This window comes from Sphingomonas sp. Leaf17 (genome assembly GCF_001421505.1).
Lineage (GTDB): Bacteria > Pseudomonadota > Alphaproteobacteria > Sphingomonadales > Sphingomonadaceae > Sphingomonas.
In genome coordinates, this window is record NZ_LMKL01000001.1 from 680993 (window position 1) to 793780 (window position 112788).

Annotated in this window: 112 protein-coding genes, 1 tRNA gene and 1 pseudogene (2 of these 114 only partly in view); 69 read left to right on the forward strand and 45 right to left on the reverse strand. The window is 67.0% G+C overall.

The window, feature by feature from the left end:
- A protein-coding gene (locus ASE75_RS03095) for an SIMPL domain-containing protein (RefSeq protein WP_082463758.1) crosses the window boundary here: on the forward strand, window positions 1-2 show a 2-nt sliver of it. The gene continues 745 nt to the left of window position 1, outside the view; a 2-nt sliver of its 747-nt coding sequence is all that appears in the window; its start codon lies beyond the left edge, outside the window; its stop codon straddles the left edge of the window (only 2 of its three bases are visible, at window positions 1-2).
- A 63-nt stretch (window positions 3-65) separates the two neighbouring features.
- Here ASE75_RS03095 and ASE75_RS03100 read toward each other — a convergent pair whose 3' ends face one another.
- From ASE75_RS03100 to ASE75_RS03110, 3 genes are all read right to left on the reverse strand, one after another.
- Window positions 66-323 (reverse strand): GlsB/YeaQ/YmgE family stress response membrane protein, encoded by a 258-nt coding sequence (locus ASE75_RS03100; RefSeq protein WP_055929393.1) that lies wholly within the window; start codon window positions 321-323, stop codon window positions 66-68.
- 93 nt (window positions 324-416) lie between these two features.
- Window positions 417-716, reverse strand: a complete 300-nt coding sequence (gene sciP / locus ASE75_RS03105) for a CtrA inhibitor SciP (RefSeq protein WP_055928522.1) — start codon at window positions 714-716, stop codon at window positions 417-419.
- Between the two features lie 102 nt (window positions 717-818).
- Complete coding sequence (locus tag ASE75_RS03110) at window positions 819-1046, reverse strand: hypothetical protein (protein WP_055928524.1); 228 nt, start codon at window positions 1044-1046, stop codon at window positions 819-821.
- Between the two features lie 135 nt (window positions 1047-1181).
- Between ASE75_RS03110 and mnmA the strand changes: the two genes are divergently transcribed.
- Window positions 1182-2318, forward strand: a complete 1137-nt coding sequence (gene mnmA, locus ASE75_RS03115) for a tRNA 2-thiouridine(34) synthase MnmA (protein ID WP_443025288.1) — start codon at window positions 1182-1184, stop codon at window positions 2316-2318.
- A 35-nt stretch (window positions 2319-2353) separates the two neighbouring features.
- Window positions 2354-2623 (forward strand): UvrB/UvrC motif-containing protein, encoded by a 270-nt coding sequence (locus tag ASE75_RS03120; RefSeq protein ID WP_055928527.1) that lies wholly within the window; start codon window positions 2354-2356, stop codon window positions 2621-2623.
- Here ASE75_RS03120 and ASE75_RS03125 read toward each other — a convergent pair.
- The 3 genes from ASE75_RS03125 to pdxH are packed head-to-tail and all read right to left on the reverse strand — an operon-like array spanning window position 2620 to window position 4942.
- Window positions 2620-3417, reverse strand: a complete 798-nt coding sequence (locus ASE75_RS03125; protein WP_055928531.1) for a PhzF family phenazine biosynthesis protein — start codon at window positions 3415-3417, stop codon at window positions 2620-2622. The genes ASE75_RS03120 and ASE75_RS03125 overlap by 4 nt on opposite strands.
- Window positions 3414-4361 carry a cation diffusion facilitator family transporter gene (locus ASE75_RS03130; RefSeq protein ID WP_055928534.1) on the reverse strand — a complete coding sequence of 316 codons (948 nt, stop codon included), beginning with the start codon at window positions 4359-4361 and terminating at the stop codon, window positions 3414-3416. The genes ASE75_RS03125 and ASE75_RS03130 overlap by 4 nt, the downstream gene beginning before the upstream one ends.
- Window positions 4358-4942 carry a pyridoxamine 5'-phosphate oxidase gene (pdxH, locus tag ASE75_RS03135; RefSeq protein ID WP_055928537.1) on the reverse strand — a complete coding sequence of 195 codons (585 nt, stop codon included), beginning with the start codon at window positions 4940-4942 and terminating at the stop codon, window positions 4358-4360. Before pdxH ends, ASE75_RS03130 begins: the two co-directional genes overlap by 4 nt.
- Window positions 4943-5090: 148 nt before the next feature.
- On the opposite strand from pdxH, the gene ASE75_RS03140 reads away from it, so the two are divergent.
- Window positions 5091-7565: a circularly permuted type 2 ATP-grasp protein gene (locus tag ASE75_RS03140; protein ID WP_055929399.1), complete on the forward strand. Its 2475-nt coding sequence runs from the start codon at window positions 5091-5093 to the stop codon at window positions 7563-7565.
- A gap of 13 nt (window positions 7566-7578) precedes the next feature.
- Here ASE75_RS03140 and ASE75_RS03145 read toward each other — a convergent pair whose 3' ends face one another.
- Window positions 7579-8208, reverse strand: coding sequence for a trimeric intracellular cation channel family protein (locus ASE75_RS03145; RefSeq protein WP_055928541.1), 630 nt, complete (start codon window positions 8206-8208; stop codon window positions 7579-7581).
- 145 nt (window positions 8209-8353) lie between these two features.
- Between ASE75_RS03145 and ASE75_RS03150 the strand changes: the two genes are divergently transcribed.
- The 3 genes from ASE75_RS03150 (at window position 8354) to ASE75_RS03160 (ending at window position 9917) form a co-directional block, all read left to right on the forward strand.
- Entirely contained in the window at window positions 8354-8668 is a 315-nt protein-coding gene (locus ASE75_RS03150) for a glycine zipper 2TM domain-containing protein (protein WP_082463759.1), read from the forward strand.
- Between the two features lie 128 nt (window positions 8669-8796).
- Window positions 8797-9222: an OsmC family protein gene (locus tag ASE75_RS03155; protein WP_055928544.1), complete on the forward strand. Its 426-nt coding sequence runs from the start codon at window positions 8797-8799 to the stop codon at window positions 9220-9222.
- A 107-nt stretch (window positions 9223-9329) separates the two neighbouring features.
- Window positions 9330-9917, forward strand: a complete 588-nt coding sequence (locus ASE75_RS03160; protein ID WP_055929405.1) for a hypothetical protein — start codon at window positions 9330-9332, stop codon at window positions 9915-9917.
- A 56-nt stretch (window positions 9918-9973) separates the two neighbouring features.
- On the opposite strand, the gene ASE75_RS03165 is transcribed toward ASE75_RS03160, so the two are convergent.
- The gene (locus ASE75_RS03165; protein ID WP_055928547.1) at window positions 9974-10195 is read right to left on the reverse strand and encodes a hypothetical protein; all 222 of its coding nucleotides are present in this window, start codon (window positions 10193-10195) and stop codon (window positions 9974-9976) included.
- 198 nt (window positions 10196-10393) lie between these two features.
- Between ASE75_RS03165 and ASE75_RS03170 the strand changes: the two genes are divergently transcribed.
- The 8 genes from ASE75_RS03170 (at window position 10394) to ASE75_RS03205 (ending at window position 15534) form a co-directional block, all read left to right on the forward strand.
- Window positions 10394-11122, forward strand: a complete 729-nt coding sequence (locus ASE75_RS03170) for a hypothetical protein (protein WP_055928550.1) — start codon at window positions 10394-10396, stop codon at window positions 11120-11122.
- Between the two features lie 47 nt (window positions 11123-11169).
- On the forward strand, window positions 11170-11556 hold the full coding sequence (gene crcB / locus ASE75_RS03175; protein ID WP_055928553.1) for a fluoride efflux transporter CrcB: 387 nt from the start codon (window positions 11170-11172) through the stop codon (window positions 11554-11556).
- Window positions 11553-12650, forward strand: a complete 1098-nt coding sequence (locus tag ASE75_RS03180; protein WP_055928556.1) for an RluA family pseudouridine synthase — start codon at window positions 11553-11555, stop codon at window positions 12648-12650. Before crcB ends, ASE75_RS03180 begins: the two co-directional genes overlap by 4 nt.
- Window positions 12651-13247, forward strand: coding sequence for an FMN-binding negative transcriptional regulator (locus ASE75_RS03185; protein ID WP_055928558.1), 597 nt, complete (start codon window positions 12651-12653; stop codon window positions 13245-13247).
- Window positions 13248-13252: 5 nt separating this feature from the next.
- The gene (locus ASE75_RS03190) at window positions 13253-13801 is read left to right on the forward strand and encodes a pseudouridine synthase (RefSeq protein WP_055928561.1); all 549 of its coding nucleotides are present in this window, start codon (window positions 13253-13255) and stop codon (window positions 13799-13801) included.
- Between the two features lie 142 nt (window positions 13802-13943).
- Complete coding sequence (locus ASE75_RS03195; RefSeq protein ID WP_055928564.1) at window positions 13944-14636, forward strand: HAD-IA family hydrolase; 693 nt, start codon at window positions 13944-13946, stop codon at window positions 14634-14636.
- Window positions 14633-14845 (forward strand): hypothetical protein, encoded by a 213-nt coding sequence (locus ASE75_RS03200; protein ID WP_055928567.1) that lies wholly within the window; start codon window positions 14633-14635, stop codon window positions 14843-14845. Before ASE75_RS03195 ends, ASE75_RS03200 begins: the two co-directional genes overlap by 4 nt.
- On the forward strand, window positions 14842-15534 hold the full coding sequence (locus tag ASE75_RS03205) for an ATP12 family chaperone protein (protein ID WP_055928569.1): 693 nt from the start codon (window positions 14842-14844) through the stop codon (window positions 15532-15534). The genes ASE75_RS03200 and ASE75_RS03205 overlap by 4 nt, the downstream gene beginning before the upstream one ends.
- Window positions 15535-15537: 3 nt before the next feature.
- Here ASE75_RS03205 and gmk read toward each other — a convergent pair whose 3' ends face one another.
- The 4 genes from gmk to fumC form a co-directional block, all read right to left on the reverse strand.
- Complete coding sequence (gene gmk, locus ASE75_RS03210) at window positions 15538-16188, reverse strand: guanylate kinase (RefSeq protein WP_055928572.1); 651 nt, start codon at window positions 16186-16188, stop codon at window positions 15538-15540.
- A gap of 138 nt (window positions 16189-16326) precedes the next feature.
- Window positions 16327-16521, reverse strand: a complete 195-nt coding sequence (locus ASE75_RS03215; protein WP_055928575.1) for a hypothetical protein — start codon at window positions 16519-16521, stop codon at window positions 16327-16329.
- 1 nt (window position 16522) lies between these two features.
- Complete coding sequence (locus ASE75_RS03220) at window positions 16523-16753, reverse strand: hypothetical protein (RefSeq protein WP_443025283.1); 231 nt, start codon at window positions 16751-16753, stop codon at window positions 16523-16525.
- An 81-nt stretch (window positions 16754-16834) separates the two neighbouring features.
- The gene (gene fumC, locus ASE75_RS03225) at window positions 16835-18226 is read right to left on the reverse strand and encodes a class II fumarate hydratase (RefSeq protein ID WP_055928581.1); all 1392 of its coding nucleotides are present in this window, start codon (window positions 18224-18226) and stop codon (window positions 16835-16837) included.
- A gap of 130 nt (window positions 18227-18356) precedes the next feature.
- Here fumC and ASE75_RS03230 point away from each other — a divergent pair, with 130 nt between their 5' ends.
- Together ASE75_RS03230 and ASE75_RS03235 are read left to right on the forward strand one after the other, a co-directional pair.
- Complete coding sequence (locus ASE75_RS03230) at window positions 18357-19358, forward strand: threonine aldolase family protein (RefSeq protein WP_055928584.1); 1002 nt, start codon at window positions 18357-18359, stop codon at window positions 19356-19358.
- A complete protein-coding gene (locus ASE75_RS03235) occupies window positions 19355-20278 on the forward strand; it encodes a DMT family transporter (protein WP_055928588.1) in 924 nt (307 codons plus the stop codon). The genes ASE75_RS03230 and ASE75_RS03235 overlap by 4 nt, the downstream gene beginning before the upstream one ends.
- Here ASE75_RS03235 and ASE75_RS03240 read toward each other — a convergent pair.
- From ASE75_RS03240 to ASE75_RS03255, 4 genes are all read right to left on the reverse strand, one after another.
- On the reverse strand, window positions 20188-21024 hold the full coding sequence (locus tag ASE75_RS03240; protein ID WP_055928591.1) for a hypothetical protein: 837 nt from the start codon (window positions 21022-21024) through the stop codon (window positions 20188-20190). The two genes, ASE75_RS03235 and ASE75_RS03240, sit on opposite strands and share 91 nt — an antisense overlap.
- Before the next feature lie 169 nt (window positions 21025-21193).
- A complete protein-coding gene (locus ASE75_RS03245) occupies window positions 21194-22786 on the reverse strand; it encodes a M28 family metallopeptidase (protein ID WP_055928594.1) in 1593 nt (530 codons plus the stop codon).
- A 355-nt stretch (window positions 22787-23141) separates the two neighbouring features.
- Window positions 23142-24002 carry a 3-deoxy-8-phosphooctulonate synthase gene (kdsA, locus tag ASE75_RS03250; RefSeq protein WP_200922298.1) on the reverse strand — a complete coding sequence of 287 codons (861 nt, stop codon included), beginning with the start codon at window positions 24000-24002 and terminating at the stop codon, window positions 23142-23144.
- A 94-nt stretch (window positions 24003-24096) separates the two neighbouring features.
- Entirely contained in the window at window positions 24097-24402 is a 306-nt protein-coding gene (locus tag ASE75_RS03255; protein ID WP_055928598.1) for a hypothetical protein, read from the reverse strand.
- 20 nt (window positions 24403-24422) lie between these two features.
- Between ASE75_RS03255 and ASE75_RS03260 the strand changes: the two genes are divergently transcribed.
- The 6 genes from ASE75_RS03260 (at window position 24423) to ASE75_RS03285 (ending at window position 31816) form a co-directional block, all read left to right on the forward strand.
- A complete protein-coding gene (locus tag ASE75_RS03260) occupies window positions 24423-25547 on the forward strand; it encodes a hypothetical protein (protein WP_055928601.1) in 1125 nt (374 codons plus the stop codon).
- Complete coding sequence (locus ASE75_RS03265) at window positions 25544-26914, forward strand: cytochrome P450 (protein WP_055928604.1); 1371 nt, start codon at window positions 25544-25546, stop codon at window positions 26912-26914. The genes ASE75_RS03260 and ASE75_RS03265 overlap by 4 nt, the downstream gene beginning before the upstream one ends.
- Window positions 26915-26975: 61 nt before the next feature.
- On the forward strand, window positions 26976-28640 hold the full coding sequence (locus ASE75_RS03270) for a formate--tetrahydrofolate ligase (RefSeq protein WP_055928607.1): 1665 nt from the start codon (window positions 26976-26978) through the stop codon (window positions 28638-28640).
- Between the two features lie 157 nt (window positions 28641-28797).
- Window positions 28798-29460, forward strand: coding sequence for a GntR family transcriptional regulator (locus ASE75_RS03275; protein ID WP_055928610.1), 663 nt, complete (start codon window positions 28798-28800; stop codon window positions 29458-29460).
- Between the two features lie 145 nt (window positions 29461-29605).
- Window positions 29606-29950, forward strand: a complete 345-nt coding sequence (locus ASE75_RS03280; RefSeq protein ID WP_082463762.1) for an energy transducer TonB — start codon at window positions 29606-29608, stop codon at window positions 29948-29950.
- 108 nt (window positions 29951-30058) lie between these two features.
- Complete coding sequence (locus ASE75_RS03285; RefSeq protein ID WP_055928616.1) at window positions 30059-31816, forward strand: methyl-accepting chemotaxis protein; 1758 nt, start codon at window positions 30059-30061, stop codon at window positions 31814-31816.
- A 234-nt stretch (window positions 31817-32050) separates the two neighbouring features.
- Here ASE75_RS03285 and dxs read toward each other — a convergent pair whose 3' ends face one another.
- Window positions 32051-33970 (reverse strand): 1-deoxy-D-xylulose-5-phosphate synthase, encoded by a 1920-nt coding sequence (gene dxs / locus ASE75_RS03290; protein ID WP_055928619.1) that lies wholly within the window; start codon window positions 33968-33970, stop codon window positions 32051-32053.
- A gap of 28 nt (window positions 33971-33998) precedes the next feature.
- Here dxs and ASE75_RS03295 point away from each other — a divergent pair, with 28 nt between their 5' ends.
- The gene (locus tag ASE75_RS03295) at window positions 33999-34181 is read left to right on the forward strand and encodes a hypothetical protein (RefSeq protein ID WP_156340085.1); all 183 of its coding nucleotides are present in this window, start codon (window positions 33999-34001) and stop codon (window positions 34179-34181) included.
- 19 nt (window positions 34182-34200) lie between these two features.
- On the opposite strand, the gene ASE75_RS03300 is transcribed toward ASE75_RS03295, so the two are convergent.
- Window positions 34201-34665 (reverse strand): Fur family transcriptional regulator, encoded by a 465-nt coding sequence (locus ASE75_RS03300; protein ID WP_055928625.1) that lies wholly within the window; start codon window positions 34663-34665, stop codon window positions 34201-34203.
- A gap of 77 nt (window positions 34666-34742) precedes the next feature.
- On the reverse strand, window positions 34743-35123 hold the full coding sequence (locus ASE75_RS03305) for a MerC domain-containing protein (RefSeq protein WP_055929411.1): 381 nt from the start codon (window positions 35121-35123) through the stop codon (window positions 34743-34745).
- Window positions 35124-35334: 211 nt separating this feature from the next.
- Between ASE75_RS03305 and ASE75_RS03310 the strand changes: the two genes are divergently transcribed.
- The 5 genes from ASE75_RS03310 to ASE75_RS03330 all read left to right on the forward strand — a co-directional run bounded on the left by ASE75_RS03310 (window position 35335) and on the right by ASE75_RS03330 (window position 40506).
- Window positions 35335-36375, forward strand: a complete 1041-nt coding sequence (locus ASE75_RS03310; RefSeq protein ID WP_055928628.1) for a COX15/CtaA family protein — start codon at window positions 35335-35337, stop codon at window positions 36373-36375.
- 137 nt (window positions 36376-36512) lie between these two features.
- Complete coding sequence (gene rplM / locus ASE75_RS03315; protein ID WP_082463764.1) at window positions 36513-36992, forward strand: 50S ribosomal protein L13; 480 nt, start codon at window positions 36513-36515, stop codon at window positions 36990-36992.
- On the forward strand, window positions 36992-37543 hold the full coding sequence (gene rpsI, locus ASE75_RS03320; RefSeq protein ID WP_082463765.1) for a 30S ribosomal protein S9: 552 nt from the start codon (window positions 36992-36994) through the stop codon (window positions 37541-37543). The genes rplM and rpsI overlap by 1 nt, the downstream gene beginning before the upstream one ends.
- Window positions 37544-37846: 303 nt before the next feature.
- Window positions 37847-40075: a beta-glucosidase BglX gene (bglX, locus tag ASE75_RS03325; protein ID WP_055928631.1), complete on the forward strand. Its 2229-nt coding sequence runs from the start codon at window positions 37847-37849 to the stop codon at window positions 40073-40075.
- 62 nt (window positions 40076-40137) lie between these two features.
- The gene (locus tag ASE75_RS03330) at window positions 40138-40506 is read left to right on the forward strand and encodes a hypothetical protein (RefSeq protein ID WP_156340087.1); all 369 of its coding nucleotides are present in this window, start codon (window positions 40138-40140) and stop codon (window positions 40504-40506) included.
- Window positions 40507-40612: 106 nt separating this feature from the next.
- On the opposite strand, the gene ASE75_RS03335 is transcribed toward ASE75_RS03330, so the two are convergent.
- Both ASE75_RS03335 and ASE75_RS03340 read right to left on the reverse strand, forming a co-directional pair.
- The gene (locus tag ASE75_RS03335; protein ID WP_055928636.1) at window positions 40613-41731 is read right to left on the reverse strand and encodes a glycosidase; all 1119 of its coding nucleotides are present in this window, start codon (window positions 41729-41731) and stop codon (window positions 40613-40615) included.
- Complete coding sequence (locus ASE75_RS03340; RefSeq protein ID WP_055928638.1) at window positions 41728-42594, reverse strand: alpha/beta fold hydrolase; 867 nt, start codon at window positions 42592-42594, stop codon at window positions 41728-41730. Before ASE75_RS03340 ends, ASE75_RS03335 begins: the two co-directional genes overlap by 4 nt.
- Window positions 42595-42631: 37 nt before the next feature.
- Here ASE75_RS03340 and ASE75_RS03345 point away from each other — a divergent pair, with 37 nt between their 5' ends.
- From ASE75_RS03345 to ASE75_RS03375, 7 genes are all read left to right on the forward strand, one after another.
- Window positions 42632-44005, forward strand: a complete 1374-nt coding sequence (locus ASE75_RS03345; protein WP_055928641.1) for a protein adenylyltransferase SelO family protein — start codon at window positions 42632-42634, stop codon at window positions 44003-44005.
- Window positions 44006-44068: 63 nt separating this feature from the next.
- Complete coding sequence (gene astD, locus ASE75_RS03350) at window positions 44069-45484, forward strand: succinylglutamate-semialdehyde dehydrogenase (protein WP_055928643.1); 1416 nt, start codon at window positions 44069-44071, stop codon at window positions 45482-45484.
- A gap of 191 nt (window positions 45485-45675) precedes the next feature.
- On the forward strand, window positions 45676-46464 hold the full coding sequence (cobA, locus tag ASE75_RS03355) for a uroporphyrinogen-III C-methyltransferase (protein ID WP_055928645.1): 789 nt from the start codon (window positions 45676-45678) through the stop codon (window positions 46462-46464).
- A complete protein-coding gene (locus ASE75_RS03360; RefSeq protein WP_055928648.1) occupies window positions 46461-46757 on the forward strand; it encodes a DUF2849 domain-containing protein in 297 nt (98 codons plus the stop codon). Before cobA ends, ASE75_RS03360 begins: the two co-directional genes overlap by 4 nt.
- 9 nt (window positions 46758-46766) lie before the next feature.
- Window positions 46767-48398: a nitrite/sulfite reductase gene (locus tag ASE75_RS03365; RefSeq protein ID WP_055928651.1), complete on the forward strand. Its 1632-nt coding sequence runs from the start codon at window positions 46767-46769 to the stop codon at window positions 48396-48398.
- On the forward strand, window positions 48391-48837 hold the full coding sequence (locus ASE75_RS03370; RefSeq protein ID WP_055928654.1) for a DUF934 domain-containing protein: 447 nt from the start codon (window positions 48391-48393) through the stop codon (window positions 48835-48837). The genes ASE75_RS03365 and ASE75_RS03370 overlap by 8 nt, the downstream gene beginning before the upstream one ends.
- Window positions 48830-49582 (forward strand): phosphoadenylyl-sulfate reductase, encoded by a 753-nt coding sequence (locus ASE75_RS03375; protein WP_055928658.1) that lies wholly within the window; start codon window positions 48830-48832, stop codon window positions 49580-49582. Before ASE75_RS03370 ends, ASE75_RS03375 begins: the two co-directional genes overlap by 8 nt.
- 351 nt (window positions 49583-49933) lie before the next feature.
- Here ASE75_RS03375 and ASE75_RS16135 read toward each other — a convergent pair.
- Window positions 49934-50128 (reverse strand): annotated as a pseudogene (locus tag ASE75_RS16135) (DUF6980 family protein); the annotation flags it as partial.
- A 292-nt stretch (window positions 50129-50420) separates the two neighbouring features.
- Window positions 50421-51911, reverse strand: coding sequence for a replicative DNA helicase (locus tag ASE75_RS03380; protein ID WP_055928668.1), 1491 nt, complete (start codon window positions 51909-51911; stop codon window positions 50421-50423).
- 120 nt (window positions 51912-52031) lie between these two features.
- Here ASE75_RS03380 and ASE75_RS03385 point away from each other — a divergent pair, with 120 nt between their 5' ends.
- Genes ASE75_RS03385 through ASE75_RS03395 form a run of 3 tightly spaced genes read left to right on the forward strand, consistent with a single transcriptional unit; the run spans window position 52032 to window position 53640 of the window.
- A complete protein-coding gene (locus ASE75_RS03385) occupies window positions 52032-52514 on the forward strand; it encodes a UPF0262 family protein (protein WP_055928675.1) in 483 nt (160 codons plus the stop codon).
- Between the two features lie 5 nt (window positions 52515-52519).
- Window positions 52520-53194, forward strand: coding sequence for a GH25 family lysozyme (locus ASE75_RS03390; protein WP_055928677.1), 675 nt, complete (start codon window positions 52520-52522; stop codon window positions 53192-53194).
- On the forward strand, window positions 53191-53640 hold the full coding sequence (locus tag ASE75_RS03395) for a cytidine deaminase (protein ID WP_055928681.1): 450 nt from the start codon (window positions 53191-53193) through the stop codon (window positions 53638-53640). The genes ASE75_RS03390 and ASE75_RS03395 overlap by 4 nt, the downstream gene beginning before the upstream one ends.
- Here the strand turns inward: ASE75_RS03395 and ASE75_RS03400 are convergent.
- Entirely contained in the window at window positions 53599-53952 is a 354-nt protein-coding gene (locus ASE75_RS03400) for a metalloregulator ArsR/SmtB family transcription factor (protein ID WP_055928683.1), read from the reverse strand. The genes ASE75_RS03395 and ASE75_RS03400 overlap by 42 nt on opposite strands.
- Before the next feature lie 163 nt (window positions 53953-54115).
- On the opposite strand from ASE75_RS03400, the gene ASE75_RS03405 reads away from it, so the two are divergent.
- Together ASE75_RS03405 and dcd are read left to right on the forward strand one after the other, a co-directional pair.
- Window positions 54116-54952: an acyl-CoA desaturase gene (locus ASE75_RS03405; protein ID WP_200922299.1), complete on the forward strand. Its 837-nt coding sequence runs from the start codon at window positions 54116-54118 to the stop codon at window positions 54950-54952.
- A 65-nt stretch (window positions 54953-55017) separates the two neighbouring features.
- Window positions 55018-55572 (forward strand): dCTP deaminase, encoded by a 555-nt coding sequence (gene dcd / locus ASE75_RS03410; RefSeq protein ID WP_055928690.1) that lies wholly within the window; start codon window positions 55018-55020, stop codon window positions 55570-55572.
- Window positions 55573-55627: 55 nt separating this feature from the next.
- On the opposite strand, the gene ASE75_RS03415 is transcribed toward dcd, so the two are convergent.
- Window positions 55628-55704, reverse strand: a tRNA-Pro gene (locus ASE75_RS03415).
- Between the two features lie 218 nt (window positions 55705-55922).
- Here ASE75_RS03415 and yajC point away from each other — a divergent pair.
- The 4 genes from yajC to ASE75_RS03435 are packed head-to-tail and all read left to right on the forward strand — an operon-like array spanning window position 55923 to window position 59234.
- A complete protein-coding gene (yajC, locus tag ASE75_RS03420; RefSeq protein WP_055928693.1) occupies window positions 55923-56261 on the forward strand; it encodes a preprotein translocase subunit YajC in 339 nt (112 codons plus the stop codon).
- A 4-nt stretch (window positions 56262-56265) separates the two neighbouring features.
- Window positions 56266-57867, forward strand: coding sequence for a protein translocase subunit SecD (secD, locus tag ASE75_RS03425; protein WP_055928696.1), 1602 nt, complete (start codon window positions 56266-56268; stop codon window positions 57865-57867).
- Window positions 57868-57882: 15 nt separating this feature from the next.
- On the forward strand, window positions 57883-58851 hold the full coding sequence (gene secF, locus ASE75_RS03430) for a protein translocase subunit SecF (RefSeq protein ID WP_055928700.1): 969 nt from the start codon (window positions 57883-57885) through the stop codon (window positions 58849-58851).
- A 5-nt stretch (window positions 58852-58856) separates the two neighbouring features.
- Window positions 58857-59234 (forward strand): Mth938-like domain-containing protein, encoded by a 378-nt coding sequence (locus ASE75_RS03435; protein ID WP_055928702.1) that lies wholly within the window; start codon window positions 58857-58859, stop codon window positions 59232-59234.
- On the opposite strand, the gene ASE75_RS03440 is transcribed toward ASE75_RS03435, so the two are convergent.
- Window positions 59219-60415: a glycosyltransferase gene (locus tag ASE75_RS03440; protein ID WP_055928705.1), complete on the reverse strand. Its 1197-nt coding sequence runs from the start codon at window positions 60413-60415 to the stop codon at window positions 59219-59221. The two genes, ASE75_RS03435 and ASE75_RS03440, sit on opposite strands and share 16 nt — an antisense overlap.
- Before the next feature lie 219 nt (window positions 60416-60634).
- Complete coding sequence (locus ASE75_RS03445; RefSeq protein ID WP_055928710.1) at window positions 60635-61459, reverse strand: class I mannose-6-phosphate isomerase; 825 nt, start codon at window positions 61457-61459, stop codon at window positions 60635-60637.
- A 136-nt stretch (window positions 61460-61595) separates the two neighbouring features.
- On the opposite strand from ASE75_RS03445, the gene ASE75_RS03450 reads away from it, so the two are divergent.
- Window positions 61596-62609, forward strand: a complete 1014-nt coding sequence (locus ASE75_RS03450) for an outer membrane protein assembly factor BamD (protein ID WP_055928714.1) — start codon at window positions 61596-61598, stop codon at window positions 62607-62609.
- 164 nt (window positions 62610-62773) lie between these two features.
- Window positions 62774-64432 (forward strand): DNA repair protein RecN, encoded by a 1659-nt coding sequence (gene recN, locus ASE75_RS03455; RefSeq protein WP_055928717.1) that lies wholly within the window; start codon window positions 62774-62776, stop codon window positions 64430-64432.
- Window positions 64433-64473: 41 nt separating this feature from the next.
- On the opposite strand, the gene ASE75_RS03460 is transcribed toward recN, so the two are convergent.
- Window positions 64474-65457, reverse strand: a complete 984-nt coding sequence (locus ASE75_RS03460; RefSeq protein WP_055928720.1) for an SDR family oxidoreductase — start codon at window positions 65455-65457, stop codon at window positions 64474-64476.
- 107 nt (window positions 65458-65564) lie between these two features.
- Here ASE75_RS03460 and ligA point away from each other — a divergent pair, with 107 nt between their 5' ends.
- The 5 genes from ligA (at window position 65565) to ASE75_RS03485 (ending at window position 75305) form a co-directional block, all read left to right on the forward strand.
- Complete coding sequence (ligA, locus tag ASE75_RS03465) at window positions 65565-67697, forward strand: NAD-dependent DNA ligase LigA (protein ID WP_055929419.1); 2133 nt, start codon at window positions 65565-65567, stop codon at window positions 67695-67697.
- 167 nt (window positions 67698-67864) lie between these two features.
- Window positions 67865-71134: a TonB-dependent receptor gene (locus ASE75_RS03470; protein ID WP_055928723.1), complete on the forward strand. Its 3270-nt coding sequence runs from the start codon at window positions 67865-67867 to the stop codon at window positions 71132-71134.
- A 119-nt stretch (window positions 71135-71253) separates the two neighbouring features.
- A complete protein-coding gene (locus ASE75_RS03475; RefSeq protein WP_055928726.1) occupies window positions 71254-72375 on the forward strand; it encodes a sensor histidine kinase in 1122 nt (373 codons plus the stop codon).
- A complete protein-coding gene (locus ASE75_RS03480; protein ID WP_055928730.1) occupies window positions 72372-73172 on the forward strand; it encodes a LytR/AlgR family response regulator transcription factor in 801 nt (266 codons plus the stop codon). The genes ASE75_RS03475 and ASE75_RS03480 overlap by 4 nt, the downstream gene beginning before the upstream one ends.
- A 273-nt stretch (window positions 73173-73445) precedes the next feature.
- The gene (locus ASE75_RS03485) at window positions 73446-75305 is read left to right on the forward strand and encodes an ABC-F family ATP-binding cassette domain-containing protein (protein WP_055928733.1); all 1860 of its coding nucleotides are present in this window, start codon (window positions 73446-73448) and stop codon (window positions 75303-75305) included.
- Between the two features lie 51 nt (window positions 75306-75356).
- Here ASE75_RS03485 and ASE75_RS03490 read toward each other — a convergent pair whose 3' ends face one another.
- Together ASE75_RS03490 and ASE75_RS15665 are read right to left on the reverse strand one after the other, a co-directional pair.
- Complete coding sequence (locus tag ASE75_RS03490; RefSeq protein ID WP_156340089.1) at window positions 75357-76055, reverse strand: DUF5694 domain-containing protein; 699 nt, start codon at window positions 76053-76055, stop codon at window positions 75357-75359.
- A gap of 288 nt (window positions 76056-76343) precedes the next feature.
- Window positions 76344-76610, reverse strand: a complete 267-nt coding sequence (locus tag ASE75_RS15665; RefSeq protein ID WP_055928740.1) for a hypothetical protein — start codon at window positions 76608-76610, stop codon at window positions 76344-76346.
- Between the two features lie 169 nt (window positions 76611-76779).
- On the opposite strand from ASE75_RS15665, the gene ASE75_RS03500 reads away from it, so the two are divergent.
- On the forward strand, window positions 76780-77568 hold the full coding sequence (locus ASE75_RS03500; protein WP_055928743.1) for a DUF1206 domain-containing protein: 789 nt from the start codon (window positions 76780-76782) through the stop codon (window positions 77566-77568).
- 433 nt (window positions 77569-78001) lie between these two features.
- A complete protein-coding gene (locus ASE75_RS03505; protein ID WP_235512497.1) occupies window positions 78002-79909 on the forward strand; it encodes a ribonucleoside-diphosphate reductase subunit alpha in 1908 nt (635 codons plus the stop codon).
- Window positions 79910-79996: 87 nt separating this feature from the next.
- On the opposite strand, the gene ASE75_RS03510 is transcribed toward ASE75_RS03505, so the two are convergent.
- Window positions 79997-80239 carry a DUF2171 domain-containing protein gene (locus ASE75_RS03510; protein WP_055928749.1) on the reverse strand — a complete coding sequence of 81 codons (243 nt, stop codon included), beginning with the start codon at window positions 80237-80239 and terminating at the stop codon, window positions 79997-79999.
- A gap of 56 nt (window positions 80240-80295) precedes the next feature.
- On the opposite strand from ASE75_RS03510, the gene ASE75_RS03515 reads away from it, so the two are divergent.
- Window positions 80296-80496, forward strand: coding sequence for a hypothetical protein (locus ASE75_RS03515; protein WP_055928752.1), 201 nt, complete (start codon window positions 80296-80298; stop codon window positions 80494-80496).
- 45 nt (window positions 80497-80541) lie between these two features.
- Window positions 80542-81600 carry a ribonucleotide-diphosphate reductase subunit beta gene (locus tag ASE75_RS03520; RefSeq protein WP_055928755.1) on the forward strand — a complete coding sequence of 353 codons (1059 nt, stop codon included), beginning with the start codon at window positions 80542-80544 and terminating at the stop codon, window positions 81598-81600.
- A 105-nt stretch (window positions 81601-81705) separates the two neighbouring features.
- On the opposite strand, the gene ASE75_RS15330 is transcribed toward ASE75_RS03520, so the two are convergent.
- From ASE75_RS15330 to ASE75_RS03550, 7 genes are all read right to left on the reverse strand, one after another.
- Window positions 81706-81978: a hypothetical protein gene (locus ASE75_RS15330; protein ID WP_156340091.1), complete on the reverse strand. Its 273-nt coding sequence runs from the start codon at window positions 81976-81978 to the stop codon at window positions 81706-81708.
- A 150-nt stretch (window positions 81979-82128) separates the two neighbouring features.
- The gene (locus ASE75_RS03525) at window positions 82129-82536 is read right to left on the reverse strand and encodes a response regulator (RefSeq protein ID WP_055928758.1); all 408 of its coding nucleotides are present in this window, start codon (window positions 82534-82536) and stop codon (window positions 82129-82131) included.
- A 74-nt stretch (window positions 82537-82610) separates the two neighbouring features.
- The gene (locus tag ASE75_RS03530) at window positions 82611-84032 is read right to left on the reverse strand and encodes a TolC family protein (RefSeq protein WP_443025284.1); all 1422 of its coding nucleotides are present in this window, start codon (window positions 84030-84032) and stop codon (window positions 82611-82613) included.
- Entirely contained in the window at window positions 84029-85120 is a 1092-nt protein-coding gene (locus ASE75_RS03535) for an efflux RND transporter periplasmic adaptor subunit (RefSeq protein ID WP_055928761.1), read from the reverse strand. The genes ASE75_RS03530 and ASE75_RS03535 overlap by 4 nt, the downstream gene beginning before the upstream one ends.
- Window positions 85104-86819, reverse strand: a complete 1716-nt coding sequence (locus tag ASE75_RS03540; protein WP_055928763.1) for an ABC transporter ATP-binding protein — start codon at window positions 86817-86819, stop codon at window positions 85104-85106. Before ASE75_RS03540 ends, ASE75_RS03535 begins: the two co-directional genes overlap by 17 nt.
- A 94-nt stretch (window positions 86820-86913) precedes the next feature.
- Window positions 86914-87813: a hydrogen peroxide-inducible genes activator gene (locus ASE75_RS03545; RefSeq protein ID WP_055928766.1), complete on the reverse strand. Its 900-nt coding sequence runs from the start codon at window positions 87811-87813 to the stop codon at window positions 86914-86916.
- A gap of 71 nt (window positions 87814-87884) precedes the next feature.
- Entirely contained in the window at window positions 87885-88487 is a 603-nt protein-coding gene (locus tag ASE75_RS03550) for a TetR/AcrR family transcriptional regulator (RefSeq protein WP_055928770.1), read from the reverse strand.
- A 94-nt stretch (window positions 88488-88581) separates the two neighbouring features.
- On the opposite strand from ASE75_RS03550, the gene ASE75_RS03555 reads away from it, so the two are divergent.
- Window positions 88582-92016, forward strand: coding sequence for an acyl-[ACP]--phospholipid O-acyltransferase (locus tag ASE75_RS03555; RefSeq protein WP_235512498.1), 3435 nt, complete (start codon window positions 88582-88584; stop codon window positions 92014-92016).
- A gap of 13 nt (window positions 92017-92029) precedes the next feature.
- Here the strand turns inward: ASE75_RS03555 and rsgA are convergent, their stop codons facing one another.
- Both rsgA and ASE75_RS03565 read right to left on the reverse strand, forming a co-directional pair.
- On the reverse strand, window positions 92030-93022 hold the full coding sequence (gene rsgA / locus ASE75_RS03560) for a ribosome small subunit-dependent GTPase A (RefSeq protein ID WP_082463767.1): 993 nt from the start codon (window positions 93020-93022) through the stop codon (window positions 92030-92032).
- Window positions 93023-93083: 61 nt separating this feature from the next.
- On the reverse strand, window positions 93084-93524 hold the full coding sequence (locus tag ASE75_RS03565) for a hypothetical protein (protein ID WP_235512499.1): 441 nt from the start codon (window positions 93522-93524) through the stop codon (window positions 93084-93086).
- 55 nt (window positions 93525-93579) lie between these two features.
- On the opposite strand from ASE75_RS03565, the gene ASE75_RS03570 reads away from it, so the two are divergent.
- The 5 genes from ASE75_RS03570 to arsH all read left to right on the forward strand — a co-directional run bounded on the left by ASE75_RS03570 (window position 93580) and on the right by arsH (window position 97001).
- The gene (locus ASE75_RS03570; protein ID WP_055928773.1) at window positions 93580-93918 is read left to right on the forward strand and encodes a hypothetical protein; all 339 of its coding nucleotides are present in this window, start codon (window positions 93580-93582) and stop codon (window positions 93916-93918) included.
- A gap of 162 nt (window positions 93919-94080) precedes the next feature.
- On the forward strand, window positions 94081-94434 hold the full coding sequence (locus tag ASE75_RS03575) for an ArsR/SmtB family transcription factor (protein ID WP_055928777.1): 354 nt from the start codon (window positions 94081-94083) through the stop codon (window positions 94432-94434).
- 109 nt (window positions 94435-94543) lie between these two features.
- A complete protein-coding gene (gene arsC / locus ASE75_RS03580) occupies window positions 94544-94969 on the forward strand; it encodes an arsenate reductase (glutaredoxin) (protein WP_055928780.1) in 426 nt (141 codons plus the stop codon).
- Window positions 94969-96255 carry an arsenic transporter gene (locus tag ASE75_RS03585; protein WP_055928783.1) on the forward strand — a complete coding sequence of 429 codons (1287 nt, stop codon included), beginning with the start codon at window positions 94969-94971 and terminating at the stop codon, window positions 96253-96255. The genes arsC and ASE75_RS03585 overlap by 1 nt, the downstream gene beginning before the upstream one ends.
- Complete coding sequence (arsH, locus tag ASE75_RS03590; protein WP_055928785.1) at window positions 96255-97001, forward strand: arsenical resistance protein ArsH; 747 nt, start codon at window positions 96255-96257, stop codon at window positions 96999-97001. Before ASE75_RS03585 ends, arsH begins: the two co-directional genes overlap by 1 nt.
- Window positions 97002-97022: 21 nt before the next feature.
- On the opposite strand, the gene ASE75_RS03595 is transcribed toward arsH, so the two are convergent.
- The 5 genes from ASE75_RS03595 to ASE75_RS03615 are packed head-to-tail and all read right to left on the reverse strand — an operon-like array spanning window position 97023 to window position 101718.
- Complete coding sequence (locus tag ASE75_RS03595; RefSeq protein WP_055928788.1) at window positions 97023-97220, reverse strand: hypothetical protein; 198 nt, start codon at window positions 97218-97220, stop codon at window positions 97023-97025.
- A gap of 10 nt (window positions 97221-97230) precedes the next feature.
- Window positions 97231-97539, reverse strand: a complete 309-nt coding sequence (locus ASE75_RS03600; RefSeq protein ID WP_055928792.1) for a DUF3325 domain-containing protein — start codon at window positions 97537-97539, stop codon at window positions 97231-97233.
- Complete coding sequence (locus ASE75_RS03605) at window positions 97536-99134, reverse strand: PepSY-associated TM helix domain-containing protein (protein ID WP_055928795.1); 1599 nt, start codon at window positions 99132-99134, stop codon at window positions 97536-97538. Before ASE75_RS03605 ends, ASE75_RS03600 begins: the two co-directional genes overlap by 4 nt.
- Complete coding sequence (locus ASE75_RS03610) at window positions 99131-99445, reverse strand: hypothetical protein (protein WP_055928798.1); 315 nt, start codon at window positions 99443-99445, stop codon at window positions 99131-99133. Before ASE75_RS03610 ends, ASE75_RS03605 begins: the two co-directional genes overlap by 4 nt.
- Entirely contained in the window at window positions 99442-101718 is a 2277-nt protein-coding gene (locus ASE75_RS03615) for a TonB-dependent siderophore receptor (RefSeq protein ID WP_443025285.1), read from the reverse strand. The genes ASE75_RS03610 and ASE75_RS03615 overlap by 4 nt, the downstream gene beginning before the upstream one ends.
- A gap of 137 nt (window positions 101719-101855) precedes the next feature.
- On the opposite strand from ASE75_RS03615, the gene ASE75_RS15335 reads away from it, so the two are divergent.
- From ASE75_RS15335 to ASE75_RS03645, 7 genes are all read left to right on the forward strand, one after another.
- On the forward strand, window positions 101856-102104 hold the full coding sequence (locus tag ASE75_RS15335) for a hypothetical protein (protein WP_156340093.1): 249 nt from the start codon (window positions 101856-101858) through the stop codon (window positions 102102-102104).
- A 230-nt stretch (window positions 102105-102334) separates the two neighbouring features.
- Window positions 102335-105286, forward strand: a complete 2952-nt coding sequence (locus ASE75_RS03620) for a TonB-dependent receptor (RefSeq protein ID WP_055929435.1) — start codon at window positions 102335-102337, stop codon at window positions 105284-105286.
- A 56-nt stretch (window positions 105287-105342) separates the two neighbouring features.
- A complete protein-coding gene (locus tag ASE75_RS03625) occupies window positions 105343-106647 on the forward strand; it encodes an MFS transporter (RefSeq protein ID WP_055928804.1) in 1305 nt (434 codons plus the stop codon).
- A gap of 5 nt (window positions 106648-106652) precedes the next feature.
- Window positions 106653-107813 (forward strand): glycoside hydrolase family 88/105 protein, encoded by a 1161-nt coding sequence (locus ASE75_RS03630; protein WP_055929438.1) that lies wholly within the window; start codon window positions 106653-106655, stop codon window positions 107811-107813.
- Window positions 107814-107836: 23 nt separating this feature from the next.
- Complete coding sequence (gene kduI / locus ASE75_RS03635; RefSeq protein ID WP_055928808.1) at window positions 107837-108673, forward strand: 5-dehydro-4-deoxy-D-glucuronate isomerase; 837 nt, start codon at window positions 107837-107839, stop codon at window positions 108671-108673.
- Between the two features lie 46 nt (window positions 108674-108719).
- Window positions 108720-111992, forward strand: a complete 3273-nt coding sequence (locus tag ASE75_RS03640) for a glycoside hydrolase family 2 TIM barrel-domain containing protein (RefSeq protein ID WP_055929440.1) — start codon at window positions 108720-108722, stop codon at window positions 111990-111992.
- A protein-coding gene (locus ASE75_RS03645; protein WP_235512500.1) for a DUF4861 family protein crosses the window boundary here: on the forward strand, window positions 111989-112788 show its 5' portion. Its footprint extends 145 nt past the window's final position; the window shows 800 of its 945 coding nt (coding positions 1-800); its start codon is at window positions 111989-111991; its stop codon lies beyond the right edge, outside the window. Before ASE75_RS03640 ends, ASE75_RS03645 begins: the two co-directional genes overlap by 4 nt.

The following is a 112788-nucleotide window of genomic DNA, read 5'->3' on the forward strand; positions in this document are numbered from 1 at the left end:
AACCACGAAAAAGGGCCGCCCGGTTACCCGGACGGCCCCATTTCCAAGACAAGACGATCGTGGTGTTAGCGGACGCGGCCGCGACGCACGAGGTTCACGATCGCGAGCAGGATGATCGCACCCACCAGCGACACTAGGAACGACGTGATGTTCAGCGGCGCATTGTTGATCGAGCCGCCCGAGATGATGAGGCCACCGATGAACGCACCAACAACGCCGACGACGATGTTCAGGAAGATGCCCTGCTGTGCGTCGGTGCGCATGATGATGCTTGCGAGCCAGCCGATGATACCGCCGATGACGAGCCAGATGATGAGATTGATCATGATGTTCCCTCCGTTACTCCGGCCCCTTAGCCGTATGTGACGAAGACTCTCGAGGCCCGAACATTGTTCCGGCCTCGTTCCTAACAAATATCAGTATCGTTGCTGGCGTTCGTACAGCGACCGGTAATGCTGGATGCGGGTTACGCGCAAACCGGGCATGCCCGACCGGTCGATCGCGCGCTGCCAGCTGGCGAACTCCTCGACCGTCAGATTGTACCGCGCACACACCTCGTCCACCGACAGCAGCCCGCCATTGACGGCCGCGACGACCTCGGCCTTGCGACGCACGACCCAGCGCGTGGTGCTGGGCGGCGGCAGGGTATCGAGCGTCAGCGGCTCTCCCAATGGCCCGATCACCTTGGCGGGACGGATTTTCTGATTCTCGATCATACGCTAAACCTCGATCGGGGCGGGGGGCCCCCTCTCATTGACTTGAACACTCATACCGGCGGGTCTTGAACGCCGACATAAACGGCTAGGTAAACATCGCCTTCATTGCTCCTTCCACCGCACTAATGCCGACGCCATCGCCCCGTTGAACGCACCATCCAGTGGCGCGAACAGCCGGGGGTCCACCAGGGTCCGGGTAAACGCCGCCTCGATCGTCGCCGTCCGGCTCGCCGCCTGCCGCGCCGCCACCCCGACCATCAGGACGGCGAGATCGGCGGGCAGCACCGTGACTTCGGCAACACGATCGAAACGGGTAAAACTCAGATCCAATGCATAGGTCCTCGTGCCTTCGCTGTGGATGGTGTAGGCCGCAGGGGATGAAAGTCGGGTAAAGCCGGACGCAATGTCTCGTGAATAATTGTAAATAAATGCAGGGTGCGAACGCACGCCTCTCTGGTGACGATGATGGATGACGTGATGATGCCGGCGAACGGCGAATTCCAGCTTGGGGCCGACATGACGGGCAAACGCATCGTCGTGGCGATGTCCGGCGGCGTCGACAGTTCGGTCGTCGCCGCGCTGGCCGTCGCGACAGGCGCGGAGACGATCGGCGTCACCCTGCAGCTCTACGATCACGGCGAGGCGGTCGGCCGCGCGGGCAGTTGCTGCGCTGGCCGCGACATCCGCGACGCGCGCGCGGTATGCGACCGGCTGGGCATCGCGCATTACGTCTTCGACCACGAGACCAGCTTTCGCGAACAGGTCGTCGACCGGTTCGCCGATGAATATCTCGCCGGCCGCACGCCGATCCCCTGCGTCCAGTGCAACATGGGACCAAAGTTCACCGACCTGCTGAAGCTGGCGCGCGATCTTGGCGCGGATTGCTTGGCGACCGGCCATTATGTCCGCCGGGTCCCAAATGCGAACGGGGGCGCGCATGGGGCCGAACTGCACCGCGGTGCCGACCCGGCGCGCGACCAGAGCTATTTCCTGTTCGCGACGACGCAGGACCAGCTCGACTATCTGCGCTTTCCGCTGGGGGGCCTGCCCAAGCCGCGCGTTCGCGAGATCGCCGCCGAGCTGGGCTTGAGCGTCGCGCTGAAGCCCGACAGTCAGGATATCTGTTTCGTGCCGGACGGCGATTATGCCGGGCTGGTGAAGAAGTTGCGCCCCGATGCCGACACCGCCGGCGACATCGTCGACCTTGCCGGGCGGGTGCTCGGCCAGCATCGCGGGCTGATCCACTTTACCGTCGGCCAGCGGCGCGGGCTGGAAATCGGCGGCGCGCCCGAACCCTATTACGTCGTGCGGCTAGAACCGGAGACGAAGCGGGTCGTCGTCGGACCGCGCCGGGCGCTGGCGGTGACCGCGGCGCGGCTGGAGGCGATCAACTGGCTGGGTGGCGATTTCACCGGACCGCTGACCGCCAAGGTCCGGTCAATGGCGAAGCCGGTACCGGCCCGGCTGGACGGCGACCGCCTGGTGTTCGACGCGGACGAATATGGCGTGGCACCCGGCCAGGCGGCAGTGCTCTATGCCGGCGAACGCGTTCTGGGCGGCGGCTGGATCGCCGAGACGGAGGCGGCGCTGGTCGACGCCTGAAGCGACCGAAACGCACCCCCGCGCGTTTGACGGTCATGGATATCGAAACTTTGCGCCGCCGCATGGAGGCCGCCGCCGCCGCGCTCGATTTCGAAACGGCGAAAGGCTTGCGCGACCAGATCAGCCTGCTGACCGGGGCCGGGGACGATGCGGTCCCGGCCGACACCGCCGGTCTGACCCGTCAGCAACCCGGCGCGATGGGTCTTGGCACCAGCCAGCAGCGGATGACCCCTCCTCCGGGCTGGACACCGCCGAAGAAACCCGACCCGATGACCCGCGGCCGTGGCCGCAGACGCGGCGGTTAACCCAGCAGGAAAACGCCCTCGATCACCGTCACGCAGGCTCCGCCAAGGATGACCCGGTCGCCGTCCAGCCGGCAAGCGACATGGCCGCCACGCGCGCTGGCCTGATAGGCACTGAAACGGTCGCGACCGAGTATCCTTGCCCAATACGGCACCATGACCGCATGCGCGGACCCGGTCACCGGATCCTCGTCGATCGCATAGGCCGGGGTAAAGACCCGGGAGACGATGTCGGCGGTCGTCCCGCGCGCCGCGACGACCGCGACCAGTCGTCCCTCTGCCGCCAGCGCGCGCTGGTCGGGCATCAGGCCGCGCACGACGGCCTCGTCCTCCACGATGACAAGCGCATAGCCCTTGTCATGCCACAGCGTTTCAACCGCGCCGTCCAGCCCGAGGGCCGCGACGATCCCCGGCATCGGCTCCGGCGAAGGCTCCCACGCCGGCAGGGCAAGCGTGTAGCCCAGGCCATCGCGCGCCACCTCCAGAACACCGGCCTGTCGGGTCGAGAACCGCACCGACTGGCGCGCGGTGTCCGACGACAGCACGAAATGCCCGCTGGCCAGGGTCGCATGGCCGCACAGCGCAACCTCGTCCCCCGACGTGAACCAGCGCAGCGCGAAGTCCGCCTCACCGCTCGTGTCGGGCACGATGAACGCGGTTTCGCTCAGGTTGTTCTCGGCCGCGATTTTTTGCAGGGTCGCATCATCCAGCCACGTCGACAACGGCATCACCGCCGCCGGATTGCCGGCAAACGGCGTGTCGGTGAAGGCGTCGATCTGCGCGAACGGGATTCTCACAGGCGTTTTCCAAACCAGTGGGGGGTGACATCGGCCTCGACCAGCGGGTTGTCGGTATCGACATGCCCCTCGGGGTCGAGATGAATCAGGATCTCCGCCTTGGGAAACTCCACGCGGATCTTGGCCTCGACCTCGTCCATCACATTGTGCGCGTCATACACGGACATGTCGGCGGCGACATACATGTGGAACTGCGCGAAATCGTGGCTGCCGGAACGACGCGTGCGGAAGTCGTGGATGCCGCGCAGCTCCTGATGTTGGGCCGCGACCTCCAGAAAGCGTTGCCGTTCCTCCTCGGGCCACTCCTTGTCCATGAGCATGTCGATCGCCTGGCTCGACGCCTGGAACGCGCCCCACGCCAGCCACAGCGCGATGGCGATGCCGAACAGCGGGTCCGCCTTGGCGAAACCGAGATACTGGTCGACGATCAGTGCGACGATCACCGATCCGTTGAGGAGCACGTCGGACTGGTAATGGACATTGTCCGCGCGGATCGCGACCGACCCGGTCTGCTGGATGATCCGCCGCTGATAGGCGAGCAGGACGACGGTCGCCAGGATCGCGATCACCGACACGCCGATACCGAAATCCGCATCCTGCGTCGGTGCATGGTCGCCAAACGCCATCACCGCGCGCCAGGCGATGCCCAGCGCCGATGCGGTAATCAGCATCACCTGGAACAGCGCGGCCAGCGCCTCTGCCTTGCCGTGGCCGAAACGGTGGTCGCTGTCCGCCGGCGTCGCCGCCAGCCGCACGCCGTACAGCGTCACCAGCGATGCCAGCAGGTCAAGCGCGGTGTCGGCCAGCGACCCCAGCATCGCGACCGACCCGGTGTGCCATGCGGCAAAGCTTTTCAGCGCCAGCAGGAAACACGCCATCGCCACGCTGGCAAGCGCGGCACGCGTCGCAAGCGGGATGATCCGGCGGCGTTCCTCCTGCGTCACGGGTACAGCAATCCTTCGGTCCAGCCGCCGGTCTCAGAATCGGGCAGGAACAGCCGCCGTTCGTGCAGGCGGTGCGCGCCGTCCCGCCAGAACTCGATCCGCTCGGCCGAGACCCGATATCCGCCCCAGTGCGGCGGGCGCGGCACGTCGCCGCCCGCGAACCGCGCCTTCATCGCCTCGAACCGGTCGACAAAGGTTTCGCGCGTGTCGAGGGCGCGCGACTGGTCGGACGCCCAGGCCCCCAGTTGCGAATCGCGCCCGCGCGAGGCGAAATAGGCATCCGACTCCGCATCGCTGGCCCAGGATACCGTGCCCTCGATACGGATCTGGCGACGCAGCGATTTCCAGTGGAACAGCAGGCCGGCCTTCGCATTCTCGGCCAGGTCGCCCGCCTTGCGGCTTTGCCGATTGGTGTAGAATACGAAGCCACGGCGATCATGGCCCTTCAACAGCACCATCCGCACCGACGGTTGCCCGTCCGCGCTGGCGGTGGCCAGCGCCACCGCGTTGGAATCGTTGATCTCGCTGGCGCGCGCCTCGGCGTACCAGTCATCGAACAGGGCAAAGGGATCATCGGACATGCGCGTCCTGTAGCGAAAACCGCCAGCCCGCGAAACCGCCCCGCCGTCCGCGGACCCGGGTTTTATAGGTTGCACCCGGCTGCGGACCGGTACAGCGTTATCGTCGAACAGAATGGGGATGAAGCATGACCGGGATCCAGCGCTGACGATGGCGACCACCCATGCCCCATTGCCGGACCCCACCGCCTATGCCCGCCGGCTGATCGACGAGTATCGTGCGACCACGCGCGCCGGCGACGTGCTGTGCGATGGCGATCCCGCCGCGTGGGCGGCGATGTTCGAGGAACTGGCCGCCGTCGCCTCCGACGATCTCGGCCATGCCCGCGCGCGGGTGCAGCGCCATGCCGCCGATATCGGCACCGGCTTTCGCATCATCGGCGAGGCGGACGAGCGGCCATGGCCGGTATCGCCGGTGCCGCTGCTGATCGAATCGGGCGAATGGGCCGACATCGCGCGTGGCATCGTCCAGCGCGCCGACCTGATGGAAACCATCGTCACCGACCTCTACGGTCCCGGCCGGCTGGTCGAGCGCGGGCTGATTCCGGCCGCCTTGGTGACGGGCAGCCCATTCTTCCTGCGGCCGATGGTCGGGCTGGAGCCGCCGGGCGGCCATCATCTGCAATGCATCGCCGTCGATCTGGGGCGCGGCCCCACCGGCGAATGGCGGGTACTGGCCGACCACCTGCGCAGCCCGACCGGGGCCGGCTATGCGCTGGAAAACCGGCTAGCCGTCAGCCGGACCCTGGGCGGGTTGCAGGACCGGCTGAACGTCCAGCGCCACGCCCCCTTCTTCGCGGCGTTCCGCGAGGGGCTGGCCGCCATGTGCAAGCGGACCGACCCGCGCCTCGGCCTGCTCACCCCCGGCCGGTTCAACCCGAGCTACCCGGAGCAGGCGCATCTGGCACGCTATCTCGGCATGCTGCTGGTCGAGGGGGCCGATCTCGCCGCGCTGGAGGACATGGTCTATGTCCGCACGATCGGCGGGCTGAAGCGGATCGACGCGCTGTGGCGGCGGGTCGACCCCCGGATGCTCGATCCGCTGGCGTTCGACAGCCATTCGGAGATCGGCGTCCCCGGCCTGATCGACGCCTATGCCGCCGGCAATGTCGTCCTGTCGAACGCGCCCGGCGCGGCGGTGCTGGAATCGCCCGCCTTCGCCGCCTTCCTGCCCGCGCTGGCGACCCGATTGCTGGGTCAGAGCCTTCACCTGCCCAACATCGCGACCTGGTGGTGCGGACAGGATGCGGCGCGCGCGACGGTGGTCGAGGATCTGGGCGCGCTGATGATCGGCCCGGCCTTTGGTGCGACGCCGCTTGGCTTGCCCGGCGCGGGCATGGTCGCCGGCGCGGACATCACCGGCGAGGCGCGGACCGCGCTGCTGGCCGATCTGGTACGCCGGCCACAGGATTATGTAGGGCAGGAAATCGTCCGCCTGTCGACGATGCCGGTCGTCGTCGATGACGCGCTGGTCGCCCGCCCCTTCACACTCCGGGTCTTCGCGGCGCGTGGCGCGGACGGCCGGTGGACCGTCATGCCCGGCGGCTTCGCGCGGATCGGCGAGCATCCCGACGCGCGCGCTGCCGTCATGGGCGAGGGCATCTGGTCGGCAGACGTCGTCGTCCACGGGCCTGACGTCGTTCCCCCGGTCACGCTGCTGCCCGACAGCGAATCGCTGCACATCCGTCGCAACCCGGGCACCCTGCCCAGCCGCGTGGCCGACAATTTCTTCTGGCTGGGTCGCTATCTGGAACGCGGCGAGGCGTTGCTGGCGGCGATCCGCGTGATGCTCGGCAATTCGATCGACGCGGGCGGCGGCGCGGCGCTCGCCCCGGCCACCGTGGGTCGGCTGGTCGGGCTGATCGCGGGTGGCGGCGCGGCGGCGCATCCGCCGTCGCTGGGCCGCGCCGACCTGAAGGATTTCGCGCGCACCGCGATGGAGGCCCCCGACTGGCATTCGGTTGCGGCGATCAACGCCCACGCCCGCAGCATCGGCGACGGATCGCGCGACCGCCTGTCGGCCGACATGGTCCGCCTGCTCGACGCGCCCTTCCCGACCCACCGGGGCATGCTCGATCGCGCCGGATCGCTCCAGCGTCGCTATGCCGCGATCGCCGGGCTGTCGGCCGAACATATGGGCCGGACCGCGTCGTGGCGCTTCCACGACCTCGGGCGGCGGCTGGAGCGGGCGACGGCGATGGTCCGCGCCACCCGCCTGTTCGGGATGAGCGGCGCGAGCGCGGACGATCTGTCGACGCTGCTCGACCTGGCCGACAGCCAGATCAGCTATCGCCAGCGCTACCTGACCGGCATCGCCCGCGTGCCGGTGGTCGACCTCGTCGCGCTCGACCCCGGCAACCCGCGCGCCATCGCCTTCCAGACCGCCTGTATCGTCGAGCATCTGAAGCACCTGCCGGTCCTGTCCGACGACGGCATGGACGAACCGCAACAGGCCGAGGCGACGAAAATCCACGCGATCGTGTCGACGACGACCGCCGCCAGCCTGAACGCCGACGTCCTTGGCGATCTCGAACGCCGGCTCGGCACGCTGTCCGAGGCGATCGCCCGCCGCTATTTCCTGCAAGGGGCCGAACCCTTGCGCGCGGTCGGCCTGACTCTGGCCTGACGCCGATGCTGGCCTAGCGCAGCCCGCGATACGCCGGCAGGCCCAGATGCCAGTGGATCGCCGCGCCGCGCAAGGTAAAGCCCGCCAGCGTCGCGACGGCCGCCGACATCGCCGGCGGCACCCCCATCGTCACCATCGCCACATGCAGCGCGGACGCCAGCGCGGCGGCCGTGACATAGAGTTCGGGCCGCATCAGGATCGACGGCTCGCCCGCCAGCACGTCGCGGATGATGCCCCCGACACACGCCGTCACCACGCCCATGACGGCTGCGGGGATCGGCGGCACGCCGTATTTCAGCGCCTTGCCCGCGCCATAGACGGCATAGGCGGCCAGCCCGACCGCGTCGAACCAGTCGAGCGCGGCATCGCGCCACCAGCGCACCGGCGTGATCCAGATGACGATCGCCACGCCAAGGCATACGGCCGCCGCACGGGCATCGTGGACCCAAAACACCGGCGCGTCGATCAGCAGGTCGCGCACCGTTCCCCCGCCGACGCCGGTCACCAGCGCAAAGAAGGTGAGCGTCACCATCGTCTGCCCGCGTTTCGCGGCGGCCAGCGCCCCGGACGCCGCGAACACCGACAGGCCGACCAGATCGAGCCAGGGCGCGGCAACCGGCAATATCGCGACGGGGGTAAGCATCGACCGCGCCCTAGACGGCATGGACGCCGTTGCAAAGCGCCAGTCCCGCGCCAAAGCTGAACAGGCCGTTGTTTTGGGTTCATGCAACCCCTGCCATACCGACACGTTCCGTTAGGGTATCGAATTCAAGAGGGAGTAATCTACCATGCGTAATCTGATGTTGGCCTTTGGCTGTGCCGCGATGGTCGTACCGACGATGATGATCGTCCCCGTGTCGGAAGCCGGCGCGCAGACCCGCCGCAACTACGACTACCGCGCCAATCGCGGCCGGGTCCGCTGCAAGCGCAACAACGGCACGACCGGCGCGATCGTCGGCGGCGTCGGTGGTGCCCTGCTGGGTCGTACCGTCGACACGCGCGGCGACCGCACGATCGGCACGCTGGGCGGTGCAGCGCTCGGCGCGCTGGCTGGCCGTGAAGTCGAGCGCAGCACGAGCGATCGTAACCGCCGCTGCCGCTAATTCTGCATCGGTGAATGAAAAAGGGGCGTCGCGATGCATCGCGGCGCCCCTTTTTTCGTTCAACGACCGACGCATCCGGTTCTCGTCGCCCGGCACCCGTTTCCCGACCCCATTTCAGGAGAAATACCATGACGACCCGTTCCGCTTCGGCGCGCTACGATGGCCTTGGCAAAACCGGCAAGGGCCATGTCTCCACCCAGTCGGGCGTACTGTCCGACAACCCCTACGGCTTCAACACGCGGTTCGAGAACGAGCCGGGCACCAACCCCGAAGAGCTGATCGCCGCGGCCCACGCCAGCTGCTTCACGATGGCGCTCAGCTTCGCGCTGGCCGGCAAGGGCCATGAGGCCGGTTCGCTGGAAACGACCGCCAAGGTCACGCTCGAAAAGGATGGCGACGGCTTTAAGATCACCAAGTCGGACCTGACGCTGGTCGCCAAAGTCGACGACATCGACGAAGAAGAGTTCGCCGCGATCGCCGCCGATGCCAAGGCGAACTGCCCCATATCCAAGGTACTCAACGCAGACATCACGCTGAGCCACACGCTCAACTGATCCACGGCGTTGCTTGCGGTTGCGTGAACGAAACGTAGTTTTGCATTCACGCAACCGCCGACCTCATCGACCGTTTAGCTTTCACGTTTCAGATGAGGATGATTTCGATGCGCATTGCCATTCTATCCGCAGCCCTGGCTGCGACCGCCTTCGCGGCCCTGCCCGTTGCGGCCCAGTCGACCCAGCGCGAGGCCAATCGCGAATATCGCAACGAGGTGCGCGACGCGCGGCAGGATTATCGCCGGGATGTTCGCGACGCCAACTCGCGTCGCGACGTTCGCGACGCACGCAAGGACTACCGCGAAGAGTTGCGCGAGGCCCGGCAGGAGCGTCGTGAGGATGGCCGCAACATCCGCCAGAACAACCGCGATTGGCGGGGATTCCGCAACTACGACTATAACCGGTTCGAAAATGGTCAGCGGACCTATCTCGCCGAGCGTTACTATCGCGATGGCCGCTATTACCAGCCCCGCCGTCTGGGTCGCAACGACCGGATCTACCGCGGCGGAAACGGTCGTTATTACTGCCGCCGCAACGACGGCACCACCGGTCTGATCGTCGGCGGACTGGCTGGCGGCGCGTTGGGCAACATCATTGCCGGTGGCGGTTCGCGCCTGCTTGGCTCGGTCATCGGTGCCGGCGGTGGCGCATTGCTCGGCCAGTCGATTGATCGTGGTCAGGTTATCTGCCGCTAAAACCAGCGTCACGATCGTCAAGGAGGCCCGGCGGGAAACCGCCGGGCCTTTTCGTGTCAGATCAGGCCACCACCCAGCATCAGGCGCAGACCGAAGACGACGATCAGGATCAGATTGAAATTGCGACCGCCGTTGCGCGACGACAACGCACCCACGACCGCCCCGACCACCGCAACCGGAATGATGAACCAGTTGGCCCACCCCAGAAAGGGAAGGAACGCAGGCAGGCCAAGCAGCAGGGCCAGGACGCCGATGAGGATGGAGACGATGTTCAGCATGGGTCAGGACATGGCAAAGGCGTGTCGCTGATGCAAGACACCCGGCCGATTATTCCACCGCCCATGCTGGTGGGCTGTCGGCATGGGCGATGGATTGCAGCGCGATCGCGGACCTGCCAAACCCTTTCTCAACAGGTTGCGTCGCATGACCGGCGTCATGATCCGGAAGATATCACGGTGCCGCCCCTTGTGCCCGACATGCTGACCGTTCGCCACATCGGCCTTTTCGCCGGACTGCTGGCGCTGGCGGGGTGCGGCAGCGCCGATCCGGCGGTCGAAACGCCGGACACGCTGCAACGCGAACTGGCCGACACCAACGTCGCAGGCGGCGACCCCGCCGTCGCCGCCGCCCTGCAGGCACCGTTGATGTCGGACCCCACCCTGTCGCAATCCGCCAATGCCGATACGATCCGGCCGCCAAGCCAGCCCGACCCCGACTCGGTTCCCGCCGACGATCCGGCCCCGGCGGCGACGGCTGCCGACCCGGCAGTGGCGTCCGCGCCGTCTCCTGCCGCCTGCCCCGACTGCGCGGCCGTCAGGCGCGCGCTGACGCCGGTGGCGCTGGCCGCGACGCAAGGCCCCGCCATCGCCGCCTGTGCCGCGCGGATGCGCTATTCGGCCGACTGGGCGAATCGCCTGCCGGCGGGCATTGCCCTGTATCCCGCCGCGCATGTCGCGGAGGCCGCCGGCACCGACGAGGGCGGATGCCGCCTGCGCGTCGCCCGGTTCATCAGCAGCGCGCCGGTCGCCCGGCTGGTGGACTGGTATCATGCGACGGCCGGCAACGGCGGCTGGTCGCCCACACACCGCGCCGATGGCGACCTGCACGCCGTAACCGGCCAGCGGCGCGGTGCCGTCTTTACGGCCTATGTCACGCCACGCGCAGGCGGCGGCAGCGACGTGGCGCTGATCGCCAGTGGCGGCTGATACGCGGCCGGTTCCGTTTTGACGCGATTCGCGCTAACGGCGGGTCCATGCCTCCAATACTTCTCGTCATGCTGGGTGGCGCGGTCGGTTCGGCCGCGCGCTACCTGACCGGTCGGGCGACGCTGTCGCTGTTCGGACCCGGCTATCCTGTGGGCACGCTGGCCGTCAATCTCGTCGGTGGGCTGCTGATGGGCGTGCTCGCCGGCGTCCTTGCGCGATCGAACGCGGGCGAAAGCTGGCGGCTGCTGCTGGGTGTCGGCGTGCTGGGCGGGTTCACCACCTTTTCCGCCTTCGCACTCGACACCGTCGTGCTGATCGAGCGCGGCCAGCCGTCGCTCGCGCTCGGCTATATCCTTGTGTCGGTGATCGGTTCGATCCTGGCCGTCTTCGCGGGGCTGACCCTGACCCGCGCCATTTTCGGAACGCTTTCATGACCGACGCCGTACGCCAGTTCACCGTCGGCTATGACGACGAGGGGATCCGCCTGGACCGCTGGTTCAAGCGCCATCTGCCCGACACCAGCTTCACGACGGTCGCCAAATGGGCGCGCACCGGCCAGTTGCGGATCGACGGCGCGCGCGCGACGCCTGGCGACCGGATCAGCGCGGGTCAGATCCTGCGCGTTCCCCCGGAGGAAGCGGTCAAGGACACGCCGAAGCCGGTGCGTGAGCGCACGCCGCTGTCCGACGATCAGGTCGCCTTCATGCAGGACATGGTGATCCACCAGGATTTCCAGGCCTTCGTCCTGAACAAGCCGCCCGGCCTCGCGACGCAGGGCGGGACCAAGACGGTCGAGCATGTCGACGGCCTGCTCGACGCGCTGCAATATGATAACGAGGGGCGGCCGAAGCTGGTCCACCGGCTTGACAAGGACACGTCGGGCGCGCTGCTGGTCGCGCGCACCAGCCGCGCCGCCGCCTTCTTCGCCAAGGCGTTTTCGGGCCGCACCGCGCGCAAGGTGTACTGGGCGCTGATCGTCGACGTTCCCTCGATCGACGACGGCATGATCGAACTGCCGATCGCCAAGCAGCCAGGCACCGGCGGCGAGAAGATGCACGTCGATGAGAAGGAGGGCGCACCCGCGCGTACCCGATACCGCGTGATCGAGCGCGCCGGCAATCGCGCCGCCTGGGTCGAGCTGCAACCCTTCACCGGTCGCACCCACCAGTTGCGCGTCCACATGGCCGCGATCGGCCACCCGATCGTCGGCGACGGCAAGTATGGCGGCGCGGCCGCGTTCCTGACCGGCGGGATCAGCCGCAAGATGCATCTCCACGCCCGCCGCATCAAGGTCGACCATCCGGATGGCGGCGGCATCGACGTGACCGCCGAACTGCCGACCCACTTCGCGGAAAGCCTGAAGCAGCTCGGGTTCGAGGAGTCGCTTGGCGACGATCTGGTGCTGGAGGAAAAGACCCCGCCAACCAGGGCGCAGCAGAAGACGCGGGCCAAGGCGCATGCCAAGGGTGTGCGCAAGGCACGGCGCGGCGAACGGCGCGGACGCGGCGAGCGCGACGACAAGAAGTAAGTGCATCCGAACCGCGCCTTTCACGCCTCGGACGAGGCCGCGTTATTGGCAGCAATCGACCGGATCGGCTTCGCGCATATCGTCGCGCCGACGCCGGACGGGCCGATGGTCGTGCACGCGCCGATCAGCGTGATCGGCGGCCGACCCCAATTCCACGTCGCGCGCGCCAACCGGATCGCGGCGCATCTGGACGGCGCGACGGTGATCGCCAGCCTTGTCGACGGCCACGGGTACATCAGCCCCAACTGGTATGCCGCGCCGGGCAATCAGGTGCCGACCTGGAATTACAAGGCGATCGAGCTGGTCGGCACGGTCCGCAGCATCGACGAGGCGGCACTGATCGACCAGCTCGACGCGCTGGCCGCAGCCCATGAACCGCGCGTCAATCCGGCCAATCCGTGGACGCGCGGCAAGATGGACGATGGTGTTTTCCAGTCGATGCTCCGCGCCATTCGCGGGTTCGAGATCGTGGTGGAAACGGTGCGCGGCACGTCGAAACTCAGCCAGAACACATCGACCGTCGACCGCGCCGGCGTAATCGCCGGGCTGCGCGCCGCCGGCCATGCCGACCTCGCCGATGCGATGACAGCGGAATAGCGCGGATGTCGCGGCTGATCCTGTTCAACAAGCCGTTCGGCGTGCTGCCGCAGTTCACCGATCGCGGGACGGTGTCGCCGCGCCCGACGCTGTCGGCCTATGTCGATGTGCCCGGCGTCTATCCGGCGGGCCGCCTCGACCTCGACAGCGAGGGCCTGCTGCTGCTGACCGACGACGGCCGGCTGCAGGCGCGGATTGCCGACCCCCGGTTCAAGATGCCCAAGACCTATCTGGTGCAGGTCGAGGGCGAGCCGGGCGAGCCTGCGCTGGAGCGTTTGCGCACCGGCGTCGCATTGAAGGACGGCCCGACCCGGCCGGCGATCGTCGCGCGGATCGACGCACCCGAACTGTGGCCGCGCGATCCGCCGGTACGCTTCCGCAAGACCGTCGCCGACTGCTGGATCGCGCTGACCATCACCGAGGGGCGCAATCGGCAGGTTCGCCGCATGACCGCCGCGGTCGGTCACCCCACGCTGAGACTGGTCCGCTGGCGGATCGGCGACTGGACGCTCGACGGCATTGCGCCGGGTGAATGGCGGGATGCGTCGGGCTGACCGTCGTCCCGGCGCACGCCGGAATCCAGAACCACGCGGTTCGCCGCCTGTGGCTCTGGATTTCCGATCCGGTCCGGGATGACGATCGTGGGGAAATGTCCCTGCGGTTCCCTCCCCCGTCATATCCCGCTACGAGCCACCAATGGCCACCCGCCCCCAACCCCGCCTCGCGATCTTCGATTGCGACGGCACGCTCGTCGACAGTCAGGCGAACATCTGCGTCGCGATGGAGGATGCGTTCACGCGGGCCGGCCTCGTTCCCCCGGCGCGCGCCGCGATCCGCCGGATCGTCGGTCTCAGTCTGGTCGAGGCCGTCGCGGCACTGATCCCGCAAGCCGATACCGGCCTGCATCGGTCGATCGCCGCCGACTACAAGGCGGCCTTCACCCGGCTGCGCACCAGCGGCACGATCGCCCCCGAACCCCTGTTCGACGGGGTCGAGGCGGCGCTGACAACGCTAGCAGACGATGGCTGGCTGCTCGGCGTCGCGACCGGCAAGTCCGATCGCGGCCTGAACCTGCTGCTCGCGCATCACGGTCTGGCCGACCGGTTCGTTACGTTGCAGACCGCCGACCGCCACCCGTCCAAGCCCGACCCGGCGATGGCGCTGGCCGCCCTTGCCGAAGCCGGTGCCGACCCGCTGGGTTCGGTGATGATCGGCGACACCAGTTTCGACATGGCGATGGGCAAGGCAGCGGGCCTGCGCACGATCGGTGTTGCCTGGGGCTATCACGACGTCGCCGATCTGGTCGCGGCCGGGGCCGATGTCGTCGCCGATCACGCAACCGCGCTTCCCCGATTGATGGACCGCCCCCAAGTGATGGACCAATCATGACCGATGACGAAAAGGCCCGGACCCGCTGGTTCACGATGGTGGCGGCGCGGCTGGCCGGCGTGGCCGGCGCGCTGCTTGGCCTCGTGCTGATCGCGCGGGCGCCCGACTGGCCGACGAAGATCCTCGGCACCGCGATCGTGCTGGCGGCGATGGTGATGATAGCGGTCGTGCCCCGCTCGCTCGCGCATCGCTGGCGCACCCCGCGATGAAGCGGTTCTGGACGACCGTCGCGGTCGATGCGGACGGCGTGGTCACGCTCGACGGGCGACCGGTCCGCACCCCGGGCCGTGTACCGCTGTCGCTGCCGACGCCGGCGTTGACGGCGGGCGTGGTCGCCGAGTGGCAGGCGGTCGGCGACACGATCGACCCGCGCCTGATGCCACTGACCGGCCTGTCCAATGCGGCGATCGACTGGATCGCGCCCGACCCGGCGACGTTCGCGGCGGGGCTGGCGCAATACGGCGAAAGCGACCTGCTCTGCTACCGCGCCGAACTGCCCGAACCGCTGGTCGCGCGGCAGGCGGCGGCATGGGATCCGGTCATCGCGTGGGCACAAGGCCGCTATGACATCGCCATCGCGGTCACCGCCGGGATCATCCACGTCCCCCAGCCACCGGCCACGATCGCCCGGCTGGGCGAGGCGATCGCCGCGCAACCTGCGTTTGCACTCGCCGGCCTGTCGACAATCGTGACGCTGACCGGATCGTTGCTGCTGGCGCTGGCGCTGGCCGAGGGGGCGATCGACGCCGATACCGCCTGGGCGGCCGCGCACGTCGACGAGGACTGGCAGGCGGAGATGTGGGGGGTCGACGATCTCGCCGCGCAGACGCTGGCGCTCAAGCGGCGCGACTATGACGGGGCGATCGCGTTCCTGGCGGCGATCGGTATCCCCGCCTGAGCCTCAGCGCGTCAGCTTGCGGATGAAGCCGATCAGCCCGGTCTGGCGCGACCGCTTCAGCCGCTCGGCGTTCAGGATGGTCTTCACGTCACGGAAGCAACGTTCGACGTCGTCGTTGACCAGCACATAGTCATAGCCGTCCCAGTGGCTGACCTCGTTCGCGGCGCGGGCCATGCGCGCGTCGATAACCTCGACCGAATCGGTCGCGCGCTTGACGAGGCGATCGCGCAGTTCGGGCATCGACGGCGGCAGGATGAATACGCGGACGACGTCGCCGCCGGCGATCTGGTGAAGCTGCTGCGCGCCCTGCCAGTCGATGTCGAATAGCACGTCCTGCCCGGCGTCGAGCATCGCATCGACCGGCGCGTGCGGCGTGCCGTAGCGGTTGTCGAACACATGCGCCCATTCCAGGAACTCATGGTCCGCCGCCATCCGGCGGAACTCCTCCAGATCGACGAAATGATAATCCTTGCCATCGACCTCGCCCGGTCGCATCGGCCGCGTCGTCGCCGACACCGAGACGCCCAGTTCTGGCTCGTCGGCCAGCAGCTTGCGCGCGATGGTAGATTTGCCCGCGCCCGACGGCGAGGACAGGACGAACAGTACGCCGCGGCGCTTCAGGTCGTGGCGGTCCGAGAGAGCGTTTTCGAGCATGGGAGCCAATGACGGCGCGAGGGGCCTGCCGTCAACGGCAAATGCTGCATTGCGAATGGCCACAACCAGCGTCGCACAACGCGGAACGCCGCCGGATCACTCCGGCGGCGTCATGTCAATCGGGTCAGACCGGGTCGGTCAGATGCCCCGACCGCGCTTGCGGTCATAGGCCTTCTTGGCGACATAGGCACCACCCAGCGCCATGCCCAGCGGACCCATGCGACGCATACCGCTCATGGCGATCGTGCCCAGAATGGCACCCTTGGTACCGTTGCCACCCTGACGACGGCCCATTTCGCGACCGACCAGCATGCCGATGATGTTCTTGATCATGTTACTTTCCCTTCCCGAAAATTTTGTCCTTGGCCTTGCCGATGCCGTGCAGAACCAGCCAGCCCGTCGCATAGGTGAGCGCCACCGGCATCAGCCAGCCGACGACGGTGCCGGCGATCGCGCCGGTGATGGCCCCGTCGACCGTCGAATCGTCGCCGTCCGCACCGTCGATCGCGGTGCCGAGCGCCGCACCAAGAATTGCACTGAGCATGGAGCCTGTCCTTGTCGCCAATGCCGGGATGAACCGCGCATCAGCCCCGAAGTTCCATCGGCCCGGCGAGCAGGCGACCGATTCGGACCTATCTTCCCAACCCTATCTTCCCAACATCGCCTCCGGTCGCACCAGCCGGTCGAAGGTCTCCGCATCGACCAGCCCGAGCGCCAAGCCCGCCGCGCGCAGCGTCGTGCCGTCGGCCAGCGCCTGCTTGGCGATCTTCGCGGCATTGTCATACCCGATCTCGGGCGCAAGCGCGGTCACCAGCATCAGCGACCGGTCGAGCAGGTCGGCGATCCGCTCGCGGTTCGGCTCCAGCCCGTCGATGCAGCGTTCCGCGAAACCCTCCATGGCGGTCGCCAGCAGGTCGATCGAGCGCAGCACGTTCGCGCCGATCAGCGGCTTGAACACGTTCAGTTCCAGATGCCCCTGCATACCCCCGACGGTCACCGCGACGTGATTGCCCATTACCTGACCCGCCACCATCGTCAGCATTTCGCACTGGGTCGGGTTGACCTTGCCCGGCATGATCGAGCTGCCCGGTTCGTTGGCCGGCAGGTCGAGTTCGCCAAAGCCGCAGCGCGGGCCGGACCCGAGCAGGCGGATATCATTGGCGATCTTGGTCAGCGCGACCGCCAGCGTGTTCAGCGTCGACGACAGATGGACAAGCGGATCGTTCGACGCCAGCGCCTCGAACTTGTTCTCGGCGGTGTAGAAGGGCAGTTCGCACAACCGCCCAAGCTCGCCGGCGATTGCCTCGGCAAAGCCCGCCGGCGCGTTCAAACCGGTGCCGACCGCCGTGCCGCCTTGCGCCAGCTGGCACATCCCGTGGACGATCGCCGGGGTCAGCCGGTGGCGGCACCGGTATAGCTGGTGCGCATAGCCCGAAAACTCCTGCCCCAGCGTCAGCGGGGTCGCGTCCTGCATATGCGTCCGGCCGATCTTGACGATGTCGTCCCAACTTTCCGCCTTCGCCTCGATCGCGTCGTGCAGCCGGTCAAGCGCGGGAAACAGCCGGCCGGTCGCGGCGCGGGCGGCGGCGACGTGCAACGCGGTCGGGAAGCTGTCGTTCGACGACTGACTCATGTTGACGTCGTCGTTCGGGTGGACGGGCGTCTTGCCGCCGCGCGTGCCGGTCAGCATTTCGTTCGCGCGGCCGGCAATCACCTCGTTCACGTTCATGTTCGACTGGGTGCCGCTGCCGGTCTGCCAGATGACGAGCGGAAACTGGTCGTCATGATCGCCCGCGACGATTTCCGCCGCCGCCGCCTCGATCGCCTCGGCCTTTTCGGCGGACAGGCCATGCGCCCGGTTCACCCGCGCCGCCGCCTGCTTCACCAGCGCCAGCGCATGGACGATCTCGATCGGCATCCGTTCGCGCGCGCCGAACGGGAAATTTGCGATGCTGCGCTGGGTCTGCGCGCCCCAATAGGCGTGCGCTGGCACCGCGATGGCGCCGATCGAGTCGGTTTCGGTTCGGGTGTCTGTCATCGCGCAAGGCTCCTTCTGGCGGCTATGTGCGGTCGCCGATCGGTGGGAGCAAGGACACGTGCCTGTTTTCCGGACGGCCGGTGTTCCGTCCCGGTTGACGCCCCCGCCCCCGTCCGCAACAGCGTAAGCCATGCGCTTTTTCTCCGACAACGCCGCCGCCGTGCACCCGAAGGTTCTGGCCGCGATGGCCGCCGCCGACACGCTCGACACCGCCTATGACGGCGATGCGCTGAGCCGCAACCTGGACGGTCGGTTCTCCGATCTGTTCGAAACGCCGGTGCGGGTATTGTGGGTGCCGACCGGGACCGCCGCCAACGCGCTGGCGCTGGCCGCGCTCTGCCCTCCGCATGGCGGCGTGGTGTGCCACCGCGACGCGCATATTCAGAATGACGAGGGCGGCGCGCCTGAGTTCTACACCCACGGGGCCAAGCTGATGCTGGCGGACGGGACAGCGGCCAAGCTGTCGCCCGACGCGATCGCGACCGTCATCGACGCCATCGCCAACGACGTCCACCGGGTGCAGCCGCACGCGATCTCGATCACCAACGCCACCGAATATGGCGCGGTCTACACCCCCGATCAGGTCGCGGCGATCGGGTCGCTGGCACGGTCGCGCGGGCTGGGCTTCCACATGGACGGCGCGCGCTTCGCCAATGCGGTGGTACGGACCGGGGCGAGCGTTGCCGACCTGACGTGGCGCGCGGGCGTCGACATCCTCAGCTTCGGCTTCGTCAAGAACGGCGGCATGAGCGCGGAGGCACTGGTGTTCTTCGACACCGAACTGGCCGCGACAACGCTGTACCGCCGCAAGCGCGCCGGGCTGCTGCTTTCCAAGGGGCGGTATCTGGCCGCGCAGCTGCTGGCGATGCTGGAGGATGATCTGTGGCTGGACACCGCGCGCGCCGCCAACGACGGCGCGGCGATCCTGGCGGCGGCGGCCGGCGACCGGCTGGTCCACCCGGTCGAGGCGAACGAGGTGTTCCTGCGCGCCACCCCGGCGGAGGCGGCGGCGTTGCGCGCGAAGGGGTTCGACTTCTACGACTGGGCCGCGGGCGAGGTCCGGCTGGTCGTATCGTGGGACCAGCGCGCGGACCAGATCCGGCCGCTGGCCGATGCGATCGCGGCGTTGTGAAGGCGAATCCCATTCCTCCCCCCAATTCCTCGCGCGTCGCGATCCTCATCCCGTTCGGCATCGTCACGCTGATCTGGGGGTCGACGTGGCTGGTGATCCGCGACCAGCTGGGCGTCGTCCCGCCAAGCTGGTCGGTCAGCTACCGGTTCCTCGTCGGCGGGATCACGATGGCGGTCTATGCGCTGGTCAAGCGCCAGTCGTTCCGCCTCGACGCGCGCGGCTGGAGCTTTGCCGCCGCGCTGGCGCTGACCCAATTCTGCCTGAACTTCAATTTCGTCTACCGCGCCGAACAGTATATCACCTCCGGGCTGGTCGCGGTGGTCTTCGCCTTGCTGCTGGTGCCGAACGCGATCCTCGCGCGACTCTTCCTTGGTCAGCGGATGGGACGACAGCTGTTGGTCGGGTCGGCGGTGGCGATGGCCGGCGTCACCCTGTTGTTCGTGCACGAGGCGCGGACCGCGGCGGCGGGCACGCAGACCGTCCTGCTGGGCATCGGCATCACCTTGTGCGCGATCCTGTCCGCCTCCAGCGCCAATGTGATGCAGGGGACGCAGACCGCCAAGCGCTATCCGATGGGGGCGATGCTGGCGGTGTCGATGCTGATCGGCGCGGTGATGGACGCCGCGCTTGCCTATGCGCTGACCGGTGCTCCGGTGTTCGAGACGCGGCCGGCCTATATCGCCGGCATCCTGTATCTGGGCGTGTTCGCCTCGGCGATCGCGTTCACGCTGTATTTCCAGGTTCTGCGCGTCATCGGCCCGGCCAAGGCGGCCTATAGCAGCGTCATCGTGCCGGTCATCGCGATGCTGCTGTCCACCCTGTTCGAGGGCTATCGCTGGTCGGCGCTGGCGGGTGCCGGGGCGGCACTGGCGGGCGTCGGACTGGTCATCGCGCTGAGGGCACGCAGGCCGGCGCGGTAGTCGGGATACAGCGGGGTCCAGCCGAGCACGCGCCTGGCCTTGCCGTTGGCGACGCGGCGGTTCTCGGCATAGAAACCGCGACCCATCGGCGACAGGTCGTCCACGGCCACCAAAGGCGGCGGGGCGATGCCGAGCAGCATCGCGGCATGTTCGGCCACCAGATTCTGGCTGCAGGGAAAGTCGTCGGCCAGATTATACGCGCCCGCCGGGCCGTCGAATCCCGCGATCACGCCGGCCGCGATGTCATCGACATGCGCGCGGCTGAACACCTGTCCGGGCAGGTCGACGCGGTGCGCCCTGCCGTCCAGCGCCCGGTCCAGCGGGGAACGGCCGGAGCCGTAGATGCCCGGCAGACGAAACACCCGCGCGCCGATCGCCAGCCAGTCGCGATCGGCCGCATTGCGCGCCGGCCGGCGACCGGCGATGGGGGCGGTTTCATCGACCCAGGCACCGCCAGCGTCGCCATAGACGCCGGTCGACGAGAGATAGCCGATCCATGCCCGACTGCGCGCGATCACGCTGCCATAGGCGACCAGCACCGGGTCGACATCGTCCACCGGCGGGACCGACGACAGGATGTGGGTCGCCGCCGCCATCTCGGCCAGCACCGCATCCCGGTCACCAAAGCGCAGCGTGCCGTCACGACCGTCGCGGGTCGTGCCGGTAACCTGCCATCCCTCGCCTCGCAGGCGGGCGGCGAGGACGCCGGCGGTGTAGCCGAGGCCGAAGATCAACAGGCGGCTCATGCGCTATCCTTCTCGTTCCCCGGCCCTTCTCGTTCCCCGGCGAAGGCCGGGGTCCGGTTGCCGGGCTGCCGTAGCGAAAGGTAGCACGCGCCAACCGACGCCTACCCAGTTGGACCCCGGCCTTCGCCGGGGAGCGTGAGGCCAGGGCGGTAGGCGGGTGCCCCCTACCTCACTTCGCCATCGGGCCGTTGTACAGCGTCCCGAAATAGTCGCCCTTGTTCCACACCGGCCGCTGGGCTGCGTCGGCGATGCCGCGGGCGATGCGGTAGTTGGCGTCGACGAAGCGGACGCCCTGGTCCCACAGGATCGGCTGCTTCAGATCGTCCGACGGCTGGTGGTAATGCGTCGACATGAACAGCTCGACCGCCGCCTTGCCGTCACCCTTCTGGCCCGGCCACAGGAAGACCGAGGGGATGCCCTTTTGCACGAAGCGGAAATGGTCGGAGCGCACGAAGATCCCCTGCTCGGGCATCGGGTCGGGCGAGAGGCCGACGCCGATCGCGGCGACCGCCTCGCGCACGATCGGTCCCAGCGACGACCGCTCCGCGCCGAACACGACCATGTCCTGGAACGCATAGGTCAGGATCGGCATGTCGAGGTTCACGTCGGCGACGATGTCCTTCAACGGCACGGTCGGGTTGTTCGAGAAATAGTCGCTGCCGATCAGCCCCTTTTCCTCCGCCGTCACCGCCAGGAACAGCACGCTGCGCTTCGGCGCAGCCCCGCCGGTTTTGAACCGCTTGGCCTCCTCGATCAGGCTGGCGATGCCGATCGCGTTGTCGAGCGCGCCATTGTTGATCGCGTCGCCCTTCACCGGGCGACCGACGCCGATATGATCGAGATGCGCGGACAGCACGACGACCTCGGACCCGATGACGGGATCGCTGCCCGGGATCATGCCGACGACGTTGCTGCTCATGGCCGGTTTCAGCTCGGTCTTCGTCGCGACCGCCAGCGTGCCGGGCAGTTGCACCGCCTTGTAAACCGCGTTTTCGTTCATCGACGCCCTGGCGACGCTGGCCCAGGACGTCCTCGCCCCGGCAAACAGCTTTTCCATACCCGCCACGCTGATCGTGCCCAGCGACGGCGCGGTCGGCGCGTCGACCTTGCCGGTGCCGTCCGGCCTGGCCCAGGTGATGCGCGGCGCGTCATAGAATTGCGCCATCCGCGCGAAGGGACGGGCAGTGGCGGTGCGTGGCGACTCGATCGCGATCACGCCGACCGCGCCCTTGGCCGCCGCCGTCCGCGCCTTGGTGCCGCCCGATCCGAAGAACGCGCGCTCCTCGCCACCGAAGCGCGCAGGCGCACCGCCGAAATAGGCGACGATCTTGCCGCGCACGTCGACGCCCTTGTAATCGTCCTGCTTGTACTGTGGCGCGTCGATGCCCCAGCCGACGAAGACGACGGGCGCGGTCACGGCGGTCTCGATTTTCGCGGCGTTGGCGGCTGGCACGAAATCGGTGCCGAACACCAGCGGCTGCGGCTGTCCGCCGCGCGCGGTCCAGACAAAATTGCCCTTGTCTGCCGCCTTGTAGCTGACCAGCGGCACCTTCTGCAGATAGCCGCCGTCGTCGCCCATCGGCTTCAGGCCGGCGGCGTAGAATTGCGACGCGACATATTGCGCGGCAATGTCATATTCGCCGCTGCCCGCCTCGCGCCCGCGCATCGCGTCGGAGGCCAGGAACAGGACATGCGCCTTCATCGCCGCCTGATCGGCCGGCAGCGGGGCGGTGAGCTTCGCGTTCAGTTCGGCATTGGTCATGGCTGGTGCCGTGGATACCGGTTCCGCAGCGGCGGGGGCCGGCGTCGACTGCGCGGAGGACGCCGGGGTCGGGGCCGGAGCCGGCGGCACGGGCACCGGGGCCGGGACCGTTCCGGGTGTCGTCCCCGTCTGGGCCAGCGTGGCGGTGGAAAGGGCCAGCAGGCTGACGGCACAGATCGTACGAAGCATCGAAACTCCCGGTTTTTATAGTGTTGCCGGAATCTATCACAGCGACGGGCGGCGGTACAATCGGTGCAGGCCAGCGAAACGCCCGCACAGCAAAAAGGCGGGAGCGACGCCCGTCGCTCCCGCCCCCTGCATCTGTCCGCCAGCCAGAGCCGGCACTCAGCCGCGTTCAGTAATAGGCGGCAGCTGGACGAGCCTTGGCGATATCGTCGATCGCCTTCATGTCGGCCAGCACCTGCGGCAGCCACTCCAGCGGCAGCATGTTCGGGCCGTCCGACGGCGCGTTGTCGGGATCGTCATGCGCCTCGGCGAACACGGCAGCGACACCGACGGCCATCGCCGCGCGCGCCAGCGACGGCGCGAACACGCGCTTGCCGCCCGACGAACCGCCACGGCCGCCCGGCTCCTGCACCGAATGGGTCGCGTCGAACACGACCGGATAGCCGGTGTCGGCCATCGTCGACAGGCCACGGAAGTCGGAGATAAGCGTGTTGTAGCCGAACGACGTGCCCCGGTCGCACAGCAGGATGCGCTCGTTGCCGGTCGAGGCGATCTTGGACGCAACGTTCTTCATGTCGTCGGGTGCCAGGAACTGCCCCTTCTTGACGTTGATGACCGCGCCCGTCTCTCCGGCGGCGATCAGCAGGTCGGTCTGACGGCACAGGAAGGCCGGGATCTGGATGATGTCGACGATCTTGGCGGCGATCCGCGCCTGTTCGATGTCGTGAATATCGGTCAGCACCGGGCAGTCGAACTGCTCGCGCACATCGGCGAGGATCCGCAGGCCCTCGTCGATGCCAAGGCCGCGCTGGCCGCCGAGCGAGGTACGGTTCGCCTTGTCGTACGATGCCTTGAAGATCAGCGGGATGCCGGCCTTGTCGGTTTCGGTCTTCAGCGCGTCGGCGATCATGAAGGCATGGTCGCGGCTCTCGATCTGGCAGGGCCCCGAAATGAACACGAACGGCAGGTCGTTGCCGAAGGTGACGTTGCCGACCTTGACCGGCTTCGACAGGGTAGTGGCGGTGTTCATCATCGGATCCGTCCGTTCAATGGGTTTGTCGCTTCATACCTGTGCACGGCGGCCGTCGCAAATCCTGTTCCTTACCGGCGGTCGGCCGCACCCGTCAGTGCCCCGCCTTCACGAACCGGCGGAGCAGCTGCCCGCGCCACAACCAGCGCCCGGGGTGATAATTGAAGAAGAACCAGCCGAACACGAGGCAGCCGAGCAGCGTCGGGATCGCCATCGGATCGCCATTCGCCTTCATCCGGTTGTACAGGACGAAATCATAGCGCCATCGGTCGCGCTCGCCGCCGCCGCCGGCGATACCATAGGCATTGTCGTGCAGCTGGCAGCCCCGGTTGCGATTGTACTTCGCCGAATCGAGCAAGTAACAGTAATCGCGGACCGGTGGTGGCGCATCGTCGGGCATCAGGGAAGTAGACAGCAGCCGTGGCCACGTTCAAGCGCAAAGTCCTCTATGTCGGCGGTTTCGACCCGCGCGGCGTCCGCTTCTACTACGCGCTGTACAAGGAGGCGGTCGGCCGGTTCGTCGCGCGGACCGGCAAGACGGTGGAGGTATCGAACCGGCGGCGCGTCTCGCCGATCCGCCACGACTGGACGGTCGCCAACGCCACCGACGACGTGGCGACCGACTACAGCTTCCTGCGCTGGGAGGATCTGGTCCAGCGTGCCTGGATCCGCAATCCGTTCGCGCTCGCGCTGGCCGCGGTGCGGACCTATGCCGGGCTGGTACGGCATATCGACGTGCCGCTCGGCAAATCGGTGCCCAAGGGGCCGATCATCACGATGTTCTACCCGCCGCTGGCATCGGTCCTGTTGCCGCTGCTCCTTGGCCTGCTGCCATTCCTGCTGGCGCTGATCTGGCTGCCGTGGTGGGCAGCACTGGTGATCGGTGCGGGGGTCGGCATCGCCATCGCCACGCCGATCCTGAAGCGCGCGCATACCCCGTGGCTGCTGCGCTTCTTTATCTTCAACCTGGGGCCAAAGAGCAACGAGGCGGATCCGGCGATGGCCGAACGGCTCGACCGGTTCGCCGACGAGATCGGGGCCGCGCTCGACGCGGACTATGACGAGGTGCTGGTCGTCACCCACAGCAACGGGTCGATTCTGGCCGTACCGCTGATGACCCGCCTGCTGGCCGCGCGCGGCGGCGCGATGCCGGCCCATTTCGCGCTGGTGACGTTCGGCCAGTGCATTCCGCTGGCCATCGCGCGCAAGACCGCCACCGGCTTTCGCGACCAGTTGCGCGCGCTGGGCGATGGCGATTTCCGCTGGGTCGACATCGGCTCGCCCCCCGATGGCGCGGCGTTCCACAATGTCGACACGGTATCGCTGGTGGGGGGCAAGGGGCGCCCGCGGCTCGACATGCTGTCGCCACGCTTCCACCTGTTCTACGATCCCGAAACCTATCATTCGGGCTGGTCGAACAAATACGACGTGCATTTCGACTATCTGCGGGTCGCCGACCGGATCAGCCCGCTCGACTATCCCAGCATCACGACCGCGCCGTACGGCATCGACGCCTCGGTCGCCGCGTTCCGGGCAATTCCTTGACCGTCCGCTTCACCCCCCCCTTCCCCGATCCGCACCCGGCGAAGTCGTCGCTGCTGCGGCGGTTCCTGCGCGGCTGGAACTCGTGGATCCACGTGATGTTCGAAAAGAGCTACACGATGAAGATGGGGGAGATCCACCTGCCCGCGCAGACCTTCTACATCGCCAACGAACTGCCCCTGGTCCGCCGCATCCTGGAAACCGAAGCAGGCCAGTTTCCCAAGCACCGCTTCCTGCAGGACATGCTCGACCCGCTGATCGGCAATTCGCTGTTCTCGGCCAACGGCAAGGACTGGGCCGACCAGCGGGCGATGGTCAATCCGGCGTTCGGCCATACCGCGCTGAAGACCGTTTTCCCGCTGATGGCCGACGCGGTCGACGACATCGTCCGCCGCATGTCCGCGCTGGACCATGGCCAGCCGGTGGCGATCGACCCGTTAATGACGCATGTCGCCGCCGACATCATCTTCCGCACATTGTTCTCGGTCACGCTCGACCAGGCCGGCAGCGCCGAGATCTTCGACGCGTTCGAGGCGTATCAGAAACATTCGCAGCGCGGCGAGACGCTGAAGCTCTACCGCCTCCCGCAACTGGGCTATCGTCGGAAGGCACGCCGCGACGCCGCACGCATCCACGCGGTCTTCGCCCCCGTCGTCGCCGATCGCTATGCCGCCACCCACGACCGGGGCGAGCGCGGCAACGACATCGTCCAGTCGCTGATCGACGCGCGCCATCCCGAAACCGGCGCACCCTTTACCCAAGCACAGGTCATGGAGCAGGTATCGACGATCTTCCTGGCCGGCCATGAGACGGCGGCCAGTTCGATGACCTGGGCACTGTACCTCCTCGCGCGCGATCCGGCGTTGCAGGATGCGATTCGCGACGAGATGCGGGCCGCGGCGGGCAACGCGCCGCTGGCCCACGAACATCTGCGCGGGCTGGGCGTGACGCGCAACGTGTTCCGCGAGACGCTGCGCCTCTACCCGCCGGTCAGCTTCCTGGTGCGCGCGGTGTCCTGCCCGGTGCAGATGCGCGACAAGGATCTGAAGGCGGGCGCGGTGCTGGTCGTGTCGCCTTGGCTGGTCCAGCGCAACCGCGACAATTTCCCCGAACCGCATGGCTTCGATCCCGACCGTTTCGACGATCCGGCGCAGGCCGCCCCCTGCAAGCACGCCTATCTGCCGTTCGGCAAGGGGCCGCGCGTGTGCGTCGGGGCGGGCTTCGCGCAGCAGGAGGCGTTGTTGACGATCGCCGGCATCGTCCGCCGGTTCGACCTTGCGGCGATCCCCGGCGACGTGCCCGAACCGGTCAGCCGGCTCACCTTACGCGCCGGCAACGGCGTCCGGTTGCGGCTGCACGCGCGCGACTGAGCGCCATACCGCCAGCCATACCGTTTGTGCGGCCCTGCCCGCATCGCTAACAGCGTGGCCCATGCAGACCGACATTGAAATCGCCCGCGCCACCCCCCTGTTGCCGATCGCAGCCGTCGCCGCCAGACTCGGCATCCCCGACGACGCGGTGGAACCCTATGGCCGGCACAAGGCCAAGCTGGACTTGGCCCGCATCCCCAACACAGGTCGCGACGGCAAGCTGATCCTGGTCACCGCGATCAACCCGACGCCTGCGGGCGAAGGCAAGACGACGACCTCGGTCGGGCTGGCGGATGCGCTGAACCGGATCGGCCGGCGCACGGTGCTGGCGCTGCGCGAACCGTCGCTTGGTCCCTGTTTCGGGCAGAAGGGTGGCGCCACCGGCGGCGGCCACGCGCAGGTCGTGCCGATGGAGGATATCAACCTCCATTTCACCGGCGATTTCCACGCCATCACGGCGGCGCACAACCTGCTGGCGGCGATGATCGACAATCACATCCACTGGGGCAACTCGCTGGGCATCGACGTTCGCCGGATCGTGTGGCGGCGGGTGATCGACATGAACGACCGCGCGCTGCGTCAGGTGGTGCAGTCGGTCGGCGGAGTCGCCAACGGCTTCCCGCGCGAATCCGGGTTCGACATCACCGTGGCGTCGGAGGTCATGGCAATCCTGTGCCTGGCGCGCGATCTGGCCGATATGGAGGAACGGCTTGGCCGGATCATCATCGGCTATACCCGCGACCGGGTGGCCGTCACCGCCCGCGACCTGAAGGCGGACGGGGCGATGACCGTCCTGCTGGCCGAGGCGATCAAGCCAAACCTCGTCCAGACGCTGGAGGGCAATCCGGCCCTGTTGCACGGCGGCCCCTTCGCCAACATCGCGCATGGCTGCAACTCGGTGATCGCCACGCGCGCGGCCCTGTCGCTGGGCGACTATGTCGTGACCGAGGCGGGGTTCGGCGCGGATCTGGGTGCCGAAAAATTCTTCGACATCAAGTGTCGTCAGGCAGGCCTGCGTCCCGACGCCGTCGTGCTGGTCGCCACCGTGCGCGCGCTGAAGATGAACGGCGGCGTTGCGAAGTCGGACCTGGGCCACGAGAATGTCGAGGCGGTGCAGCGCGGCACTGTCAACCTTGTGCGACACCTGGAAAACCTGCGCCAGTTCGGGGTGCCCGCCGTCGTCGCGATCAATCATTTCGGTACCGATACCGACGCCGAGATCGCCGCCGTCGATGCCGCCGTCACCGCGCATGGCGCGCGCGCTTTTCTCTGCCGCCACTGGGCCGACGGCAGCGCCGGCGCGCTCGATCTGGCGGCGGCGGTGGCCGACATGGCCGATGCCGGCACCGCGCAGTTCGCGCCGCTGTATGACGACGCGCTGTCGCTGTTCGACAAGATCGACACCGTTGCCCGCCGGATCTACCGTGCCGATCGCGCCGTCGCCGACCCCGCCGTGCTGTCCCAGCTCGCGCGGTTCGAGGCGGCCGGCTTCGGCCATTTGCCCGTGTGCCTGGCCAAGACGCAGTACAGTTTTTCGACCGACCCCACGCGGCTCGGCGCGCCGACCGGTCATGTCGTTCCGGTGCGCGAGGTACGGCTGGCCGCGGGTGCCGGTTTCGTCGTCGCGATCTGCGGCGAGATCATGACCATGCCCGGTTTGCCGCGACGCCCGGCCGCCGAACAGATCCGCCTGGACGAAAATGGTGCAATTATCGGCCTGTTCTGATGAAAAGATACTACAAGATTACGGGATTTTGGTCAGGGTCGCCGATCGGCCTTGCCGCTGATAGCGTTATCTGAGAGAGGTCTCGACATGATGGGGAAGCGTTCGTGTCTCATCTGGATCAATCCCAGAGCGGCGCGTTTGGCAAAGGGCAGAAACCATGAACCTCGTAGTGCGGACACTTTCCGACCGGGTGTTTGAAATCGTGCGCGAACAGATCGTGACGGGCGCGCTGCCGACGATGCAGCCGATCCGCCAGGACGCGCTCGCCAGTGCGCTCGGGGTCAGCAAGATTCCGCTGCGCGAGGCCCTGGCCCGTCTGGAGCAGGAGGGCCTGCTGACCAGTCAGGCCAATCGCGGCTATTTCGTCCGGCCGATGTCGACAGCGGAAGTCGAGGAAATCTTCTCGATGCGGCTGAAGATCGAACCGGAGGCCGCCGGCCATGCCTGCGGCGTAGCGAGCGCGGAGGACCGGAATGCGGCGCAGCAGGCGTTCGACGATCTGGATCGCGCGTTTTCGACGACGGACCGGCTGTTCGAACTGACGATCAAGAACCGGGATTTTCATATGGCGCTCGTGCGCCCCGGCGGTCGGGTGCTGACGACGCAGATGGTCGAGCGGCTACAGATCCTCGCGGAACGCTATGTTTTGGCGCATCTGAAGCCCGCCGGGCGGGAAAGCCGTGCGCACCGCGAACATGCCGCGTTGCTGACGGCGTGGCTGGCCGGCGACTCGGTGCAACTGACGCAATTGCTGACCCAGCATATCCAGGCGACGCTCGACGATCTGCGGCTGGAGCTGACCCCCGCGGCCGGGCAATAACGGGCCAGCAGCACTTTTTGCGTCGCTTTCTCCTCCCTAGCGGACCGATCCTGCCGGTCGAGCGGCAAATATTTGCCGGTTTTTAAGACCTGGATGCGCATCAAGACCCCAAGCGCTGCGTGACGCGCTCAAAAGGGGAAAAAACATGGGTATTCGTTCCACCGTACTGGCACTGACGACCGTTGTAGGCCTGATGTCGGCGACCGCCGCGACGGCCGAGGATCCGGCATGGGCCGGCAAGGTCAAGAAGCTGCTCGCCGCCAAGCAGACCTATCCCGACGCCGCACAGACCAAGGGCGACCAGGGCACCGCCATCGTCAAGCTGATGATCGGCCCGGACGGCAAGCTGCAGTCGGTCGAACTGGTCAAGCCGTCGGGTTCGCGCGTTCTCGACCGCGAAGCCGTCACCATCCCCAGCAAGGTCGGCACCTTCCCGGCACCCGGCGCGGCGTCCAGCCTGACCGTGCCGCTGACCTGGAAGCTCAGCTAACCATCGGCCCCGTCGCGCCGGACCGATGATCCGGCGCGACGGCCCTTGGCGACCATGATCCGACCGTGTTGCCGGATTGGCCGGCGCTCTTCCAGCGGCGAGTATATCGTGAAAAACCTGCGTATTCGTGGAAAACTGGCCGCGTCCTTTGCGACGATGCTGGTCATCATGCTCGCGATCGGCCTGTTGTCGATCTACAGTCAAGCGACGTTGAACGGATCCGCCGTCCGGGTCGGGCAGACCGAAGTGCCGCGGTTGCAGGCGCTGTCGACCGTCACCAGTGGCCTCAGCAATTACCGCGCGCTGGAATCCGCACATATCCTGGCCGCCCTGCCCGACGAGATTTCGGCCGCCGACGCCAGCATCACCGCACTTCGCGGCAAGATCGACACGGCTACCGCCTATCTTGAAACGCACGCGCCCAATGCGGAGGCGCGCACGGCAATGTCGGCCTTTCGCACCCGGATGAAGGCGTATCTGCAAGCCAGCAACGGCCTGCTCGACCTGTCGCGCCGCAATCTCGACATCGAGGCGACCGACGCGTTCCAGACCGAGGAGCCGATGTTCACCGACCTGAACACGCGCGCGCAACAGATGCTCGATGCGCGGTTCGACGACGTGAAACTGCTGGCGGCGGCCGGGACGCAGACCTATTCCTTCGGCTGGATGCTGACCGTCGCCGCGCTGGTCGTCGCCTTTGCCGGTGTCGCCGGCCTGCTGATCGTGCTGCTCCGCTCGATCGCCACGCCGCTCGGCCAGATGACGGGCGCGATGACCGAGCTGGGTCGCGGCAACAACGCCGTTGTCCTGCCCGTCGTCAACAGCCGCGACGAAGTGGCCGACCTGGCCGGCGCCCTGCGTGCGTTCCGCGATCAGCTCGCCGCCGCCGAACAGGCCAAGCAGGTTCAGGCCGACATGCTCATCACCAGCATCGGCACGGGACTCGACCATCTGGCGGCCGGCAATCTGGATGCCCGCATCACCGCCGACCTGACCGGTCCGTTCGCCAAGCTGAAGGACGATTTCAACAACGCGATCGCCCAGTTGCAGGGCACGATGCAGCAGGTCGCGCAAAGCTCCAACGGCATCCATCTGGGGGCCGAGGACATTCGCCAGGCCTCCAACGACCTGTCGCTGCGCACCGAGCAGCAGGCAGCGACGCTGGAGGAAACCGCCGCCGCGATGGAGCAGATCACCACCACCGTCCGCCAGACCGCGAGCAGCGCGGGCGAGGTGACGACCATCGTCGGCCAGGCCCAGGTCGAGGCCGAGCAGAGCGGCGACGTGGTCCGTCGCGCGGTGCAGGCGATGCATGACATCGAACATGGCAGCAACGAAATCTCGGAGATCATCACCGTCATCGACGGCATCGCCTTCCAGACCAACCTGCTGGCGCTGAACGCCGGGGTCGAGGCCGCACGCGCGGGCGATGCGGGCCGCGGTTTTGCGGTCGTCGCCTCGGAAGTGCGCGCGCTGGCGCAACGCTCGGCCGATGCGGCCAAGGACGTCAAGCTGCGCATCCTCGCCTCTTCGCGCAACGTGCAGTCGGGGGTTCAGCTGGTCGGCGACACCGGCAAGGCGCTGGAGCGGATCATCGTCCAGATCGGCGCGATCAGCGGCGCGGTCACCCACATCGCCGCGTCGGCGGACCAGCAGTCGACCGCGCTGCAACACGTCAACGTCGCGATCGGCGAAATGGACGGCGTGACCCAGCAGAACGCGGCCATGGTCCAGCAGGCGACCGCCTCCGCCGACGAGCTGCTCCATCAGGCCAGCGATCTGGCCGCACAGGTCGGGCATTTCACGATCGGCAACCACGACAGCAACCCGGTCCACACGATGCAGCGCCGGTTGCGGGCGGCCTGAAAGGAACTGCTGCGAGCGGTATCGCGGCCCGACAACACCTACCCTCGGGCGGCCCAAAGCGTTTCGCAAACATCCTACCCGTTCCCCCGCGCAGGCGGGGGTCCAGGGTTATTCGCAATACGCGCCGTTGTACGCTGCGGCCCCGGATCCCTGCCTTCGCGGGGAAGCCGCGAAGGATCGCGCGCCAGAAGACCCCTTACCCCGGATCGGACACCGCCCCGATCATCGACCGTGTCAGGCCCGCGCCTCGGCCACGCCCGAATTGTGGCGCAGCGCCTTCAGCACGGTATCGACGATCGCCTCGGCATCGAGCCTTGCCTCGGCATATTGCAGGTCGGGCTTGTCCTGATCCTGAAACAGGTCGGGCAGGCGCAGCGTACGGATCTTCAGACCGGCATCGGTCAGCCCCTCGTCGCTGGCCAGCGTCAGCACATGTGCGCCAAAGCCGCCGACCGCGCCCTCCTCGATCGTGATCGCGACCTCATGCGTAGTCAGCAGGCGGCGGATCAACCCCTCGTCGAGCGGCTTGGCAAAGCGCAGATCGGCCACGCTGGTCGACAGGCCGCGCGCCTCCAGCTGGTCGGCCGCCTTCAGCGCCTCCTCCAGCCGGGTGCCGAGCGACAGGATGACGACGGTCTTGCCCTCGCGAACCATCCGCCCCTTGCCGATCTCCAGCAGTTCGGGCGTGGTCGGTAGCGCGACGCCGGTGCCGTTGCCACGCGGATAGCGTACCGCGATCGGCCCGCTGTCATGCTGCGCGCAGGTGTGGGTCATGTGGACCAGTTCGGCCTCGTCCGCCGCCGCCATCACCACGAAATTGGGCAGCGTCGCCAGATAGGTGATGTCGAACGCGCCGGCATGGGTCGCGCCGTCGGCACCGACCAGCCCGGCGCGGTCGATCGCGAAACGGACCGGCAGGTTCTGGATCGCGACATCGTGCACGACCTGGTCATAGGCGCGCTGGAGGAAGGTCGAATAGATCGCGCAGAACGGCCGCATCCCCTGCGCCGCGAGGCCGGCCGCGAAGGTCACGCCATGCTGCTCGGCGATGCCGACGTCGAAGAAGCGGTCGGGATAGGCCGCCGCGAACGCGTCCAACCCGGTCCCCGACGGCATCGCCGCGGTGATCGCGCAAATGCGGTCGTCGTCGGCGGCTTCCGCCACCAGCTGCGCGCCGAAGACGTTCTGGTATTGCGGCGGCCCCGGGGGTGCCTTGGTCTGTACGCCGGAGATCACGTCGAACTTCTGGACGCCGTGATATTTGTCCGCCGCCGCCTCGGCCGGGGCATAGCCCTTGCCCTTCTTGGTGACGACATGGACCAGGATCGGGCCTTCTTCCGCATCGCGGACGTTTTCCAGCACCGGGATCAGATGGTCGAGATTATGCCCGTCGATCGGCCCGACATAGTAGAAGCCCAGCTCCTCGAACAGGGTGCCGCCCATCGTCATCCCGCGCGCGAATTCGTCGGTTTTCCGCGCCGCCGAATGCAGCGGGCGCGGCAGCTTGCGCGCGACCTTGCGCGCCAATTCGCGGATGCCCAGGAACTCACGGCTCGACACGATGCGGCTGAGATAGGCCGACAGCCCGCCGACCGGCGGCGCGATCGACATGTCGTTGTCGTTCAGGATCACGACCAGCCGGTTGCCCGCCTGTTCGGCGTTGTTCATCGCCTCATACGCCATGCCCGCCGACATCGCGCCGTCGCCGATGACCGCAATCCCCTTGCCCGGCGTACCCGCCAGCTTGTTGGCGATCGCAAACCCCAGCGCGGCCGAGATCGACGTTGACGAATGCGCCGCGCCGAACGGGTCGTATTCGCTCTCGCTGCGCTTGGTGAAGCCCGAGAGGCCGCCGCCCTGGCGCAGCGTGCGGATGCGGTCGCGCCGCCCGGTCAGGATCTTGTGCGGATAGCATTGGTGGCCGACGTCCCAGACCAGCTTGTCGGTCGGCGTGTCGAACACGTAATGGATCGCGGTCGTCAGCTCGACGACGCCAAGGCCCGACCCCAGATGGCCGCCCGTCGTCCCGACCGCCGAAATCGTTTCCGCCCGCAGTTCGTCCGCGAGTTGTCGAAGCTGGTCCGGCTTCAGCAGGCGAAGGTCGGCGGGCGTCGCGACCGTGTCGAGCAACGGCGTTGCGGGTAGATCAGTCATCGTCGATGCTTAACCCACGATACCGATGGTGTCGATTGCAACTGTCACACAGGGGCTGCCCTGCGCGATCAATTCCCGGATCCTGCACCGTGACTGCATCCAGCCCGCCCAATCCACCCCGCCCGCCCGCGGCGTTCCCCTCACCGACCGCCTTGCCACCGAAGCCTACCTGCCCGCGATCGCGGTGCTGATGGCCCGGCGGCTGGTCTGATGCCAGCCCGTTTCGGCGTTCAGTGCGGCGTCGCGCATTTCGCACAGCGGCCGCGCACTTCGATCACCGGGCGCTCGGGCGCGAACCCGGCAGAGACGGCCGCTCCCCGAATCGCGCCGGTCAGCCGGTCATCGTCGAGATGGACGATCTCACCACACGAATCGCATACCAGGAAGATGCAGTCATGGTGGCAGTCGGGATGGGCGTTGACGACATAGGCATTGGCGCTTTCCACCCGCCGCGCCAGATTGGCCCCGACGAACAGATCGAGGATCCGGTACACGCTGTTCGCCGCCACCCGTCGCCCCTGCGCGGTCGATACCGATTCGGCGATGTCATAGGCCGATGCCGGCTTGGCGAACCCAGCCAGCGCGGTGAACACGCTTTCACGCATCGCCGTCCACTGCTCCCCCGCCTTTTCCAGCGTGATGCGGGCGGCGAGGGTCAGGTCGTCGCCTTGTGGTTCGTGATGGTCATGCGGCATGGTGGACGTGATCTAGGGGGCGGGGGCAACAACCACAAGGCGCGCAGGTCCCGACGCCCGGCGACCGCCCGGCGACTTCAGTGAGTCGCGCGCCGGTTCAGATCATGGCCGAACGCGAGCAGGCCGACCCCGACCACGGTCCAGATCGTCTCGCCGGCACCGGTATCATGCGGCAGCGTCATCGCCCCCATCATGATTCCCAGGCCCAGCGACCCGATCGCCAGCGGCATCACATAGCCATGATCGACCACCCCGCGCCCCAGCGCCACCGCGCCGAGCACGATCGCCAGGATCAGTCCGATTTCATGGATCAGCGGGTTCAGCAACATGCCGCCAACCGTCGACATCAGCGCCACCAGCACCGACGTCGCGATGCAATGCACCACGCACACACCCGACAACGCGATCGCGAAACGATCGAGGCTGGCGAGCAGCGATGGGCGCGTGGTCGTTATCATCGTCCCGGCCATGTAGACCCGACCCGGAGACGTTACAATATCTCATGAGGCGCGATATCTCCGATTTTTTCGGTGATTTTACCGAGGACGTGGGGAAATCCGGACAGGCAGGCCGCACCGCCCGCCGCCCCGCCCGCCCGCCGCCATGGTCAAAATGTCCCATGCGGCCACGGCGCTTGGCCTGCGCGCCGCACAGGAGTAATGCTGGCCGATGCTTCAGCCCAGCGCCGCTTTTTCCTCGACCGCCCGCCCGCGCGCGGTCGCCTATTGGCTGTTCGCGGTCGCCGCGCTGATCGTCGCGATGGTCATCGTCGGCGGCATCACGCGGCTGACCGAATCGGGCCTGTCGATCACCGAATGGAAGCCGATCAGCGGCATCGTTCCGCCGATTACGGAAGGACAGTGGCAGGCCGAGTTCGACAATTACAAGCGCATCCCGGAATACAGCCAGATCAACGCCGGCATGACGCTGGCCGGGTTCAAGGGCATCTTCTTCTGGGAATATGTCCACCGGGTGCTTGGCCGGGTGATCGGCATGGCCTTCGCCCTGCCGCTGCTGTGGTTCGCGGTCCGCAAGCGGATCCCGGCCGGTTATGGCTGGCGGCTGGTTGCGCTGCTGGCGCTGGGCGGGTTCCAGGGCGCGATCGGCTGGTGGATGGTCGCGTCGGGCCTGTCGGTGCGCACCGATGTCAGCCATGTTCGGCTGGCCGTCCACCTGCTGACCGCGCTGACGATTCTGGCCGGCATCGTGTGGACCGCGCTGGACCTGATGGTGGTGGAGCGCAACCGGCTCGCCCCGGCGGCGCGGCTGGTGCCGGTGGCGGTCGTGGCGCTGCTGCTGCTGTACGCGCAGTTGCTGTACGGCGCGTTCACGGCCGGACTCGACGCGGGCTATGCCTTTTCCAGCTGGCCGCTGATGGGCGATGCGCTGTTCCCGCAAGGCGTGCCGATGGTGGCACCGGTGTGGGCCAATGCGGTCGACAACCCGATCGTCGTGCAGTTCATCCACCGCTGGCTGGCCTTCGCGACCGCCGCCGGCCTGTTCTGGCTGGCGTTGCGCGCCGCGCGGGTCGGCGGACGCCGGGCGGGCACCGCGGTGGTCCTGCTGGTCGTCGTGCAGATCGCATTGGGGATCGCCACGCTGTTGTCAGGCGTCGAGATCGTCGTCGCGGTCGCGCATCAGGCCAACGCCGCGCTCCTGCTGATAGCCACGGTGTTCGCGGCGCATGCGCTGGGTCGCAGGAGCGCGTGACAAGAACCCGGGTATTATTTTACCCGTCGGGAAACCCGCACTTTGCTTGACTTTGGCGACCCGTTTAGCCATTGGAGATTCAGTTCACGCCGCTCCTGCCGGGGCGGCGTCTCTCGTTTCCAAGAGGTCCATCGCCCATGAAGGCGCTCATGAAGACCACCAAGTCGGCCAAGCCGCACGAGGTGGAGAAGAAATGGCATATCGTCGACGCAGACGGTCTGGTCGTCGGCCGCATGGCGTCGATCATCGCCAACATCCTGCGCGGCAAGCACAAGCCGAGCTTCACGCCGCACGTCGATTGCGGTGACAACGTCATCATCATCAACGCCGACAAGGTCCGTTTCACGGGCAACAAGGCCGCGAAGAAGATCTATTACAAGCACACCGGTTACGCCGGCGGCATCAAGGGCATCACCGCCGCCAAGGTTCTGGAAGGCCGCTTCCCGGAGCGCGTTCTGGAAAAGGCCGTCGAGCGCATGATCCCCCGTGGTCCGCTGGGTCGTGAGCAGATGCGCAACCTGCGCATCTTCAAGGGCACCGAGCATCCGCACGAGGCGCAGAACCCAGAGGTTCTCGACATCGGCAGCATGAATCGCAAGAACAAGGTGGGCGCATAATGACCGACAACCGCCAGTCGCTCGCCGATCTCGCGGCGCTGACCAACCAGCCGGCCCCCGCACCCGCGCCTGCCCAGGGCAGCACCGAGGGTGACATCATGGTCGAGGCGCCCGTCGCACCGACCGCCCCGACGATGCCCCTGCGCGAGCAGGAAATCGATTCGCTCGGCCGCGCCTATGCGACCGGCCGTCGCAAGGACGCCGTCGCCCGCGTCTGGCTGAAGCCCGGCACCGGCAAGATCGTCATCAACGGTCGCGATCAGGAAGTGTATTTCGCCCGTCCGACGCTGCGTCTCGTCATCAACCAGGTGTTCGGCATTACCGAGCGCGAGGGCCAGTATGACGTCATGTGCACCGTCAAGGGCGGTGGCCTTTCGGGCCAGGCCGGCGCGGTCAAGCACGGCATCAGCCAGGCGATCACCCGCTACGAGCCGGTGCTGCGCGCACCGGTGAAGGCAGCAGGCTTCCTGACCCGCGACAGCCGCGTGGTCGAGCGCAAGAAGTACGGCAAGGCGAAGGCCCGTCGCAGCTTCCAGTTCTCGAAGCGCTAAAAGCGTATCGGATCCCTTCGGGGTCCGGCTTTGCGAAAAAGGGCGGTCCGACTTCGGTCGGGCTGCCTTTTTTGCGTTTGGGGATGACGTTACGTCCGCCCGTCATTGGGAGCGAAAGCGAGGCAACCCGGAGCCTGACGGGCGACCCCGGATTGCTTCGCTTGCGCTCGACATGACGCCCTTTTTCCCTCTCGACGCTACCCCCAACGCCATGAAACACCCGTTACATATCCGCCCGCCCTTGCCCCCTGCCCCTGCGTCCGTGTAACCGGTTCCAAACGATAATATCCGGAGCAGGACCGCATGACCTTTACCCCCGATCGCCGCCAGTTGCTCAAGGCCGGGGCAACCATCGCCGGCCTGTCGCTGGGCGGCCCGGTCCTGGCGCAGAACGACCGGATCGAAAGCCTTATCGCGAAAATGACCCCGGCCGAAAAGGCGGGGCAATTGTCCTGTTTTTCCGACCAGATCCGCCCGATCGGCGTACCGTTCAACCCCGGCCTCGCCAGCGGCGGCGCGAACGAACAGATCGCGCGGATCAGGACCGGCGCGATCGGCATGTTGTTCAACGGCGTCGGCTATGCGGGTGCCAAGGCGGCGCAGGACGCGGCGATGCAGACCCGGTTGAAGATCCCGCTGATCTTTGCCGGCGACGTCATCCACGGCCTGCGCACCGCCTATCCGCTGCCGATCGCGGAGGCCTGCGCGTTCGATCCCGACCTTGCCATGCGGACCGCCCGCGCCGCCGCGCTTGAATCGACCGCGCTCGGCATTCACTGGACCTTCGCGCCGATGGTCGACGTCGCGCGCGACCAGCGTTGGGGCCGGGTTGCCGAGGGATCGGGCGAGGATCCCTATCTGGGCACCGCGCTGGGCGTCGCGCGCGTGAAGGGGTTCCAGGGCGACTCTCTGCGCGATCCGACCCGCGTGGCCGCCTGCGCCAAGCATTTCGCCGCCTATGGCGCGGTGTCCGGCGGGCAGGACTACAACTTCACCGAAATCTCGCCCTCGACGCTGCACGAAGTCCACCTGGCACCGTTCAAGGCGTGTGTGGACGCGGGCGTCGCGACGCTGATGAGCGCGTTCAACGACATCGACGGCGTACCGGCCAGCGGCAACAAGTGGCTGATGACCGACCTGCTGCGTGGCGAATGGAAATTCCGCGGCATGGTCGTCGGCGACTATACGGCGGACGAGGAACTGATCGCGCACGGCTATGCCGCCGATGGCCGCGACGCCGCCAAGAAGGCGTTCCTCGCCGGCATGGACATGGCCATGCAATCGAACCTGTTTAATCTGTGGCTGCCCGATCTGGTCGAGAAGGGCGAAGTGCCGATGGCGCGGCTGGACGAGGGCGTCCGCCGCGTACTCCAGCTGAAGGACGCGATCGGCCTGTTCGACAACCCCTATCGCTCGGTCAGCCAGAAGGCGGAGCGGACCAGCGTCTCGACTCCGGCGATGCTGAAGCTGAGCCGCGAGGCGGGCGCGCGGTCGATCGTGCTGCTGAAGAATGACGGGAACATCCTGCCGCTGAAAAAGAACCCCGGCCGGATCGCGCTGATCGGCCCGTTCGGCGAAGACCGCGCGAACGTCGTCGGCACCTGGGCGTTCATGTCGGACGAGAAACTGAACGTCTCGATCGCGCAGGGACTGGCGGCGCGCAAACTGACGGTCGACGTGGTCAAGGGGTCGGAGGTCGAGGCGGCGATCCCCGGCGGGATCGAGGCGGCGGTCGCGGCTGCCCGCAACGCTGATGTGGTACTGCTGGCGGTTGGCGAGACACAGTTGATGTCGGGCGAGGCGCAGAGCCGCACCGATATCGTCGTGCCCGCCGCACAGATGGCGCTGGCCGAGGCGGTCGCCGCCACTGGCAAGCCGGTCGTCGTGCTGCTGCGCCATGGTCGCGCGCTGGCGCTGCACGGCGCGATCCGGGATGCGCCGGCGATCCTGGCGACGTGGTTCCTGGGGTCGGAAAGCGGCAACGCGATCGCCGACGTCCTGTTCGGCGACGTAAACCCCTCGGCCAAGCTGTCCGCCAGCTTTCCGCGCGAAAGCGGGCAGCAGCCCTATTTCTACAACCACAAGAATACCGGCCGGCCGGCCCCCGACACGGGTGCCCAGGAATACAAGTCACGCTACCGCGAGACGAAGAACGAGGCGCTGTATCCGTTCGGCCACGGCCTCAGCTACGCCAGCTTCGCGCTGTCGGGGGTGATCGTCCCGACGCAGATGACCGACACCATCACCGTTACCGCGATCGTCACCAACACCGGCGCGGTGCGCGGGGACGAGGTGGTCCAGCTGTACATCCACGACCGGGTCGCCAGCCACACCCGACCGGTGCGCGAGTTGAAGGGCTTTGCCCGCGTCAGCCTTGCCCCCGGCGCGTCGCAGCGCGTGGCGTTCACGCTGAAGCGCGACGACCTGCGCTTCTGGGCCGACAATGGCTGGGTGGTCGAGCCGGGCGTGTTCGACCTGTGGGTGGCGACCAGTTCGGTCAACGGCGAAAAGCGGCAATTCACGCTCGTCTGACGCGCCTGCCCTCTTGTCGCCACAGACACGCATGACAAGGGGGCATCGGGCGGGAGACGGGTGTGCTGATCCTTCTGGCATTGCAGGCGGCGTCTGTCCCCGCGCAGGGGCCGTCCGTGCCGTTGCGCTTCTCCGTGCTGGACCCCGCCTGTGCCCCTGTGGAGGGTGACACGATCGTCGTGTGTGGCGCGCGGCCCGACCGCTTCCGCCTGCCGCTGCCCGCCGAGCGCGAGCCGCTGGCCAATGCGGCGTCGGTCGACCGGGGCAGCGGCACCGCGGCGCTGCGCCCGTCCGGCGACTGCGGCATCTTCGCGGGCCAGCGGCGGTGCCGGAAAGCGGAGTCGCTGGGCTATGGCTATGGCGGCGGGCGCGATCCGGTCACGTTCGCCGGTCGGCTGCTGACCAAGCTGACCGATCCCGACGCGGATTGAGGGCGAGAGTGCAACAATTGCCGTCTGGCGGAATCACGGCCTTGCTGTTCCCCCGCCTTCGCGGGGAAACAGGACAGGACGAAAACACCGGGTGTCGTCGCGCGCTTTACAGCCCGAACGCCGCCTTCGGCACCTGCGTCACCCGGCAGGCGAGATCCGCCTCGCCACTCGCGACGACATACACATCGCCGCCATCGGCGATACCGGTCGTGAAGACCACATTGTCGAGATACATCCGGTCCTTCATCGGTTCGGTCAGCGCCGGGGCCGGTTCCAGCAACGCGGCCGCCCCGGCCCGCACCACGACCGAAGGATCGTCGCGGTCGAGGATGCTCCAATAGGTGCGATAGACCCCGACCACGCCCGACGGCTCGACCCCGTGCCACAGCGTCAGCCAGCCGTCGTCGGTCAGCACCGGCGGCGCACCACCGCCCATCCGCGCGGTGGCGACGGTGGCGGCGTGCGGGCGGATGCCGGGGGCGTCGTGCGGTTTCCAGTACAGCGCGTCGGGGGAACGAGCCAGGTTGATCGACGGCCCCGCGCGCCAAGCGCTGCCCGGCGGATAGGCGAAGTACAGGTCGCCGAGCGGCCGGGTCTGCGCCCAGTAGTGCCCGCCGATCAGCCCCTCGAAGATCAGCATGTCCTTGTTCTGGTGGTCCAGCACGATCCCCTCCAGCGTCCAGTCGAGCGCGTCGCCGGACGTGTAGAGCGTGGTCGAATGACGCTCCGGGCTGACCGAACAGGTGGTCATCAGATAGCGGTCGCCGACGCGCGAGATCCGCGCATCCTCGATTCCGTAGCATTGATAGGCCGTACGCGGGGCGATCGCGCGGTCGTAATGGACGGCGACGACGGCGGTGCCATCGGCGTTCAGTTCGACCGGCAACAGCCAGGACAGCGATGTCAGCGCCATCACCTTCCACCCGCCGCCGCGCACCGTGAACTGGCGCGCATCGGTGGTGTCGACCAGATCGAGCGGCCAGGCGTCGACCACATATCGGCCGGCATCCCAGCGGATCGCGTGGACATGGCCGTCATGGATCGGCCTCGTCAGCGCCTCGGCGACGCGCACCATCATCAGCAGATTGCCGTTCGCCAGCCGGGTCATTCCCGGATTGAACGCGCCCAGCACATAGGTGTCGGCGTCGATCCGCCCGGCCAGCGGCGAGCGCGACAGGTCGACATCGGCGGGACCGAACACCAGTTGATCGAACGCCGGGGTCATGCGGCCAGCGCCCGGGAAAGCAGCCGGTCGACCGGATCCTCCAGCACCGCCTCGGTCAGCATCGGCGTGTGACCGACACCGGGCACCGTCGCCAGTTCGACGTCGTTCAGCTCGGCGACCATCCGGTCGGCGGTCCGCGCCTGCAACACGTCGGACCGCTCGCCACGCACGATCAGCGTCGGTACGTCGCGCAGCGATGCCAGCGCGCGCCACATGTCCGGCCCGGCCTCGTTGCCCGGCACGCGAAACGGCTCGGCGATCTTCATGTCGTAATCCAGCACAATCCGCCCGGCGCTGTTCAGCCGGTACAGCCGCTTGGCCATCGCCAGCCAGTCCTCAATGGCATAACCGGGATAGGCATCGCCATTAGCCTCCGCCACCGCCCGCGCGGCATGCATCCAGGTCGGGCAGGCGCTGCCCTTGCCGACATAGCTGCGGATGCGGCTGAGGCCTGACGGGTCGATCTCCGGCCCGATGTCGTTCAGCAGCGCGCCCACCAGCTTTTCGCGCGCGGTGCCCGCCAGCAGCATCGTGACGATCCCGCCAAGCGAGGTGCCGAACGCGATGAACCGATCGACCTTCAACTCGGTCAGCAGCGCCTCCACGTCCTGGACATAGGTCAGCGGCGCATAGGTCATCGGATCCTTAGAAAAGGCGCTGTCGCCGCGTCCGCGAAAATCGACCGCGATCACGCGCCAGTCGCCGGCCAGCCGGCTGGCGATGCCGTCGAAGTCGCGCGCGTTGCGGGTCAGGCCGGGCAGGCAGAGGATCGGCGGGCGGCCGTCCGCCCCCCCGGCATAGTCGCGATAATGGAGGCGCAGCCCGTCGTTGGACCACCAATAACGGTTTTCATAAAGCGGCATGGTTGCGTCCTGCGGTTGGCGGCCTCCATATCATGCGATGCCGACAAACCCGCAAGCCTATCGTCCCGCCGCCGCCCTGCTGACGCTGGGGGACCGTTTCTACGATCCCGTTGCCGCCGCCGATTTTCCCGAAACGCGCCTGCGGTTCCGCAACGACCGGGCGGCGTCGCAGGTCGGGCTGGAGACGCTGGACGACGGTGAATGGACCCGCGCATTCGGGCGGTTCGTGCCCCTGCCCGACACGCTGCCCGGGCCGCTGGCGCTGCGCTATCACGGGCATCAGTTCCGCCACTACAACCCCGATCTGGGCGACGGGCGCGGATTCACCTTCGCGCAGATGCGGGACGGGGCGGGCCGGTTGCTCGACCTTGGCACCAAGGGATCGGGCACCACGCCGTGGAGCCGCGCGGGCGACGGTCGCCTGACGCTGAAGGGCGGGGTCCGGGAAGTGCTGGCCAGCGAGATGCTGGAGGCGCTGGGCGTGCCCACCTCGCGCAGCCTGTCGCTGATCGAGACGGGCGAGGCGCTGGTGCGCGGCGACGAACCCTCCCCCACCCGATCGGCAGTGCTGGTGCGGATGAGCCACGGGCATATCCGCATCGGCAGTTTCCAGCGGCTCGCCTATCTGCGGGATGCGGACGGCATGGCCGCGCTGGTCGCCTACACCCTGCGCGAGCTGTACGGTGAGGAGCCAGGCGGCGAACAGGCCGCGGACGCCGCGCGGCTGCTGGACCGCGTGGTCGGGCGCACCGCGACGCTGGCGGCCAGCTACATGGCCGCGGGCTTCGTCCACGGCGTGCTCAATTCGGACAACATCAACGTGACCGGCGAGAGCTTCGATTATGGCCCGTGGCGGTTCGCGCAGACCTGGGATCCTGATTTCACCGCCGCCTATTTCGATCATCAGGGACTCTATGCGTTCGGCCGCCAGCCCGAGGCGATCCACTGGGACGCGATGCAGCTGGCCGTGTCGCTGCGCCTGCTGGCCGACAGCGCGCCGCTGATCGCCGCGCTCGATACCTTTGCCGACCGGTATCAGGCGGCGGTGTCGGCGGCGATCCTGTGGCGGCTGGGCGTCCGCCCGCGCGACGCGGACAGCGACCGCGCGCTGGTGCAGGCGACCGAAAAGGCGCTGCGGACGACCGGCACCGGCATCGACCGTTTCTTCCACGATGCGTTCGGCGGCGGTTTGCCACACCGGTACGGCCCGGAATGGGACAATGTCCGCACCCTGTTGACCGCCTATGATCCCCGATCGGACCGCACGCATCCGCATTGGCGGGGCGAGCCGTGCGCGATGTCGATCGACACGGTGGAGGCGATCTGGGCGGCGATCGACGAGCGGGACGACTGGTCGCCGTTCGCGGCCAAGATCGACGCGATCCGGGCGATGGGCGCGGCCCTGCGCTGACCACGGCCAGGCCGGCATCAAGGCCAGTGGCAAAGCGCCCGAAACTCGGGCAAGAGCGCGGACATGGCTGACATCGAGCTGATCTCCTACGAACCTGCCACCGGCGCGATCCTGTGGCGCAACCTGATCGGCGATGCGGCCGAGGAAGTGGCGATCGCCCGGTCCGGCTGGGCCGGCTGGGCCGCGCGGCCGCTGGCCTTCCGGATCGAGACGATGCGGCGGTTCGCCAACGTCGTGCGCCAGCGCGCCGACGCCTTTGTCGACCTGATCGCGCGCGAAACCGGCAAGCCGTTGTGGGAGGCGCGGACCGAGGTCGACACGGTCATCGCCAAGGTCGACATCTCGGTCACCGCCTATGCCGAACGCACCGCGCAACGTCGCCTTGACGCGCCGATGGGCAGCCGCATGGCCCTGCGCCACAAGCCGCATGGCGTGCTGGCGGTGCTGGGGCCGTACAACTTCCCCGCGCATTTGCCCAACGGCCACATTGTCCCCGCGCTGCTGGCCGGTAACGCTGTGGTGTTCAAGCCGTCGGAAAAGACGCCGGCGGTCGGCGCGTTCCTGGTCGACTGCTACCGCGCCGCCGGCGTGCCGCCCGAATGCATCCGCCTGCTGATCGGCGGGCCGGCGCAGGGCAAGGCGCTGGCCGCCGACCCGGGCATCGACGGCCTGTTGTTCACCGGCAGCGCGACGACCGGCCTCGCGCTCAACCGTGCTTTTGCCGACAAGCCGGAAAAGATCCTGGCGCTGGAAATGGGCGGCAACAATCCGATCATCGTGTGGGACACGCCCGACCTGCACACCGCCGCCGTGCTGGTCGTCCAGTCCGCCTTCACCACCGCGGGTCAGCGTTGCACCGCCGCGCGCCGGCTGATCGTGCAGGACCGGCTCTACGACCCGCTGATCGAGACGCTGGACCGGATGATCGGCCGGATCATCGTCGGCGAGCCGCATGCCGACCCCGCGCCGTTCATGGGACCGGTGATCGACAACGACGTTGCCGACCAGCTGACCGAGAGCTTTCTCGCGCTGCTGATGAAGGGCGGGCGCCCGATCCGCCACCTGGAACGCCCGATCGAAGGGCGCCCGTTCCTGATGCCGGCGATGATCGACGTCACCGGTATGGCCGACCGCCCCGACGTCGAACTGTTCGGCCCGATCCTGCAGGTCATCAAGGCCAGCGACTTCGACGAGGCGATCGCCGAGGCCAACGACACGCGCTACGGCCTGTCCGCCGCGCTCATCAGCCAAACGCCGGCGCTGTACGACCGGTTCTGGTCCAACGCGCGCGCCGGCATCGTCAACTGGAACCGGCCGACCAACGGGGCCTCGTCGGCCGCGCCGTTTGGCGGCATCGGCTGGTCGGGCAACCACCGGCCGAGCGCCTTCTACGCGGCGGATTACTGCGCGTATCCGGTGGTGTCGAACGAGGCGGAAAGCGCGCGGGCCTCGATCGGGATCGGCTTGCGGGACGGATAGTCAGCACCCTCTGTTCCCCCGCGCAGGCGGGGGGTCCAGAACCACACGGGACAACGGCCGGCGGTATTCTGGTCACGGCCCCCCGCCTTGCGCGGGGGAACAGGCTAAGCCGCAGCCTCCAAACCTCCGCTACCCCCGCCCCAAGCATCCCTCCTTTGCCATCCCGCCGCCCCGGTCCCACATAAGGCGACATGGCCAGTCTTCTCGATCCAGCGGCGCGCGGGCGCGTCATCCTTGTCGGCGCGGGGCCGGGCGATCCGGGCCTGCTCACCGTGCGCGCGGTGGAGGCGCTGAAAGCCGCTGACGTCGTCGTCCATGACGGGTTGATCGACCCGCGCGTCCTCGACATCGCGCCCGCCTCCGCACAGCGCATCTCCGTCGCTAAGCAGCGCGCGCGGCACACGCTGCCGCAGGAGGGGATCAACGCCCTCATCGTCGCGCATGTCCGGCTGGGGCAGGTCGTCGTCCGGCTGAAGGGTGGCGACCCGTTCATCTTCGGCCGCGGCGGCGAGGAGGTCGAGGCGGTGCGCGCCGCCGGCCTGCCCGTCGAGGTCATTCCCGGCGTGTCGGCGGCGCTCGGCTGTGCGGCGGAGGCGATGCTGCCGCTGACCCACCGCGATCATTCCAGCGCGGTCAGCTTCGTCGCGGGCCAATGCAAGGGGCTGGCCGATCAGGACTGGTCGGGTCTCGCCGGACAGGGCCGGACGCTGGTAATCTACATGGGGCTGGCGACCGCGACCGATATTGCCGACAAGCTGATGGCCGATGGCGTCGCGCCCGACATGCCGGTCGCGGTGCTGGAGCGCGGTACCTTGTCGGGCAGCCGCGCGATGAAGACGTTGCTGGCCGATCTGGGGCCGATGGTCGCGCGCGAGACGGTGAAAAGCCCCGGCATCATCGTCGTTGGCGAGGTCGTCGAACTGTCCGACGCCACGGACAAACTGGCCCGCTGGGCGCGTATCGCGGAGAGTGTCGCATGAAGCTGTTGACCGGAAACGACCTGGCGTTGGGCGACGTGGTGTGGTGGACCGGATCGGGCTGGTCGCGCCATATCGAGGACGCGGCCGATGTCGGCGACCGGGGCGAGGGCATCGCGCGCGCCGAGGAAGGCGCGCTGCGCGTCAACGTGCCCTATGTCATCGACGCGACGCAGACGCCCGACGGCCCGCGCCCCGCGCATATCAAGGACCGGATCCGCGCACTGGGTCCGACCGTCCGCCCCGACCTGACGTTGAAGCCCGCCGACCCCGCCGCCGGCAGCTGGGTGATATAGGATACCGCCATGTACAAATACGACACCTATGACCAGGCGATGGTCGATGCCCGCGTCGACGAATTTCGCGACCAGGTGAAGCGTCGCCTCGCCGGCCAGATCACCGAGGACCAGTTCAAGCCGCTGCGGCTGATGAACGGCCTGTATCTGCAGCTCCACGCGTACATGCTGCGCGTGGCGGTGCCCTATGGCACGCTGGACGGGCGGCAGATGCGGATGCTGGGCCACATCGCGCGCAAGTATGATCGCGGCTACGGCCACTTCACCACGCGCCAGAACATCCAGTTCAACTGGATCAAGCTGGAGGACACGCCCGACATTCTCGCCGAGCTGGCGACGACCGAGATGCATGCCATCCAGACGTCGGGCAACTGCATCCGCAACATCAGTTCGGACCAGTTCGCCGGGGCCGCCGCCGACGAGGTCGCCGATCCGCGCCCATGGGCCGAGCTGATCCGCCAGTGGAGCACCTTCCACCCCGAGTTCACCTATCTGCCGCGCAAGTTCAAGATCGCGGTGATCGCGGCGGACGAGGACCGGGCGGCGATGCGGCTGCACGACATCGGTATCCAGTTGCTGGTCCGTGACGGCGTGCTTGGGGCGAAGATCTTCGTCGGTGGCGGCATGGGCCGTACGCCGATGATCAGCCACGAGATCAAGGACTTCATCACCGCCGACGACCTGATGAGCTATCTGGAGGCGTGCCTGCGCGTCTACAATCGCTACGGTCGGCGAGACAATATCTACAAGGCGCGGATCAAGATCCTGCTGCACGAGATCGGCCCGGACGCCTACCGCGATCAGGTCGAGGCGGAGTTCGCGCAGATCAAGTCGCTAGGCATCGACCCGCCGGCGGCCGAACTCGCGCGCATCACCGCCTTCTTCGGCGAGCCGGCGTTCGACGCGGACGCGAGCGATACGGTCGACCGCAGCGATCCCGACTTCGCGGTCTGGGTCGACCAGAATGTCCGCACCCACAAGCGGGCGGGCTATGCAATCGTCACCGTCAGCCTGAAACCGACCGGCGGCATCCCCGGCGACGCCACCGCCGATCAGATCGACCTGATGGCCGATCTGGCCGAACGCTACAGCTTTGACGAACTGCGCGTCACCCATGCGCAGAACATCGTCCTGCCGCATGTGCGCAAAAGCGACCTGTATGCGGTCTGGCAGGCGCTGGCCGGGGCGGGTCTGGCCGAGGCCAATCTCGACCTCATCAGCGATATCATCGCCTGCCCGGGCCTGGATTATTGCAGCCTTGCCAATGCGCGCTCGATCCCGCTGGCGCAGAAGATCGCGACCCGCTTCGCCGATCCGGCGCGGCAGCGTGACCTTGGCGAGCTGAAGCTGAAGATCTCGGGCTGCATCAACGCCTGCGGCCATCATCATGCCGGGCACATCGGTATCCTTGGCGTCGACAAGAAGGGCACCGAGAACTTCCAGCTGTCGCTCGGCGGGTCGGGCGCGGAGGATGTCAGCCTCGGCAAGATCACCGGTCCCGGGTTCGACGAGGACGGCGTGGTCGACGCGATCGAGCGCGTCACCGACAAATATCTCGCGGTGCGTGACGAGGGCGAACGCTTCCTCGACACCTATCGTCGCGTCGGCTTCGCGCCGTTCAAGGAGGCGATCTATGGGTAATCCCCCAGTGCACGAAACGCTGCTGCGCTTCCGCGACGACGAGCCGCATGACGAGCCGGCGGTGACGCTGGACGCGTTCCTCGACGGCCAGACCAACGCCAACGCCGTCCGGCTGGAATCGGGCGACGACGCGCGCGCGCTGCTGCCGCATCTGGGCCAGCTCGCGCTGATCGAGGTCGCGTTTCCCGGCTATCGCGACGGGCGCGGCTATTCGGCGGCGCGGATCCTGCGCGAGGGCGGCTATGATGGCGAACTGCGCGCGGCCGGCGACGTGCTGGTCGATCAGCTGCCGCTGATGCGCCGGTGCGGCTTCGACAGCTTCGCACCGCAGGCCGAGATCGACATCGACACGCTGCGCCGTAGCCTGGCGCGGTACGACACGCATTACCAGGCGGCGGCGGACGGCGCGGTGCCGATCTGGAAGCTGCGACATGGGTAGCGCCGCGCGCGTCCTCGACACGATCGACGTGGCGCCGGCGTTCACGCTGGCCGATGCGGCCGCGCTGGAGGCGCGCTTCGCCGGTGTCGACGCGCCCGCGATGCTGGCCGAGCTGCTGGTCGGCGAACTGGCGGGGCGAATCGCGTCGGTTTCCTCCTATGGGGCCGAAAGCGCGGTGCTGCTGCACATGGTGGCCAGCGTCGACAAGGACGTGCCGGTCATCTTCACGAACACGCAGAAGATGTTCGGCGAAACGCTGGCCTACCGCGACGAACTGTCCGAGCGGCTGGGCCTGACTGACCTGCGCGTGTTCCGGCCCGATCCGCGCCTGCTGGCGGAAAAGGACGCGAGCGGCCTGCGCTGGTCCTACGACCCCGACGGCTGCTGCGATCTGCGCAAGGTCGAGCCGCTGCGGCGCGCGCTCAGCCCCTTCGATGCATGGATTTCGGGACGGAAAGGCTTCCAGGCCGGCACCCGCACCGCCCTGCCCCGCTTCGAGATCGACGAGGGCCGACTGAAGATCAACCCCCTCGCCGACTGGAACAAGGCGAAGCTCGACGCCTATTTCGCCGAACACCAACTGCCGCGCCACCCGCTGGAGGCGCAGGGGTACCTTTCGATCGGCTGTGCGCCGTGCACGTCGAAGGTGAAACCCGGCGAGGATGCGCGGGCCGGACGGTGGCGCAATTTCGACAAGGTCGAATGCGGCATCCACGCGCCGACGAACTTCGATCCGATTATTTGAGGGTGGCGCACAGGGGGCGGCTCGCCGTCATCCCCGAGTCGCGGAAGGTTACAAAGGTTACACCCGCAACAGGGGGGGCCGGTCTTTCGACGGGATATTGCGGCTGGGGGTAGAGGCGGGATCGGCTGGCATCCGACAGGGTGAAGCAAATCGCGCCCGAATAGGACAGCAGTTTTTCGACGATAGCATCAGAGTCACCCGTCATTGCGAGCGTAGCGAAGCAATCCAGAGCGTCTTGCCGGTGGCTCTGGATTGCTTCGCTACGCTCGCAATGACGGGTAATTGGACAATGGATGCTCTGGCCCAATGTAAGGGCCAACATTCTTGACGGCGTTCGCCACTTGCAGATGTTCAGTCCTTCGAGCTTCGCTGCTCACGCCACGCGCCCGTACGAAACCGTTCGGGCACTTCATCATTCAACGGGTCGATGCCACCTGCTTCCAGTTCATCAAACCAACGATCCCTTTGCGATGGCGGCAGCTTCTCGCCACACCACGGACAGTAAAAGAGGCTTTGTCGAGCTTCACCGGCGTGAACCCAATACTCGTCGAAGCGCGCGTCCTACTGGATTGATCCCCAGCCATTCTGGGGGTGCTGGTCCATGTAGTTGCGCCCTTGCAACGTTGTGCGATTCGTCTGATCGGAATGGTCGCTCATGCGCTCACCTTAGCGGCGTTACGAATTGGCAGCTAACCACCACATTCTCTCGCGTGCCATGAGCGGCGATCAGCCAGCGACCGGCGGTTGCTGCATCGGAACATCGCCGGCTCTGCCCTTCGCGGCCCGGCCCCTCCACCATGCTGCACATGGTCCCCCTCCCCGTGCCGGGGAGGAATGGTTAGTATTCCTCCAGGTCCGAGAATTTCGTGATCGTCGGGTCGAACTTCATGCGGACCTTGCCGGTGGCGCCGTGGCGCTGTTTGGCGACGATCAGCTCGGCCAAACCGTAGACCCGTTCCATTTCCGCCGCCCACGATGCGTGGTCCTCGAAAATCTTGGCGCTGTCGCCGTCGATCGGGCGCTTCGGCTCCTTCGATGCGACGTAATAATCCTCGCGGTAGACGAACCAGACCATGTCGGCGTCCTGCTCGATAGATCCCGATTCGCGAAGATCCGACAGCATCGGCGTCTTGTCCTCGCGCTGCTCGACCGCGCGGGACAGCTGCGACAGGGCGAGCACCGGCACGTTCAAATCCTTGGCCAGCGTCTTCAGCCCGCGCGAGATTTCGGAGATTTCCTGCACGCGGTTGCCGTCGCCGGTCTTGCCCGATCCGGACAGCAGCTGGAGATAGTCGACCACGACCAGTCCGATCTGGTTATTGTGCCGCCGCTGCAACCGGCGGACGCGGGTGTGCAGCGCGCCGATGCTGAGGCCGCCGGTATCGTCGATGAACAGCGGCAGGTTTTCCAGCTCGGCGGCGGCCGCCGCAAGCTGCCCGAACTCCGCACGGCTGATCTTGCCCATGCGCAGGCTTTCAGACGAAATCCCCGACTGTTCGGCAAGGATACGCGTCGCGAGCTGGTCGGCGGACATTTCGAGGCTGAAGAACGCGACCTTCGCTCCCACCGAATCGGCCGGTGCGATACCGTCGTTCATGTCACGCATCCAGCGGCGCGCGGCGTTGAACGCGATATTGGTGGCCAGCGACGTCTTGCCCATGCCGGGACGGCCGGCGAGGATCATCAGATCGGAATGATGCATGCCGCCGATCTTGGCATTGATGCTGTTGATGCCGGTCGTGACACCCGACAGGTTGCCGCCCGAGTTCAGCGCGCGCTCGGCCATCTTGACCGCCGCGGTGGTCGCCTGCGCGAAGGTCTTGACCGCGTTTTCGGACACGCCCTCGGCCGCGACCTTGAACAGCTCCTCCTCGGCCAGTTCGATCTGCGCGCGCGGGTTGACCTCCTCCGACGTGTCAAGCGCGCGGTCGACCAGCGTGCGGCCGACCGACACCAAAGCGCGGAGCATGGCGAGGTCATAGATCTGTTGCGCGAACTGACGCGCGCCGATCAGGCCGGCACCGCTGCCGGTCAACCCGGCGAGATAGGCCGGGCCGCCCAGCTCGCGCATCCCCTCGTCCGCCTCGAACATCGGGCGCAGCGTGACCGGGGTCGCGAGCATGTCGTTGCCGCGCAACGTCTTGATCGCGGCGAAGATGCGGCCGTGGCAGGGTTCGAAGAAATGCGCGGGTTCCAGCCGGTCGACCAGATCGTCGGCCAGCCGGTTGTCGATCATCATCGCGCCGAGCATCGCGGCCTCCGCCTCGACGTTGCGGGGCAGCTGCTGCGGTTCGGGGGACGCGGGGGCGGGGAATGCGAGTGTGGCCATGCGCCGCCTTCTACGCGCACGCGGGCCTCGCTCAAGGGACAACCGACCATGCGGGCGGGATTAGCTGTGGATAGTGTGGCGCGGATTGTCGCGGGGCCGCATCCCTACTATCGAACCGGAATGGCCGATCCCCGCATCATCGACGTGACACTCGACGAAGGCACCATTTTGTGGCGCTCGGCGGATATCGAGCAGGAACGCAGGATCGCGATCTTCGACCTGATCGAGGGGAATCACTTCGCGCCGCAACGGGTCCAGCCCGACGGCTATGCCGGGCCGTACAGGCTCGCGCTGGCGGTCGAGGAGGGACGGCTGGTGATGGCGATCAAGCGCGAGGACGGATCGCCGCTGGAAACGCTGATCCTCGCGCTCGGGCGGTTCCGCCGGCCGATCCGCGATTATTTCGCGATCTGCGACAGCTATTACCAGGCGATTCGCGCCTCGACGCCGCAACAGATCGAGACCGTCGACATGGCCCGGCGCGGCGTCCACAACGACGCGGCCGACCTGCTGATGGAGCGGCTGGCCGGCAAGGTAGAGGTCGATTTCGACACCGCGCGCCGGCTGTTCACGCTGATCTGCGTCCTGCACATCAAGGCCTGACGGTTTTGCGCCGCTCGGTCCTGTTCGCCATCGTCCTGGCGGTCGTCGGCACGCTCGGCATCGTCGGCTGGCACAAGGCGACCCGCTGGCGACCCGCGCCCGCCGACTATCCGTTGCAGGGAATCGACCTGTCCGAAGGGGCCGGCGCGGTCGAATGGCCGATGGTCCGTGCGGCCGGCGCGGACTTCGCCTATGTCGTCGCGACCTCGGGCCGCGACCGCCGCGATGCCGGATTCGAGGCGAACTGGGCGGCGCTGCCCGAGGCGGGCCTGCGGCGCGGGGCGGTCCATGTCTATTCGCTGTGCCAGCCCCCGGTGGATCAGGCGAACGCGTTCAACACCTTCGTGCCGACGTCGGCCGACGCGTTGCCGATGGCGGTCGATGTCAGCTTTCACGACGACTGTACCGCGCGGCCCGAGCGCGCGGCGCTGGTCGCCGACCTTGCCCGGTTCGTGACGATGGTCGAGACACACACGGGCAAGCCCGCGCTGCTGCGGATCGCGAAACCGGTCGAATCGCGCTATGCGCTGACCGAGGCGCTCCACCGGCCGACCTGGGAGATGGCCAATTTCCGCGCGCCGGACTATGCCGCGCGGCCCTGGGCGATGTGGCGGGCGAGCGACATTCGGCGGATCGACGGGGTCGAGGGACCGGTAAACTGGGACGTGGTGGCACAATGACCGACGAAGCACGACGACTGATCGACGCGGCCCGCGCCGCCGCGACGAATGCCCATGCGCCGTATTCGCGCTTCGCGGTCGGCGCGGCGGTGCTGCTGTCTGACGGCAGCATCGTGACGGGCGCGAACGTCGAAAATGCCAGCTACGGCCTGTCGCTCTGTGCCGAAACCGTGGCGATCGCGACCGTCAGCGCAAGCGGGCGGCTGCGCGAGGTCGTCGCGATCGGCGTCATCGGCGGAGCGATGGACGCCGCCGGCCGCGCCACCGGTGACACGCCGGTGCGCCCCTGCGGCCGCTGCCGCCAGGTGCTGAACGAGGCCGCACAGATGGGCGGCCGCGACCTGGCCGTCCACTGCGCGGGCGCGCAAGGCGACGCGATCGCCAGCTACCGCCTGTCGGCGCTGCTACCCGACGCCTTCGGACCGGCGGATCTGGGGATTGGGTGACGCGCCCCGATTGTCGTCCGCCAACGCCTGACTTTCCCGCCTTAACGGCCGACTGACCGGGCAGACATCCTGCACGAAGCCGTTCAGCGTGTTCGCCAGACTTTCCGGCACCAGACGATAATAGATGAACTGGCCTCGCTTCTCGCTGGCCACCAGACCGGCTGATTCCAGCACGGACAGATGCTGCGAAATCGAAGGTTTCGACATGGCGAACCGTGACGCGATTTCGCCGGCATTCAGCTCGGCATGCGCGAGATAGGCGAGGATTTTCCGACGCGGTGCCGACGCGAGGGCTTCGAAGATACGTTGCATGCGGACTCCTTAGCCTCGGCATATAGGCGCTAAACTAACTATCGACAAATCCAGCCTCTGGTGTTTAGGTTATTGCCTAACCATCTAAGGATGAGTCGTTATGCCTTGCCTGTCCAGCGATCGGATGATTGCCGACGACCAGAGCTGTGCCACCGACGGCCGCGTGCGATGGGCACCGGCCCGATCGCTGTGGATCGGCGGCATGACACTGCTGGCGATAGTCCTGGCCCCGCTCTACGTCACACCGGGCGCGGTCGTTGTATTTCTCGTCAGTTCGGCACTGACCCTTTGCCTCGGGCACTCGATCGGCCTTCACCGCCTGCTGATCCACCGCAGCCTTTCCGCGCCGCTGTGGTTCGAGCGATTGCTCGTCTATCTCGGCACCCTCGTTGGCATGGCCGGACCGCTTGGCATGGTGCGCCTGCACGACATGCGCGACTGGGCGCAGCGTCAGCGTGCCTGCCACGACCTTCACGCCCATCGCGCGTCCTTCTGGAAAGATGCCTGGTGGCAGATGCACTGTCGGCTCGATCTCCGCGCGCCGCCCCGCTTCCGGCCCGAACGCTATCTGCGAACCGATCCCTTCCTTGCCTGGCTGGAGCGATACTGGATGGCGCAGCAGATTCCGTGGGCGATCCTGCTTCTCTGGTTCGGCGGACCGGCGTGGCTGGTCTGGGGCGTGCCCGTCCGCGTTGCGGTCAGCGTGACCGGCCACTGGCTGGTCGGTCACATCACGCATCGCCGCGGCCCACAGGGCTGGTCGGTCGACGATACCGCCGTGCAGGGCCACGATCTGCCCATCGCCGCCCTCGTCACTTTTGGCGAGGCCTGGCACGGCAATCATCATGCGTGGCCGGGATCCGCGCGACTGGGTGTGGAACCGGGTCAGGCCGATCCGGGCTGGTGGGTGCTGACCATGCTGGCGCGCATCGGGCTGGTTCACGATCTCCAACAGCCCGGCGATCTCGTACCGCGCGCCGGGCTGCGGCGGGTCGCGTGACGCGCACCCCCTTGCCGCCCGCCCCGCTTTCGTCGCAAGGCGCGGACGTACAAAGGGGAAGCATCATGTCCGTCCTGTCCGACCGCTGGATTCGCGAACGCGCGCTGGCCGATGCGATGATCGAGCCGTTTGTCGAGAGCCAGCGCAACGAGGGCTGCATCAGCTACGGCCTGTCGTCCTATGGCTATGACGCGCGGGTGGCGGACGAGTTCAAGATCTTCACCAATGTCGACAGCGCGATCGTCGACCCGAAGAACTTCGCCGCCAACAGCTTCGTCGACCGCAAGACCGATGTCTGCATCATCCCGCCCAACAGCTTCGCGCTGGCCCGCACGGTCGAGTATTTCCGGGTGCCCCGCGACGTGCTGGTCATCTGTCTTGGTAAATCGACCTATGCGCGGTGCGGGATCATCGTCAACGTGACCCCGCTGGAGCCGGGCTGGGAGGGGCATGTGACGCTGGAGTTCTCCAACACCACGCCCCTTCCCGCGCGGATCTATGCGAATGAGGGCGCATGCCAGTTTCTGTTCCTCAAGGGAAACGAGCCGTGCGAAACGAGCTATGCCGACCGGGCGGGAAAATATATGGGTCAGCGCGGGGTGACGTTGCCGAAGCTGTGATGCTGTTCGGGCCGGGCTGATCCGGCATTCCCCCGAAATCTTGCCCCGGAAATCTTGGTCGGGGCGACAGGATTCGAACCTGCGACCCCCACACCCCCAGTGTGATGCGCTACCAGGCTGCGCTACGCCCCGACCGAGGGCGGGCAGTTACGCCGGGTTTGCGCCAGATGCAAGCGGTACGCGGAGCCTTTCGTGCATTTAGCGCCCCATGGACGGCGATATCCACCCGCCGCTGACCCGGGGGCTGGCGGTGGTCCGTGTTGCACGCCCGCGCAAGCGGTGATAGCGGGCGAGCCATGTAGGACAGGCGTGTATCGCGTCCGTCGCCTCCAAGCCAAAGTCGGGACGTCATGTTCATTTCCTCTGCCTATGCCCAGGCTGCCGGCGCTGCCGCACCTTCCGGTGGCCTTGCCTCGTTCATCAGCATCGCGCCGCTGTTCCTGATCTTCGTGGTCTTCTATTTCCTCATGATCCGCCCGCAGCAACGCCGGATGAAGGCGCTGGCCGCCTCGATCCAGGCGGTGAAGAAGAACGACACGGTCGTGACCTCGGGCGGCATCGTCGGCAAGGTGACCAAGGTCGAGGACGCATATGTCGAGGTCGAGATCGCGCCCAACACCCGCGTCCGCGTGGTGAAGTCGACGTTGACCGAAGTCGTCAACGCAATGTCCAAGCCGGCGAACGACTGACCCGATGCTCGACTTTCCCCGCTGGAAGATCGCCTGGATCTGCGGCCTGCTGGCCGTGCTGTGCGCGATCGCGATCCCGAGCTTTATCCCCGAACGCTACACCCCGGCCTGGCTGGCGGGCGCATCGCGTATCAACCTGGGCCTCGATCTGGCGGGCGGCAGCTATCTGATGCTGGAGGCGGAAACCGCCGACCTCGCCAATTCGCGGATCGAGACGATGCGCGACCAGGTGCAGGCCGAAATGCGGCGCGGCACCCCGCGCATCGCGATCGGTGACATTTCCACCCGCGGCGGTCGGCTGACCTTCCTGTTGCAGGACCCAAGCCAAGTCGATGCCGCGCGTGAGCGCCTGCTGACCATCACCGGCACCGGCGCCGGCATGACCGGCCAGCGCCAGTGGGACATCAGCGTCGTCGACACCAGCCGCTTCGTGCTGAAGCCGACCGAGGCGGGCCTGAAGGAAGCGATCGACAGCGCGATGGCGGACGCGACCGACGTCGTGCGCCGCCGTATCGACGAGCTGGGCACGCGCGAGCCGACGATCGTGCGCCAGGGCGACAACCGCATTCTCGTCCAGGTGCCGGGCCTGCAGAACCCGCAACAGCTGAAGGACCTGCTGGGCAAGACCGCCAAGCTCGAATTCAAGCTGGTCGACGAAAGCGCCGATCCGGCCGAAGTCGCCAAGGGTCGCGCGCCGATCGGCAGCCAGGTCCTGCCCTATCCGGGCAATCCGCGCGGGGCACCGTTCGAGGCGCTGAAGCGGCAGGTCATCATTTCGGGCGACGAGCTGATCGACGCCCGGCAGGAATTCGACCAGCAGACCAACGCCCCCAACATCGCCATCACCTTCGACGGCAATGGCGGGCGCAAGTTCGCGCGGGTGACGCAGGACAATGTCGGCAAGCCGTTCGCAATCATCCTCGACAACAAGGTGATCTCGGTCGCCAACATCAACGAACCGATCCTTGGCGGTCGCGCGTCGATCTCCGGCAACTACACGGTGCAGACCGCCAACGAACTGGCCATCGCGCTGCGTTCGGGCAAGCTGCCGGTGGCGTTGAAGGTGGTCGAGGAATCGACCGTCGGGCCGGAACTGGGCGCCGATTCGATCCGCGCGGGCATCCTGGCCTGCGCCGTCGCGGTCGCGCTGGTCGTGGCGTTCATGCTGATAACCTATGGCCGGTTCGGATTTTACGCGAACCTTGCCGTCGTCATCAACGTGTTCGTCATCCTTGGCGTTCTCGCGCTGCTCGAAGGCACGCTGACCCTGCCCGGTATCGCCGGATTCGTGCTGACCATCGGCACCGCGGTTGACGCCAACGTGCTCATCAACGAACGAATCCGCGAAGAACACCGGCGCGGGCGCAGCATCGTCCAGTCGGTCGAGCTGGGCTACAAGGAGGCGTCGCGCACGATCTTCGAGGCGAACGTGATCCACACCATCTCGGGCGTCATCATGCTGCTGCTCGGCTCCGGTCCGGTGAAGGGGTTCGCGGTCGTCCTGCTGATCGGCATCTGCACGTCGGTGTTCACCGCCGTCACCTTTACCCGGATGCTGGTCGCGATCTGGCTGCGCAGGGCGCGGCCGCAGACGATCAATATCTGATCGCGGGGAACACACATGAAACTTCTGAAACTTGTCCCCGACAATACCAACATCGACTTCGTTTCCCTGCGCAACTGGGCGTTCGGGCTGACGATGGTGCTGTCGATCCTGGCGGTCGCGCTGGTGTTCACCAGGGGGCTGAACATGGGCGTCGACTTTGCCGGCGGCCTGATGATCGAGGAAAAGTTCGTGACGCCGCCGTCGCAGGACAAGCTGCGCGGCGTCATCGACAATCTGAACCTGGGCGAGGCCGCGTTGCAGCAGCAGGGTGACCCGCGCACCATCTCCATCCGCCTGCCGGTGCAGCAGGGCGCGGACGAGGGTGCGACCAACGCTGCGGTGAAGAAGGTCGAGGCCGCGGTCGCACAGGCGTTCCCGGGGGCTACCTTCTCGCGCTATTCGACGGTGTCGGGCAAGGTGTCGGGCGAGCTGATCTCCAACGGCATCCTCGCGGTCGTGCTGGCAGTGCTGGGCATCGCCCTGTTCACGATCGTCCGGTTCGAATGGCAGTTCGGCGTGTCCACCGTCGTCGCGATCGTCCACGATCTGCTGATGACGCTGGGGTTCTTCGCGCTGACCCAGTTCGATTTCGACCTGAACATCGTCGCCGCCGTGCTGACCATCATCGGCTATTCGATCAACGACAAGATCGTCATCGACGACCGTATCCGCGAGAACATGCGCCGGTATCGCAAGATGGACATGCGCGAGATCATCAACCTGTCGGTCAACGAAACCCTGCCGCGCACGGTGATGACGTCGGTCACGATCCTGCTGGCGCTGGTGGCGATGCTGTTGCTGGGCGGACATGTGCTGCGCGGGTTCACCGCCGCGATGATCCTGGGCATCGTCGTCGGCACCTATTCGTCGATCTACGTCTCGTCGTCGCTGCTCATCACGCTGGGCCTGCGCGCCGAGCCGACCGCGAAGGCCCCGAGCATGCTCGACAAGGCAGAGCGCGTCGGGCCGAAGCAGGACCGCTGATGCGGATGGACCTGGACCGGTCGCCGGGCGGCCCGATCGTCACCGGCTTTTCCGGCGGCGGGTTCAAGGTGGGCGACGGCGCGGGCGGCGAGACGGTCCACGCCGCCGTCCTGCTGACGCCGGCGTCGGCGGACGGCTGGACACCACCGCCGGTCGAGGCATTGACCATCGCCGACGTGGCGGGCCTGCTCGGGAACACTCCTGAATTTCTCCTGATCGGCACCGGTGCGACGCTGGTGCGCCCGCCGGTCGCGCTGGTTCGCGCGGTCGAGGCGATGGGCATCGGCGTCGAGGCGATGGACAGCCGCGCCGCCGCCCGCGCCTGGGGCGTGCTGCGCAGCGAAGGCCGGTCGATCGTCGCCGCGCTCTACCCGATCGCCTGAACCGGTTCGGCTGAATAGCCGGCCACCAGCCCGGACAGGTGGTCGAACAGCGAATCGCGGTTCGCCTCCCAGGTGAAACCCGCCGCCCCTGCGCGCACCGCATCGGTCGCTGGCGGATCGGCGAGCAAGTCGGCGATGGCGGCGGCAAAGGCGATCGGGTCGCGCATCGCCACCCGGCCCGTCGCGGGCGAACGCACCACCTCCCGCGCGCCGCCGGCATCAGTGATGACGATCGGCGTGCCGCAGGCCAGCGCCTCGACCCAGGCATTGGCCAGTCCTTCCGACGCGGAGGCGAGCGCCATCACATCCGCCGCACCGATGATCGCCGGCAACGCGGCATGCGCCACGTCGCCCAGAAACCGTACCCGCTCGGCAACACCAAGCCCTACCGCCAGCGTTTCGAGCGCCGCCCGGTCGGGACCGGTGCCGGCGATGACCAGAGTGACGCCCGGCAGCGTGGCGATGGCGGTCATGACGATGTCATGACCCTTGCGCGGGATCAGCGCGCCCAGCGACAGCACCAGCGGCCCGGTTACCCCAAGCGCGGCCTTCTGCGCCGCCCGGTCGCCGGCGACGAAGCGGTCATGGTCGACACCGGTGTGATGAACGCGGATCCGGTCGCCCGGCAGCCCCAGCGCGATCATGTCGTCGCGCATCGCCGCCGACACCGCCAGCAGGCCATCGGCGGCCCGGCCGGCCGCGCGAACCTGGTGCGCGGTCGCGGGCGCGGTGCCCCAATGGTGGATATCGGCCCCGCGCGCCTTGATCGACACCGGTACGCCGTACCGTCGGCCAAGCGCGGCCGCCGCGACGCCGTCCGGGAAGAAGAACGATGCGTCGATCACGTCGAATCCTTCGCCCGCCGCGAGTCCGTCCAGCACCGGGGTGACCGCGCGCGCCAACGCCGCCGCATACCAGCGGCCCGCCGTCAGCGGCCACGCGCGAAACCGTGGCCGGTGGACGGTCACGCCCTTCCAGTCCTCGACCAGCGGCAGCGCGGCCAGCCGCGCATGGCGACCGCGCCGATCGAATGGAAACGGCGGCAGGCCGACCGGGGCGACCACGGTCAGCGCGACGTCATCGCGGGCGGCGAGGCCCACAGTCTGTTGCTCGACGAACACGCCGAAATTACGCCGGGTGGCATCAGGAAACAGCGAGGACAGGGTCAGGACGCGTAACATACCGGGTGGATGTAGTGCGGGCGGGTTAAAAGTCTTGTCCCGCCCGCAAGGGGCCTTCCATCAGGCCCTTCGATTGGCGGCCGGCGTCACGGAGCGCGCATGCCCCCCCCCCCGCGAAGGCGGGGATCCAGGAGAATAGGGTAAAGCAGCGTGGTGCAAGGAAACGCCACCACGACCCGCCTGGACTATCCCGGCGCACCGACGCCGGGACGGCATGGATCAGATTCGCTGCGTACCCGGATAGGCGAACAGCACATCCGCGTCGTCGCTCGACGTCACGGTTTCGCTGCCGGTCACGGTCACGCACTCGCCCGCCTTGAAGGCGACGCCACCGACATCGCCGGACCCGGTGATCGGGATCAGCCATGCGGTCTTGCCCTCGGGCACGGTTACCGCCCGCTCGCCACCAGTCCAGCGTTCCAGCACGAACTTCGGCCCCTCGACCATCACCTTGCGGCCTGGCTCGTCGCCGCCCGGCGCGTCGATCGGGCGATAGGGGTCGAGGTGCGCGACATCGACGCCGTCCTTCAGGTGCAGTTCGCGGTCGCTGCCGTAATCGTACAGGCGATAGGTGGTTTCGGAGTTCTGCTGCACCTCGATCAGGGTCAGGCCGCCGCCGATCGCGTGAATCGTGCCCGAGGGCGCGTAATAGAAATCGCCCGCCTTCACCGGCACCCAGTCGAGATCGTCCTCGATCGAGCCGTCCTGCGCATCGGCGCGCAGCGCGTCGCGGGTCATGGTCTTTTTCGGACCTAGGGCGATCGTCGAATCGGGTGCGGCGTCGAGGATGACCCAGCATTCGTCCTTGCCGCGCGGCAGACCGCGCGCCTGCGCCTGTGCGTCATCGGGATGGACCTGCACCGACAGTTTTTCGCTGGTGAACAGGTATTTGATGAGCAGGTCGGGCGAGGTGTCGCCGGGCGCCTGAAACCACACCTCGCCGACCGGATCGCTGCCGGACTCGGGATCGGGAAAGCCGGGGTAGAGGGTGTGGCGGCCCCATGGCTTTTCGACGCGATGGGTGTGGAGCAGGGTCGCGGGCATCGGCTGTCCTTCTTGGCATGACGGAACGGGTGCAATAACGCGCGTCATGCCCCGGCTATCCCGCCACCGGAAGGAGATTGTTCGTTCGGTTAAGGGGATTGTTCGTTGGGGCGCGGATACGCTAAGGACATTGCCGATGCGTATCCCCCAGTCCAAGGCGCTGTCACTCGCGCTGATCGCCGCTTTCGCCCTTCCGATGGCCGGCTGTGCCACCAATCGGGCAAAGGGGGACGTGCCCTATGTCGCGCGCGACGTCGGCACGCTGTATTCCCTCGCCAAAAAGCGGCTCGACACCGGGCGCTACAAGGAAGCGGCGATCCTGTTCGACGAGGTCGAGCGTCAGCATCCCTATTCGATCTGGGCGCGCCGCGCGCAGCTGATGAGCGCGTACAGCTATTATCTCGACAGCAGCTACACCGAATCGATCCAGTCGGCGCAGCGCTTCATCTCGGTCCATCCCGGCAATCGCGACGCGCCCTATGCCTATTATCTGATCGCGCTCAGCTATTACGAGCAGATCAGCGACGTGACCCGCGACCAGAAGATCAGCCGCCAGGCGCTCGATGCGCTGGGCGAACTGATGCGCCGCTATCCCAACACGCGCTATGCGGCGGACGCGCGGCTGAAGGTCGACCTGGTCAACGATCATCTCGCGGGCAAGGAGATGGAGGTCGGCCGGTTCTACGAGACCCGCGGCCAGTGGCTGGCGGCGACATTGCGGTTCCGCACCGTGGTCGACACCTATCAGCAGACGACCCACACGCCGGAGGCGCTGATGCGCCTGACCGAAACCTATCTGGCGCTTGGCGTGCCGGAGGAGGCCGTGAAGTCGGCATCGGTACTGGGCCGCAACTATCCCGGCACCAGCTGGTACAAGCGCGCCTACGACCTTGTGAAGAAATACCCCGCCATGCCATTGCCGCCGGTCGCCCGGGGGGAACAGATCATTCCCGTCGGCACGCCCGGCCTGCCCTCGGTATCGGTCGACGAGGTCGTAACCCCGGGCACCGCCAATGTAACGCCGCGCGCCGAGGCACCGGGATCGACCACGCCCACCTCGCCCAGCGGCGGCGTCGGCAACACCTCGAACGCGCCCGGCGGTACGACGACCCCCGGCGCGCCGCCGATTGCGCCGACCACGACGCCGTAAGAACAGCCCTTCGGTGGCGTGATCGCGGCCGGAGCGTCCCACCGCCCGTCATTGCGAGCGTCGACTGGCGTCATATTGACCTGCCTCAAGCGATACCCGCGCCGCGCCCACGCCCCCGACACGCCCCATTTTCCCTGGACCGGTTTTGTTCTAAGGGAGGCGCCATGCTGACCGCTCTTGCCATTCGCGACGTGGTGCTCATCGAGGCGCTGGACCTTGAATTCGGGGCCGGACTCGATGTGCTGACCGGGGAAACCGGCGCGGGCAAGTCGATCCTGCTCGACGCGCTGGGACTGGCACTGGGTGCGCGCGGCGACAGCGGGCTGGTGCGCCACGGTGCCAAACAGGCGGTCGTCACCGCGACCTTCGACGCACCCGCCGGCGCGGTCGCGGCCCTGCTCGACGACAACGGGATCGCGGTCGAACCCGGCGAACCGCTGCTGGTGCGACGCATCGTCAAGGCGGACGGCGGCAGCCGGGGATTCATCAACGATCAGGCGGCCTCCGCCGGGCTGCTGCGCGAGATGGCCCCGCATCTGGTGGAGATCCACGGCCAGCACGACGATCGCGGGCTGCTGGCCGCCACCGGCCATCGCGCGCTGCTCGACCTGTTCGGGCGGATCGACACCAGCGTCGCGACCGCCGCCTGGGCCGCCGTCCGCGCGGCGGAAACCGCGCTGGCCACGGCACGCGCGGACATCGAGACGGCGGCGCGCGACCGCGAATGGCTGGAACACACCGTCGCCGAACTGACCGCGCTGGCCGCCGAACCGGGCGAGGAGGAGGTGCTGGCCGACCAGCGCCGGACGATGCAGCGCGCGGAAAAGATCACCGACGATCTGGCGGCGATCGACGATTATCTTGACGGATCGGACGGTGGCTTAGCCAAGCTGCGCCAGGCCGCGCGCGTGCTGGAACGGATCGCCGACGATCACCCCGCGCTGGCCGAGGCGTTGGCCGCGGTCGACCGCGCGGTGATCGAGGGGTCGGCCGCCGACGACCGGATGCGCGAGGCGCGCGCCGCGCTCGCCTATGACCCCCGCGCGCTGGAGGATGACGAGGCACGGCTGTTCGCGCTCAGGGCCATGGCGCGCAAGCACCGGGTCCAGCCCGACGAGCTGGCGACGCTGACCGAGGAGATGCGCGGCCGGCTGGAACGGCTGGAGGCGGGCGAAGGCGGAATCGCGAAGCTGGAGGCGCAGGTCGCACAGGCCCATGCCGCCTATGCGACGGAGGCCACGCGGCTGACGAAGGCGCGGGCCGCCGCCGCCGCCCGGCTCGATACGGCGGTGGCGGGCGAGCTTGCCCCGTTGAAGCTGGATGCCGCGCGCTTCCGCACGGCACTCGCGCCGCTCGGGGTCGACGGCTGGTCGGGCGCGGGCAAGGACCGGGTCGAGTTTGAGATTTCGACCAACCCCGGCGCGCCGTTCGCCCCGCTCATCAAGATCGCGAGCGGCGGCGAATTGTCGCGTTTCATCCTCGCGCTGAAGGTCGCGCTGGCCGAACAGGGTGGTGCCGCGACGATGATCTTCGACGAAATCGACCGCGGTGTCGGTGGCGCGGTGGCCTCGGCGATCGGCGAGCGACTCGCGCGCCTGTCGCAGAACACGCAGTTGCTGGTCGTGACGCACTCACCCCAGGTCGCGGCGCGCGGCCGCCAGCATTTCATGATCGCCAAGAGCCATGACGGCACCGTCACCCGCACCGGCGTCCGCGCGCTGCCCGAGGCGGAACGGCGCGAGGAAATCGCCCGCATGCTGTCCGGTGCGACCGTCACCGACGAGGCGCGCGCGCAGGCCGCCCGGTTGCTGGAAACGGCCTAGACCGGCGTGGTTTCGCGACCGCGCCGGTCCGGGTTGGCGCGTCAGATCGTGCCCGTCCCGCCATTCGCGCCGAACACGCTGCCGGTGGTGAAGCTGGTCCCCGGCTCGGCCAGCGCGACGTACAGCGATGCGAGTTCGCCCGGCTGGCCCGCGCGGCCCAGCGGCGTGTCCTGCCCGAACTCGCCCAGCTTGCCCGGCAACTGCCCGCCCGCCACCTGCAACGGGGTCCAAACCGGGCCGGGCGCGACCGCGTTCACGCGAATGCCCTGCTTGGCCAGTTGCTTGGCCAGCCCCTTGGTGAAGATCATGATCGCCCCCTTGGTGGTTGCATAATCCAGCAGTTCCTCGCCCGGATTGAACGAGTTGACCGACGCGGTGTTGATGATGCTCGCGCCCGGCTTCATCAGCGGCACGGCCGCCTTGCTCAGCCAGAACGGGGCATAGACATTGGTCTTCATCGTCCGGTCGAACTGCGCCGGCGTGATGTCGGCGATCGAGGCCTTGGACTGCTGATAGGCCGCGTTGTTCACCAGGATGTCGAGTCCGCCCAGCCCTTTCGCCGCCTGCGCGATCAGGCGGCTGCAGAACGCCTCGTCGGTGAGGTCACCCGGCAGCAGCACGACCTTGCGCCCCTCCGCGCGGAGCAGCTTTGCGACATCCTGTGCGTCCGGTTCCTCGGTCGGGTAATAGTTGATCGCGACGTCGGCACCCTCGCGCGCGAAGGCGATGACGGCGGCGCGGCCGATCCCTGAATCGCCGCCGGTCACCAGCGCCTTCATCCCCTGCAACCGGCCGGAACCGCGATAGGTCGCCTCTCCGCAGTCGGGCACGGGTTTCATGTCGCGTTGCAGCGCCGGCCATTTTTGCGGCTGTTCGGCGAAGGGCTGGCTCGGGTGGTTCGTCTGCGGGTCGCGCAAGGTTACGGCGGGCCGCGCGGTCTGGGCAAAGGCGGGCGCGGCGGCGGCGGCAAGGCCGGCGACCGCGCTGCCCTTCAGGATGTCGCGGCGGTTGCTGTGGTCGGTCATGGGGGCAGGCTCCGGCTATGATGTTGAAGTCCCAACACTTTGCCGGCTGCGATGTTCATTCGAAAAGCGACGTTGCCGCGCTGCGCCCGCTCGCCTACCCAATGCCCATGGATCCGCTGCCCCAGACCGACATCGACGCCGCCGCCGACCTGGCGACGCTGGCGACCGAGATTGCCCGCCACAACGCGCTGTATCATACCGACGACGCGCCCGAGATCGCGGACGCCGACTATGACGCGCTGGTCCGCCGCAACACCGCGATCGAGGCGGCGTTCCCGCATCTGGTCCGCGCCGATTCGCCAAGCAGGACGGTCGGTGCCGCCCCCGCCGGGCATCTGGCCAAGGTGCCGCACGCGCGGGCGATGATGAGCCTCGACAATGCCTTTTCCGATGAGGAGGTGACCGAGTTCGTCGCCCGCGTCCGCCGCTTCCTGAAACTGCCCGAGGACACCCCCGTCGCGCTGACCGCCGAGCCGAAGATCGACGGCCTGTCGTGTTCGCTGCGCTATGAGGGCGGGCGGCTGGTGCAGGCGCTGACCCGCGGCGACGGGCAGGTCGGCGAGGATGTGACCGCCAACGTCGCGACGATCGCCGACATTCCCGACTCGCTCCCCGGCGAGGCCCCGGGGGTGTTCGAGGTGCGCGGCGAGGTGTATATGGCCAAGGGCGACTTCACTGCGCTCAACGCCCGCCTGCTGGCCGAGGTCGGCACGCCGGACAAGGCACGCCAGTTCGCCAACCCGCGCAACGCCGCCGCCGGGTCGCTGCGCCAGAAGGATGCCGCCGTCACCGCCACGCGGCCCTTGCGGTTCCTGGCGCATGGCTGGGGCGAGGCGTCCGCGCTGCCCGCCGACACGCAGGCCGGCGTCGTCGCGTGCCTGCGCGACTGGGGCTTTCCCGTCGCCGACGGCTTCGCGCGGGTCGACGGCGCAGCGGCCGCGCTGGACGTCTATCGCACGATCGAGGCGGCACGCGCCGACCTGCCGTTCGACATCGACGGTGTCGTCTACAAGGTCGACCGGCTCGACTGGCAGGCGCGGCTGGGCCAGGTCGCCAGGGCCCCGCGCTGGGCGATCGCGCACAAGTTTCCCGCCGAACGCGCGCAGACCACCCTGAAGGCGATCGACATCCAGGTCGGCCGCACCGGCAAGCTGACCCCGGTCGCGCGGCTGGAACCGGTGACGGTCGGCGGCGTCGTCGTCACCAACGCGACGCTGCACAACGCCGACGAGATCGCCCGGCTGGGCGTCCACCCCGGCGACCGGGTCGTGGTGCAGCGCGCCGGCGACGTCATCCCGCAGATCGCCGACAACCTGAGCCGCGACGACACCCGCACGCCCTGGCCCTTCCCCACCCACTGCCCCGAATGCGGGTCGGCGGCGGAACGCGAGGCGGGCGAGGTCGACTGGCGCTGTTCGGGCGGCCTCGTCTGCCCGGCGCAGCGGGTGGAGCGGCTGATCCACTTCGCCTCGCGCGCGGCGTTCGACATTCGCGGGCTGGGGCTGGTGCGGATCGAGGCGTTCTTCCACGATCGCCTGATCGAATCGCCCGCCGATATCTTTCGTCTGCGTGGGCAACGCGACGTCCTGCTGGCGCGCGAGCGGATGGCGGAAACCTCGGTCGACAACCTGCTCGCCGCGATCGAGGAAAAACGGACGATCCCGCTCGACCGGTTCCTGTTCGCACTGGGCATCCGCCATGTCGGGGCCACCACTGCGCGCGACCTCGCGCGGCGCTATGTCAGCTTTGCCGCGTTCATGGCGATGATCGACGCGGGACTGGCGTTACGCGCTGACACGGTGCCGGCGATCGGCGAACCCGACCGCAAGTTCGAGCTGCGTCGCCAGCGCGCCATGGTCGCCGCGGTCGACACGGCACAGGTCGGGCCGGAGGTGGCCGAGGCGCTGTTCGACTTCTTTGCCGAACCGCACAACCGCGACGTGGTCGCCGATCTGGCCCGCGAACTGACCATCGCCGATGCGGTGCACGAAACCCGCGCATCGCCGGTGACGGGCAAGACGCTGGTCTTCACCGGCAGCCTGGAGACGATCAGCCGCGACGAGGCCAAGGCGCAGGCCGAGGCGCTGGGCGCGCGCGTCAGCGGCTCGGTGTCCGCGAAAACCGATCTGGTCATCGCCGGACCGGGGGCGGGATCCAAGCTGAAAAAGGCGCAGGATCTGGAAATTGCCGTCATGACCGAAGCCGAATGGACCGCGCTGGTTGCCGCCGCCGCCCCCTGACGGGGCGAAAAGCCGTTGCCTTTTTGCAACGCACCATGAAGGATCGGTCGGTATACGGTTTGCAACTGGCATGAGTCACGGAACCGAAATATTTCCCCTGCACGGACGCGGCATCCGGCACACCGAAGCCGCGGATTCAGAGCACATGCTCTAAAGGGGACTCTTTCATGCGTAACAGCCTTTTCCTGGGTGCCGCCATTGCTGCGCTCGTCGCACCGGCCGCCGCCATGGCGCAGGACACGACGTCGACGATCCGCGGCAGCGTCGTCAACGCCGGCACGCCCGTCGCCGGTGCCGATGTCGTCATCATCAACGTCCCCTCGGGCACGCGGTCGACCAGCACGACCGATGCGAACGGCACGTTCACCGCGACCGGCCTGCGCGCCGGCGGCCCCTTCACGGTCGAGATCACGTCGCCGCAGGGCACGACCTCGGTCACCGACATCTACACCGTCGTCGGCCAGCCCTATGACCTGCCGGTCGACCTGGCCAACGCAGCCGCCAATGACGGCGGCGACATCGTCATCACCGCCCGCTCGATCGTCGGCGCCGGCGTCACGTCGAACGGCCCGCAGACGGTGCTGGACGCGCGCGACATCGCCAAGGTCGCTTCGGTCAACCGCGACATCCGCGACATTCAGCGCCGCGACCCGTTCGCCACGCTGGATCTGGCCAACAGCCGCGCCGTCACCTTTGCCGGCACCAATTCGCGCTTCAACCGCTTCTCGATCAACGGCGTGTCGGTCAGCGACAATTTTGGCCTGAACCCCGACGCCAGCCCGACCGGCCGTGGCCCGATCCCTTTCGACGCGATCGCCCAGGTATCCGTCTCGATCGCCCCCTATGACTTCCGTCAGGGCAATTTCCAGGGCGGCGCGATCGACGCGACGCTGCTGTCGGGCACCAACGAATTCCACGGCAACGGCTTCTATTCGCAGAACACCGACGGCCTGTACGGCGAACGGATCGGGTCGTTCACGCGCCCGGTCACCAAGTTCAAGTCCGAGACGTATGGCGCGACGCTGTCTGGCCCGATCATCAAGGACAAGCTGTTCTTCATGATCTCGGGCGAGCGCAACACCGAGCCGCGTCCGCTGGCGATCGCCGCCGCCACCCAGATTCCCTACACGTCGTCCACGACGGGCTTCCTGACCGACGGGCAGGTCGCCAACGTCACGTCGATCGCCCAGTCGCGCTACGGCTACACCACCGGCGGCGTGCTGTCGGTCGCCAATGCCAAGGACGAGAAGTTCGTCGGCAAGATCGACTGGAACATCACCGACGGTCAGAAGCTGGCGATCAGCTACACCAACGCCTATGACGAGGCGACCTTCAACCAGAACACGTCGCAGTCGAACACGACCCCGTCGCTAGGCCTGGAATCGAACGGTTATCAGCTGAACGAGCTGCTGCGGGCCGGCATCGTCCAGTTGAATTCGGACTGGTCGGACACCTTCTCGACTGAAATCCGCGGCCTGTACAAGAGCTACAAGCGGGAATCGCTGCCGCTGCTGGGTAACAACTTCGCACAGTTCGGTGTCTGCCTCGATCCGCTCTCTACCGGGTCGCGCAACACCTGCTCGGCGGGCACCCCGACCATCTTCTTCGGCCCCGACATCTCGCGCCAGTCGAACGAATTCAACACCGACACCTATGGCGGCTCGGTTCTGGCCAACGTCACCGCCGGCGATCACGAGATCCGCCTGCTGGCCGAAGTCAGCAAGGTCAGCATCTACAACCTGTTCCTGCAGCGCAGCGCCGGAGCCTATTATTTCGACTCGCTGCTCGGCTTCGCTGCCGGCAATGCCGACACGCTGAGCTATCAGGACGCGGTCAGCCTGAACACGCAGGATGCCGCCGCCCGCTTCGGCTATATCCAGGTCACGACCGGCGCGCAGGACACGTGGCGCGTCAACGACAAGCTGAACGTCACCTATGGCTTCCGCTATGACCTGTACGGCATGCGCAGCACGATCCCCTACAACCAGAACTTCCAGAACCGCATCGGCTTTGCCAATACCAAGACCTACAAGGGTCTGGGCATGTTCCAGCCGCGCATCGGCCTGGATTTCCAGCCGACCGCACGCCTGAAGTTGCGCGGCGGTGCCGGCATCTTCGGCGGCGGGTCGCCCGACGTCTATCTGGCGAACAGTTTTTCCAACACGGGCATCGTCACCAACCAGATCAACATCAACCGGACCTCGGCGACCGGCTTCAACGTCAGCGACGTGGTCGGCGCAGCCGCGCTGAACAACGTGACCGGCACCAGCTTCGCGCCCGCCGTCACGAACTTCCTGTCGACCAACACGGCGGCGCTCAGCACCGCGCCGGTCAACGCGATCGACCCGAGCTTCGACCTGCCGTCGACGCTGAAGGCGACCTTCTCGGCCGATTACGACCTGTTCGGCGTTCAGGTCGGTGCCGACTATATCTACTCGCAGGTCGTGCAGCAGGTGCTGTTCACCGACGCGCGCTCGACCGTCATCGGTCGCCTGCCCGACGGTCGCAACCGCTATGCCGCGCGCACCAACACCGGCGGGCTGAGCTTCACCGACACCAACACCGACATCGTCCTGTCGAACACCTCGCTTGGTCGTGGCCACGTCTTCGACGTCCGCGCCTCGAAGGACTTCGACTTCGGCCTGTCGATCGGCGGCAGCTACGCCTGGCAGGACGTGAAGGACGCGACGCCGGCCACCTCGTCGACCGCCTCGTCCAACTACGGCAACGGCGCGTTCCTCGACCCGAACTTCGCGGCGTACGGCACGTCGAACGACCAGACCAAGTGGGCGTTCAAGTACAACATCGGCTATGACCACGCGTTCTTCGGCGACTACCGCACCACCCTGCAGCTGTTCGGCGAGACGCGTGCGGGCCGTCCGTACAGCTTCACGATGATCGACCAGGCGGCCAGCGGATCGCAGCGCAGCCCGGTGTTCGGCACGCTGTCGAACAACAACCGTTACCTGCTGTATGTGCCGACCGGCCCCAGCGACGCGCTGGTCAGCTATGACAACGCCACCACCCAGGCGGCGCTCGACACGCTGATCAACAATTCGGCGCTGAAGGATTATCGCGGCAAGATCGCCGGGCGCAACATCGCCCGTAGCCGCGCCTTCACCCGGATCGATCTGCACGCCGAACAGGAGATCCCGACCTTCATCGGCAAGTCGCGCATCTCGCTGTTCGCGGATATCGAAAATCTGCCCAACCTGCTCAGCAGCAAGTGGGGCGGCCTGCGCCAGCTTGGCTTCCCGTACACCGCATCGGTCGTGCAGGTGCAGTGCCTGACCGCCGCCGGCGTCGTGAACACCGCGGCGAACCAGCAGTGCGCCTCGTACCGCTATTCGTCGTACCGCGAGCCGGCCGAGGCCGTATCGCCAGTGTTCAACGGCTCGCTCTACACCATCCGTCTGGGCGCCCGCTTCAAGTTCTGATCCGGCGCAACACAGACCTGACCGCAACGAAAAGCCGTCGTCCCTCGGGACGGCGGCTTTTTGCTTTTCCGCCCACCGGTTTTGCCCACAGGCCCCAGCCGGTGTAGGGATGCCAGCCCATGGCTACCCAACCGGCACCCCCGGGGCGCAACCTGCCCCTGACCGCGCGACCGTTCTTCGAGGACAAGAGTCGCGCCTTCTGGACCCTGCAGGCCGTCGGGTGGAGCGGCTATCTGGGCCTGCGCGCGGTATCCTCGATCTCGAACGGCCTGTCTTTCGAGGGGATCATCCCGATCATCATCGAGGCGATTCTCGGCTATTGCATCACCCTGCTGCTCTCGACGCTGTACGGCTATTATCGCCGCCTGCCGCGCCTGCCGGGGATCATGCTGACGGTCGCCACGCTGCTGGCCGCCACCGTGCTGTACGCGGTGCTGATGGCCTTCACCTTCTCGTTCATGAAGACGACCGCGCCGGGCATCACGCTGACGCTGGTGCTGGGCAGCGTGTTCCTGAACTTCACCGTGCTGGCGGGCTGGTCGGCGCTGTATTTCGGGATCAATTTCTACCTGATCGTCGAACACCAGATCGGCCAGATGCAGGTGCTGGAGACGCAGGCGTCGTCGGCGCAACTGGCGATGCTGCGCTATCAGCTGAACCCGCATTTCCTGTTCAACACGCTCAATTCCATCTCGACGCTGGTGCTGCTGAAACAGACCGAGCGGGCCAACGCGATGCTCAGCCGGCTGTCGTCCTTCCTGCGCTACACGCTCGCCAACGAGCCGACCGCGCATGTGACGGTCGCGCAGGAGGTCGAGACGCTGAAGCTGTATCTGGAGATCGAGAAGATGCGGTTCGAGGACCGGTTGCGCCCCGTCTTCGACATCGACCCGCGCGCCGAACGCGCCCGCCTGCCCTCGCTGCTGCTGCAACCCCTGGTTGAAAACGCGATCAAATATGCGGTGACGCCGCAGGAGGACGGGGCCGAAATCCGGGTCGCCGTGCGGCTGAACGGGGAACGGGTGCAGATCGCCGTATCCGATACCGGACCGGGCTTGAACGAACGCCAAGTCCGTCCATCCCTTTCAACCGGCGTGGGGCTCGCCAATATAAGGGATCGGCTGGGACAGGCTTACGGGCCTGACCACCGGTTCGAAACGCGCTCCACGCCGGCTGGCGGCTTCTCGGTCGAGATCGAGATCCCGTATCAGCTGGAAGACGTGAACAGAGAGGCCGCATGACCATCCGTACCATTCTCGTCGATGACGAGCCGCTGGCGATCCAGGGCCTGGAGCTCCGGTTGCAGGCGCATGACGACGTCGAGATCATCGACAAATGCCAGAACGGCCGCGAGGCGATCCGCGCCATCAAGACCCACAAGCCCGACCTCGTCTTCCTCGATATCCAGATGCCCGGCTTCGACGGCTTCTCGGTGGTACAGGGGCTGATGGAGGTCGAACCGCCGCTGTTCGTCTTCGTCACCGCGTACAGCGACCACGCCCTGCGCGCGTTCGAGGCGCAGGCGGTCGATTACCTGATGAAGCCGGTCGACGAATCGCGCCTCGCCGACACGATCGAGCGCGTCCGCCAGCGCCTCGCCGAAAAGCGCGGCGTCGAGGAGGTCGAGAAGCTGAAGGAGGTGCTGGCCGAGCACGCCCCCAATGCGGTCGAGGACATGACCGACGGCGGCGGSGAGCCGGCGTCGAACCGGTTCGAAAAGCTCATCAACATCAAGGATCGCGGCCAGATCTTCCGCGTCGATGTCGACACGATCGAGCGGATCGACGCGGCCGGCGATTACATGTGCATCTACACCGGCGACAACACGCTGATCCTGCGCGAAACGATGAAGGATCTGGAAAAGCGGCTCGACCCGCGCCGGTTCCAGCGCGTCCACCGCTCCACCATCGTCAACCTCGACCTTGTCAAGCAGGTGAAGCCGCACACCAATGGCGAATGTTTCCTGGTGCTCAATTCAGGGGCCAGCGTGAAGGTCAGCCGCAGCTACCGCGACGTGGTGGCGCGCTTCGTCCACTGATCGCCGGGAGGGGCACTGCCCCCCCCCCAAGCCAGTCCCGGTTCCCCGGCGCAGGCCGGGGTCCAGTTGGACTGACGTGGGCAAGCTACCGCAAACGCTTCCCCGACTGGACCCCGGCCTCCGCCGGGGAACCGGGGTCTGGATCAAGGGGGCGGGCCTGGAGTCTACCAACATGGCTCCCCGGGTTCGGGCCGCCCACGACAACGCGCCTCCCGTGACGGCGTTTGCCCCCCCCCCTCGCAAAATCGTGCTGCATCTGCTAACGGCGCGATCATGCTCAAGCTCAGCGATATCACGGTCCGTCTTGGCGGACGCGTCATCCTCGATGGCGCGACCGCCGCCCTGCCCCCCGGCAGCCGTGTCGGCCTGATCGGCCGCAACGGTGCCGGCAAGTCGACGCTGGTGCGGGTCATCGCCAGCCAGCTCGAACCCGATGCCGGCAAGGCGGAAATGCCCAAGGGCAGCCGCCTCGGCTATATCGCGCAGGAAGCGCCCCACGGCGACATGACGCCGTTCGAGACGGTGCTGGCCGCCGATGTCGAGCGCGCCGCGCTGATGATCGAGAGCGAGACGTGCGAGGATCCCGACCGTCTGGGCGAGGTGTACGAAAGGCTGATGGCGATCGACGCCTATACCGCCCCGGCGCGCGCCGCGAGCATCCTGGTTGGCCTGGGCTTTGACGAGGAGATGCAGCAGCGCACGCTCGACAGCTTTTCGGGCGGGTGGAAAATGCGCGTGGCGCTGGCCGCGCTGCTGTTCTCCGAACCCGACGTGCTGCTGCTCGACGAGCCGTCGAACCATCTCGATCTCGAAGCGGTCATGTGGCTGGAGGATTTCCTCAAAGGCTACAAGGCGACCATCGTCGTCGTCAGCCACGAGCGCGATTTCCTGAACAACGTCGTCGACCACATCCTGCATCTGCAGGGCGGCAAGGTCACGCTCTACCCCGGCGGCTACGACGCGTTCGAGCGTCAGCGCGCCGAACGCCTCGCGCAGATCGAGGCGGCGCGCGCCAACCAGGCGGTCCAGCGCGAGAAGCTGCAAAGCTATATCGCCAAGAACTCCGCCCGCGCCTCGACCGCCAAACAGGCCCAGTCACGCCAGAAGATGCTGGCGAAGATGCAGCCGATCGCCGAGAGCTTCAACGATCCCACGCTGTCGTTCGGTTTCCCCAACCCGACCGAGCTGCGCCCGCCGCTCATCACCCTCGACATGGCGTCGGTGGGGTATAGCGAGGTGCCGATCCTGAAGCGGCTGAACATGCGGCTCGACCCTGACGACCGGGTCGCCCTGCTGGGTCGCAACGGCAACGGCAAGACCACGCTCGCCCGCCTGCTGGCCGCGCAGCTGACGCCGATGGACGGCGACATGGCGTCGTCGGGCAAGATGAAGGTGGGGTATTTCACCCAGTATCAGGTCGAGGAACTCGATACCGAGGATACCCCGCTTGAACACATGACCCATATGATGAAGGGCGCGACGCCCGCCGCCGTGCGGGCGCAGCTCGGCCGGTTCGGCTTTTCGGGCGAGAAGGCGACGACCAAGGTCGGCCGGCTGTCCGGCGGCGAGCGTGCGCGGCTCGCGTTGGCGCTCATCACGCGCGACGCGCCGCATCTGCTGATCCTCGACGAGCCGACCAACCATCTCGACGTCGACGCGCGCGAGGCGCTGGTCCAGGCGCTGAACGACTATACCGGCGCGGTCGTGCTGGTCAGCCACGATCGCCACATGCTCGAACTCACCGCCGACCGGCTGGTGCTGGTCGATGACGGCACCGCGCGCGAATATGACGGCAGCCTCGACGACTATATCGCGCTGGTGCTGGGCAGCTCGGCCAAGAATACGGGCGGCAAGGGGCCGAAGAAGGACAAGAAGGCCGCCGCCGCCGCGCGCGACCGCGAAACCGCGATGAAGAAGACGATCCGCGATATCGAGGCCGACACCGCCCGCTTCACCACCGAACTGAACGCGGTCGACACCGCGATGGCCGACCCGAAAAAGGCCGAGCCGCGCTTTTCCCGCCTGTCGATGACCGAACTGATGAAGCGCCGGTCCGAGGTCGAGGCCAAGCTGGCCGCCAGCGAGGCGAAGTGGCTGGAGGCGAGCGAGGCGCTGGAGGGCGTCGCCGCTTAGGGCGGTGTCGCCATCCCCAAGCACCTCGCACAGGCCGGGTTCGCAGATTATTTATCGTGGTGGCAGATAGGCCATGGTATCGACGAGCACATAGCCGGGCGTCTCCGCCACGCACTGGCGCAGCAGGGGCAGGTGACCGGCGCCGTAGAAGACCATCATCCGGTCGCCGGGTCGGGCCGTCTGCAACAGCTTGGCACAGGTCAGCGCGTTGCGGCGTTGCCACGCGACGAAAACATCCACACCCGGCTGCGTGTCGCCATCGCCCGCCTTCAGCAACTCACGATACAGATGATGGCCGTTACCATTGACCGGATCGTTCAACAGCCGAAGGACAGCTGCAATCCCCCGGGTCGCCAGGGCATGCGCCTGCGCCGCCACCGCCGCGTTACCGAACTTCGTGATCTGGTCGATCAGGGCCGTCTGGCCATGGTCCTTGGCATAGGCCATTGCTGGTCCGAACGGCAGCCCGACCGCTACATCGAGACCATCGACCTGCGCGATCCCTCGCGCCTTCGCCACCCGGAATGCCAATTGCGTCACCTCGTCGCGCGAGGGCGGCAACGTGCCGGCATGATAGGCCGCATAATCCCGTGTGGCTTTGGCCGCCGGCCATTCCACCCCGACCCGCGTCGGCCTGAACCGTTCCAGCGACGTGGCGACGGTTGCGATTTCCGCTTGCCGGTTCGGGGCCAGCACATCGTCCACCGTCAGGTTGGCGACGTCCCTGCCCGGATTGCCAAAATGAAACATGCCGACGATCATGACAGAGATCGGTGCCGTATCTGCCGTATCCGATGTCGGCTGATCGGTGTTTCGCGCCCCGACACTGGTCGTCGCGACCATGCAAAGCGCGAGCATCACTATCCGATGAACATGACTCCGCATATCAGGCTATACCGGACGAGCGAATGGGGTGAATTTTCGTCATAGCCGGATAAAGCCATGACCGGCGGCGGACCGCCACAAAAAATCGACTGTTATCGTCGGCAAACGGGTAACACCTGCCGCCTGCCGGACCATGCCGCCGCTATGCCGGTCCTATCGCCTGCCGCCATGCCGATGCTCGGGGGCGATATAGTGGGTGGCGATGTCCGACGGGTCAATCTGCTGCCCGGTCGTCCGGGCGACGATCGCGACGATGTCGGCATCGGATCGGCCGGCGGCGCGCATCTGCTCGACCTCGTCGCTGATCATTTCGACGAACGCCTCGACCGGAAACACTTCTTCCTCCAGCCCCAGCGACTCGCGCAATGCGCGCTGGGCGCGGATCGCCTCCTCCAGATTGAACATCGGTACGCGCGCCATCGTCGAACTCCCTTGTTTCCGCCCGTCCAACCCGCGAGCGCGACGACCGGTTGCCGACAAAGCGCCTGATCTGGATGGGGTTCGCCGGCGCGGGGGCGAACACCGTAACGCGGCCGGAACGTCGCCGCGCCGGCGAACGTTCAGCGGGATCACGAACAAGGGGGATATCATGGACCGCGTCGCCAGCCTGGAAACCGCGACCCGCATCGGCTTTGCGGCACGGGGCCTGTTGTACTTCACCATCGGCTTCCTCGTCATCCGCGCCGGCCGCACGGTCAGCCAGTCGGGCGCGCTGGAATATCTCAACACCGGGTCGGGCAAGCTGGCGGTGGCGGCCATGGCGATCGGCTTCGTCGCCTATGGCGTGTGGCGGCTGACCGAGGCGCTGATCGACAGCGAAGGCCACGGGTCAGGTGCCGGCGGGCTGGCCGCGCGCGCCGGCGGGATCGCCAGCGGCATCACCCATGTCGGCTTGGCCTATGCCGCGGCCTCGCTGGCGACGGGCATCGGCGTGCGCGCGTCGGGCGATCCGGCCGAGCGGGGGGCGGCGATGGCGCTGACCCTGCCCGGCGGCGTCGCGATGCTCTGGATCGCGGCCGCGGTGCTGATCGGCACCGGCGCGTACCAGTTGCTGAAGGCGGTCCGGCTTGGCTTCCTGCGCTATATCGACGCCGATGCCGCGCGGTCGCCGGCGGTGCGGTGGATCGGGCGGCTTGGCTATGCCGCGCGCGGCATCGTGTTCGTGGCGATGGGCGCGTTTCTGGTGCAGGCGGCGCGTCGGGCCAGGGCGGCGGAGGCCGGCGGCATCGACCAGGTGCTCGACTGGTTTCCCGAAAGCCTCCAGATCATCGTGGCCGCCGGCCTGTCGCTGTTCGGCCTGTTCAGTCTGGTCGAGGCACGCTATCGTCGGATCACCGACCATGACGTGATCGCCCGGCTGAAGGGTCTGGCGGACTGATCGTGCGGCGCTTCGGGATTGCCGCCCGAACGCCCGCCGGGCGATAAAAATATTTGCCGGTACACATAGGGCCCTTGCATTTTGCGGACCCCACGGAACCCGGCGCGTCGCGCATTGCCGGATACGGTGTACCGCCCGTCGCGGCCTCCGAACCGCCGCGCAACGGCTTGCATCGCGCGCCGCTATGCCACAATCAGTAGCGGTTACGCACGAAGGCCAACCCAATCGCTGGTGGTATGACGATCTTAACCCTCCGGGGGCACAGAGGTCGCCAAACCGCGCGATCCATGACGATGGACTTGTTTTGTTCTCGTCAGGCCCACCTTCGGCACCTATGATGCGGGCGTGCTGCAACGCCGCCCGAGTCGTGGATTTGGAATCGAGGACGAGGGGAACGGTTTCGATGGATTCAGAGATTAGCCGGGATAACGACATGGCCACCGATATGATTGATGCGCTTGAACAGGCGACCCCGGCGGCCCCCGTGGAGGCTCCTGCCGCCGAATCAAAGACCGGCCCGCAGGCGCTGGACAGCCATTCGGTCCGGCCTCAGCCCTATCCGGTCGAGGTCGACCACAGCCGCGATTTGCTGCTGACCGATTTCGGCAAGGACACGCTGAACGATCGTTACCTGCTGCCGGGTGAAAGCTATCAGGATCTGTTCGTGCGCGTGGCCTCGGCCTATGCCGACGATGCCGCGCATGCCCAGCGGATCTACGACTATATCTCGAAACTGTGGTTCATGCCCGCCACGCCGATCCTGTCGAACGGCGGCACCGGGCGCGGCCTGCCGATTTCCTGCTATCTGAACTCGGTCCCCGACAGCCTGAACGGCATCGTCGAGACGTGGAACGAGAATGTCTGGCTGGCGTCGCGTGGCGGCGGCATCGGCACCTATTGGGGCAATGTGCGCGGCATCGGCGAGCCGGTCGGCCTGAACGGCAAGACCAGCGGCATCATCCCGTTCGTCCGCGTCATGGATTCGCTGACCCTCGCCATTTCGCAGGGATCGCTGCGTCGCGGGTCGGCCGCCGTCTATCTTGACATCAACCACCCGGAGATCGAGGAATTCCTTGAAATCCGCAAGGCATCGGGCGACTTCAACCGCAAGGCGCTGAACCTGCATCACGGCGTTCTGCTGACCGATGCGTTCATGGAGGCGGTCCGCGCCGGTGACGAATGGCACTTACGCAGCCCGAAGGACGACGCGATCCGCGCCACCGTCGACGCGCGCGCGCTGTTTCAGAAGCTGGTCGAGACGCGTCTGGCCACCGGCGAGCCGTACATCGTCTTTGCCGACCATGTGAACAAGGCGATGCCCAAGCATCACCGCGACCTGGGGCTGAAGGTGTCGACCTCCAATCTGTGCAGCGAGATCACGTTGCCGACCGGCCGCGACCATCTGGGCAATGATCGTACCGCGGTCTGCTGCCTGTCCTCGCTGAACCTGGAAACCTGGGACCAGTGGAAGGGCGAGAAGCTGTTCATCGAGGACGTGATGCGCTTCCTCGACAACGTGCTGCAGGATTATATCGACCGGCACGAGCCGGGCATGGAGCGCGCCGCCTACAGCGCCGGGCGCGAGCGTTCGGTGGGCCTGGGCGTCATGGGCTTCCACAGCTTCCTCCAGGCGCGCGGGCTGCCGTTCGAGGGCGCGATGGCCAAGTCGTGGAACCTGCGCATCTTCAAGCACATCAAGGCGCAGGTTGACGAGGCGTCGATGCAGCTGGCGGTCGAGCGCGGCCCCTGCCCCGACGCCGCCGATGTCGGCGCCATGGAGCGGTTCAGCTGCAAGATGGCGATCGCGCCGACCGCGTCGATCAGCATCATCTGCGGCGGCACCAGCGCCTGCATCGAACCGATCCCGGCCAACATCTACACCCACAAGACGCTGTCGGGCAGCTTCGTCGTCAAGAACCCGTATCTCGAAAAGATCTTCATCGAGAAGTCGAAGAACTCCGACGCGGTGTGGAACTCGATCCTGGAGATGGGCGGCAGCGTCCAGCACCTCGACTTCCTGACCACCGACGAGAAGGACTGCTACAAGACGTCGTTCGAGATCGACCAGCGCTGGCTGCTCGAACTGGCCGGCGACCGCACACCCTATATCGACCAGGCGCAGTCGCTGAACCTGTTCATCCCGGCGGACGTCGAGAAATGGGACCTGCTGATGCTTCATTTCCGCGCGTGGGAACTGGGCATCAAGTCGCTCTATTACCTGCGCTCCAAGTCGATCCACCGCGCCGGGTTCGCCGGCGGGGTGGAAGCCGACAACACGATCGACCTGCGCCAGATCGACGTCGAATCGAAGGATTACGACGAGTGCCTGGCCTGTCAGTAAGCCATCCGTGTCCGGGTCATACCGGACACAAAAACTCCGGCCCGCACGACGCGAGCCGGAGTTTTGCAGGCCTCAACCTGTCAGGGCTTACGCCTCTTCCTCGAACGTCACCGCGACGTCGCCATTGGCCGAAAGGCGGACGGTGTCGCCTTCGATATCGGCGACCAGACCAAGCGAGATGAAGTGATGATGGCCCTTGTGGCTCCCCTCGCCGCTGTCCTTCTTGGTCAGTTTGATCCGGTCGCCCTCGACCTTGTCGACGGTGCCGACATGCACGCCGTCTGCGCCGATGACTTCGGCATGTTCCTTGATCTGGCTGGCGTCGACCATGATGCTTCTCCTGTGATGGGTACGCCGGTTCAACGCGCTTGTGGGGAAATGGTCGCATGACGCCGGGCATCGGCATCATGTACGGCGTGGCGGGCGTCTTCGCGCTGGTCGGTGCCGGCCTGCTGCTCGCGCTCATCCGGCCGGCGGGGCCGGCCAAGGTCTATGTCTACCGCATGGCCGGCATCATGGCGCTCGCCGCCGGCATCGTCCTGGCCATGTCCGCGACCGCGATGTGGCAATGGAGTGTCGAGGCATGACCCGTTTTTCCAATTCCAATTTCAATTCTGTACCGGAGTAATCCCATGTCCCTCACCGAAGCGCGCAAGCAGTACAAGCCGTTCGAATACCCCTGGGCGTTCGAGTTCTGGAAGCGTCAGCAGCAGCTCCACTGGCTGCCCGAGGAAGTGCCGCTGGGCGAGGATTGCCGCGACTGGGCGCAGAAGCTGACCGATCACGAGCGCAACCTGCTGACCCAGATCTTCCGCTTCTTCACCCAGGCCGATGTCGAGGTGCAGGACTGCTATCACGAGAAATACGGGCGGGTGTTCAAGCCGACCGAGGTCAAGATGATGCTGGCCGCGTTCAGCAACATGGAGACGGTGCATATCGCCGCCTACAGCCATCTGCTCGACACCATCGGCATGCCCGAGAGCGAATATGGCATGTTCCTCGAATATGCCGAGATGAAGGACAAGCATGATTACATGCAGAACTTCACCGTCGACAATGACGAGGATATCGCGCGCACGCTGGCGATGTTCGGCGGTTTTACCGAAGGCGTTCAGCTGTTCGCGTCGTTCGCGATGCTGATGAACTTCCCGCGCTTCAACAAGATGAAGGGCATGGGCCAGATCGTCACCTGGTCGGTGCGCGATGAGTCGCTGCATTGCGAAGGCATCATTCGCCTGTTCCACGCCTTCTGTGCCGAGCGCGACTGCCTGACCAAGGCGGTCAAGGACGACATCGCCGATGTGTGCCAGACGACGATCCGGCTGGAGGATGCGTTCATCGACCTGGCGTTCGAGCAGGGGCCGGTCAACGGCATGACGCCCAAGGAGATCAAGAAGTACATCCGCTACATCGCCGACTGGCGGATGAACCAGCTGGGCCTGAAACCGATCTACATGATCGACGAACACCCGCTGCCGTGGCTGACCCCGCTGCTGAACGGTGTCGAGCATGCGAACTTCTTCGAAACCCGCGCGACCGAATATTCCAAGGCCGCGACCAAGGGCCAGTGGAACGACGTGTGGGATTCGTTCGACAAGCGCCAGAAGGCCAAGGCCGGCCCGGTCGCGGCGCAGGATCTGGACGCGCTGGACGGCGACATGTTCGCCCGCGCCGGGGTGGCGGCGGAGTAGGCTGCGATATGCGGGGCGGGTGCGAGGATGAACTCGCGCCCGCCCTGATGAACGATACGATCGCCGATGTCGCCATAGGACGGCAGACGGCCATCGACCGCGGGATCAGCGTTGACGCCGCTCGATAGCAGCGGCGATCTTTTCCCATTCGGCGCGGGTGTGGCACACCGTTTCACCCGTTTCCTTGGAATCAAGACAGGTCTTCTTCGGGCCGTTTGGATAACTGGCAACGCTGCGCCTTCCATCGCTTCTTGCCCGCATCAGGTAATTGTCCCCGGCCGACAGGACATTCACGGTCGGTGATTTGCTCTTTAGAATCTGTGCCTCCGCCGCCCCGGCGGTGAAAAGCCCGGTTACTGCCAACATCACCATCTTCATGTGCCTGCTCCCGTTCTACCGCGACAACGCGTTTCGGCCCGTTCGCGACCGCAACGTCCCATTGCCGTAATCAGTCTGCCTCCGTCCGCTGTACGGCCACTGAACAGACCTAATTTCAGAACGCGTCGATCAGAAAAAGGACGCCAGCCCTCACACCGCGCGTAACAACGGCTCCGGCTTCTTGCCGTCGGGCAGGGTGCGGCGGAGGTGGTCGTGAACCATCTGCGCGGTGAACGGCTTGCCCAGGAACGTGGCGTTGGCGGGCATGTCGCCGGCCCCGGGTTTGATCCGGCCGCTGGCGATGACGATCTCGATCCACGGATAGGTTTCGGCGACATGCCGGGCGAGCGCGAATCCATCGGTATCGCCCGGCATCTCGACGTCGGAGAACAGCAGGGTGATGTTGGCCGCATGGCGCGGCAGCATCGCCCTGGCCGCGTCGCCGTGATTGGCCTCGTAGCAGCGGAAGCCGGCCTCGGTCAGGATCCCGTTCAGATCCATCAGGATGATCGCGTCGTCATCGACGATCAGCGCATAGGGGATGGTCGATGTGGTCATGCCGCTTCAACGGGTGGCGGATGCCATGGGTCCGTCGAAACCCCGCGCCGTCGATTTTGTCCGGTGCGCCGCCGTCAGTCGGCCAGCCCCAGCGCCCGTCGATCGGCGGTCGCCGCCGCGAGTTCGGCGCGCGCCGACGCGATCCGCGCCTGCGCGTCGACCAGGCGGACGCGCGCATCGGTCGCGGTTTCCTCACGCTGGTTGACCAGGAAGAAATCGCCCGACCCCAGTTCGAACCGGCGGCGTTCGGCGGCGGCCAGCCGCTCGGCGAGCATCCGCTCCTCCTCGGCGATGGCGGCCAGTCGCTCGGTCGCGCCGACGGCGATGACGATGCCGTCGACCTCGACCGCGATCTGGTCGCGCAGGAACCGGCTGCGCTGGCCCAGCGCGTCGATCTCGGCCCGCGCCTCCGCCACCCGGCCCTTGGCCGCGCGGTTCTGGAGCGGCACGCTGAAGCGGAACCCGACGGTCGCCTCCAGCGGGGTCCGGTTCGGCCCGCCCAGCCCGACCGCGCCGATATCCTTGCCCACGTCACCGCGCAGGTCGAGCCGGGGCGACAGGTCGTTTTCGGCCAGCATCAGCCGCGCGGTCGACTGGTCGATGCGGGTCAGGATCGCGCGGTAATCGGGCCGTTCAACCGGCGCGGCGGCGACTCTCGGCGGGGCGACGGTCACGCCGGCCAGCGCGCCGGTATCGCCCGGCAGGCGCTCGGCCGACACCAGCAGCGGATCACCGTCGCCGTCGCGCAGATACAGCGACAGCGCGTTGGCGGCGCTGGCGAAATCCTGTTCGGCGCGCACGACCAGGGCACGGCGGCGGACCAGATTCTGGTCGTTCTCGGTCAGCAGGATCGCAGGGCGCGCGCCAAGCGTGACCAGCCGGCCGATCGCCCCGCGCCGCCGTTCGGCGAGATCGAGCAGGTCGCGGTACGCCCGCAGCCGCAAGCCGGCCGCGACCCACGCCTGATAGGCATCGACCGCGCGACGCTGCACGCCGATCGCGACCATCTGCGCCTCGAACCGTGCCACGTCGATGTCGGTGCCGGCGATATTCCGGCGCGTCCGGCGCTCGTCGATCACCCGGTCGCGCAACAACGCGAACAGCGCGCCGACCTTCGCCTCGCCCGCGCGGTTGGTATAGGCCTGATCCTCATAGACCGGGAAGGTGCCGCGCGACGCGCGGTAATTGCCATAGACATAGCCGCCATTGCCGGTCAGCGGCCGCGTCGCCCGCCCCTCAACGACGGTACCGTCATAATATCCGGCAAGGCGCGACTTGCCGTCGACGTCGAACACGGTGTCGAACGCGCCCTCCGCCGACAGCGACTTGCCCTCCGCCTGCCGGACACGGGCCAGCGCCTCGACGATCTGCGGCGCGCTACGGGCCGAGGACCGCAGCACCTCGTCCAGCGTCAGCGGCCCGACCTGCGCGCCGGCCGCAACCGGTGCCAGGGCAAGCATCAGGGCAAGGACCGGCGCGATCGACACCCGCCTCACTTCTTGCCGCCTTCGTCTTCGCCCGTCTTGGTCGACGCATCCTTGGCCCCGGCCTTGGCCTCTCCGCCGGCCGCAGGCACCGGGCGGCGGCCATATTCCAGCGGGAAGTCGTTCAGCTGACGCCACAGCTCATAACCGACCAGCACGGTCTCGCCCTGGACCCAGCCGCGCACCTTGCCGCCGGGGCGGACGAATTCGCGCACCGGCCAGGCGGGCTTGCCCGGTTGCGGCTCGACCAGGATACGGAACAGCCCGTCGGCGGCGGCATTGGGGTCGATCGTGCGGACGCGGCCATCGAACATGCCTTGCGCGACCGAGGGCCATCCGCTGAACTGGATCGCGGGCCATCCCTCGAACTCCAGCCGCACCGGGCGGCCGGGGCGCAACAGCGGCACGTCGCGGCCGTCGATGAACAGCTCGACCGCGCGCACGACCTTTTCGGGCGCGATGACCGCCAGCGCGGTGCCGGGCGACACCAGCGCGCCGCCGGCCGCCGCGTTCAGCTGCTGCACCCGCCCGTCACGGGGCGCGCGGACCAGCTGGACCGACTGGCGGTTCAGCTGGATGTCGATCCGGTTCAGCTTCGCGCGCGCCTCGGCCAACTTGGCCCCGGCATCGGCGACCTTGATCTGCGTCTGTTCATAGTCACGCCGCGCCGCCAGCCCCTCGGCCAGCAGCTGCGCGGTGCGGGCGACGTCGATGCCGGCGACGGCCCGGCTTTGCTGGACCGCGGCGATCTCCGCCACCACCTGCGCGCGCTCGGCCCGCAACCGGGTCAGGAAGTCGGGGTCGAGGTCGACGATGCGGGCGATCGGATCGCCCCTGGACACATGCTGGCCGTCATGGACGTACCAGCGTTCGACGCGGCCCGCGACGAAGGCGGTAACCTGCTGCTGCCGGTCGTCGGGATCCAGCGCGACGACCTGCCCCGTGCCCTTGGCAGTCTGCACCCACGGGACCAGCGCCATGATCGCGACCGTCACCCCGACGCCGATCATCAGCATCCAGGCGATGGCGACCGCGACCCGGGGCGGGCGCATCGCCGCCAGCGTCGTGAAATGGGCCATTCGGTCAGGCGTGTAGGTCATTGGTCGCCTCCCCTTCGCTGGCCCCATTGCTGGCCCCGTTGCTGGCAGCGATCATGGCGTCGCGGCTGTCGAAGCGTTGCTGCCGGTTCGGATCCAGCCGGAACCAGCCATCCAGGCCAATATCCTCAGGCCGCCCGGTACACAGCAACGTGGTCGTTTCCGCCGCCTTCAACCGGGCGAGCACGTCGACCAGCCGGCTGGCGGGGATCAGGTCGTACAGCTGCGACAGCATCAGCACATGCGGACGGACCAGCAGCGCGTTGGCCAGCTTCAGCGCCATGACCTCGCCGATCGACAGCGGATAGCCCGACGCGGCCAGCGGCGTGTCCAGCCCCTGCTCCAGCCGCGCGACCCGGTCGCGCAGGCCGACCACGTCCAGCGCCTCCAGCATCGCACCCGACCCGGCATCGGCGGCGGCCAGCGTCAGATACTGGCGGATCGTGACCTCGACGATGGTCGGCCGGTCCAGCACCATGACCTCGGACCGCAGCAGGTACATGTCGAACGTCGCCATGTCCGCGCCGCCGACCGTCACCAGACCGCGATCGGGCACGACATGGCGCTTCAGCACCAGCGCCAGCAGCCGTTCGGCCGCGCCGTCGGCCACCGTGACGAGCTGCTCGCCCGCCGCCAGCGAAAAGTCGAACCGCGCGCCCTGCACCTCGACCCCGTCCAGCCGGATCGCGCCGTCGGCCGGGGCCTTGCCGGTGGCAGCGACCGCCGGCTCCTGCGGAATCGCGAACAGCAGCGACAGTTCCTCCGCGCTCGCCACCAGATCGTACAGCGTGTCGAGATACCAGCCGAGCTGCGATATGCCGTAGAAGACGCCGCTGAGGATCAGTTCGGCCGCGACGAGCTGGCCGATCGACAATTCGCCGCGCAGGATCAGGCTGCCACCCAGCGCCAGCAGGGCGGCGCTGGCAAAGGCATAGAGCAGCAGGAACGCCACCGTCTGGGTGAAGCTGTACCGGAAATAGCGGCGATGCCGGTCGATATAGGTCGCGGTCACCGCCTCCGACCGGTCCATCGCGAAATCGAAATGCCGGCCGGATTTGTAGAAGCCGTTCGACCCGCCGACGCTTTCCAGCCAGCGCGCGGCGTCATGCTTGGCATGGCTCAGCCCGACCGCCGTACGGATCGACCCACGCGACCAGATCATCCAGATCGCCAGCACGAGCAGGATCAGCAGCGCGTTGAAGGCGAGGAAGAAGGGGTGATAGAAGCTGGTGACGGCCAGCCCGACCGCCGATTGCAGGATGATGGTGAAGCCGCCGATGAACAGGCTCGGCACCGCCTTCTGCACGACCACCAGGTCGAAATAGCGGTTGAACAGGTCGCCGCGGTTCTGGTCACCGAAGAACGGGTTCTGCGCGTGGACCGCGCGCACCGTGATCTCGGCGACGACGCGCGCGAACACATGCCGCTCGAACAGCGCCATGATGTAGAAGCGGGCGGCACTCAGCCCCGCGACGAACAGCAGCAGCAGCAGCAGCAGGCCCGCCAGCGTCCAGAGCGGGGCGGGCAAGGCGGTATTGGCGACGCTGTTGATGAGCAGCTGCACCGAAATGGGGGTCGCCAGCGACAACAGGCTGGTCGCCACGCCATACACCAGCGCCAGCCGGAGATACGGCATGTCCGGGCCGACGATTTCACCCAGCCAGCCGCTTGCCTCGCGCCATCCGATTCGCTTGTCCGCCACCTGATCTGTCCACCATCGTTGCCGCGACGCCCTTAATCGCCGAACGCCAGTATTGATACAATGTTACGCAGACTATAGCCGCCAAAGGATTATCCTATGGCCCGACCGCGCGCAGCAGGTCGGCGATCAGCCGGTATGCGGGCGCCCGCCCCGCGCCGGTTCGCCAGAGCAGGCCGATCTCGCGGTAATAGCGTCCGCCCCGGATCGGCCGGACGACGACGTCGTCGCCGTCGCGGACCTCCTGACGGACGTACAGTTCGGGCAGCAGGGCCAGCCCCATGCCCATCCCGGCCATCTGGCGAATGGCGTCCAGGCTGGTCCCCTCGTAATCGTTCAGCATGACGCCGCCGACCTCGTCGGCGATCGCCGCGACCTGCTGCGCCATCCGGTATTCCGGCACCAGCGTCAGCAGGCTTTGTCCGCGCAGATCGGTCGTCTCGATAACAGATCGCGCGGCCAGCGGATGGTCCGCCGCCATCGCGAGGTACAGCGCCTCGCGAAACAGCCGTTCGGTGTGGAACGTCCGCCCCGCGACCGGCAGTTGCAGCAGGATCAGGTCATGCTCGCCCGTCGCCAGCCCATTGGTCAGGGCGGTGGGCAGCCCCTCGCGGATATGCACGCGCAGGGTCGGATGCTCCCGGTGCAGGCGCGCGACCAGACTTGGCAGCAGATAGGCACCGAGCGTCGGCGACACACCCAGCCTTATGGTGCCGACCAGCGCATCGGCGGATGCGGCGCGCACCTCCTCCATGTCGGTCAGGTCCAGCAATATGCGCCGCGCCCGGTCCAGCGTCTCGCGGCCCAGCGGCGTGAGGATGGCCGGTCCGCCCCGCTCGAACAACGCCCCGCCCAGCACGGTTTCCAACCCACGGATCTGTTGCGACAGCGATGGCTGCGCGATGCCCATGCGGTCGGCGGCCCGCGTGAAATTGCCCGTTTCCGCCAGCGCGACGAAATAGCTGAGCTGGCGCGTGGTGATTCTCGGACGGTGCATGATCCCTGCATATCGCGGCCGCGCCTCTGCAGGCGAACTATTCGCGGCTCCGTTCCCAACCGGCGACACCCTCAGCCAGCGGCGATGTGCCCGGCCAGCGCCTCGCGCACGCGGGCCAGCGCGGCTGTTTCCGGCGCGGCCTCGCCCATCAGCGCCCACGCCCCGCTGACCGCGAAGGCACAATGGCCGTGGACGGTGGCGATCAGCGACCGCGCCAGCGTCGCGATTCCGTCATCGACCGGGCGATGCAGCGCGCGGGCAACCTCGGTAATGACGATTTCGGTCAGCACGCCGCGCGCCTGCTGGTCGGCTTCGGGCAACGTGGCATCGGGCGGCAGGCGATGGTCGTAGATCGCGGTCCACCAATGGGTGTGCGACCGCGCGAAACCGAAATAGCCCTCGACCAGCACCGCGATCCGGTCGGCGTCCCCCGCCAGGTCCAGCCGCTCGCGCAGATAGGCCGCCCACAGACCGAAACTGCGCGTGTTGATCGCGGTCACCAGGCGGTCGGTGGTGCCGAACACGTTGTGGATCGTACCGATCGAATAGCCGATCCGCCGTGCGACCTCGCGCGCGGAAAATCCGGCAAGCCCCACCTCGGCGACGAGAGCGGCGGCGGCGGCGAGGATCAGCGTTTCCAGATCCTGGCGGCTGTGATCGGATCTGCGGCCCATGACGATGCCTTAACCAAAAAAATGAACAGTGTCCAATTTATCTATTGAGCGGTGTTCATTTGTTGTTATGGTCGCCGCCGAAGGGATCGCCACCATGTCCGCACCTGACGTATCGTTGCTCGCCAAGCGCCGTTTCGGGCCGTTGTTCGCCGTCCAGTTCCTGGGCGCGTTCAACGACAATCTGCTGAAGTTCGCGTTGCTGTTCCTTGCCAATTTCGGCCTGTACGCCGCCGCCCCGGACAAGGCGGAGCAACTGGCAACGATCGCCACCGGTGTGTTCATCCTGCCCTATTTCCTGCTGTCGGCCTTGGCCGGCCAGCTGGCGGACAAGTTCGACAAGGCGGTGCTGGTCCGCACCGTGAAGGCGGCCGAAATCGGCATCATGCTGCTGGCGCTGGCGGGCTTCTGGATCCAGTCGGTGCCTGTGCTGCTGGTCTGCCTGTTCCTGATGGGCGTGCATTCGACCATCTTCGGCCCCGTCAAATATTCTATCCTGCCGCAGCATCTGCGCCCGAACGAGGTGATGGGTGGCACCGGCCTGATCGAGGCGGGCACGTTCCTCGCGATCCTTGGCGGCCAGTTGCTGGGCGGCGTGATCCCGGCATGGGAGGGCGGTCTGGTCGCGACCGGCATTGCGATCATCGGCTTTCTGGTCAGCCTGGCCATTCCGTCCGCTCCCACCGCCGCGCCCGGCCTCATAATCGAGCGCAACATCTTCAAGGGCACCTGGGCGATCCTGAAGGTCGCGAAAGGCGGGCGCGGCGTCTGGCTGGCGATCCTGGGAATCAGCTGGTTCTTCTCGGTCGGCGCGATCCTGCTGTCGGAGTTCGCGCCGCTGGTCAGCGGGACGCTGCACGCCGGTGCCAGCGTGGTGACGCTGTTCCTGCTGGTCTTCTCGGTATCGGTCGCGGCCGGATCGCTGGCGGTCAACGCGCTGCTCGGCGGCGAGGTCTCCGCGCGCTACGTGCCGGTCGCCGCTTTGGGGCTGGCCGGATTCCTGATCGACCTGTGGATCGCCACCAGCCATTTCGTCGCGGTCGCCCCGATCGCTGACGTGGCCGCCTTCGTCGCGGCACCGGGCAGCTGGCATATCCTGTTCGCGCTGGCCGGCATCGCCTTTTCGGGCGGCGTGTTCATCGTGCCGCTCTACGCCGTCCTCCAGGTTCACAGCGCACCCGAACACCGATCGCGGATCATCGCCGCCAACAACATCATCAACGCCTGCGTCACGGTGCTGCTGGTCGTGGTCGTCACCCTGTTGCTGGCGAACGGCACGACCGTTCCCGGCGTGATCGGCGCACTCGGCTTTGCGACCCTGACCATCGCGCTGATCTCGTGCTGGCTGCTGCCGGAAACGATCTTCAAGGCGATGATCCGCGGCCTGCTGGTGCTGCTGTACCGGGTCGAGGTGCAGGGGGCGGAGAACATGCCGCAACCGGGCGAGCGCGCGGTGGTGGTGGTCAACCACGTCTCGTTCCTCGACGGGCTGCTGCTGGCCGCATTCCTGCCGGGCAAGCCGACCTTCGCGATCCACAGCCGGATCGCACGGGCGTGGTGGGTCCGCCCGTTCCTGGGCATGTTCGACGCCTTCCCGGTCGATCCGATGAATCCTATGGCGGCCAAGGCGATGGTGAAGGCGGTGCGCGAGGGGCGGACGCTGGTGATCTTCCCCGAAGGCCGCATCACCGTCACCGGCGCGCTCATGAAGGTCTTCGACGGCCCCGGCATGGTCGCCGACAAGGCCGATGCGCCGATCGTACCGGTCCGCATCAACGGCGCGCAATACAGCCCCTTCTCGCGGTTGCGCGGCAAGGTGCGGCTGCGGACCTTCCCCAAGATCGAACTGACCATCCTGCCGCCGCGCCGCTTCGCGGTGGAGGGCGACACCGCGCGCGAACGCCGCGCCGCCGCCGGTGCCAAGCTGTACGACGTGATGAGCGAAATGATCTTCGCGACGTCGGACACCGGCCGCACGCTGTATCAGGCCCTGATCGACGCCAAGGATATTCATGGCGGCCGGTCGCCGGTGGTCGAGGATGTGAAGCGCGAACCGCTGACCTACAGCCGCCTGCTGACGGGCAGCATCGCGCTGGGGCGTCCGCTTGCCGCGCTGACCGCCCCCGGCGAGGCGGTCGGGCTGATGCTGCCCAACGTCAACGCGGTGGTCGCCACCTTCTTCGCGTTGCAGGGCATCGGCCGGGTGCCGGCGATGCTGAACTACACCGCCGGACTTGCCAGCCTGACGGCGGCGTGCCGCGCGGCGGAGATCCGCACGATCCTGACCGCGCGCGCCTTCGTGACGCAGGGCAAGCTGGACGGCGTCATCACCGGGCTGGAGGCGGCGGGGCTGCGCGTCCATTATCTGGAGGATATCGGCGCTGCGATCGGCGCGTTTGCCAAACTGCGCGCGCTGGTCGCGACCCGCTGGGCTGGCCGCCTGCATCGCCGCCACCGCCTGTCACCCGACGCGCCGGCGGTGATCCTGTTCACCAGCGGGTCAGAGGGGTTGCCCAAGGGCGTCGTGCTGACCCACCGCAACCTGCTCGCCAACTGCCTGCAACTGTCGGCGCGGATCGACTTCAACGCCGCCGACCTGGTGCTGAACGCGCTGCCGGTGTTCCACAGCTTCGGGCTGACCGGCGGCACGCTGCTGCCGATCCTGTCGGGGGTGCGGACGCTGCTCTACCCCAGCCCGCTGCATTACCGGATCGTGCCTGCGCTGGCCTATGACGCCAATGCGACGATCCTGTTCGGCACCGACACGTTCTTGTCGGGCTATGCGCGGATGGCGCATGGCTATGATTTCTATGCGCTCCGCTACATCTTTGCGGGCGCGGAGCGGGTGCGCGACGAGACGCGGCGGACCTATGCCGACAAGTTCGGCCTGCGCATCCTGGAGGGCTATGGCGCGACCGAGGCGGCCCCGGTGATCGCGGTCAACACGCCGATGCATTTCCGCGCCGGCAGCGTCGGCCGCCTGCTGCCCGGCATGACCGCGAAGCTGGAGCCGGTGCCGGGCATCGACGAGGGCGGACGCCTGTCGATCCGTGGCCCTAACGTCATGGCCGGCTATCTGAAGGCTGATGCACCGGGCGTGCTGCAACCGCCCGAGGGCGGCTGGCACGACACCGGCGACATCGTGACGATCGACACCGGCGGTTACATCACGATCCGGGGCCGCGCGAAACGCTTTGCCAAGATCGCCGGCGAGATGGTGTCGCTGCCGGCGGTCGAGGGCTATGCCGCACGGCTCTGGCCCGACCACGACCATGCGGTCGTTACCCGGCCCGACCCGCGCAAAGGGGAACAGCTGGTGCTGTTCACCACCCGCGTCGATGCGAGCGCCGCCACGCTACAGGCGTGGGGCCGCGCCAACGGGGTGACCGAACTGATGCTGCCGCGTGAAATCCGGGCGCTCGATGCGTTGCCCGTCCTTGGCACCGGCAAGATCGACTATGTGACGCTGAACGCGATGGCCGCCCCGACTTCTGCGGCGCCCCCGGCAACGACGGAGGGCGATGTGGAATGACGGGTGCGGACGGTCAGTGCGACCGCCGCTTCGTCGGACGCTTGCCGCCGGTGCCATCCTCGACCGCGAGGCGGTGCCAGCGCGCGACCCGCTCCTCGGTCAGTTCGCCCGACGCGATCGCCGCGCGGATCGCGCAACCCGGCTCCCTGTCATGCGCGCAGTCGGAAAACCGGCACTCTTGCGCGATCAGCGCGACATCGTCGAACACCTCGGCGATGCCCGCCGCCGCCTCGGTCAGCTGCAATTCGCGCATACCGGGCAGGTCGAGCAGCCAGCCGCCCCGGGTCAGCCGGTGCATCTCGCGCACCGTCGTCGTGTGGCGACCGGTGCCGTCATGCGCGCGGATGGCCTGGGTAACGATGCTGTCCGACCCGCGCAGCGTGTTGACCAGCGTCGATTTGCCGACCCCCGACGAGCCGAGGAACGCGACGGTCTTCCCGCGCCCGCACCATGTCGCCAGCGTCTCGACCGCCGCGGGATCGCGCGCGTCGACGGTTTCGACCAGCAGCCCGGGTTCGAGCGCGCGTGCCGTTTGCGCGAACGCCGCCGGGTCGTCGGTCAGGTCTGGCTTGGTCAGCACGATCACCGGATGGACGCCGATCTCGCGCGCCATCACCAGATAGCGTTCCAGCCGCGCGACGCTGAAATCCTGGTTGCACGACGACACGATGAACACCGTGTCGACGTTGGCGGCGATCATCTGCTCTTTCCGGGGATCGGCGGGCGAGCGCCGCTTGAACAGGTTCATGCGCGTGAGCACACGGGTCGGCTCCCCCGTCTGACGGTCGGTCAGCACCCAGTCACCGACCGTGGGGTGGTCGTCATCCGGCTGCGCGCCCGGGATGTAGGGCGAGACGAACCGCTGCGTGACCCCGTCCGAGATCGCGATCTTGCCGCGGTGCACCGCCATCACCCGCGCAGGCACCTCGTCCCCTGAATCGTCGGGGATCCATTGCGCGCCGAAATGGTCGTTCCAGCCAAGGTCGATGAGGTGGTTCGGTATCATAGGGTTGCAGCGGCATCTTTCATCGCGACCAGCCCGGTCGATCGGGCCGAAGCTTTGGCCCTCATTGATAATGCGCGATATTGCCGAAGCCGTCACTGGTCTTCGCCATCCGCACCAGTTTGCGGATGTACGACCGGACATGGCGATCAAAGCGCGTGTCGTTGTAGACACCCCGCCAGATATAGTCGTCGCGCTCCGACAGGCTCTGCAAGCGCGCAAGAAACGTCGCGCGCGCGGTCACGGCCGTTCCGGCGGCCATCAGCGTGCAGACCATTTCCTCGGCATTCGCCTTGTCGCAATCGTCCTGCGCCGTGTAGCCGGTACGTTCCGCGACGACCTGATCCGACCGCGCCGCCGCCATGCGCGCGGCCAGCCAAGCCTGAACGGCAGTCGCATCCCAAGGTCCAGCGACCGTCTTTGCCATGATACCGTATCGCCTCGATTCCGCCGGCACCGCGAAGCCGACCAGCCCATGTCCGCGCCACCACATGGAATGGTGCACGGACCCGGCCACTGGGCTACAGGCGGGCAGCGCACAAGAACTTTCAGGTACAGGCATGGCCCGCAAACATTTGAGACACGGTCCCGTCGACGACGTGCCGGATGACGACGCCCCCCCGGCCGCGCCGGTGGTGTGCTGGCTGTGCGGCCGCCCGACCGGCAAGACCATCGTCTGGCATCATCCCGTACCCAAGAGCCGGGGCGGGCGCGACGTCGTGCCGATGCACCCGATCTGCCAGCAGACGCTGACCGCGACCTTCACCAATTCTGAGCTTCAGCGCGCCGGGATGGATGTGGAGGCCCTGCTGATCCACCCGGCGGTGCGAAAGTTCGTCGACTGGGTCGCCAAGAAGGATCCCGACTTCACCGCCACCATCACCAAGAAGCAACGCTGACGGCCCCGGCGGCGCGCCCGCCCTTCCGGCCGGCCCCGCCCCTTCCCTGCCGACGATCGCCACATGATCGTCGGGGACGGCCATGGTCCGGGGGGTGCGCCGATGCGCCCGGTCCTTCTGCTTTCCCATTGCCCGATACATCGTTTCCACTATAGTGGAAATATGGATACGAAAAATGCGGTCGCCGGGCTTTCGGCCCTGGCACATGAGGGGCGGCTGACGGCGTTTCGCCTGCTGGTACAGGCCGGGCCGACCGGCATCGCCGCAGGCGAGATTGCCCGCCGGATGGCAATCCCCCCGAACACGCTGTCGGCCAACCTTGCCATTCTCTCGCATGCCGGACTGATCGACAGCCGGCGTGAAGGCCGGTCGGTGATCTACACGGCGCGATACGAAACCATGACCGCGTTGCTGGAATATCTGATGAAGGACTGCTGTGGCGGATCGCCCGAGATCTGTGGCTCGCTGGCCGACCTCGTCCTGAACAGCCGCTGTGATGCGCGGGCGACCGCCTGACCGCGCGTCGCCAGACGCCCGCCCCGCCCCGCCCCGCCCCCCGATCATCCGCGCGGAGACGACGGGCAGCAAAGATCTTCAACGCCCAGGACCAAGGCAAAACTCACGCATGACCGATATCATCATCTATCATAATCCGGCCTGCGGCACCTCGCGCAACACGCTGGCGATGATCCGCAACGCCGGCATCGCGCCGCACGTCGTCGAATATCTGCAAACGCCCCCGTCGCGCGCGCTGCTGCTGGAACTGATCGACCGCGCCGGGATGTCGCCCCGCGATCTGTTGCGTGAAAAAGGCACCCCCTATGCAGAACTGGGTCTGGGCGACACGACGCTGTCCGACGACGCGCTGGTGGATGCGATGATCGCGCACCCGATCCTCATCAATCGACCGCTGGTCGTCTCGCCGCTTGGCGTGAAACTGTGTCGTCCGTCGGAAGCGGTGCTCGATCTGCTGCCCGCGCCGCAACGCGACGCGTTCACCAAGGAAGATGGCGAGCAGGTCGTGGACGCGTCGGGTCGGCGCGTCGGCTGATGCTGCTGGCCGTCGCCATATTCGTCGCCACGATCACGCTCGTCATCTGGCAGCCAAGGGGACTGGGCATCGGCTGGAGCGCGGTGGGTGGTGCCGTCGTGGCGCTGCTGGCCGGCGTCGTATCGCTGTCGGACGTGCCGGTCGTGTGGGGCATCGTCTGGAACGCGACCGGTGCCTTTGTCGCGATCATCGTCATCAGCCTGCTGCTCGATGAAGCCGGCTTCTTCGAATGGGCGGCGTTGCACGTCGCCCGCTGGGGCAGAGGCAGCGGCCGCTGGCTGTTCGTCCTGATCGTGCTGCTCGGCGCGGCGGTCTCGGCGCTGTTCGCCAATGACGGGGCGGCGCTGATCCTGACGCCGGTCGTCATCGCGATGCTGCGCGCGCTGGGGTACAGGGACAGGGCGACGCTGGCGTTCGTGATGGCCGCCGGATTCATCGCCGACACCGCCAGCCTGCCGCTCGTCGTCTCCAACCTCGTCAACATCGTGTCGGCCGACGTCTTCGAACTCGGCTTTCGCCGCTATGCCAGCGTCATGATGCCCGTCGATCTCGTGTCGATCGCCGCCACGCTTGGCGTGCTGCTGCTGTTCTTCCGGCGCGATATCCCCACATCCTATGACGTGACCGCCCTTCGGCATCCGTCCGAGGCGATCCGCGATGCGGCGACCTTCCGCGCCGGCTGGATCGTGCTGGCGCTGCTGCTCGCCGGCTTCTTCCTGCTCGAACCGCTTGGCGTCCCGGTCAGTGCCGTGGCGGCGGCGGGCGCGGTCCTGTTGCTGGTGATCGCCGGGCGTGGCCAGGTCATCCACACCGGCAGGATCCTGCGCGGTGCGCCGTGGCAGGTCGTGATCTTCTCGCTCGGCATGTACCTGGTCGTCTACGGCCTGCGAAACGCCGGCCTGACCGATCATCTGGCGGCCTTGCTCGACCGGACCGCCCAGGGCGGCGTCTGGGGCGCCGCGTTCGGCACCGGCATCATCGCGGCAATGCTGTCGTCGGTGATGAACAACATGCCGACCGTCCTCGTCGGTGCGCTGTCGATCGACGCCACCCACGCGAGCGGCGCGATCAGGGACGCGATGATCTACGCCAATGTCATCGGTTGTGACCTTGGCCCCAAACTGACGCCGATCGGGTCGCTGGCGACGCTGCTGTGGCTTCACGTCCTTGGCCAGAAGGGTATCCGGATCGGCTGGGGCTATTACTTCAGGGTGGGCGTGACCCTGACCGTGCCGATTCTCCTCATCACCCTGGCGGCGCTGGCGCTGCGGATCGGATCCGCCTGATGCCCCTGCGCGACGTTTCCAACCCCGACCACCTTCCGGCGCTCGATCGCCGCCATGCGCTTGCGCGGCCCGCTTCCGGCCTTGGCGTGGGCGATCCGCCACCGCGTATCCTGCTGCTTTACGGCAACCTGCGCGAACGCTCCTATTCGCGCCTGTGCGTCGAGGAGGCCGCGCGCCTCCTGCGCTTCTTCGGCTGCGAGACGCGCATCTTCGATCCGTCGACCCTGCCGCTGCCGGATCAGGTCGCGGGTGACGATCACCCGGCCGTTCATGAACTGCGCGCGCTGTCGCTGTGGTCGGAGGGGCAGGTGTGGTGCAGTCCCGAGCGGCATGGCCAGATCACCGGCATCATGAAGTTGCAGGTCGATCACCTGCCGCTGGCCATGGGCGGCATGCGCCCGACCCAGGGTCGCAAGCTTGCCGTCATGCAGGTCTCGGCCGGATCGCAGTCGTTCAACAGCGTCAACACGCTGCGCGTCCTGGGCCGCTGGATGCGGATGGTGACGATCCCGAACCAGTCGAGCGTGGCCAAGGCGTTCAACGAGTTCGACGATGCCGGTCGCATGAAGCCGTCGGGCTATTACGACCGTATCGTCGACGTGATGGAGGAACTGGTGCGCTTTACGGTCCTGCTGCGTCCGCACGCCGCGCAACTGGTCGATCGCTATTCCGAACGCAGGGAATCGGGTGCCACGACCGATCCGGCCACCGATCTTTCGGTGATAGCCTTGCGAAAAGGAACCTGACGCAAAGACCGTGCTGGTGCGTCAGGGGGAGACATAGGACGTCGTCGTGATCCGGTGCGCCGGTTGTGCGACCCCGCCCGGAAGATAGACCGGCCCCGGCTCTTTCAGGCTCGCGACCAGGCGATAGCGTCCCGGACCGGCGACACCCGTCTTCACCATTCCGGCGGCATCCGTCTTCAGGACGGCGTCGGGCCGCGCAGCGATATGCGGGGTCTTCAAACTGGCAAATTCAGGGTCGCCGCCGACCGGAGTCCGCTCCCCCGGCGCGGACGCGTGGCGGCAGAAAATTGAGCGCGAGAAACGCGATCCCGGCACCGGCCATGACGGCTCCCGCCCACAGGATCGGCCCGAAGATCCATGCCCTGGCAAGGATGGCCGGTAGCACGCTCGCAACCAGCGCAAGCCAACCGCCGTATCGCAGCACCCCGTGCTGCGCCGGATCGGGCAGACACCCGAAACGACGGCGGTGGTGCGCGTCGGTAGCAAGGCCAAGCAGTCCGAAGGCGACGGCCGCCAGCAGCAGTGACAGGATGGTCATTCGGCAGGCTCCAGCAGGACCGGCTGCGCGACCGCGCGGGATCGCCCCGCGCGAACTCGCACCGTTGGACGATGGCGGGCAATGCGGCGGGCCAGCAGGACAAAGCCGGCACCGAACCCGGCCATCGTCGCATCAATGCCCGCGATCATCCCGTCACCGACCGCCAGCGACGCGAACAATCCCCTGTCCGTCGCCACCACATCATACACCGGCAGTGCGGCAAGCAGCACGCCGGTTGCCGCGAACAGCGCAACCCACATCCGCGCCGGCCTCAGGGTGAACGCCATCACCGCGGCGACCGCCCAGACGATGAACAGCGTGTGCATCTCCCAGTCCGCCCGCCTGCCGAGCGTTACCGGCAGCAGGCGGTTGGCCCAGAAGAAGCCTGCGATCGCCAGCGGAAAACCGCCGATGACCGCGACGTTGAGCCGTTCGACGATGCGGAACCCGACATGCGGCCGGGCCGGGTCCGGCAAACGCTCGCGACGCTTGACGGTCCAGAGCACGAGGCCACTCGCGACCATCAGCGTGCCGGCGATCCCGAACAGGAAATACAGCCAGCGCCCGCCGGTGCCGGCAAACCGGCCGGCGTGCAGGCCGATCATCGCGCCGGCGGTTTCCGCCGCCGCACCGGGTGGCGGAGACCGCCACACCAGCCGCCCGGATACGCCGTCATAGGTCAGGCGCGGGGTCCGCGACGACAGCATCGAACCGGCGCTCTGGCTGACCGACACGCGCGCGGCGGCATCGCCGGGATTGCTGACCTCGATGAAGCTGGCCGGTGCGCCCAGCCTGCGCTCGGCGTCGGCCGCGATACGCCGCAGGTCGATCAGCGGTGCTGCACGCCCCGTCCGCTCGACCACCGCGGCGGTGGGAAACAGGATCGCCGACACGCTGCTGTCATCGGTATAGTTCGCGACGACCGCCCACGGCATCAGCAGCGCCATCAACGTGACCAGCCCGGTATAGGTCATCATCAGATGGAACGGCAGCGCCAGCACCGCCGTCGCATTATGGCCGTCGAGCCACGATCGCTGCCCCTTTTCCCGGCGCAGCGTGAAGAAGTCCCTGAAGATCTTCTTGTGGGTGATGACCCCGCTGATGATCGCAACCAGCATCATCATGGTCGCGAAACCGACCAACCACCGCGCCCAGAGAACCGGCATGTAGTGAAGATCGAAGTGGAACCGGTAGAAGAATTCACCGCCGCGCGTGTCGCGGGCCTGCGCGACCCGTCCGTCAGCACCGATCAGCGCCTGCGTATCGCCGCGTCCACCCCGGCGGCCCCGCCTTTTCTCTTCGCCGGGCCTTGGCTGCGGCACCCAGAACACTTGGGTACCGGACGATCGTTCGGTCGCGACCGGAATGAACCAGCTCGCGGCGTCGGGCGCTTTCCCGGCGAGGAATCCCTGCGCCCCCGCAAGCACGCGCATCGGCTGCTCGACCCGCGCAATCTCGGGACGCATCCAGCGATTGAGACCCTCGCGCCAGAACGCGATCGTGCCAGCGACGAATACGAGGAACAGGATCCACCCAAGCAGCAGCCCGGACCAAGTGTGCAGGAACGCCTGGGACTGGCGGAGGCCCCTGCTCATACGCGCCCCGTCGCCGCGATCGACGTCCAGGTGATGACCGCCGCGACGCCGCCGGCCAAGGCCAGCGTCCAGAGCGCGCGCCAGCCGCTACGCGCGGCGAAGGCCCATATCGCCGCGACGGCGCACAGGGCCAGCGCGATCAGCGCACCGGTAACGCTCGCCTCGGCACGGTCGCCCGGCAGCAGACGGGCGATCGCCATCGCCCACAGGCTTGCCGCCGCATAGCCAAGCGGCACGGCGGCGACGACCCGCAGCGCGATGTCGCCGCGACGCGCCCAGCGCGCGCGGGCATGAGCGTCGCCGGCCGTCACTGGAAACTGTACCGGAGCGTGGCGAACGCGGTTCGCGGGCTGCCGTAGTAATTGCCCCGACCGGTCGCGGCGATGCGCGCGTAATAGGTCTTGTCCAACACGTTGGCGACGTTGACCGAGACGCCCAGGCGCTCGCTCAGTTTATATCCCGCGCGCAGGTCGAGCACCGCATAGCTCGGCTGGCGCACGATCGTCGACCGGGTGCGCAGCGTGCCGTCGGCGTTGAACACCGCCGCGTTGCCGCCATAGGTCGCGCTGAACCACGTCACGCTGCCGCCGAGGCTCGCCCCCGCCAGCGGTCCGTCGACCGGCGCATAGTTCGTGAATGCCTTTATCATGTGTTCCGGCACGATCGGTACCAGCGGTAGGCCCTCGAACGCGGCGGTCTGATCCTCCAGATATCTGGTCCTGGTATAGGTGTAGCCACCGTTGACACGCCAGCCGGGCAGGATTTCGCCGGTCGCCTCGGCCTCGACCCCGCGCGAGCGGACCTTGCCCGTCTGGAGCACGACGGTCTGGATGTCGGGATCGTTGAACAGCCGGTTGGTCTGCGTGATCTGGTACACCGCCGCTGACAGGAGCAGGCGATCGTCCATCAGCGACAACTTCGTCCCCGCCTCATACTGCGCGCCGATCAGCGGTTCGATCTGCTGCCCGTCGGGCCGCGCCCGACCGACCGGAGCGGCCTGCGGCGTGAAGCTGTCGGCATAGCTGGCATAGAGATTCAACTGCGGCGTCACGTCCCACACGATGCCGGCATAGGGCGTGAACCGGTTGTCGATGCCATAGCGCGTCGCCGCCGGCAGGATTCCACTTGGCGTCAGCAGCGTGGCCGTCGTCGTATCCCACCACGTCATGCGGCCGCCGCCGACCAGTGTCAGGCCGGCCACGGGACTGAGCCGCATCTGGCCATAGATGCCGTATTGCTCGACGTCGGTCGCGGAACCGCCATAGACCTGCAACACGCAGTTGGCGGGCGCGGGCGTGATCGCGGTGCTGGTGGCGGGACAGGTCGCCCCACTGCCCTGCACCGGATAATAGGGCAACGCGCCATACGGGTTCAGCGGCGGCTCGACCGGCGATACCGGGTTGTAGACGTCGATCCGGGCATAGTTGGACAGCCGCGTGAAATAGGACGTACCCGAACTCGCCTGATAATCGGTGCCGAGGATCAGCGTCTGATCGCGGCCGAACAGCGGAAAACTGCCGATCCCGTTGACGTCGAACGAGCGCGTCCGCTGCCGGCTGTCGCCGCGATAGGCGATGTGGCTGGTCGAGCCGTTGGTCGCAGTCACCGGCTGGTTGCCGATATAGCTGTAGATGTCGACGCGATCGACGTCGGTGACCAGCCCCGTCGCGCGCAGTGTCCAGCGATCGCTGACCTTGTGCGCCAGTTCGACGAACCCGGTCCAGGTTTCGGCGTTGAAGCGGTTCCAGTCGGCACCAAGGTAGGTCGACCGACTGACATCGAGGAGCCGTCCGTCGCTGCCGTCCAGACCGCCGATGATGCCGGGCAGACCCGACTGGATCGCCGGGCGGAAGCGATCATAGTTGCCGCCAAGCGTCAGCGTGGTGCGATCGCCGATTTCCAGCGACCCGACGGCAAACGCCCCGATCCGGTTGCGGTGCGCGGTGTCGAAGAACTGATCCTGATCTTGCGCCATCGCGCCGACGCGCAGGCCCGCCTTCGGACCGATCGGCGTCGACACATCCAGCTCGAACCGCGCATTGTCATAGGAGCCGTATCCGGCGCTGGCCTGCACCCTGAAGGTATCGAGCGGTCGCTTTCGCACCATATTGATGCTGCCGGCCGGATTGCCCGATCCGCTGAACAGGCCGGCGGGACCGCGCAGAACCTCCAGCCGATCGTAGAAGAACAGGTCCGGCACGGTGGCGGGAAAGTTGAACGCCAGGCTCGGCACGCCATCAATCAGATAGTTGGTGATCGCGAACCCGCGCGAGAAGAACGACGGATCCTCGCTGCCGACGCCATTGACGGTGATGCCGTTGGTCGCGGTCAGCGCATCCTCCAGCGTGAACAGGTTCTGCGCCTCGATCTGCTCGCGGTCGATGACCGTGACCGTGTTTGGCGTGTCCTTCAGCGGGGTGACGGTCTTGCCGACCTCGCGACCGTAACTTTTCCCGATGACGAGGATCTCGTCCGATTTCTGCGTGTCGCCGGCGCTGGTTTCGGATGCCGGGATTTTCGGATCCTCCGCCCTTGCCGCAGACGCTGCCGCCAGCACCGCACCAGCCAGGACTATACTCGACACATTCATGGTGAACCCCCGTTGCTGCGGGCGATCTAGATCAATCGCTTTTGCGAGTCACTATCATTTATTGTATTCTTCATCCGGCCGACGCGACGGCCGTTCGACGACCGCGATGTCGGGCGGCCACCTTGCCCGTCATGGATGACGACGACCCGCCGGTGATGGCCGGGGACGATCGGCTGCAATCCGCAGTGCAATTGTCGCTCTGCGGGCACGGCTTTGCTCACCCGGAAATCCCGACCAGCCGGCGACATCGTCCTTGGACAAGACATGCCTTGTCATACTACCCCCGTCTCGATGGATCGCGACGGACAGAACGTGGTCGATCGGCGATGTCCATCGTGCCGGTGGTCGCCGGCGGCATCACGGTTCACCTGATTCCGTAACGTCGCCGTGTCGTTCACCCCTTCCCGCCGATGCATGAAAGGGCGAACGACCAGTCCCCCGCCGACCCCGGAACGAACATGCGCCGGATGGTGTCGGATGGCATTGACATCGGTTCGTTGAGTTATATGATAAATGCAAGATTGCAGGGAAAAGCCTGCGTCACTTAAGGGAGAGTGTGATGGGGAAGGCGAAGCTTGTCTGTGCTGTATCCGCCGGGGCGTTGGCCGTCATGTTGGCATTGCCGGCCGCGGCACAGACCACGACCGGGGCGGGATCGAACGATACCGCCTCGCCCGCCCGCGCATCCGCTGCACCGGACGCCGCCGCGCTCGATCAGCAGACGCCGCAATCCGAACCATCAACCGACGCACCGACCGAAGACATCGTCGTCACAGGGTTCCGGCGCAGCCTGAGCGCGGCGATCGACCTGAAGCGGGATGCGATCGGCTTTCGCGATTCGATCGTCGCTGAAGACATCGGCAAGTTTCCGGAAGCCAACGTCGCGGATTCGCTTCAGCGTATTCCAGGCGTGATCCTGTCCCGCGACGGCGGATCCAACGAAGGTCAGCGGATCAGCATCCGCGGGCTGGGATCCGAGTTCACCGTCACGACGATCAACGGCGCGCCCGCACGAACCACATCGACCAACAACGTCGGCAGTTCGACCCGCGACTTCAATTACGATGTCTTTCCATCCGAATTGTTCGGGCGCGTCGACGTCTACAAATCGCCGCTCGCCAATCTCGAAGAAGGCGGCATCGGTGGCGTCATCGACCTGCAGACACCCCGGCCTTTCGACAACAAGAGCCGGGTGATCCGCTATTCGGCTCAGGCGAACTACAATACCCAGTCCAAGGAATGGCGGCCGCGCGGGTCGTTGCTCCTCAGCGACACCTGGGGCAATTTCGGCGCGCTGTTCGGTGTCGCCTTTTCGCAGAACGTCAACGAGCGGTCGGGATTCCAGTCGACCGGCGGCGGCACCAGCGGCTATAATTCGTCCGCGCTGGGTCGCCGACCGCTGGTCGCGGCCCCCGGTGCCGGGCCATTGCCGAACACCAGCGGCCCCTTCCAGTTCGACCTCGACCTGAACAACCCGCTGGCCCGGTTCGGCAACCTGACACGCGATCAGATCGCCAACGGCTATCTCCCCCGCTTCTACCGCATCTACGCATCGAACACCGATCGCGAGCGGCTCGGCTTCGTCGGTTCGCTGCAATATAAGAGCGACCGGTTCGAGGCGAGCATCGACGGCATCGCGTCGGACCTGACCGATACGACCGACGAATACACGTTCGGCGTGCCGGTCCGCAACACACGCACGGTGGCCGGCACCACCAGCGCGCCGGGAACGGGCACCAATTCGGGCCTGATCCCGCTCGACGTTCGCCTGGACGACTATAACAACCTGTACGGCACGTTCGGCAATTCGAGCATCCTGACCGAAAGCTTCTATCGCGACAGCAAGACGACGTTCCGCTACGGTATCGCCCGCGCCGTCTATGATGTCACCGACACGTTGAAGGTATCGGCCCAGGCCAACTACAGCGAAAGCAAGGCCGTTTATTCCGAAAACCGGATAATCGCGAATATCTTCGGAATCACGACGACGTTCGACCCGACTGTCAACGTGACCTACCCGACGATCAGTTCGCCGGTCGATTTCACCAATCCCGCGAATTACCGGTCCCCGTCGCTAGGTTTCGCGATCAACGACGAGCTTGATCGTGAAAAGACGGCGCGGGCGGTGATCGACTGGAAGCCGGTGGACGGCGACGACCAGATGCTGTCGCTCAAGCTGGGCGGCAGCTATGTCTCGACGCTGAAACGCGTCCAGCGTCAGGACGGCAGCAGCATCGCCGCCACCCGCGCGCTGCCGCAGGGCGGCACGTTTGCGAACAATCCGACCGGCGTGTTTGCCAATATGGATCCGTATATCCAGTTCGGCGCGCTGTCGAACGGCGGCAATGCCGGGTACCCATCGCAATTCGCGACATTCTCGCGCGACTTCGTGATGGGAACGCTTGATGCGAACAGCGCGAACCGGGCGGCGACACCGGCGCTCAACCAGGCATTTACCGCCGAGGAGGTCGTGAAGGCGGCATTCTTCGAAACCAGCTTCATGATCCCGATCGCGGGGCGACCGCTGCGCATGAACTGGGGCGTGCGCTTCCTCGACACCAAGACGCTCATCGACAATTTCCGGAGTGGGACGGGCGGCACATTCGTTCCGCAGCAACGCGAGGGCGGTTACCAGAACTTTCTGCCGTCGGTCAGCCTCACCTATGACGTAACGCCGCAATTGCTGCTGCGCGGGTCGACGGGGCAGACGATCACGCGCGGATCGCTGGCATCCATCGCGGCCGGTACGCGCGTTCCGAACATCTTCAACCCCGCCGTCACGGTCGGCAATCCCGACCTTAGGCCGCAACAGGCGACGACCTATGACGCGGCGCTCGAATGGTATTTCGCGCCGGGCGCGCTGCTCAGCGTCGGCGGTTTCGTCAAGAACATCACCGACCGTCCCTTCTCGGTCGTCGAACAGGTGCCGTTCGGGACACTTGGCCTGCCGTCAAACCTGTTCAGCTGTCCGTCGCTGGGTGGCGGTGCCTGCCCGCCGGCACTTGGCGGCAACACCATCGATCCCAATTTCCTGTTCAACCGTACGATCACGATCAACCAGGATCGCCTGAAGCTGAAGGGGCTGGAGTTCGCCTATCAGCAGAACTTCACCTTCCTGCCGCAACCCTTCGACGGACTGGGCGTGACCAGCAGCCTCACCCTGATCGACCAGCAGGGCAACGACTTCGTGCTGACGAATGGCGATCGGATCGAGCTTCAGGGGGTGCCCAAATATGCCTACAGCATCACTGGCTTCTACGAAAAAGGCCCCGTCTCCATTCGCGGTTCGTACAATTACCGCGGCAAGACCGGCCAGAACTCTCAGAATACCGGCAACAACCAGGTGCCGTATCTCAACGCGCAGGGGTATCTCGATGGGACGGTCAGCTACCGCATCAGCGACATGATCGAATTGCGGGTCGACGCGCTCAACATCACCAATCAGAACAGCTATCTGTTCTACACCGACCCGACCCAGGCGAGCGGCAATGGCGAGAGCCGGCGCGACAATTCGTTCTTCAACGGCACGACGATATCGTTCGGCGTCCGCGGCAAGTTCTGAAACGCCCCCAATGCCCGGCCCCCGGGCCGGGCATCTGCCCATCGAGGAGGACACTGATGCCGCCCGTCGCCACGCCCACCATTCCCGCTGCGGCCGCACGCGCCGGACGCTACCGGTGGGTGGTCTGCGGCCTTCTGTTCGCCGCAACCGCCATCAATTACATCGACCGGCAGATGATCGGCGTGCTGAAGCCGGTGATACAGGCCGATCTCGGCTGGACCGAGGGGCAATATGCCGACATCGTGTTCTGGTTCCAGGCGGCCTATGCCATCGGCTTCCTGTGCATGGGCCGCTTCATTGATGCAGCGGGCGCGCGGATCGGCTATGCGGTCGCCTTCTCGTTCTGGACGATCGCGCATGTCGCGCATGGCTTCGTCAGCACCGTCGTGCAGTTCGCCGCCGTCCGCTTTGCCCTGGGCCTGGGCGAATCCGGCAACTTCCCCTCGGGCCTCAAGGCGGTGACCGAATGGTTCCCGCAGCGCGAACGGGCGCTGGCGGTCGGGATCTTCAATGCCGGGGCCAATGTCGGCGCGATCCTGACGCCGATGATCGTCCCGGCCATTGCGCTCGCCTGGGGCTGGCAGATGGCCTTCATCGCCACCGGCGTGTTCAGCATCGTCTGGCTGGTCGCGTGGCTCGCACTGTATCGCCGCCCGGAGGAGCACACCCGCGTATCGGCAGCGGAACTGGCGCTGATCCGCAGCGATCCGGTCCAGCCCACCGGGCACCTGCCCTGGACGCGGCTGTTCACGATGCGCCAGACATGGGCTTATGCGATCCCGAAGTTCCTGACCGACCCGATCTGGTGGATGTTCCTGTTCTGGTTGCCCGATTTTCTCGGCAAACGGTATGGCCTGGACCTCAAGAGCTTCGGCCCGCCGCTGATCGTGATCTACCTGATGTCCGATGTCGGCAGCGTCATCGGCGGCTGGGCCTCGTCGCGGCTGATCCGCGCGGGTCGCTCTCCAAACGTCGCGCGCAAGCTGACGATGCTGGCCTGCGCGCTGGTCGTGTTGCCCATCGTCACGGTGCAATATGTCGACAGCCTGTGGACGGCGGTGTTGCTGATCGGCCTTGCGACCGCGGGGCATCAGGCTTTTTCGGCCAACCTTCTCACCCTGCCCTCGGACCTGTTCCCACGCACGGCGGTCGGGTCGGTCGTCGGCATCGGTGGTGCCGCAGGAGCGATCGGCGGCATGCTGATCGCCAAGTTCGTCGGCTATGTGCTCGGCCTGTCGAACAGCTACGCCCCGATCTTCGCGGTCGCGGGCACCGCCTACATCGTCGCGCTCATCGCCCTTCATCTCGTCAGTCCGCGGCTGTCGCCCGCGCAGCTGCCCCTTGAGGATCCCACGTCATGAAACCCATGTTCCTGCGGTCGGCGGCGGCCGCCATGCTCGCCCTGTCGGTCTGTCCCGCCGCTGCGTCGGCCCAATCCGCCAGCGCGCGCCCCGCCGATGCCCGGTCCCCGATCGCGCTGGCGGTATCGCTGGCCGGCTGGCAGCTCGATCGCATGGCATCGGTCGACCATGTCAGCCGGGCGACCGGCGAGACGCGCAACCCGCGCGCCTGGGAACAGGCGGTCTTCTGGGTCGGGATGACCGCGCTGGCCGATGCCGGCGCACCGCCGAGAATCGCGCAGGCCATCAAGCAGATGGGAGCGGCGAACGCCTGGCGACCCGGCAGCAAGCCCTATTTCGCGGACGATCATGCGATCACCCAGGCCTATCTGTGGGCGGCGGCACATGGCAGCGGCGCGGCCGCGCGCGCGCCGACGAAAACCGCGTTCGACCGCGTCGTCGACCAGCCTGCGGTGACGACGCTGGCCTTTGCCGTGCCGCCCGCCGGGTATTCGGCGACCGAATGCCTGACGCGGTGGTGCTGGTGCGATGCGCTGTTCATGGCACCCCCGGCGATGATCGAGCTGTCGCGCCAGACCGGCGATCCGAAATATCGCGACTTCGCGCTGCGGGAGTTCTGGGCGACCACCGACTTCCTGCTCGATCCGGTCGAGCAGCTCTATTATCGCGACAGCCGCTTCTTCGACCGGCGCGACGACCGGCAGCGCAAGCAGTTCTGGAGCCGTGGCAACGGCTGGGTCTTTGCCGGCATGGCGCGGATCATTCCGCTGCTGCCCAAGGGGTCGCCCGATCGCCGGAAGATGGAGCGCCTGTTCGTGTCGATGGCCGGCAAACTGGCCGGGTTGCAGAAACCCGACGGGTATTGGGCACCCTCGCTGCTGGCGCCGGAGGAGTCACCGCCGGAAACCAGCGGCACCGCCTTCTACACCTATGGCATGGCCTGGGGCATCAAGGCCGGACTTCTTCCGGCTGCCACCTATACGCCCGTCGCGCGAAAAGGCTGGGCGGCGCTGGTCCGCGCGATCCAGCCCGACGGGCGACTGGGCTATGTCCAGCAGGTCAGCGACCGTCCCGAAAAGGTCGAGGCGCAGGACACGCAATATTACGGCGTCGGCGCATTTCTCCTCGCCGCCACGGCGATGGCGACGCTCGGAACCGCCGGCTGAGAACGACGAAAAGGAAACCGGTCGTGTTTGAAAAGACCTATTACGCCACGCATCCCGACATGATGGACGGTGCCTCCAACGCGGCGCTGCGCGACCGGTATCTCGTCTCCGGCCTGTTTCGTACAGGAGAGGTCGTCCTGACCTATTCGCACGGCGAGCGGTTCGTCATCGGCGGCGCGGTGCCGGGCGATGCGACGCTCTGGCTGCCCGATCAGACCGAGCCGGCAAGCGCCGCCGGCCATCCGTTGCTGGAGCGGCGCGAACTCGGCGTCGTCAATATCGGCACCGGTGTCGGCACCGTCACGGTGGACGGCCGGACGATCGAACTGGCACGGTACGAGGCGCTGTATGTCCCGATGGGATCGACGGCGGTCAGCTTCGCCGGTCCGGGCGCGCGCTTCTATCTGCTCAGCGTGCCCGCGCACGCGCCCTTCCCCTTGCACAAGATGACGCTGGACGATGCGCCGCCGATGGAGCGGGGCAGCATTGCCACATCGAACCACCGCGACATTCATCAACTGGTCCTGCCCCACCGCTGCGCCAGCGCGTCGCTGTGCCTGGGCCTGACGCGCCTGCGGCCGGGATCGGTGTGGAACACGATGCCCCCGCACGTCCACGAACGCCGCAGCGAGATCTATCTCTATTTCGATCTGGGCGACGACGACCGCGTCTTCCACTTCATGGGCCAGCCGGACGCGCTGCGCCACATCGTGATGGAGAACGAGGATGTCGTCATCAGCCCGCCCTGGTCGGTGCATATGGGGTCCGGCACCAGCAACTACAGCTTTGTCTGGGCGATGGCGGGCGAGAACCTGGACTATGAAGACATGGACGTGTGCGACATCTGCCAGTTGCGCTGATCGGGCCGGTCGGCAGTATAATATGAAAAAAAGGCGAGGAATGGTCATGACGGGTCACAAGGAAAAGGCGGCGCGTGCCGCGATCTGCGCGGCGTTGCTGGGCGCCATCGCCTATCCGGTGGCCGCCATCGGGCAGGACGGGCGGAAACCGGTATTGCCGGTCCAGCCGCAAATCGACCCGGCACGACCCGACTGGGAAAATCCCGCGGTCAACTATGTCGGCAAGCTGCCCGCCCGCGCGACCGGCTTCCCGTTCGAGACACGCGAAAAGGCGATCGCCGGTCATCGGACCGAATCGAACCGGTTCCTGTCGCTGAACGGCGACTGGCAGTTTTCGTTTTCGCCCAACGCCGTCGATCTGCCCAGGGGGTTCGAGCAACCCGACTTCGACGCTTCGGCATGGAAGACCATCAAGGTGCCGGCCGACTGGCAGACGCAAGGATATGACCAGCCCCGCTATAACAACATCACCTATCCGTTTCCCGCCAATCGTCCGCTGATCCCGCACGATCGTAACCCGGTAGGATCCTATCGCCGGGTCGTCGACGTGCCGGCGGGGTGGAACGGCCAGGACGTGATCCTGCACATCGGCGCGGCGGGGTCGGCCTATTATGTCTGGGTCAACGGCAAGAAGGTCGGATATTCCGAGGACAGCAAGCTGCCGAGCGAGTTCGATGTCACTCCCTTCCTGACGCCTGGCCGCAACACCGTGGCCATCCAGATCTATCGCTGGTCCGATGGCAGCTATCTGGAGGACCAGGATTTCTGGCGCGTGTCGGGCATCGAGCGCGAAGTGTTCCTGATGGCCGCACCAAAGACGCGTATCCGCGACTTCTTCGTCCATGCGGGACTCGATCCCGCCTATCGCGACGGGGTGCTGAAGGTGGACGTGGCGGTGACGCCGGGTGCGGCGGCGGCCAGCGCACGGTTCGTGGTGAAGGACGGCGACCGTACCGTGCTGGAGGGCCGCACCGCGGTCCCGGGTGGCACGGCCGAGCGCGTGGCAACGCTGGCCGGCACGATGCCCAACGTGAAGCCGTGGACGGCGGAAACCCCCAATCTCTACATGCTGCTGGTCGAGCTCTATGATGCCAAGGGCGCGATCATCCAGTCGACGTGGAGCCGGATCGGCTTTCGCACCGTCGAAATGAAGAACGGGCTGGTCAGCGTGAACGGCCGGCCGATCACCATCCGCGGCGTGAACCGGCACGAACACGATCCGGAAACCTTCCATGTCATCAGCCGCGAGGCGATGGAACGCGACGTGCAGATCATGAAGCGCGCGAACATCAACGCCTTGCGCACATCGCACTATCCCAACGATCCCTACCTCTACGAACTCGCCGATCGCTACGGCCTGTACGTCATGGATGAGGCGAATATCGAGAGCCACGCCTATATGGAGATGGGCAACGCCCATCCGGCGCAGCGCGCGACCTACCAGGTCGGGTTCGATCCGGCATGGACGCGCGCGCATGTCGATCGCGTCACCAACATGGTGGAGCGCGACAAGAATCACCCCTCGATCATCTTCTGGTCGATGGGCAACGAGGCAGGGATCGGACCCGCCTTCGCGGCAGCCGCAGCGGCGGCGCGCGCGCGTGATCCGAACCGCCTCATCAGCTATCTCGGCTGGGGCACGTTCGAGAATGTCAGCGATCACCGGCCGAACGCCTATGCCGACATCTATGCGCCGATGTACGATCCGGCCCGGCGGATGGCCGACTTCGCCGTCAACTGGGATTACGGCCAGCCGATGATCCAGTGCGAATATGCCCATATGCAGGGCAATTCGGGTGGCAACCTGAAGGAATATTGGGACACGATCTATGCCCATCCCGACAAGCTTCAGGGCGGGTTCGTCTGGGATTTCGTCGATCAGTCGATGTACCGCTACACCAAGGATGGCCGTCGCTATTGGGGCGATGGCGGCGAATATGGGCCGAACCCCGGCGGCGACATCGAATTCGGCGACGGGCTGATCCAGCCCGACCGGACACCGAACCCGCATTTCTATGAGCTGCGCAAGGTCTATGCGCCGGTCCAGTTCACCGGCTTCGACGCCGCGACCGGGCGACTGACGGTCGCGAACCACCACGATTTTGCCGGATCGCAGGACGACTATGACTATACATGGGCGGTACAGCGCGACGGCGTGACCGTGGCGCGCGGGACCATGCCCGCGCCGGCGGTGGCCCCGCATGCGACCGCCGTCGTGCCGCTGGCGCTGACCGGCTTCACGCGCGATCCGGCGGGCGAATATTTCGTCACCGTGTCCTATGCCGCGAAGGCGGACGCGATCCCGGGCGTGGAGGCCGGGCGGGTCATGGGCTGGGAACAGTTCGCGCTGGGTGGTGCTTCGTCGTCCACCACCGTGGCGACGGCGGCTGGCAAGGCCGTTGCCGTCAGCGACGGCGGCGGCAAGGTCAGCCTGTCGGCCGGCAACGCCCGGCTGGTCATCGACCGTGCGACGGGACTGGTCGACGGCTATTCGAAGGATGGCCGGTCGCTGCTGTCCGGCGGCATGCCCTATTTCACCCGTGCCCTGACCGACAACGACCTTGGCACCGGTGCCGTCAGCCGAAGCGCGCCCTGGGTGCGCGCCAGCACCGAGCGCCGGGTCGAGACGGTTGCGGTCGATCGTCCGTCCGGCGGTGGCGCGGCGGTCACCGTCACCTGGCTGACCGGCGGTGACATGGCCCGCTTCTCCAGCACCTATCACATGCGGGCCGACGGATCGGTCGCCGTCACGAACCGGTTCACGCCGCTGAAGCCGGACCTGCCCGAACCGCTGCGCATCGGCCTGTATTACACAACGCCCGGCGAGTACCGGACCGTGCAATGGTATGGCCGGGGGCCGCACGAAAGCTATGCCGACCGCAACACCTCGGCGCCCATCGGCAAATGGCGCGGGGCGATCGCCGCGCAGAACCATGATTACATGCGGCCCCAGGAAACCGGCAACAAGACCGACGTGCGCTGGATGGAATTGCTGCGCAACGGTGCCGGCGGGGTGCGCGTGACGGGCAGCGCGCCGTTGTCGATGAATGCGCTGGCGTTTCCCTATGCCGAACTCGACCGGCGACCGCCGGGCACCCGCAAATCGAGCGATATCGTACCCGGCGCGACCGGCACGCTGATGGTCGACGCGATCCAGTCCGGTGTCGGCGGCGACACCGCCTGGAGCGATTGGGGACGCCCCCAGCCCGCCTATCGCATCACGGTCGCGCCACTGACCTATGGCTTCACGCTGTCGCCGGTCACGGGTGAGGGCGACGCCGCCGGGGCGTTGCCGGCCAGCGCCACGGGTGCGCCGTGAGGCGGGCGGTCGCGCTTGCCGTCGCACTGATGGCCGGTGCCGCGGTCGCACAGGACGCGCCGACGGTGCTGCCGATCGCCGGGCAGCGGCTGTCGCCGCCGCCATCGCGATCCGCGGCCGCCGTGGCTGTACTGGCCCCCTACCGCCACGACGACCTGCTGTGGGAGAATGACCGGACGGCGCACCGCATCTATGGCCATGCGCTGGAGGCGGTCGAGCCGCCGTCGGGGTCGGGGATCGACAGCTGGGGCAAGCAATTCGCGTGGCCCTTCGCGGATCGGCAACTGCGCACCGGCGACCAGCACGGCTATCACGGCGAGGGGCTGGATTTCTACAATGTCGGCACTGGGCGCGGGGCCGGCGGGCTGGGTATCTGGCATGACAACAAATTGTGGACCTCGCGCAATTTCGTGGCGCACCGCATTCTGGCGAGCGGCGGCCAAGTCGCCGATTTCACGGTCGACTATGCCCCCTGGCCGATCGGTGTCGGGCGCAGCGTGCGCGAGACGCGGCGCTTTACCCTGCCGCTCGGCACTCATTTCACGCGGATGGTGTCCACACTGTCGTCGAACGACGGCGCGCCGCTGACGGTCGGCATCGGTATCGGCAAGCGCACGACGGGTCAGGGCGCAGGCGACCTGACGGTGGATCGCGCGCGCGGGCTGATGAGCTGGTGGGGACCGCAGGACGGCGTGCATGGTCGCATGGCGATCGCGATCCGGGTCGATCCGGCGATGATCGTCGGCCAGCGCGATGACGCCGACAACCACCTGTTCCTGGTCAAGGTCCGGTCCGG

Excerpts from the sequence above, each read along its gene's own strand:
- sciP (WP_055928522.1), bottom strand. The coding sequence starts at position 716 with ATGATCGAGAATCAGAAAATCCGTCCCGCCAAGGTGATCGGGCCATTG.
- mnmA (WP_443025288.1), top strand. The coding sequence starts at position 1,182 with ATGGATGACGTGATGATGCCGGCGAACGGCGAATTCCAGCTTGGGGCC.
- ASE75_RS03120 (WP_055928527.1), top strand. The coding sequence starts at position 2,354 with ATGGATATCGAAACTTTGCGCCGCCGCATGGAGGCCGCCGCCGCCGCG.
- pdxH (WP_055928537.1), bottom strand. The coding sequence starts at position 4,942 with ATGTCCGATGATCCCTTTGCCCTGTTCGATGACTGGTACGCCGAGGCG.
- ASE75_RS03140 (WP_055929399.1), top strand. The coding sequence starts at position 5,091 with ATGGCGACCACCCATGCCCCATTGCCGGACCCCACCGCCTATGCCCGC.
- ASE75_RS03145 (WP_055928541.1), bottom strand. The coding sequence starts at position 8,208 with ATGCTTACCCCCGTCGCGATATTGCCGGTTGCCGCGCCCTGGCTCGAT.
- ASE75_RS03150 (WP_082463759.1), top strand. The coding sequence starts at position 8,354 with ATGCGTAATCTGATGTTGGCCTTTGGCTGTGCCGCGATGGTCGTACCG.
- ASE75_RS03155 (WP_055928544.1), top strand. The coding sequence starts at position 8,797 with ATGACGACCCGTTCCGCTTCGGCGCGCTACGATGGCCTTGGCAAAACC.
- ASE75_RS03160 (WP_055929405.1), top strand. The coding sequence starts at position 9,330 with ATGCGCATTGCCATTCTATCCGCAGCCCTGGCTGCGACCGCCTTCGCG.
- ASE75_RS03165 (WP_055928547.1), bottom strand. The coding sequence starts at position 10,195 with ATGCTGAACATCGTCTCCATCCTCATCGGCGTCCTGGCCCTGCTGCTT.
- ASE75_RS03170 (WP_055928550.1), top strand. The coding sequence starts at position 10,394 with ATGCTGACCGTTCGCCACATCGGCCTTTTCGCCGGACTGCTGGCGCTG.
- crcB (WP_055928553.1), top strand. The coding sequence starts at position 11,170 with ATGCCTCCAATACTTCTCGTCATGCTGGGTGGCGCGGTCGGTTCGGCC.
- ASE75_RS03180 (WP_055928556.1), top strand. The coding sequence starts at position 11,553 with ATGACCGACGCCGTACGCCAGTTCACCGTCGGCTATGACGACGAGGGG.
- ASE75_RS03190 (WP_055928561.1), top strand. The coding sequence starts at position 13,253 with ATGTCGCGGCTGATCCTGTTCAACAAGCCGTTCGGCGTGCTGCCGCAG.
- ASE75_RS03195 (WP_055928564.1), top strand. The coding sequence starts at position 13,944 with ATGGCCACCCGCCCCCAACCCCGCCTCGCGATCTTCGATTGCGACGGC.
- ASE75_RS03200 (WP_055928567.1), top strand. The coding sequence starts at position 14,633 with ATGACCGATGACGAAAAGGCCCGGACCCGCTGGTTCACGATGGTGGCG.
- ASE75_RS03205 (WP_055928569.1), top strand. The coding sequence starts at position 14,842 with ATGAAGCGGTTCTGGACGACCGTCGCGGTCGATGCGGACGGCGTGGTC.
- gmk (WP_055928572.1), bottom strand. The coding sequence starts at position 16,188 with ATGCTCGAAAACGCTCTCTCGGACCGCCACGACCTGAAGCGCCGCGGC.
- ASE75_RS03215 (WP_055928575.1), bottom strand. The coding sequence starts at position 16,521 with ATGATCAAGAACATCATCGGCATGCTGGTCGGTCGCGAAATGGGCCGT.
- fumC (WP_055928581.1), bottom strand. The coding sequence starts at position 18,226 with ATGACAGACACCCGAACCGAAACCGACTCGATCGGCGCCATCGCGGTG.
- ASE75_RS03230 (WP_055928584.1), top strand. The coding sequence starts at position 18,357 with ATGCGCTTTTTCTCCGACAACGCCGCCGCCGTGCACCCGAAGGTTCTG.
- ASE75_RS03240 (WP_055928591.1), bottom strand. The coding sequence starts at position 21,024 with ATGAGCCGCCTGTTGATCTTCGGCCTCGGCTACACCGCCGGCGTCCTC.
- ASE75_RS03245 (WP_055928594.1), bottom strand. The coding sequence starts at position 22,786 with ATGACCAATGCCGAACTGAACGCGAAGCTCACCGCCCCGCTGCCGGCC.
- kdsA (WP_200922298.1), bottom strand. The coding sequence starts at position 24,002 with ATGAACACCGCCACTACCCTGTCGAAGCCGGTCAAGGTCGGCAACGTC.
- ASE75_RS03255 (WP_055928598.1), bottom strand. The coding sequence starts at position 24,402 with ATGCCCGACGATGCGCCACCACCGGTCCGCGATTACTGTTACTTGCTC.
- ASE75_RS03270 (WP_055928607.1), top strand. The coding sequence starts at position 26,976 with ATGCAGACCGACATTGAAATCGCCCGCGCCACCCCCCTGTTGCCGATC.
- ASE75_RS03275 (WP_055928610.1), top strand. The coding sequence starts at position 28,798 with ATGAACCTCGTAGTGCGGACACTTTCCGACCGGGTGTTTGAAATCGTG.
- ASE75_RS03280 (WP_082463762.1), top strand. The coding sequence starts at position 29,606 with ATGGGTATTCGTTCCACCGTACTGGCACTGACGACCGTTGTAGGCCTG.
- dxs (WP_055928619.1), bottom strand. The coding sequence starts at position 33,970 with ATGACTGATCTACCCGCAACGCCGTTGCTCGACACGGTCGCGACGCCC.
- ASE75_RS03300 (WP_055928625.1), bottom strand. The coding sequence starts at position 34,665 with ATGCCGCATGACCATCACGAACCACAAGGCGACGACCTGACCCTCGCC.
- ASE75_RS03305 (WP_055929411.1), bottom strand. The coding sequence starts at position 35,123 with ATGATAACGACCACGCGCCCATCGCTGCTCGCCAGCCTCGATCGTTTC.
- ASE75_RS03310 (WP_055928628.1), top strand. The coding sequence starts at position 35,335 with ATGCTTCAGCCCAGCGCCGCTTTTTCCTCGACCGCCCGCCCGCGCGCG.
- rplM (WP_082463764.1), top strand. The coding sequence starts at position 36,513 with ATGAAGGCGCTCATGAAGACCACCAAGTCGGCCAAGCCGCACGAGGTG.
- rpsI (WP_082463765.1), top strand. The coding sequence starts at position 36,992 with ATGACCGACAACCGCCAGTCGCTCGCCGATCTCGCGGCGCTGACCAAC.
- bglX (WP_055928631.1), top strand. The coding sequence starts at position 37,847 with ATGACCTTTACCCCCGATCGCCGCCAGTTGCTCAAGGCCGGGGCAACC.
- ASE75_RS03335 (WP_055928636.1), bottom strand. The coding sequence starts at position 41,731 with ATGACCCCGGCGTTCGATCAACTGGTGTTCGGTCCCGCCGATGTCGAC.
- ASE75_RS03340 (WP_055928638.1), bottom strand. The coding sequence starts at position 42,594 with ATGCCGCTTTATGAAAACCGTTATTGGTGGTCCAACGACGGGCTGCGC.
- ASE75_RS03345 (WP_055928641.1), top strand. The coding sequence starts at position 42,632 with ATGCCGACAAACCCGCAAGCCTATCGTCCCGCCGCCGCCCTGCTGACG.
- astD (WP_055928643.1), top strand. The coding sequence starts at position 44,069 with ATGGCTGACATCGAGCTGATCTCCTACGAACCTGCCACCGGCGCGATC.
- cobA (WP_055928645.1), top strand. The coding sequence starts at position 45,676 with ATGGCCAGTCTTCTCGATCCAGCGGCGCGCGGGCGCGTCATCCTTGTC.
- ASE75_RS03360 (WP_055928648.1), top strand. The coding sequence starts at position 46,461 with ATGAAGCTGTTGACCGGAAACGACCTGGCGTTGGGCGACGTGGTGTGG.
- ASE75_RS03365 (WP_055928651.1), top strand. The coding sequence starts at position 46,767 with ATGTACAAATACGACACCTATGACCAGGCGATGGTCGATGCCCGCGTC.
- ASE75_RS03370 (WP_055928654.1), top strand. The coding sequence starts at position 48,391 with ATGGGTAATCCCCCAGTGCACGAAACGCTGCTGCGCTTCCGCGACGAC.
- ASE75_RS03375 (WP_055928658.1), top strand. The coding sequence starts at position 48,830 with ATGGGTAGCGCCGCGCGCGTCCTCGACACGATCGACGTGGCGCCGGCG.
- ASE75_RS03380 (WP_055928668.1), bottom strand. The coding sequence starts at position 51,911 with ATGGCCACACTCGCATTCCCCGCCCCCGCGTCCCCCGAACCGCAGCAG.
- ASE75_RS03385 (WP_055928675.1), top strand. The coding sequence starts at position 52,032 with ATGGCCGATCCCCGCATCATCGACGTGACACTCGACGAAGGCACCATT.
- ASE75_RS03395 (WP_055928681.1), top strand. The coding sequence starts at position 53,191 with ATGACCGACGAAGCACGACGACTGATCGACGCGGCCCGCGCCGCCGCG.
- ASE75_RS03400 (WP_055928683.1), bottom strand. The coding sequence starts at position 53,952 with ATGCAACGTATCTTCGAAGCCCTCGCGTCGGCACCGCGTCGGAAAATC.
- dcd (WP_055928690.1), top strand. The coding sequence starts at position 55,018 with ATGTCCGTCCTGTCCGACCGCTGGATTCGCGAACGCGCGCTGGCCGAT.
- yajC (WP_055928693.1), top strand. The coding sequence starts at position 55,923 with ATGTTCATTTCCTCTGCCTATGCCCAGGCTGCCGGCGCTGCCGCACCT.
- secD (WP_055928696.1), top strand. The coding sequence starts at position 56,266 with ATGCTCGACTTTCCCCGCTGGAAGATCGCCTGGATCTGCGGCCTGCTG.
- secF (WP_055928700.1), top strand. The coding sequence starts at position 57,883 with ATGAAACTTCTGAAACTTGTCCCCGACAATACCAACATCGACTTCGTT.
- ASE75_RS03435 (WP_055928702.1), top strand. The coding sequence starts at position 58,857 with ATGGACCTGGACCGGTCGCCGGGCGGCCCGATCGTCACCGGCTTTTCC.
- ASE75_RS03440 (WP_055928705.1), bottom strand. The coding sequence starts at position 60,415 with ATGTTACGCGTCCTGACCCTGTCCTCGCTGTTTCCTGATGCCACCCGG.
- ASE75_RS03445 (WP_055928710.1), bottom strand. The coding sequence starts at position 61,459 with ATGCCCGCGACCCTGCTCCACACCCATCGCGTCGAAAAGCCATGGGGC.
- ASE75_RS03450 (WP_055928714.1), top strand. The coding sequence starts at position 61,596 with ATGCGTATCCCCCAGTCCAAGGCGCTGTCACTCGCGCTGATCGCCGCT.
- recN (WP_055928717.1), top strand. The coding sequence starts at position 62,774 with ATGCTGACCGCTCTTGCCATTCGCGACGTGGTGCTCATCGAGGCGCTG.
- ASE75_RS03460 (WP_055928720.1), bottom strand. The coding sequence starts at position 65,457 with ATGACCGACCACAGCAACCGCCGCGACATCCTGAAGGGCAGCGCGGTC.
- ligA (WP_055929419.1), top strand. The coding sequence starts at position 65,565 with ATGGATCCGCTGCCCCAGACCGACATCGACGCCGCCGCCGACCTGGCG.
- ASE75_RS03470 (WP_055928723.1), top strand. The coding sequence starts at position 67,865 with ATGCGTAACAGCCTTTTCCTGGGTGCCGCCATTGCTGCGCTCGTCGCA.
- ASE75_RS03475 (WP_055928726.1), top strand. The coding sequence starts at position 71,254 with ATGGCTACCCAACCGGCACCCCCGGGGCGCAACCTGCCCCTGACCGCG.
- ASE75_RS03485 (WP_055928733.1), top strand. The coding sequence starts at position 73,446 with ATGCTCAAGCTCAGCGATATCACGGTCCGTCTTGGCGGACGCGTCATC.
- ASE75_RS03490 (WP_156340089.1), bottom strand. The coding sequence starts at position 76,055 with ATGTTTCATTTTGGCAATCCGGGCAGGGACGTCGCCAACCTGACGGTG.
- ASE75_RS15665 (WP_055928740.1), bottom strand. The coding sequence starts at position 76,610 with ATGGCGCGCGTACCGATGTTCAATCTGGAGGAGGCGATCCGCGCCCAG.
- ASE75_RS03500 (WP_055928743.1), top strand. The coding sequence starts at position 76,780 with ATGGACCGCGTCGCCAGCCTGGAAACCGCGACCCGCATCGGCTTTGCG.
- ASE75_RS03505 (WP_235512497.1), top strand. The coding sequence starts at position 78,002 with ATGGCCACCGATATGATTGATGCGCTTGAACAGGCGACCCCGGCGGCC.
- ASE75_RS03510 (WP_055928749.1), bottom strand. The coding sequence starts at position 80,239 with ATGGTCGACGCCAGCCAGATCAAGGAACATGCCGAAGTCATCGGCGCA.
- ASE75_RS03515 (WP_055928752.1), top strand. The coding sequence starts at position 80,296 with ATGACGCCGGGCATCGGCATCATGTACGGCGTGGCGGGCGTCTTCGCG.
- ASE75_RS03520 (WP_055928755.1), top strand. The coding sequence starts at position 80,542 with ATGTCCCTCACCGAAGCGCGCAAGCAGTACAAGCCGTTCGAATACCCC.
- ASE75_RS15330 (WP_156340091.1), bottom strand. The coding sequence starts at position 81,978 with ATGAAGATGGTGATGTTGGCAGTAACCGGGCTTTTCACCGCCGGGGCG.
- ASE75_RS03525 (WP_055928758.1), bottom strand. The coding sequence starts at position 82,536 with ATGACCACATCGACCATCCCCTATGCGCTGATCGTCGATGACGACGCG.
- ASE75_RS03535 (WP_055928761.1), bottom strand. The coding sequence starts at position 85,120 with ATGACCTACACGCCTGACCGAATGGCCCATTTCACGACGCTGGCGGCG.
- ASE75_RS03545 (WP_055928766.1), bottom strand. The coding sequence starts at position 87,813 with ATGCACCGTCCGAGAATCACCACGCGCCAGCTCAGCTATTTCGTCGCG.
- ASE75_RS03550 (WP_055928770.1), bottom strand. The coding sequence starts at position 88,487 with ATGGGCCGCAGATCCGATCACAGCCGCCAGGATCTGGAAACGCTGATC.
- ASE75_RS03555 (WP_235512498.1), top strand. The coding sequence starts at position 88,582 with ATGTCCGCACCTGACGTATCGTTGCTCGCCAAGCGCCGTTTCGGGCCG.
- rsgA (WP_082463767.1), bottom strand. The coding sequence starts at position 93,022 with ATGATACCGAACCACCTCATCGACCTTGGCTGGAACGACCATTTCGGC.
- ASE75_RS03570 (WP_055928773.1), top strand. The coding sequence starts at position 93,580 with ATGGCCCGCAAACATTTGAGACACGGTCCCGTCGACGACGTGCCGGAT.
- ASE75_RS03575 (WP_055928777.1), top strand. The coding sequence starts at position 94,081 with ATGGATACGAAAAATGCGGTCGCCGGGCTTTCGGCCCTGGCACATGAG.
- arsC (WP_055928780.1), top strand. The coding sequence starts at position 94,544 with ATGACCGATATCATCATCTATCATAATCCGGCCTGCGGCACCTCGCGC.
- ASE75_RS03585 (WP_055928783.1), top strand. The coding sequence starts at position 94,969 with ATGCTGCTGGCCGTCGCCATATTCGTCGCCACGATCACGCTCGTCATC.
- arsH (WP_055928785.1), top strand. The coding sequence starts at position 96,255 with ATGCCCCTGCGCGACGTTTCCAACCCCGACCACCTTCCGGCGCTCGAT.
- ASE75_RS03600 (WP_055928792.1), bottom strand. The coding sequence starts at position 97,539 with ATGACCATCCTGTCACTGCTGCTGGCGGCCGTCGCCTTCGGACTGCTT.
- ASE75_RS03605 (WP_055928795.1), bottom strand. The coding sequence starts at position 99,134 with ATGAGCAGGGGCCTCCGCCAGTCCCAGGCGTTCCTGCACACTTGGTCC.
- ASE75_RS15335 (WP_156340093.1), top strand. The coding sequence starts at position 101,856 with ATGGATGACGACGACCCGCCGGTGATGGCCGGGGACGATCGGCTGCAA.
- ASE75_RS03620 (WP_055929435.1), top strand. The coding sequence starts at position 102,335 with ATGTTGGCATTGCCGGCCGCGGCACAGACCACGACCGGGGCGGGATCG.
- ASE75_RS03625 (WP_055928804.1), top strand. The coding sequence starts at position 105,343 with ATGCCGCCCGTCGCCACGCCCACCATTCCCGCTGCGGCCGCACGCGCC.
- ASE75_RS03630 (WP_055929438.1), top strand. The coding sequence starts at position 106,653 with ATGTTCCTGCGGTCGGCGGCGGCCGCCATGCTCGCCCTGTCGGTCTGT.
- ASE75_RS03640 (WP_055929440.1), top strand. The coding sequence starts at position 108,720 with ATGACGGGTCACAAGGAAAAGGCGGCGCGTGCCGCGATCTGCGCGGCG.